111 protein-coding genes (2 of these 111 cut by a window edge) are annotated in these 111,619 nt (G+C 67.5%); 69 read left to right on the top strand and 42 right to left on the bottom strand.

The features are described 5' to 3' along the window. The 3 genes in view from Q0632_RS01745 to Q0632_RS01735 are tightly spaced (at most 20 nt apart) and all read left to right on the top strand, a layout consistent with a single transcriptional unit that may run on beyond the window. Nucleotides 1-190, top strand: the 3' end of a protein-coding gene (locus tag Q0632_RS01745; protein ID WP_298923701.1) for a uroporphyrinogen-III synthase. The gene continues 596 nt to the left of window position 1, outside the view; the window shows 190 of its 786 coding nt (coding positions 597-786); its start codon lies off the left edge, out of view; it ends in the stop codon at nt 188-190. Beyond that, nucleotides 187-1,263: a uroporphyrinogen-III C-methyltransferase gene (locus Q0632_RS01740; protein WP_298923699.1), complete on the top strand. Its 1,077-nt coding sequence runs from the start codon at nt 187-189 to the stop codon at nt 1,261-1,263. The genes Q0632_RS01745 and Q0632_RS01740 overlap by 4 nt, the downstream gene beginning before the upstream one ends. A gap of 20 nt (nt 1,264-1,283) precedes the next feature. Beyond that, a complete protein-coding gene (locus Q0632_RS01735; protein ID WP_298923697.1) occupies nt 1,284-2,537 on the top strand; it encodes a heme biosynthesis HemY N-terminal domain-containing protein in 1,254 nt (417 codons plus the stop codon). Between the two features lie 95 nt (nt 2,538-2,632). On the opposite strand, the gene Q0632_RS01730 is transcribed toward Q0632_RS01735, so the two are convergent. After that, nucleotides 2,633-5,782 (bottom strand): Rne/Rng family ribonuclease, encoded by a 3,150-nt coding sequence (locus tag Q0632_RS01730; protein ID WP_298923695.1) that lies wholly within the window; start codon nt 5,780-5,782, stop codon nt 2,633-2,635. Between the two features lie 596 nt (nt 5,783-6,378). Between Q0632_RS01730 and Q0632_RS01725 the strand changes: the two genes are divergently transcribed. Genes Q0632_RS01725 through Q0632_RS01710 form a run of 4 tightly spaced genes read left to right on the top strand, consistent with a single transcriptional unit; the run spans nt 6,379 to nt 9,391 of the window. After that, the gene (locus Q0632_RS01725; protein ID WP_298923693.1) at nt 6,379-7,353 is read left to right on the top strand and encodes an RluA family pseudouridine synthase; all 975 of its coding nucleotides are present in this window, start codon (nt 6,379-6,381) and stop codon (nt 7,351-7,353) included. Beyond that, nucleotides 7,328-7,993 (top strand): HAD family hydrolase, encoded by a 666-nt coding sequence (locus tag Q0632_RS01720; RefSeq protein WP_298923691.1) that lies wholly within the window; start codon nt 7,328-7,330, stop codon nt 7,991-7,993. The genes Q0632_RS01725 and Q0632_RS01720 overlap by 26 nt, the downstream gene beginning before the upstream one ends. Before the next feature lie 4 nt (nt 7,994-7,997). Then, complete coding sequence (locus tag Q0632_RS01715; RefSeq protein WP_298923689.1) at nt 7,998-8,363, top strand: Rieske 2Fe-2S domain-containing protein; 366 nt, start codon at nt 7,998-8,000, stop codon at nt 8,361-8,363. A gap of 2 nt (nt 8,364-8,365) precedes the next feature. Further along, nucleotides 8,366-9,391 carry a S49 family peptidase gene (locus Q0632_RS01710; protein WP_298923687.1) on the top strand — a complete coding sequence of 342 codons (1,026 nt, stop codon included), beginning with the start codon at nt 8,366-8,368 and terminating at the stop codon, nt 9,389-9,391. 4 nt (nt 9,392-9,395) lie between these two features. On the opposite strand, the gene Q0632_RS01705 is transcribed toward Q0632_RS01710, so the two are convergent. Both Q0632_RS01705 and Q0632_RS01700 read right to left on the bottom strand, forming a co-directional pair. Further along, entirely contained in the window at nt 9,396-10,157 is a 762-nt protein-coding gene (locus Q0632_RS01705; RefSeq protein WP_298923685.1) for an SAM-dependent methyltransferase, read from the bottom strand. Then, on the bottom strand, nt 10,157-10,774 hold the full coding sequence (locus Q0632_RS01700) for a Maf family nucleotide pyrophosphatase (protein WP_298923683.1): 618 nt from the start codon (nt 10,772-10,774) through the stop codon (nt 10,157-10,159). The genes Q0632_RS01705 and Q0632_RS01700 overlap by 1 nt, the downstream gene beginning before the upstream one ends. A gap of 25 nt (nt 10,775-10,799) precedes the next feature. On the opposite strand from Q0632_RS01700, the gene Q0632_RS01695 reads away from it, so the two are divergent. From Q0632_RS01695 to Q0632_RS01635, 13 genes are all read left to right on the top strand, one after another. Further along, a complete protein-coding gene (locus tag Q0632_RS01695; RefSeq protein ID WP_298923681.1) occupies nt 10,800-11,345 on the top strand; it encodes a DUF177 domain-containing protein in 546 nt (181 codons plus the stop codon). 134 nt (nt 11,346-11,479) lie between these two features. Next, nucleotides 11,480-11,662, top strand: coding sequence for a 50S ribosomal protein L32 (gene rpmF, locus Q0632_RS01690; protein WP_168110083.1), 183 nt, complete (start codon nt 11,480-11,482; stop codon nt 11,660-11,662). Nucleotides 11,663-11,759: 97 nt separating this feature from the next. Then, on the top strand, nt 11,760-12,806 hold the full coding sequence (plsX, locus tag Q0632_RS01685; RefSeq protein WP_298923891.1) for a phosphate acyltransferase PlsX: 1,047 nt from the start codon (nt 11,760-11,762) through the stop codon (nt 12,804-12,806). Between the two features lie 7 nt (nt 12,807-12,813). Next, nucleotides 12,814-13,791 (top strand): beta-ketoacyl-ACP synthase III, encoded by a 978-nt coding sequence (locus tag Q0632_RS01680; protein ID WP_298923673.1) that lies wholly within the window; start codon nt 12,814-12,816, stop codon nt 13,789-13,791. A 51-nt stretch (nt 13,792-13,842) separates the two neighbouring features. Next, complete coding sequence (gene fabD, locus Q0632_RS01675) at nt 13,843-14,793, top strand: ACP S-malonyltransferase (RefSeq protein ID WP_298923671.1); 951 nt, start codon at nt 13,843-13,845, stop codon at nt 14,791-14,793. Next, complete coding sequence (gene fabG / locus Q0632_RS01670; RefSeq protein WP_298923669.1) at nt 14,790-15,539, top strand: 3-oxoacyl-ACP reductase FabG; 750 nt, start codon at nt 14,790-14,792, stop codon at nt 15,537-15,539. Before fabD ends, fabG begins: the two co-directional genes overlap by 4 nt. Before the next feature lie 102 nt (nt 15,540-15,641). After that, nucleotides 15,642-15,881 (top strand): acyl carrier protein, encoded by a 240-nt coding sequence (gene acpP / locus Q0632_RS01665; RefSeq protein ID WP_048441207.1) that lies wholly within the window; start codon nt 15,642-15,644, stop codon nt 15,879-15,881. A 6-nt stretch (nt 15,882-15,887) separates the two neighbouring features. Continuing rightward, nucleotides 15,888-17,132: a beta-ketoacyl-ACP synthase II gene (fabF, locus tag Q0632_RS01660; protein ID WP_298923663.1), complete on the top strand. Its 1,245-nt coding sequence runs from the start codon at nt 15,888-15,890 to the stop codon at nt 17,130-17,132. Between the two features lie 42 nt (nt 17,133-17,174). Next, complete coding sequence (locus Q0632_RS01655; protein ID WP_298923661.1) at nt 17,175-17,642, top strand: hypothetical protein; 468 nt, start codon at nt 17,175-17,177, stop codon at nt 17,640-17,642. Further along, nucleotides 17,639-18,274, top strand: a complete 636-nt coding sequence (gene rpoE, locus Q0632_RS01650; RefSeq protein ID WP_298923659.1) for an RNA polymerase sigma factor RpoE — start codon at nt 17,639-17,641, stop codon at nt 18,272-18,274. The genes Q0632_RS01655 and rpoE overlap by 4 nt, the downstream gene beginning before the upstream one ends. A 30-nt stretch (nt 18,275-18,304) precedes the next feature. Next, nucleotides 18,305-18,880, top strand: coding sequence for a sigma-E factor negative regulatory protein (locus Q0632_RS01645; protein WP_298923657.1), 576 nt, complete (start codon nt 18,305-18,307; stop codon nt 18,878-18,880). An 86-nt stretch (nt 18,881-18,966) separates the two neighbouring features. Next, nucleotides 18,967-19,926: a MucB/RseB C-terminal domain-containing protein gene (locus Q0632_RS01640; RefSeq protein ID WP_298923889.1), complete on the top strand. Its 960-nt coding sequence runs from the start codon at nt 18,967-18,969 to the stop codon at nt 19,924-19,926. 99 nt (nt 19,927-20,025) lie between these two features. Then, entirely contained in the window at nt 20,026-21,513 is a 1,488-nt protein-coding gene (locus tag Q0632_RS01635; RefSeq protein ID WP_298923656.1) for a DegQ family serine endoprotease, read from the top strand. A 54-nt stretch (nt 21,514-21,567) separates the two neighbouring features. Here the strand turns inward: Q0632_RS01635 and Q0632_RS01630 are convergent, their stop codons facing one another. Beyond that, nucleotides 21,568-21,960, bottom strand: a complete 393-nt coding sequence (locus Q0632_RS01630; protein ID WP_298923654.1) for a hypothetical protein — start codon at nt 21,958-21,960, stop codon at nt 21,568-21,570. A gap of 35 nt (nt 21,961-21,995) precedes the next feature. Here Q0632_RS01630 and lepA point away from each other — a divergent pair, with 35 nt between their 5' ends. From lepA to nagZ, 9 genes are read left to right on the top strand one after another with little or no spacing between them, the layout of a single operon-like run. Continuing rightward, nucleotides 21,996-23,807: a translation elongation factor 4 gene (gene lepA, locus Q0632_RS01625; protein WP_298923652.1), complete on the top strand. Its 1,812-nt coding sequence runs from the start codon at nt 21,996-21,998 to the stop codon at nt 23,805-23,807. Continuing rightward, entirely contained in the window at nt 23,807-24,778 is a 972-nt protein-coding gene (lepB, locus tag Q0632_RS01620) for a signal peptidase I (RefSeq protein ID WP_298923887.1), read from the top strand. Before lepA ends, lepB begins: the two co-directional genes overlap by 1 nt. A 30-nt stretch (nt 24,779-24,808) precedes the next feature. Further along, entirely contained in the window at nt 24,809-25,162 is a 354-nt protein-coding gene (locus Q0632_RS01615; protein ID WP_298923650.1) for a DUF4845 domain-containing protein, read from the top strand. Between the two features lie 10 nt (nt 25,163-25,172). Next, nucleotides 25,173-25,868: a ribonuclease III gene (gene rnc / locus Q0632_RS01610; protein ID WP_298923648.1), complete on the top strand. Its 696-nt coding sequence runs from the start codon at nt 25,173-25,175 to the stop codon at nt 25,866-25,868. Next, complete coding sequence (gene era, locus Q0632_RS01605) at nt 25,865-26,836, top strand: GTPase Era (RefSeq protein ID WP_298923646.1); 972 nt, start codon at nt 25,865-25,867, stop codon at nt 26,834-26,836. Before rnc ends, era begins: the two co-directional genes overlap by 4 nt. 16 nt (nt 26,837-26,852) lie before the next feature. Continuing rightward, nucleotides 26,853-27,605 (top strand): DNA repair protein RecO, encoded by a 753-nt coding sequence (gene recO, locus Q0632_RS01600; protein WP_298923644.1) that lies wholly within the window; start codon nt 26,853-26,855, stop codon nt 27,603-27,605. Continuing rightward, the gene (locus tag Q0632_RS01595; protein WP_298923642.1) at nt 27,602-28,360 is read left to right on the top strand and encodes a pyridoxine 5'-phosphate synthase; all 759 of its coding nucleotides are present in this window, start codon (nt 27,602-27,604) and stop codon (nt 28,358-28,360) included. Before recO ends, Q0632_RS01595 begins: the two co-directional genes overlap by 4 nt. A 10-nt stretch (nt 28,361-28,370) precedes the next feature. Continuing rightward, a complete protein-coding gene (gene acpS / locus Q0632_RS01590; RefSeq protein ID WP_298923639.1) occupies nt 28,371-28,772 on the top strand; it encodes a holo-ACP synthase in 402 nt (133 codons plus the stop codon). Further along, the gene (nagZ, locus tag Q0632_RS01585) at nt 28,769-29,827 is read left to right on the top strand and encodes a beta-N-acetylhexosaminidase (RefSeq protein WP_298923636.1); all 1,059 of its coding nucleotides are present in this window, start codon (nt 28,769-28,771) and stop codon (nt 29,825-29,827) included. The genes acpS and nagZ overlap by 4 nt, the downstream gene beginning before the upstream one ends. Before the next feature lie 89 nt (nt 29,828-29,916). On the opposite strand, the gene Q0632_RS01580 is transcribed toward nagZ, so the two are convergent. From Q0632_RS01580 to lysS, 3 genes are read right to left on the bottom strand one after another with little or no spacing between them, the layout of a single operon-like run. Next, nucleotides 29,917-30,420: a YgjP-like metallopeptidase domain-containing protein gene (locus Q0632_RS01580; RefSeq protein WP_298923634.1), complete on the bottom strand. Its 504-nt coding sequence runs from the start codon at nt 30,418-30,420 to the stop codon at nt 29,917-29,919. Continuing rightward, on the bottom strand, nt 30,417-31,670 hold the full coding sequence (locus tag Q0632_RS01575) for an Hsp70 family protein (protein ID WP_298923632.1): 1,254 nt from the start codon (nt 31,668-31,670) through the stop codon (nt 30,417-30,419). The genes Q0632_RS01580 and Q0632_RS01575 overlap by 4 nt, the downstream gene beginning before the upstream one ends. Nucleotides 31,671-31,678: 8 nt before the next feature. Then, nucleotides 31,679-33,217: a lysine--tRNA ligase gene (gene lysS, locus Q0632_RS01570; RefSeq protein ID WP_298923630.1), complete on the bottom strand. Its 1,539-nt coding sequence runs from the start codon at nt 33,215-33,217 to the stop codon at nt 31,679-31,681. Between the two features lie 77 nt (nt 33,218-33,294). Here lysS and Q0632_RS01565 point away from each other — a divergent pair, with 77 nt between their 5' ends. The 19 genes from Q0632_RS01565 (at nt 33,295) to Q0632_RS01475 (ending at nt 52,856) form a co-directional block, all read left to right on the top strand. Continuing rightward, complete coding sequence (locus Q0632_RS01565) at nt 33,295-34,761, top strand: lipid II flippase MurJ (RefSeq protein ID WP_298923627.1); 1,467 nt, start codon at nt 33,295-33,297, stop codon at nt 34,759-34,761. Between the two features lie 11 nt (nt 34,762-34,772). After that, nucleotides 34,773-35,579, top strand: a complete 807-nt coding sequence (locus tag Q0632_RS01560) for an aldolase/citrate lyase family protein (RefSeq protein ID WP_298923624.1) — start codon at nt 34,773-34,775, stop codon at nt 35,577-35,579. After that, nucleotides 35,576-36,130 (top strand): sugar transferase, encoded by a 555-nt coding sequence (locus Q0632_RS01555; RefSeq protein ID WP_298923622.1) that lies wholly within the window; start codon nt 35,576-35,578, stop codon nt 36,128-36,130. The genes Q0632_RS01560 and Q0632_RS01555 overlap by 4 nt, the downstream gene beginning before the upstream one ends. A 79-nt stretch (nt 36,131-36,209) precedes the next feature. Continuing rightward, nucleotides 36,210-38,003 carry an asparagine synthase (glutamine-hydrolyzing) gene (asnB, locus tag Q0632_RS01550; protein ID WP_298923620.1) on the top strand — a complete coding sequence of 598 codons (1,794 nt, stop codon included), beginning with the start codon at nt 36,210-36,212 and terminating at the stop codon, nt 38,001-38,003. Next, nucleotides 37,990-39,222, top strand: a complete 1,233-nt coding sequence (locus Q0632_RS01545; protein ID WP_298923618.1) for a UDP-glycosyltransferase — start codon at nt 37,990-37,992, stop codon at nt 39,220-39,222. The genes asnB and Q0632_RS01545 overlap by 14 nt, the downstream gene beginning before the upstream one ends. 8 nt (nt 39,223-39,230) lie before the next feature. Then, nucleotides 39,231-39,959 carry an acylneuraminate cytidylyltransferase family protein gene (locus Q0632_RS01540; protein ID WP_298923616.1) on the top strand — a complete coding sequence of 243 codons (729 nt, stop codon included), beginning with the start codon at nt 39,231-39,233 and terminating at the stop codon, nt 39,957-39,959. Beyond that, nucleotides 39,956-40,699, top strand: coding sequence for a HisA/HisF-related TIM barrel protein (gene hisF / locus Q0632_RS01535; protein ID WP_298923612.1), 744 nt, complete (start codon nt 39,956-39,958; stop codon nt 40,697-40,699). The genes Q0632_RS01540 and hisF overlap by 4 nt, the downstream gene beginning before the upstream one ends. Then, entirely contained in the window at nt 40,696-41,304 is a 609-nt protein-coding gene (hisH, locus tag Q0632_RS01530; RefSeq protein WP_298923610.1) for an imidazole glycerol phosphate synthase subunit HisH, read from the top strand. The genes hisF and hisH overlap by 4 nt, the downstream gene beginning before the upstream one ends. Further along, the gene (locus Q0632_RS01525) at nt 41,305-42,519 is read left to right on the top strand and encodes an N-acetyl sugar amidotransferase (protein ID WP_298923608.1); all 1,215 of its coding nucleotides are present in this window, start codon (nt 41,305-41,307) and stop codon (nt 42,517-42,519) included. Further along, nucleotides 42,516-43,535, top strand: a complete 1,020-nt coding sequence (locus Q0632_RS01520) for an N-acetylneuraminate synthase family protein (RefSeq protein WP_298923606.1) — start codon at nt 42,516-42,518, stop codon at nt 43,533-43,535. Before Q0632_RS01525 ends, Q0632_RS01520 begins: the two co-directional genes overlap by 4 nt. Next, the gene (neuC, locus tag Q0632_RS01515; protein WP_298923603.1) at nt 43,532-44,737 is read left to right on the top strand and encodes a UDP-N-acetylglucosamine 2-epimerase; all 1,206 of its coding nucleotides are present in this window, start codon (nt 43,532-43,534) and stop codon (nt 44,735-44,737) included. The genes Q0632_RS01520 and neuC overlap by 4 nt, the downstream gene beginning before the upstream one ends. Further along, nucleotides 44,731-45,744, top strand: a complete 1,014-nt coding sequence (locus tag Q0632_RS01510) for a ketoacyl-ACP synthase III (RefSeq protein WP_298923601.1) — start codon at nt 44,731-44,733, stop codon at nt 45,742-45,744. The genes neuC and Q0632_RS01510 overlap by 7 nt, the downstream gene beginning before the upstream one ends. A gap of 21 nt (nt 45,745-45,765) precedes the next feature. Then, nucleotides 45,766-45,987, top strand: coding sequence for an acyl carrier protein (locus Q0632_RS01505; RefSeq protein WP_298923598.1), 222 nt, complete (start codon nt 45,766-45,768; stop codon nt 45,985-45,987). A 45-nt stretch (nt 45,988-46,032) separates the two neighbouring features. Next, the gene (locus tag Q0632_RS01500) at nt 46,033-47,094 is read left to right on the top strand and encodes a ketoacyl-ACP synthase III (RefSeq protein WP_298923596.1); all 1,062 of its coding nucleotides are present in this window, start codon (nt 46,033-46,035) and stop codon (nt 47,092-47,094) included. Further along, nucleotides 47,091-47,870 (top strand): SDR family NAD(P)-dependent oxidoreductase, encoded by a 780-nt coding sequence (locus Q0632_RS01495; RefSeq protein WP_298923594.1) that lies wholly within the window; start codon nt 47,091-47,093, stop codon nt 47,868-47,870. Before Q0632_RS01500 ends, Q0632_RS01495 begins: the two co-directional genes overlap by 4 nt. A 20-nt stretch (nt 47,871-47,890) precedes the next feature. Beyond that, the gene (locus Q0632_RS01490) at nt 47,891-48,514 is read left to right on the top strand and encodes a NeuD/PglB/VioB family sugar acetyltransferase (RefSeq protein ID WP_298923592.1); all 624 of its coding nucleotides are present in this window, start codon (nt 47,891-47,893) and stop codon (nt 48,512-48,514) included. Nucleotides 48,515-48,519: 5 nt separating this feature from the next. Beyond that, nucleotides 48,520-49,575: an aromatic ring-hydroxylating dioxygenase subunit alpha gene (locus tag Q0632_RS01485; protein WP_298923588.1), complete on the top strand. Its 1,056-nt coding sequence runs from the start codon at nt 48,520-48,522 to the stop codon at nt 49,573-49,575. Then, a complete protein-coding gene (locus Q0632_RS01480) occupies nt 49,568-51,067 on the top strand; it encodes an aminotransferase class I/II-fold pyridoxal phosphate-dependent enzyme (protein WP_298923586.1) in 1,500 nt (499 codons plus the stop codon). The genes Q0632_RS01485 and Q0632_RS01480 overlap by 8 nt, the downstream gene beginning before the upstream one ends. Before the next feature lie 28 nt (nt 51,068-51,095). Further along, nucleotides 51,096-52,856, top strand: a complete 1,761-nt coding sequence (locus tag Q0632_RS01475) for a nucleoside-diphosphate sugar epimerase/dehydratase (protein WP_298923584.1) — start codon at nt 51,096-51,098, stop codon at nt 52,854-52,856. A gap of 12 nt (nt 52,857-52,868) precedes the next feature. Here Q0632_RS01475 and Q0632_RS01470 read toward each other — a convergent pair whose 3' ends face one another. Then, on the bottom strand, nt 52,869-53,501 hold the full coding sequence (locus tag Q0632_RS01470; RefSeq protein ID WP_298923582.1) for an LON peptidase substrate-binding domain-containing protein: 633 nt from the start codon (nt 53,499-53,501) through the stop codon (nt 52,869-52,871). Between the two features lie 54 nt (nt 53,502-53,555). On the opposite strand from Q0632_RS01470, the gene Q0632_RS01465 reads away from it, so the two are divergent. Further along, nucleotides 53,556-54,104 carry a YggT family protein gene (locus tag Q0632_RS01465; protein WP_298923580.1) on the top strand — a complete coding sequence of 183 codons (549 nt, stop codon included), beginning with the start codon at nt 53,556-53,558 and terminating at the stop codon, nt 54,102-54,104. A gap of 90 nt (nt 54,105-54,194) precedes the next feature. Here the strand turns inward: Q0632_RS01465 and accD are convergent, their stop codons facing one another. The 19 genes from accD to Q0632_RS01370 all read right to left on the bottom strand — a co-directional run bounded on the left by accD (nt 54,195) and on the right by Q0632_RS01370 (nt 73,260). After that, on the bottom strand, nt 54,195-55,067 hold the full coding sequence (accD, locus tag Q0632_RS01460; protein ID WP_298923578.1) for an acetyl-CoA carboxylase, carboxyltransferase subunit beta: 873 nt from the start codon (nt 55,065-55,067) through the stop codon (nt 54,195-54,197). A 29-nt stretch (nt 55,068-55,096) separates the two neighbouring features. Then, nucleotides 55,097-55,906: a tryptophan synthase subunit alpha gene (gene trpA / locus Q0632_RS01455; protein WP_298923576.1), complete on the bottom strand. Its 810-nt coding sequence runs from the start codon at nt 55,904-55,906 to the stop codon at nt 55,097-55,099. Next, a complete protein-coding gene (trpB, locus tag Q0632_RS01450) occupies nt 55,903-57,150 on the bottom strand; it encodes a tryptophan synthase subunit beta (protein ID WP_298923574.1) in 1,248 nt (415 codons plus the stop codon). Before trpB ends, trpA begins: the two co-directional genes overlap by 4 nt. Continuing rightward, complete coding sequence (locus Q0632_RS01445; RefSeq protein WP_298923885.1) at nt 57,128-57,829, bottom strand: phosphoribosylanthranilate isomerase; 702 nt, start codon at nt 57,827-57,829, stop codon at nt 57,128-57,130. The genes trpB and Q0632_RS01445 overlap by 23 nt, the downstream gene beginning before the upstream one ends. A gap of 8 nt (nt 57,830-57,837) precedes the next feature. Further along, nucleotides 57,838-58,620, bottom strand: a complete 783-nt coding sequence (truA, locus tag Q0632_RS01440) for a tRNA pseudouridine(38-40) synthase TruA (protein ID WP_298923572.1) — start codon at nt 58,618-58,620, stop codon at nt 57,838-57,840. 22 nt (nt 58,621-58,642) lie between these two features. Next, nucleotides 58,643-61,333 carry a FimV/HubP family polar landmark protein gene (locus tag Q0632_RS01435; protein ID WP_298923571.1) on the bottom strand — a complete coding sequence of 897 codons (2,691 nt, stop codon included), beginning with the start codon at nt 61,331-61,333 and terminating at the stop codon, nt 58,643-58,645. A 241-nt stretch (nt 61,334-61,574) separates the two neighbouring features. Then, nucleotides 61,575-62,723, bottom strand: coding sequence for an aspartate-semialdehyde dehydrogenase (gene asd, locus Q0632_RS01430; protein WP_298923570.1), 1,149 nt, complete (start codon nt 62,721-62,723; stop codon nt 61,575-61,577). 74 nt (nt 62,724-62,797) lie between these two features. Then, a complete protein-coding gene (gene leuB / locus Q0632_RS01425; RefSeq protein WP_298923569.1) occupies nt 62,798-63,886 on the bottom strand; it encodes a 3-isopropylmalate dehydrogenase in 1,089 nt (362 codons plus the stop codon). Nucleotides 63,887-63,959: 73 nt separating this feature from the next. After that, nucleotides 63,960-64,610 carry a 3-isopropylmalate dehydratase small subunit gene (leuD, locus tag Q0632_RS01420; RefSeq protein WP_298923568.1) on the bottom strand — a complete coding sequence of 217 codons (651 nt, stop codon included), beginning with the start codon at nt 64,608-64,610 and terminating at the stop codon, nt 63,960-63,962. Continuing rightward, nucleotides 64,611-64,742: an entericidin A/B family lipoprotein gene (locus tag Q0632_RS01415; RefSeq protein WP_298923567.1), complete on the bottom strand. Its 132-nt coding sequence runs from the start codon at nt 64,740-64,742 to the stop codon at nt 64,611-64,613. Nucleotides 64,743-64,756: 14 nt separating this feature from the next. Then, entirely contained in the window at nt 64,757-66,178 is a 1,422-nt protein-coding gene (gene leuC, locus Q0632_RS01410; protein ID WP_298923566.1) for a 3-isopropylmalate dehydratase large subunit, read from the bottom strand. Nucleotides 66,179-66,207: 29 nt separating this feature from the next. Next, nucleotides 66,208-67,227 carry a LysR substrate-binding domain-containing protein gene (locus Q0632_RS01405; protein ID WP_298923565.1) on the bottom strand — a complete coding sequence of 340 codons (1,020 nt, stop codon included), beginning with the start codon at nt 67,225-67,227 and terminating at the stop codon, nt 66,208-66,210. 151 nt (nt 67,228-67,378) lie between these two features. Beyond that, nucleotides 67,379-68,689 carry a citrate synthase gene (gltA, locus tag Q0632_RS01400; protein ID WP_298923564.1) on the bottom strand — a complete coding sequence of 437 codons (1,311 nt, stop codon included), beginning with the start codon at nt 68,687-68,689 and terminating at the stop codon, nt 67,379-67,381. Next, entirely contained in the window at nt 68,686-68,994 is a 309-nt protein-coding gene (locus Q0632_RS01395) for a succinate dehydrogenase assembly factor 2 (protein ID WP_298923563.1), read from the bottom strand. The genes gltA and Q0632_RS01395 overlap by 4 nt, the downstream gene beginning before the upstream one ends. A gap of 8 nt (nt 68,995-69,002) precedes the next feature. Further along, nucleotides 69,003-69,707: a succinate dehydrogenase iron-sulfur subunit gene (locus tag Q0632_RS01390; RefSeq protein ID WP_298923562.1), complete on the bottom strand. Its 705-nt coding sequence runs from the start codon at nt 69,705-69,707 to the stop codon at nt 69,003-69,005. 28 nt (nt 69,708-69,735) lie between these two features. Then, nucleotides 69,736-71,556, bottom strand: a complete 1,821-nt coding sequence (sdhA, locus tag Q0632_RS01385; protein WP_298923561.1) for a succinate dehydrogenase flavoprotein subunit — start codon at nt 71,554-71,556, stop codon at nt 69,736-69,738. A gap of 2 nt (nt 71,557-71,558) precedes the next feature. Next, nucleotides 71,559-71,924: a succinate dehydrogenase, hydrophobic membrane anchor protein gene (sdhD, locus tag Q0632_RS01380; RefSeq protein ID WP_298923560.1), complete on the bottom strand. Its 366-nt coding sequence runs from the start codon at nt 71,922-71,924 to the stop codon at nt 71,559-71,561. 9 nt (nt 71,925-71,933) lie between these two features. Further along, a complete protein-coding gene (gene sdhC / locus Q0632_RS01375) occupies nt 71,934-72,368 on the bottom strand; it encodes a succinate dehydrogenase, cytochrome b556 subunit (protein ID WP_298923559.1) in 435 nt (144 codons plus the stop codon). Between the two features lie 109 nt (nt 72,369-72,477). Further along, a complete protein-coding gene (locus tag Q0632_RS01370; protein WP_298923558.1) occupies nt 72,478-73,260 on the bottom strand; it encodes a GntR family transcriptional regulator in 783 nt (260 codons plus the stop codon). Nucleotides 73,261-73,415: 155 nt separating this feature from the next. Here Q0632_RS01370 and Q0632_RS01365 point away from each other — a divergent pair, with 155 nt between their 5' ends. From Q0632_RS01365 to Q0632_RS01350, 4 genes are read left to right on the top strand one after another with little or no spacing between them, the layout of a single operon-like run. Continuing rightward, entirely contained in the window at nt 73,416-74,402 is a 987-nt protein-coding gene (locus Q0632_RS01365) for a malate dehydrogenase (protein WP_298923556.1), read from the top strand. A 10-nt stretch (nt 74,403-74,412) separates the two neighbouring features. Then, a complete protein-coding gene (locus tag Q0632_RS01360) occupies nt 74,413-75,426 on the top strand; it encodes an aldolase/citrate lyase family protein (RefSeq protein WP_298923554.1) in 1,014 nt (337 codons plus the stop codon). After that, nucleotides 75,423-76,004: a hypothetical protein gene (locus tag Q0632_RS01355; protein ID WP_298923552.1), complete on the top strand. Its 582-nt coding sequence runs from the start codon at nt 75,423-75,425 to the stop codon at nt 76,002-76,004. The genes Q0632_RS01360 and Q0632_RS01355 overlap by 4 nt, the downstream gene beginning before the upstream one ends. 51 nt (nt 76,005-76,055) lie before the next feature. Further along, complete coding sequence (locus Q0632_RS01350; RefSeq protein ID WP_298923551.1) at nt 76,056-78,641, top strand: bifunctional aconitate hydratase 2/2-methylisocitrate dehydratase; 2,586 nt, start codon at nt 76,056-76,058, stop codon at nt 78,639-78,641. A gap of 45 nt (nt 78,642-78,686) precedes the next feature. Here the strand turns inward: Q0632_RS01350 and Q0632_RS01345 are convergent, their stop codons facing one another. Beyond that, on the bottom strand, nt 78,687-79,187 hold the full coding sequence (locus Q0632_RS01345) for a pyridoxamine 5'-phosphate oxidase family protein (protein ID WP_298923549.1): 501 nt from the start codon (nt 79,185-79,187) through the stop codon (nt 78,687-78,689). A gap of 231 nt (nt 79,188-79,418) precedes the next feature. On the opposite strand from Q0632_RS01345, the gene sbmA reads away from it, so the two are divergent. Next, nucleotides 79,419-80,426 carry a peptide antibiotic transporter SbmA gene (gene sbmA / locus Q0632_RS01340; RefSeq protein ID WP_298923547.1) on the top strand — a complete coding sequence of 336 codons (1,008 nt, stop codon included), beginning with the start codon at nt 79,419-79,421 and terminating at the stop codon, nt 80,424-80,426. Here sbmA and Q0632_RS01335 read toward each other — a convergent pair whose 3' ends face one another. Then, on the bottom strand, nt 80,427-81,251 hold the full coding sequence (locus Q0632_RS01335) for a helix-turn-helix transcriptional regulator (RefSeq protein WP_298923545.1): 825 nt from the start codon (nt 81,249-81,251) through the stop codon (nt 80,427-80,429). Between the two features lie 111 nt (nt 81,252-81,362). On the opposite strand from Q0632_RS01335, the gene Q0632_RS01330 reads away from it, so the two are divergent. From Q0632_RS01330 to Q0632_RS01320, 3 genes are all read left to right on the top strand, one after another. Next, complete coding sequence (locus Q0632_RS01330; RefSeq protein WP_298923543.1) at nt 81,363-81,767, top strand: hypothetical protein; 405 nt, start codon at nt 81,363-81,365, stop codon at nt 81,765-81,767. A gap of 71 nt (nt 81,768-81,838) precedes the next feature. Then, complete coding sequence (gene serC / locus Q0632_RS01325; RefSeq protein ID WP_298923541.1) at nt 81,839-82,921, top strand: 3-phosphoserine/phosphohydroxythreonine transaminase; 1,083 nt, start codon at nt 81,839-81,841, stop codon at nt 82,919-82,921. Then, the gene (locus Q0632_RS01320; protein ID WP_298923539.1) at nt 82,914-84,113 is read left to right on the top strand and encodes a phosphoglycerate dehydrogenase; all 1,200 of its coding nucleotides are present in this window, start codon (nt 82,914-82,916) and stop codon (nt 84,111-84,113) included. Before serC ends, Q0632_RS01320 begins: the two co-directional genes overlap by 8 nt. Before the next feature lie 3 nt (nt 84,114-84,116). Here the strand turns inward: Q0632_RS01320 and Q0632_RS01315 are convergent, their stop codons facing one another. Continuing rightward, nucleotides 84,117-85,250: a sensor histidine kinase gene (locus Q0632_RS01315; protein WP_298923537.1), complete on the bottom strand. Its 1,134-nt coding sequence runs from the start codon at nt 85,248-85,250 to the stop codon at nt 84,117-84,119. A gap of 65 nt (nt 85,251-85,315) precedes the next feature. On the opposite strand from Q0632_RS01315, the gene Q0632_RS01310 reads away from it, so the two are divergent. Together Q0632_RS01310 and Q0632_RS01305 are read left to right on the top strand one after the other, a co-directional pair. Further along, nucleotides 85,316-88,252 carry an aconitate hydratase gene (locus Q0632_RS01310; protein ID WP_298923535.1) on the top strand — a complete coding sequence of 979 codons (2,937 nt, stop codon included), beginning with the start codon at nt 85,316-85,318 and terminating at the stop codon, nt 88,250-88,252. Then, nucleotides 88,249-89,424: an FAD-dependent monooxygenase gene (locus tag Q0632_RS01305; protein WP_298923533.1), complete on the top strand. Its 1,176-nt coding sequence runs from the start codon at nt 88,249-88,251 to the stop codon at nt 89,422-89,424. Before Q0632_RS01310 ends, Q0632_RS01305 begins: the two co-directional genes overlap by 4 nt. 108 nt (nt 89,425-89,532) lie before the next feature. Here Q0632_RS01305 and Q0632_RS01300 read toward each other — a convergent pair whose 3' ends face one another. Together Q0632_RS01300 and Q0632_RS01295 are read right to left on the bottom strand one after the other, a co-directional pair. Further along, nucleotides 89,533-89,796 carry a hypothetical protein gene (locus Q0632_RS01300; protein WP_298923531.1) on the bottom strand — a complete coding sequence of 88 codons (264 nt, stop codon included), beginning with the start codon at nt 89,794-89,796 and terminating at the stop codon, nt 89,533-89,535. After that, the gene (locus Q0632_RS01295; RefSeq protein WP_298923529.1) at nt 89,796-90,764 is read right to left on the bottom strand and encodes a glycerophosphodiester phosphodiesterase; all 969 of its coding nucleotides are present in this window, start codon (nt 90,762-90,764) and stop codon (nt 89,796-89,798) included. The genes Q0632_RS01300 and Q0632_RS01295 overlap by 1 nt, the downstream gene beginning before the upstream one ends. Nucleotides 90,765-90,816: 52 nt before the next feature. Between Q0632_RS01295 and Q0632_RS01290 the strand changes: the two genes are divergently transcribed. After that, nucleotides 90,817-91,164 (top strand): DOPA 4,5-dioxygenase family protein, encoded by a 348-nt coding sequence (locus tag Q0632_RS01290; RefSeq protein WP_298923527.1) that lies wholly within the window; start codon nt 90,817-90,819, stop codon nt 91,162-91,164. Here Q0632_RS01290 and Q0632_RS01285 read toward each other — a convergent pair. The 8 genes from Q0632_RS01285 to Q0632_RS01250 all read right to left on the bottom strand — a co-directional run bounded on the left by Q0632_RS01285 (nt 91,161) and on the right by Q0632_RS01250 (nt 98,142). Then, a complete protein-coding gene (locus Q0632_RS01285) occupies nt 91,161-91,898 on the bottom strand; it encodes an amino acid ABC transporter ATP-binding protein (RefSeq protein ID WP_298923525.1) in 738 nt (245 codons plus the stop codon). The genes Q0632_RS01290 and Q0632_RS01285 overlap by 4 nt on opposite strands. 72 nt (nt 91,899-91,970) lie before the next feature. Further along, complete coding sequence (locus Q0632_RS01280; protein ID WP_298923522.1) at nt 91,971-92,612, bottom strand: amino acid ABC transporter permease; 642 nt, start codon at nt 92,610-92,612, stop codon at nt 91,971-91,973. A gap of 3 nt (nt 92,613-92,615) precedes the next feature. Further along, entirely contained in the window at nt 92,616-93,278 is a 663-nt protein-coding gene (locus tag Q0632_RS01275; protein ID WP_298923520.1) for an amino acid ABC transporter permease, read from the bottom strand. A gap of 79 nt (nt 93,279-93,357) precedes the next feature. Then, nucleotides 93,358-94,152, bottom strand: coding sequence for a transporter substrate-binding domain-containing protein (locus Q0632_RS01270; RefSeq protein WP_298923518.1), 795 nt, complete (start codon nt 94,150-94,152; stop codon nt 93,358-93,360). Continuing rightward, complete coding sequence (locus tag Q0632_RS01265) at nt 94,149-94,907, bottom strand: GntR family transcriptional regulator (protein WP_298923516.1); 759 nt, start codon at nt 94,905-94,907, stop codon at nt 94,149-94,151. Before Q0632_RS01265 ends, Q0632_RS01270 begins: the two co-directional genes overlap by 4 nt. Nucleotides 94,908-95,009: 102 nt before the next feature. Next, nucleotides 95,010-95,759 (bottom strand): fumarylacetoacetate hydrolase family protein, encoded by a 750-nt coding sequence (locus Q0632_RS01260; protein ID WP_298923514.1) that lies wholly within the window; start codon nt 95,757-95,759, stop codon nt 95,010-95,012. Continuing rightward, the gene (locus Q0632_RS01255; protein ID WP_298923512.1) at nt 95,756-97,174 is read right to left on the bottom strand and encodes an amidase; all 1,419 of its coding nucleotides are present in this window, start codon (nt 97,172-97,174) and stop codon (nt 95,756-95,758) included. Before Q0632_RS01255 ends, Q0632_RS01260 begins: the two co-directional genes overlap by 4 nt. 5 nt (nt 97,175-97,179) lie before the next feature. Next, complete coding sequence (locus Q0632_RS01250; protein ID WP_298923510.1) at nt 97,180-98,142, bottom strand: tripartite tricarboxylate transporter substrate binding protein; 963 nt, start codon at nt 98,140-98,142, stop codon at nt 97,180-97,182. A gap of 130 nt (nt 98,143-98,272) precedes the next feature. On the opposite strand from Q0632_RS01250, the gene Q0632_RS01245 reads away from it, so the two are divergent. The 7 genes from Q0632_RS01245 to Q0632_RS01215 all read left to right on the top strand — a co-directional run bounded on the left by Q0632_RS01245 (nt 98,273) and on the right by Q0632_RS01215 (nt 107,708). Then, a complete protein-coding gene (locus tag Q0632_RS01245) occupies nt 98,273-99,967 on the top strand; it encodes a long-chain fatty acid--CoA ligase (protein WP_298923508.1) in 1,695 nt (564 codons plus the stop codon). A gap of 42 nt (nt 99,968-100,009) precedes the next feature. After that, complete coding sequence (locus Q0632_RS01240; protein WP_298923506.1) at nt 100,010-101,179, top strand: acyltransferase; 1,170 nt, start codon at nt 100,010-100,012, stop codon at nt 101,177-101,179. 149 nt (nt 101,180-101,328) lie between these two features. Next, nucleotides 101,329-102,333 carry a catalase gene (locus Q0632_RS01235; protein ID WP_298923504.1) on the top strand — a complete coding sequence of 335 codons (1,005 nt, stop codon included), beginning with the start codon at nt 101,329-101,331 and terminating at the stop codon, nt 102,331-102,333. A 109-nt stretch (nt 102,334-102,442) separates the two neighbouring features. Continuing rightward, nucleotides 102,443-103,963: an ATPase domain-containing protein gene (locus Q0632_RS01230; protein ID WP_298923502.1), complete on the top strand. Its 1,521-nt coding sequence runs from the start codon at nt 102,443-102,445 to the stop codon at nt 103,961-103,963. 1 nt (nt 103,964) lies between these two features. Next, on the top strand, nt 103,965-105,674 hold the full coding sequence (locus Q0632_RS01225; RefSeq protein WP_298923500.1) for a response regulator: 1,710 nt from the start codon (nt 103,965-103,967) through the stop codon (nt 105,672-105,674). A gap of 64 nt (nt 105,675-105,738) precedes the next feature. Next, a complete protein-coding gene (locus tag Q0632_RS01220; RefSeq protein ID WP_298923498.1) occupies nt 105,739-106,851 on the top strand; it encodes a mandelate racemase/muconate lactonizing enzyme family protein in 1,113 nt (370 codons plus the stop codon). Between the two features lie 2 nt (nt 106,852-106,853). After that, complete coding sequence (locus Q0632_RS01215) at nt 106,854-107,708, top strand: ion transporter (protein ID WP_298923497.1); 855 nt, start codon at nt 106,854-106,856, stop codon at nt 107,706-107,708. Here the strand turns inward: Q0632_RS01215 and Q0632_RS01210 are convergent. Together Q0632_RS01210 and Q0632_RS01205 are read right to left on the bottom strand one after the other, a co-directional pair. Then, nucleotides 107,705-108,094 carry a DUF488 domain-containing protein gene (locus tag Q0632_RS01210; protein WP_298923495.1) on the bottom strand — a complete coding sequence of 130 codons (390 nt, stop codon included), beginning with the start codon at nt 108,092-108,094 and terminating at the stop codon, nt 107,705-107,707. The genes Q0632_RS01215 and Q0632_RS01210 overlap by 4 nt on opposite strands. Then, complete coding sequence (locus Q0632_RS01205; protein WP_298923493.1) at nt 108,091-109,428, bottom strand: NAD(P)/FAD-dependent oxidoreductase; 1,338 nt, start codon at nt 109,426-109,428, stop codon at nt 108,091-108,093. The genes Q0632_RS01210 and Q0632_RS01205 overlap by 4 nt, the downstream gene beginning before the upstream one ends. Before the next feature lie 314 nt (nt 109,429-109,742). Between Q0632_RS01205 and Q0632_RS01200 the strand changes: the two genes are divergently transcribed. Continuing rightward, nucleotides 109,743-110,762: a methionine synthase gene (locus Q0632_RS01200; protein ID WP_298923490.1), complete on the top strand. Its 1,020-nt coding sequence runs from the start codon at nt 109,743-109,745 to the stop codon at nt 110,760-110,762. Continuing rightward, on the top strand, nt 110,762-111,619 hold the 5' portion of the coding sequence (locus tag Q0632_RS01195) for a serine hydrolase (RefSeq protein WP_298923488.1). 294 nt of this gene lie beyond the right edge of the window; only the first 858 of its 1,152 coding nucleotides appear in the window; the start codon lies at nt 110,762-110,764; its stop codon lies beyond the right edge, outside the window. The genes Q0632_RS01200 and Q0632_RS01195 overlap by 1 nt, the downstream gene beginning before the upstream one ends.

Below are 111,619 nucleotides of genomic sequence, written 5' to 3'. Positions count from 1 at the left end.
GCTGTTCAGCAGCTCGGAGGCATTGGCCCACCTGGAGCGTGCACTGCCCGGGCAGGACTGGTCGCGTGCGCGTGCCCTGGTCACGCATCCGCGCATCGCCCAGGCCGCACGCAGTGCCGGTTTCGGTGTTGTTTGCGAGTCACGTCCCGCCGTGGACGCTGTGGCGGCGGCCCTAGAATCGATTGAATGACTGCGACTGCCGAGCCCGCCAGCGATCCCGTGCCGCCCGCGCCTGCGGCAGCGCTGGACATCGTGGCCGCGCCCGCCGCGCCGTTGCCGCACGGGCCGCGCCCAGTGTCGCGCCTGGCGCTGTCCGCCGCCCTGGTGCTGGCGGTGCTGGCGCTGGCCGCCAGCGTGCTGCTCTGGCAAAAGCTCTCCACCATCCAGGAACAGCTGGCGCGCCAGAGCGCTGACTCCGGCGCCAATGCCATTGAGGCCCGCGCGCTGGCCAAGCAGGCGCAGGAGCTGGCGCGCGAAACCGCCGCCCGCCAGGCCGTCATCGAGAGCCGCGTGACCGAGGTCGCCCTGCAGCGCAGCCAGATCGAGGAGCTGATGCAGAGCCTGTCGCGCTCGCGCGATGAGAACCTGGTGGTCGACATCGAGTCCGCAGTGCGGCTGGCGCAGCAGCAGGCCCAGCTGACCCTGAGCGTCGAGCCCATGCTGGCGGCCTTGCGCACAGCCGACCAGCGGCTGGCACGCGCCGCCCAGCCGCGGCTGGCGCGGGTGCGCGCGGCCATCGCGCGCGACATCGAGAGGGTCAAGGCCGCCAGCATCGCCGACGTGCCCGGCCTGCTGCTCAAGCTCGACGAGCTGGTCCGCCAGGTCGATGACCTGCCGGTGGCCAATGCCGTGGCATCCAGCGCTGCGGGCATGCGCCGCGATGCTGCGCCGGTGCCGGACCAATGGTGGCAGCGCGCCCTGGGCGTGCTGCGCGAGGAAGCCCGCAGCCTGGTGCGGGTCAGCCGCATCGACCAGCCCGAGGCCGTGCTGCTGGCGCCCGAGCAGGCCTTCTTCCTGCGCGAGAACCTCAAGCTCAAGCTGCTCAATGCCAGGCTGGGCCTGCTGGCGCGCCAGACCGCCTCGGCCCGCGCCGATGTGGCCGGCGCTGCGGCCGCGCTCAACCGCTATTTCGATCCGGCCTCGCGCAAGACCCAGGCCGCTGCAACACTGCTGCAGCAGTTGCAGGCCCAGCTGCGTTCGGTGGAACTGCCGCCGATCGACGAAACCCTGGCGGTGCTGGCGACAGCGGCCGCCGGCCGGTGATGCGGAGCTGAGGCAGGACCATGCGCGCAGCCCTCTGGCTCCTGGCCCTGTTCGGTGTGGCGGTGGCGATCGCCCTGTTCGCCGGCAACAACCAGGGCACAGTCACGCTGTTCTGGCCGCCTTACCGGGTCGACCTCTCGCTCAACCTGGTGCTGCTGCTGCTATTCGCGGCCTTTGTGTTCCTGCATGCCGCGCTGGGCGCGCTGGCGGCGCTGTTCGACCTGCCGCGCCAGGCGCTGCGCTGGCGCTCGCAGCAGAAGGAGCGCGCCATGCACGCCTTCCTGCTCGAATCGATCGCGCACATGCTGGCCGGCCGCTTCATCCGCGCGCGCAAGGCGGCCGAGGGCGCGCTGGCCCAGGAGAAATCGCTGGCCGCCGGCGCCGAGCCCCTGGCCGCCGCCGGCCGGGTGCGCACCCTGGCCCACCTGCTGGTGGCCGAGAGCGCTCAGGCCTTGCAGGACAAGCCGGCGCGGGACGAACACCTGCAGCTGGCGCTGCAGCAGGCTGCCGAGCGCGATGCCCAGGAGATGCAGGAAGGCGCCCTGATGCGCGCGGCGCGCTGGTCACTGGACGACCACGAGCCGCATGCCGCCATGGCCTGGCTCAAGGACCTGCCGCAGGGCGCAGCGCGGCGCACCCTGGCCCTGCGCATGAAACTCAAGGCGGCGCGGCTGGCCCGCCACACAGGCGAGGCGCTGGAGACGGCGCGCCTGCTGGCCAAGCACCGGGCGTTCTCGCCGGGCGCCGCGCAGAGCATCGTGCGCGGCCTGGCGGTCGACCTGCTCAATGGCGCCCATGATGAAGCCCAGCTGCGGCGCGCCTGGGCTTCGCTGGAGCCGGCCGAGCGCCTGATGCCCGAGCTGGCCATCCATGCTGCGCAACGGCTGGTGACGCTGGGCGGCGACGCCCAGACCGGGCGCGACTGGTTGCTACCGGTGTGGGAGCAGCAGGCCGGCCTGGGCGATGGCCTCAAGGTGCGGCTGGTGCAGGCGCTCGAGGGCGGGCTCGATTCCATCGATGCCGCCTGGCTGGCGCGTCTGGAGGCGGCAGCCCGCGCCAATCCGCGCGACGCCAGCTTGCAATACCTGGCGGGCATGGCCTGCATGAAGCGCCAGCTCTGGGGCAAGGCCCAGCAGCTGCTGACCCAGGCCGCGATGGCGCTGCAGGACGCGAAGCTGTACCGCAATGCCTGGCGCGCGCTGGCCACGCTAGCCGATGCGCGCGGCGATGCCGTCATGGCCGCCCAGGCCTGGAAGCGCGCGGCCGGCGACTGAGGCCTGAACAGGCCCTCAAGGGGCGGCACAAAAGAAAAGGCCCGGTGCATCGCTGCAACCGGGCCTTTTGCGTCAGGCGCCAGCGGCGCCTGCGATCAGGACTTGGGGTTTTCGAACGGCAACTGCATGTTGCCCAGATCGCGCTTGGTCTCGACCAGCACCAGCGGTGCCTGCTCGATCACCACCGCGGGCGGACGCTCGCGCGGCACATGGACCGGCTTGACCTCGGCCGCGATGGCTGCCTGCACGGCAGCGATCTTGGCGGTGTCCGAGTTCACCCATTGCAGGCCCGAGCCACCAGCCACCTGGTTGAGCTGCTCGACCGGCAGGTCGAAGGCGCCAACCTTGGGCAGACCGCTCTTGGCAACAGGAGCCGGGGCAGCGACGGGTGCAGGTGCAGGTGCGGGTGCGGGTGCGGCCACGGGTGCAGATGCGCGCACCGGCTCTGCAGCCACGGTGGGCGCTTGCGCGGCTGCTGCAGCGTCTTCCGCCACGAAGCCGGTGGCGTAGCGCGGACGGCGCACCTCGTCGCCCTCCAGCGCAGGGCCCTGGTCGGCGGCGGGTGCTTCAGCCTGGGTGCCGTCTTCGCGTGCCGGGCGCTCGCCGCGCTCGCGGCGGTCACGGCCGTAGCGGTCGCGCGAGCGGCGCTCGCGGCGTTCGCCTTCCTGGCCTTCCGGCGCGTCGCCGCGGTTGTCCTGCTGGCCGTCCTGGTGGGTGTGTGACTCCAGCACAGCATTGGCGGCGGGCGCCTGCTGGCTGCCGTTGTCGGTCACCGCGCCGACCGAACCGGCGGCGCCGGCCAGGGCAGCGGCTTCCACCGTGCCACCACCGGCAGACGCTTCACGCGGGCCGCGGTCATTGCGGCGCTCGCCGCGTTCGCGCCGGCCTTCGCCGCGCTCACCACGCTCGCCGCGTTCGCCACGCGAGGGACGCTCGTTGCGCACTTCGGTGCCAGCCTCGTTGCCGGCAGGCACGCCGGTTGCAGCGCCGTCCAGGGCCGGACGGGCGTCGCCATCGCGGCGTTCGCCGCGCGGGCCACGGCCTTCGCCGCGGCCTTCGCGCGGCTCACGAGGTTCACGGCCTTCACGCGGCTCGCGGCTCTCGCGGGGTTCACGGCCCTCACGGGCTTCACGCGGCTCACGGTTCTCACGTGGTTCGTTGCGTTCACCGCGGCGTTGTTCTCCATCGCGGGCGCGGCCTTCGGTGTTGCGCGGCTGGCCTTCGGCGCCCTCGGCGCGTGCCGGCTGGCCCTCGCGGGTGTCACGGCGCGGCTCGCCGTCACGGCCACCGCGGCGTCCGCCGCGCTCATTGCGGCCTTCGCCACGACCTTCACCGCGGCCTTCGCCACGACCTTCACCGCGGCCTTCGCCACGGCGGCCATCACGGCGCTCGCCGTCGCGGCCGCCACGGCCTTCGCGGCGTTCTTCGCGCTTGGGCTCAGCTGCTGCGGGCGTGGCAGGCTTGGCGGCGGCCGGTGCCGGGGCAATGCCCAGCAGGTTTTTGACCCAGCCAAAGAAGCCGGCCTCGGCCGGTGCTGCTGCGGCGGGCGCGGGTGCGCGGGCTGCGGGTTGCGGCGTACGGGCAGCGGCCGGTTGAACGGCGGCTTTGACCGGCTCCGGCTTGGGCACGGCGATGGGCGCTGGCGCGTCGGGCAGCACGCCCTTGATCACCGGCTCCTGCTTGTTCTGACGCTCCTGCGAGCGGCGCGTCACCGTGGTCGGGTCCTCGACCTCCTCGGCCATCGCGTAGCTGGCCTGCAGGTTGTCCAGGCGCGGGTCGTCGTGCTTGAGGCGCTCGAGCTTGTAGTGCGGGGTTTCCAGCGACTTGTTGGGCACCATGATCACGCCGATGCGCTGCTTGAGCTCGATCTTGGCGATCTCGGCGCGCTTTTCGTTGAGCAGGAAGGACGCGACTTCCACCGGCACTTGCACGTGCACGGCGGCCGTGCCGTCCTTCATCGACTCTTCCTGGATGATGCGCAGGATCTGCAGGGCAGAGCTCTCGGTGTCACGGATGTGGCCGTGGCCGCCGCAGCGCGGGCAGGGGATGGAAGCGCCTTCGCTCAGCGCGGGGCGCAGGCGCTGGCGGCTCATCTCCATCAGGCCGAACTTGCTGATGGTGCCGAACTGCACGCGTGCACGGTCTTGCCGCAGCGCATCGCGCAGGCGGCTTTCCACCTCGCGGCGGTTCTTCGACTCTTCCATGTCGATGAAGTCGATGACGATCAGGCCGCCCAGGTCGCGCAAGCGCATCTGGCGGGCCACTTCGTCGGCGGCTTCCAGGTTGGTGCGGGTGGCGGTTTCCTCGATGTCGCCGCCCTTGATGGCGCGGGCCGAGTTGACGTCGATGGAGACCAGCGCTTCGGTGTGGTCGATGACGATGACGCCGCCCGAGGGCAGCTTGACTTCACGGGCATAGGCCGACTCGATCTGGTGCTCGATCTGGAAGCGCGAGAACAGGGCGGCGTCGTCGCGGTAGCGCTTGACGCGTGCCGCGTGCTCGGGCATCACGTGGGCCATGAACTGCTGGGCCTGGTCGTAGATGTCGTCGGTGTCGATCAGGATGTCGCCGATGTCGTGATTGAAGTAATCACGGATGGCGCGGATGACCAGCGACGACTCCTGGTAGATCAGGAAGGCGCCCTTGCCGCCCGTGGAAGCGCCGTCGATGGCGCCCCACAGCTTGAGCAGGTAGTTCAGGTCCCATTGCAGTTCGGGCGCGCTGCGGCCGATGCCGGCGGTGCGCGCGATGATGGACATGCCGTTGGGGTATTCCAACTGGTCCATGTTCTCCTTGAGCTCGGCCCGGTCGTCGCCCTCGATGCGCCGGCTGACGCCGCCGCCGCGCGGGTTGTTGGGCATCAGCACGACGTAGCGGCCGGCCAGCGAGATGAAGGTGGTCAGGGCCGCGCCCTTGTTGCCGCGCTCTTCCTTCTCGACCTGGACCAGCAGTTCCTGGCCTTCCTTGATCGCCTCGTTGATGCGTGCCTGGCTGGGCGAGACGCCCTGCTGGAAATACTGCTTGGAGATTTCCTTGAACGGCAGGAAGCCGTGGCGGTCTTCGCCGTAGTCGACGAAGCAGGCTTCGAGCGAGGGCTCGACCCGCGTCACCACGGCCTTGTAGATGTTGCCCTTGCGCTGTTCGCGCCCTTCGATCTCGATTTCGTAGTCGAGGAGTTTTTGTCCATCGACGATGGCCAGCCGGCGTTCTTCCGCCTGCGTGGCATTGATCAGCATCCGCTTCATTGCGTCACCTTTTCTCAGTCTCTCGCGAAGTCAAAATGACTTCAACAGACCCTTTAGGGGTCAACGATGCCTGGCAGACGCTTCGAAACGGATGGAATTGCCGTGACCGTACGCGAGCGGAGTCTTTAACTCGGCTTGCGGGGCGGGGGCGCGTGGATGGGGGCGAGCCGGAGGCGGCACAGGGGGGCTACAAAATTCGTAGCAGGCTGTGCGCACAGGATGCGGGTTGCGGGCGTTTCCATGCCTTCGGCGGGGGCTGTGAGCCACCGCCAGCAGGCCAGGATGATTGCCATCAACACAGAAGTTCTCGCTTTGATCCGCCCGCAGCTTGATCGAAGCTGGCGGGCTGGTATTCCGTATCAGTGTTTCAAAGTGTCGGCATCTCCGGCATTTGGCCCGGCCACCGCAAGCATCTGGCTTGCGGTCTGCTGGGGAAAACGACGTCGGCATCGACCTTCCAGCGTGTCCGGTGGAGGTGCGTGGACTAAACTCCAGGCAAATCAACCACTTACGGCGTTACGCTAGTGAAACACATTATAGGGGGCAGCAAGCCCCCTGGAAAGGCCGTCACAAAAACGGCTGCAGTTTCCACCCAGATGGCGGCGCCCGCAGTCCTGGCGGTGCCGCAGGCCAGCAGCGTCACCGTGGACGAGGACGGCGCAGGCCAGCGGCTGGACAACTTCCTGCTGCGCCAGCTCAAGGGCGTGCCCAAGACCCATGTCTACCGCATCATCCGCAGCGGCGAGGTGCGGGTGAACAAGGGCAGGGCCGGTGCCGATACCCGGGTCGAGGCCGGCGATGTGGTGCGGCTGCCGCCGGTGCGCACCTCGCAGAAAGCGGCCGACAAGCTGGAGCGGCCGGCGCCGCCGCGCGAATTCCCGGTGCTGCTGGAGGACGAGCATGTGCTGGCCATCGACAAGCCGGCCGGCGTGGCCGTGCACGGCGGCAGCGGCGTGAGCTTTGGCGTGATCGAGCAGCTGCGCCAGGCGCGTCCGGCGGCGCGCTTCCTGGAACTGGTGCACCGGCTGGACCGCGAAACCTCGGGCATCCTGCTGCTGGCCAAGAAGCGCTCGGCGCTGACCGGGCTGCAGGACCAGTTCCGCGAGCGCGAGACCGGCAAGACCTACCTGGCCCTGGTCACGGGCGCCTGGCCGGCCAACAAGAAGGTGATCGATACGCCGCTGCACAAGTACCTGCAGGCCGACGGCGAGCGCCGCGTCAAGGTGGTGGCCAAGGACGACCCCGATGGCATGCGCGCCATCACCCTGGTGAAGGTGGCCCAAAAGCTCGAGGGCTTCAGCCTGCTGGAAGTGACCATCAAGACCGGCCGTACCCACCAGATTCGCGTCCACCTGGCGTCCCAGGGCCACCCGATCGCCGGCGACGACAAGTACGGCGATTTCGAGCACAACAAGGCGCTGCAAAAGCGAGGCCTCAAGCGCATGTTCCTGCATGCTTGGCGGTTACAGTTCAACCACCCGGCCACGGCCGAACGCATCGAATTGCAGGCTGAGCTGCCTGCCGAACTGAAGTCCTTCGTTGACCATGTCCCAGCGCCTGCGCCAGTTTGACCTCATTGCCTTCGACTGGGACGGCACCCTGTTCGATTCCACCCAGATCATCGTGCGCTGCATCCAGCGGGCGGTGGTCGACGTGGGCGGCACCATGCCGACCGACCAGGCCGCCGCCTACGTGATCGGCATGGGCCTGACGCAGGCCCTGGCCCATGCCGCGCCGGATGTGCCGGCGGACAAGTACCCGCAGCTGGGTGCGCGCTATCGCCAGCACTACATGGCGCACCAGAACGACATGAGTTTCTTCGCCGGCGTGATGGCGCTGCTGCAGCAGCTGCGCGAGCGCGGCCACCTGCTGGCTGTGGCGACGGGCAAGTCGCGACGCGGCCTGGACGAGGTGCTGCGCACGCCCGAGCTGTACGGGGTTTTCGACGGCTCGCGCACCGCCGACGAGACGGCAGGCAAGCCCGATCCGCTGATGCTGCGCGAACTGATGGCCGAGTTCGGCACGGAGCCGGCGCGCACCCTGATGATTGGCGACACCACCCACGACCTGCTGATGGCGCGCAATGCCGGCTGCCCCAGCGTGGGCGTGAGCTATGGCGCCCACGACGCTTCGACCTTCGACGCCCTGGCGCCGCTGCACGTGGCCCATTCGGTCGCCGACCTGCAGCAATGGCTGCTGGCCAACGCCTGATGTGATGGAGCAGGCCGTCGCGCTGTGCAATAGCGCCGACCTGGTGGAGGGCGGTGAGGCCGTGCCCTTCGATGTGGTGGCCGGCGGCCAGACTTGCCGCGCGTTTGCGGTGCGCTTCGAAGGCCGAGTGCATGCTTACCTGAACCGCTGCGCCCATGTGGCCATGGAAATGGACTACCAGCCCAACCGCTTTTTCGACGACAGCGGCCGCTGGCTGCTGTGCGCCACCCACGGCGCGGCCTACCGCCCCGACACCGGTGAGTGTGCCGGCGGGCCTTGCCGCGGCGGCCTGCTCAAGATCAACCTCACCGAGCATGATGGTGTCGTGCACTGGCATACTGCCCACAACCTCCATCCCCTGGCATTCTGACCATGAACGAATCCCTGCCGCCCGGCCCTTCTGACGAAGGAAATCCGGCTGTAGCCCCCGCCGAATCTTCGCGATCTGCTATCAAAAATGAAGCTGGAAAGCCCGGCTGGGAGCACTCCACGATGGAGCGGCTGTTGTTTGCCACGCTGGCTGAGCAGCGCAGCGCGCGGCGCTGGCGCACTTTCGTGCGGCTGGCCTGGCTGGTGTTCCTGGTCGTGCTGTTGTGGATGGCGATAGGCCGGGGCGGCCCGAGCAGCGCCGACAAGTCGCTGCCGCACACGGCCGTGATCGAGATCAAGGGCGAGATCGCCGAGGGCTCGGACGCCAGCGCCGAGTTCGTGGTGGCCGCCATGCGCGCCGCCTTCGAGGACACCGGGGCCCAGGCCCTGGTGCTGCTGATTAACTCGCCGGGCGGCAGCCCGGTGCAGGCCGGCATCATCAACGACGAGATCAAGCGCCTGAAGGCCAAGTACAAGAAGCCGGTCTACGCGGTGGTGGAAGAGTCCTGCGCCTCGGCGGCCTACTACATCGCGGCGGCAGCCGACAAGATCTTCGTCGACAAGGCCAGCATCGTCGGCAGCATCGGCGTGCTGATGGACGGCTTTGGCTTCGTCGGCATCATGGAGAAGCTGGGCGTGGAGCGTCGCCTGATGACGGCCGGCGAGAACAAGGGCTTCCTCGACCCCTTCAGCCCGCAGACCGACAAGCAGCGCGCCCATGCGCAGCAGATGCTGGACCTGGTCCACAAGCAGTTCATCGACACCGTCAAGGCCGGCCGCGGCAAGCGGCTGAAAGAAACCCCCGAGCTGTTCAGCGGCCTGTTCTGGACCGGCCAGCAGGCGGTGGAGATGGGCCTGGCCGACCAGCTGGGCAACCTGGACTTCGTCGCGCGTGAAGTGGTCAAGGCCGAGGACCTGGTCGACTACACCCGGCGCGACAACGTGGCCGAGCGCCTGGTCAAGAAGTTCGGCGCGGCGATGGGCGAGGGCGCCATGCGCGCGCTCAAGACCGCACCGGCGCTGCGCTGAGCGCCTAGCGTCCCAGCAAAAACACAGCCGGCGTATCGCCGTCCAGCGGTGCCGGTTTTTGCTTCCAGCCCTTGACCGTGTCGCTGCGCACCAGGGCGCGCGGCAGGGTCAGGCCGCTGGCCACGGCCAGCCGCGTGTTGGGCTGCAGCGTCTGCACCAGCGCCGTCCACAGCGCCAGGTTGCGGTAGGGCGTCTCGATGAACAACTGGGTCTGGCCGCTCTTCAAGGCCAGGGATTCGAGCTCGCGGATGCGCTTGGCGCGCTCGACGGCGTCCTGCGGCAGGTAGCCCACGAAGGCGAAACTCTGACCGTTCAGGCCGCTGGCGGCCAGGGCCAGCAGCAAGGACACCGGGCCCACCAACGGCTGCACCTGCAGGCCCATGTCGTGGGCGGCGCGCACCACCGAGGCGCCGGGGTCGGCGATGGCCGGCATGCCGGCCTCGCTGACCAGGCCGATGTCGTGGCCTTGCAGGGCCGGCGCCAGCAGGGGCCTGGCGTCGTAAGCCACTGCGTGGTCACCCTTTTTGTGGACCTCGCGCGGCAGTTCGGTGATCACCTGCTCCTGCACGGGTTTGACCAGGGGGTGGATCTCGTGCACCCGCTTGAGGTAGGCGCGGGTGGACTTGGCGTTCTCGCAGATCCAGTGGTCCAGGCCGGCGGCGGCGGCCAGCGTGGCGTCGGGCAGGGCGTCCGACAGCGGCGCCTGCACATCGCAGCCGAAGTCCAGCGGCGCCGGCACCAGCAGCAGCTTGCCCAGGCTGGCCATCAGATCACCCTCAGGCCGGCGGCGCGCAACATCCGGCAGGTGCGGATCAGGGGCAGGCCCACCAGGGCCGTGGGGTCGTCGCTGGCGATGGACTCCAGCAGGGCGATGCCCAGGCCCTCGCTCTTGGCGCTGCCGGCGCAGTCATAGGGCTGCTCGGCCTGCAGATAGGCCTCGATCTCGGCGTCGGACAGGTCGCGGAATTGCACGCGCACGGGCGCCAGATCAAGCTGCTCGAAGCCGCTTTCCACACAGACCACGGCCAGAGCGGTCTGGAACACCACCGTCTGGCCGCGCATGCGCCGCAGCTGCGCGGTCGCGTTGGCGTGGTTGCCGGGCTTGCCCAGGCTTTCACCCGCCAGGTCGGCCACCTGGTCCGAGCCGATCACCACCGCCTGGGGAAAGCGCCGCGCCACCGCGCGCGCCTTTTCCAGCGCCAGCCGCCGCGCCAGCACCGCTGGCGCTTCACCGGCTTGCGGGGTTTCATCGACCTCGGGCGCTGCCACCTCGAAGGGCAGGCCCAGTCGGGTCAGCAATTCGCGCCGGTAGCGCGAGGTGGAGCCCAGCACGAGCAGGCGGTTGGGGGAGGGAGGGGCAGCGGTGGCAGGGGTCTCGGGCATGGGGCGATTCTCTTACACTGGCTGCATGAACAAAGAGTTCGCCGCACGCCGGCTCGATATCAAAAGCTTTGCCGAAGAGGGCGCGCAACTGGCCGGTCGGGACACGCTCGACCAATACCCCCGCTTGCTGGCCGAAACCCAGGGCCGTGGCGCCGGCCTGCCCCTGGCGTGGGCGGCCCAGGGCGAGTTGCGCAATGCAGAGCATGTGAATCCTCAGGTCTGGCTGCATCTGCAGGCCGATGCCACGCTGCCACTGGTCTGCCAGCGCTGCCTGGGGCCGGTGGATGTGGCTGTGACGGTCGACCGGTCATTCCGCTTCGTGGCCGACGAGGAGACCGCGGCGGCCCAGGACGACGAGGCCGAGGAAGACCTGCTGGCCCTGTCGGCCAGCTTCGACCTGGCCGAACTGGTCGAGGACGAATTGCTGATGGAGATGCCGGTGGTCCCGCGCCATGAGGCCTGTCCGGAGCCGGTCAAGCTGACCGTGGCCGACAAGGACTTTGAGGCCGCTGCAGGGGCGCGCGACAACCCCTTCGCCCAGCTGGAAAAGCTCAAAACTGGTAAATCTTAGGAAAATCAACAGCTTGGGCTATAATTGCGGGCTTCGCGCTGAACGGCCGTCCGGCTTCCCGTGCGTTCCCGCCAACCCAATCGATTAACCCGCCCAGCGCCCATGGCGCCGGGCCCAAAGTCCAGGAGCCCATCATGGCCGTCCAGCAGAACAAAAAGTCCCCGTCCAAGCGCGGCATGCACCGCTCGCACAACGCCCTCGTGGTGCCGGGCATCGCCGTGGAACCGACCACCGGCGAAACCCACCTGCGCCACCACATCAGCCCGACCGGCTTCTACCGTGGCCGCAAGGTGCTCAAGACCAAGAACGAAGCCTGATTGCGCTTCGTAGCCTCCAAGGCCCGGTGCCGCGCTTTGCGCAGCACGGGCCTTTTGTTTGGGTTCGGCCGCCCCGTCTCGCTCTACATTTGAGTCCATGACCACACTGGCTGTCGATTGCATGGGGGGCGACCACGGTCCCCGCGTCACCCTCGCTGCCTGCCGGCAATTCCTCGACCACCATCCTGATGCCCGCCTGCTGCTGGTGGGCGCCCCGGCCAGCCTGCAGGCCTTCAGTCACCCGCGCGCGCGTATCGTCGCGGCCAGCGAAGTGGTGGCCATGGACGATAGCGTCGAAGTGGCGCTGCGCAAGAAGAGGGATTCTTCGATGCGCGTGGCCATCCAGCAGGTCAAGGACGGCCAGGCCCAGGCGGCAGTGTCCGCCGGCAACACCGGCGCCCTGATGGCGCTGGCGCGTTACCTTCTCAAGACTCTGGACGGCATCGACCGCCCCGCCATCGCCTCGCCCCTGCCCAATGCCAAGGGCGGCTCCACCACGGTGCTGGACCTGGGCGCCAATGTCGACTGCACCGAACACCACCTGCTGCAGTTCGCCGTCATGGGCTCGGCCCTGGTGTCGGCTCTGAAGAATGAAGACCAGCCCTCGGTCGGCCTGCTCAACATCGGTGAAGAAGTCATCAAGGGCAACGATGTCATCAAAAAAGCAGGTGAATTGCTGCGATCTGCAGCCAATTCCGGAGATTTGAATTTTTACGGAAATGTCGAAGGCAACGACATTTTCAAGGGGACGACCGACATCGTGGTCTGTGACGGTTTCGTCGGCAATGTCGCCTTGAAGACCAGCGAAGGCCTGGCCAGCATGATTGGCGGCTTTCTCCGCGAGGAATTTTCCCGCAACCCATTGACAAAAATTGCAGGCATCTTTGCTTTACCTGTCTTAACTGCGTTTAAAAGTCGCGTCGACTACCGCCGTTACAACGGTGCGGCCCTGCTGGGGCTGCGCGGGCTGGTGTTCAAGAGCCATGGCTCGGCCGACGAGTTCGCTTTCGAGCAGGCCCTGGGCCGGGCGTATGATGCGGCCCGAAATCAATTGCTGGACCGGGTCCAGGCGCGCATAGCCCATGCCCGGCCCCTGCTGGTGCGGGAAGCCGAGGCAGCGCCCCTCGAGGCCGACGCAACCTGAAACCTCTATGAGACGCTATTCCCGCATCACCGGCACTGGCAGCTACCTGCCGCCGCGCCGGCTGACCAACGCCGACTTGGCGGCAGAACTGGCCGCCAAGGGTGTCGAGACCTCCGACGAATGGATCGTCGAGCGCACCGGCATCCGGGCCCGCCATTTCGCTGCACCGGATGTCACCACCAGTGACCTGGGCGCGCAGGCTGCGCGCCAGGCCCTGGAAGCTGCCAGCATCCCGGCCAGCGACATCGACCTGATCATCGTGGCGACCTCGACGCCGGACATGGTGTTCCCCTCAGCCGCCTGCATCTTGCAGAACAAGCTGGGCATCGGTGGCTGCGCGGCTTTCGATGTGCAGGCCGTCTGCAGCGGCTTCGTCTATGCGCTGACGGTGGCCGATTCCATGATCCAGACCGGGGCTGCCAACAAGGCGCTGGTCATTGGCGCGGAAGTGTTCTCGCGCATCCTGGATTTCAGCGACCGCACGACCTGCGTGCTGTTCGGCGACGGCGCCGGCGCCGTGGTGCTGGAAGCATCGGACACCCCGGGCATCCTGGCGAGCGACCTGCATGCCGACGGCAAGCACGTGGGCATCCTGTGCGTTCCGGGCACGGTGTCGGGCGGACAGGTGCTGGGCGATCCCGTCCTCAAGATGGACGGCCAGGCCGTCTTCAAGCTCGCCGTCGGCGTGCTCGAGGACGCGGCGCGCGCCACGCTGGCCAAGGCCGGCAAGACCGAAGCCGACATCGACTGGCTGATCCCCCACCAGGCCAACATCCGCATCATGCAGAGCACGGCCAAGAAGCTGAAGCTGCCGATGGACAAGGTGGTGGTGACGGTGGACCAGCATGGCAACACCTCGGCGGCATCGATCCCGCTGGCGCTCGATGCCTGGGTGCGCAACGGCAAGATCAAGAAGGGCGACACGCTCATGCTCGAGGGCGTGGGCGGTGGCTTCACCTGGGGCGCGGTGCTGCTGGACTTCTAGTCCCGCCAGCCACCGGCTTCGCACTTTCACAATCCATTGAGGCAAACGCGCATGAAACCCTTTGCTTTCGTGTTTCCGGGCCAGGGCTCGCAGTCGGTTGGCATGCTCGACGCCTGGGGCGAGCACCCGGCCGTGGCCCAGACCCTGCGGGAAGCTTCCGATGCCCTGGACCAGGATCTGGCCCTGTTGATCAAGGAGGGCCCCAAGGAATCGCTGGCCCTGACCACCAACACCCAGCCCGTGATGCTGGTGGCGGCGATCGCCGCTTACCGCGCCTGGCTGGCCGAAGGTGGCGCTGCGCCGGCCGCGGTGGCGGGCCACTCGCTGGGCGAGTACTCCGCATTGGTGGCCTCGGGCGTGCTGACGCTGGCCCAGGCCGTGCCGCTGGTGCGATTCCGTGCCCAGGCCATGCAGGACGCGGTGCCGGTGGGTACCGGCGCCATGGCGGCGGTGCTGGGGATGGATGCGCACAAAGTCATCGAGGGCTGCGCCGAAGCGGCCCGCTCTTTCGGCGCCAATACCGCCGAGGTCGTCGAGGCAGTGAACTTCAACGATCCGGCCCAGACCGTGATCGCCGGCAGCAAGGCTGCGGTGGACAAGGCCTGCGAGGTGCTCAAGGCCAACGGCGCCAAACGTGCGCTGCTGCTGCCGGTGTCCGCACCCTTTCATTCCAGCCTGATGAAGCCCGCGGCCGAAAAGCTCAAGGACAAGCTGGCGCAGACCGCTTTCGCGGCGCCGCAGATCCCGCTCATCAACAACATCGAGGTCCAGGTCGAGACCGACCCGGACCGCATCCGCGCGGCCCTGTACGCGCAGGCTTTCGGGCCGGTGCGCTGGGTCGCGTGCGTGCAGGCCATCAAGGCGCGCGGCCTGACCACCATCGTCGAGTGCGGCCCCGGCAAGGTGCTGGCCGGCCTGGTCAAGCGCATTGACGCCGACCTCACGGGCATGGCGCTGTACGACCCCGCCACGCTGGCCGAAGCGAAGGGAGCATTGGCATGAGCGAGACCAAATTCGAAGGCCAGGTCGCCCTGGTCACGGGCGCATCGCGCGGCATCGGTGCGGCCATCGCCCTGGAACTGGCGCAGCGCGGCCTGCAGGTGATCGGCACGGCCACCACCAACGAGGGCGCCCAGAAGATCAGCGCCGCACTGGCGGCTCACGCCGGCTGCAAGGGCGCCAGGCTGGACGTCAATGACGTCGCCGCCGCCGAGGCCCTGATCGACAGCATCGTCAAGGAGCGCGGTGGCCTGCAGGTGCTGGTCAACAACGCCGGCATCACGCGCGACATGCTGGCCATGCGGCTGAAGGACGAGGACTGGGATGCGGTGCTGGACACCAACCTCAAGGCCGTCTTCCGGATGAGCCGTGCGGTCATGCGGACCATGATGAAGCAGCGCTACGGCCGCATCATCAGCATCACTTCGGTGGTGGGCGCTTCGGGCAACGCCGGCCAGGCCAACTACGCGGCCGCCAAGGCGGGCGTGGCGGGCATGACACGCGCATTGGCGCGCGAATTGGGAAGCCGCGGTATCACGGTCAATTGCGTGGCGCCCGGCTTCATCGAGACCGACATGACGTCGGGCCTGCCCGAAGAGCAGCAAAAGGCGCTGCTGGGCCAGATTCCGCTGGGCCATCTGGGCAAACCCGGCGATATTGCGCATGCTGTGGCATTCCTTGCCTCGCCCCAGGCCGGCTATGTGACGGGACAAGAGCTCCACGTCAATGGCGGCATGTACATGGCATAGCAGTCACTCACAACCGGTTTATCCGTCCGGCGGCGATCACGGGGGAAAAGCACCCCGTGGCAGCTAAAATCACGGATTCATTCACAACCCTTTGAGGGAACCATGAGCGATATCGAAGCACGTGTCAAAAAAATCATCGCCGAGCAACTCGGCGTGGAAGAGTCCCAGGTCACCAGCGAAAAGGCCTTCGTGGCAGATCTGGGTGCCGATTCGCTCGACACGGTGGAACTGGTGATGGCGCTGGAAGACGAATTCGGCATCGAGATTCCGGATGAGGACGCCGAGAAGATCACCACGGTGCAGAACGCCATCGATTACGCCAACACCCACCAGAAGGCCTGATCCGGAATGAGCCGTCGCCGTGTCGTCGTGACCGGCCTGGGCTGCGTCAGCCCCGTGGGCAACACGGTGGAGCAATCCTGGGCCAATCTGCTTGCCGGCAATTCCGGCATTGACCTCATCACCCACTTCGATGCAGGCAACTTCGCCTGCAAGTTCGCGGGCGAGGCCAAGGGCTTCAACATCGGAGACTACATCCCCGAGAAGGACGCCCGGCACATGGACAGGTTCATCCACCTGGGCCTGGCTGCGGCCTGCCAGGCGGTGGCCGACAGCGGCTTGCCCACCAATGAGGCGCTGGACGGGGAACTGGCCACGCGCATCGGCGTGAACATCGGCGCCGGCATCGGCGGCCTGCCGATGATCGAGCAGACCCATGCCGAATTGACCAACCGCGGGCCGCGCCGCATCTCGCCGTTTTTTGTGCCGGCCTCGATCATCAACATGATCTCCGGCCACGTGTCGATCAAGTACGGATTCAAGGGCCCGAACATCGCCGTGGTAACGGCCTGCACCACAGGCCTGCACGCCATTGGCCTGTCGGCCCGCCTGATCGAGTGCGGCGACGCCGATGTGATGGTCGCCGGTGGCGCTGAAGCCGCCATCTCACCCCTGGGCATTGGTGGGTTCGCGTCGTCGAGGGCACTGTCCACCCGCAACGACGATCCCAAGACGGCTTCGCGCCCCTGGGACAAGGACCGCGACGGCTTCGTGCTGGGCGAGGGCGGCGGTGTGCTGGTGCTGGAAGAGTACGAGCATGCCAAGGCGCGCGGCGCCAGGATCTATGCCGAGGTTGCCGGATTCGGCATGAGCGCCGACGCGTACCACATGACCGCACCCGATGTGGATGGCCCGCGCCGCTCCATGGTGGGCGCGCTGCGCAATGCCGGCGTCAATGCCGACGAGGTGCAGTACCTCAATGCCCACGGTACCTCCACGCCGCTGGGTGACCTGAACGAAACCAACGCCATCAAGGCCGCTTTCGGCGATGCCGCGAAGAGTCTGGTTGTCAATTCGACCAAGTCCATGACCGGCCACCTGCTGGGCGGCGCCGGCGGCATCGAATCGGTTTTCACCGTGCTGGCGATCCACCAGCAAAAGAGCCCGCCGACCATCAACATCTTCAACCAGGACCCGGAGTGCGACCTGGACTACTGCGCCAACACGGCGCGGGACATGAAGATTGACGTGGCCGTGAAGAACAACTTCGGGTTCGGCGGCACGAACGGGACACTCGTTTTTAAACGTCTTTAAAAACGTGGGCCCTGTTCTTCAAGCGCGCCTGACCTGTTCTCCATGCACAACGCCCCATCGGTGACTTACCCGGTGGGGCGTTCGTCTTTGCCGGGTGTCCTTCTGGCGGTGCTGTGGCTGCTTGGCGCGGCCGCGGCGGCCGCCTGGGCCTGGCAGACCGCCCCTTCGGCCGGGGCGCAACTGCTGGTGGCCGCCGTGCTGGCCCTGGCCGGCGCCTGCGCTCTGCGCATGTGGCGACGCCTGCCCGAAGGCGAACTGGCTTGGGACGGCCGGGGCTGGTTCTGGCCAGCTCTGGCGGCCGAGGCCGGCGTGCTGGCGGTCAGCCTGGACCTGCAGCGGGCCCTGCTGCTGCGCTGGCAGGGCCGCGGCGAGGGCAGGGGCGCGGCCCAGTGGCTCTGGCTCGATCGCGCGGCCTGCCCTGAACGCTGGGGCGACCTGCGCCGTGCGGTATATTCGCGCGCCACACCCGACGCGCTGGCCGGGGCCCGGCCGCCGGCAGCGAAACCATGACCTTGATCCCGCCCGTTGCCGCCCCCAGTCCCGCCGACACCGACCAGATGCTGGTGGAGCGCACGGTAGCCGGCGACTCCCGAGCCTACGACCTTCTGGTGCTGAAGTACCAGCGTCGCATCCAGCGGCTGATCGGGCGGATGGTGCGCGACGTCGACCTGGTCGAGGACATCGCGCAGGAGACCTTCATCCGTGCCTACCGTGCGCTGGCCCAGTTCCGGGGAGAGGCCCAGTTCTACACCTGGCTCTACCGGATCGCGGTCAACACCGCCAAGAAGACCCTGGGCGACCTCAAGCGCAATCCTCTGGTGTCGGAAAACTCCTTTCGCGGCGGTGATGAAGACGATGAAACTTCCGCCGTCGAGAATGAACTAACCACCGCCGAAACCCCCGAAACAGTGCTCGCCGCCAAGGAAATCGCCGCTGCGGTTAACTCGGCCATGGAGGCCCTGCCCGAGGAGTTACGCCAGGCAGTGACCCTGCGCGAGATCGAGGGCCTGAGCTACGAAGAGATCTCGGAAGTGATGAATTGCCCGATCGGCACCGTGCGGTCCCGGATCTTCCGGGCGCGCGAGGCGATCTCGGCCAAGGTCAAGCCCCTGCTGGAAAACCAGTCGGGCAAGCGCTGGTGAACGGCAATGCGGCAAGTTGATGGGACGAAGATGATGACTACGCAGGAAACAATTTCGGCGCTCGCCGATGGCCAGTTGCAGGGCGAGGAATTCGCGCGCTGCGTGCAGCTCGTCGCCCACGATCCGTCCGCCCGGGACACCTGGCAGGCCTACCACCTGATCGGCGATGTGCTGCGTTCGAGCGAGCTTGCGGCCGGCCCGGTGGACACCGCTTTTCTCGCGAAGCTGCAGCTGCGGCTGGCCCAGGAGCCCTCTTTTGCTATTAATTCGATAGCTTCTGAGGTCCAATCCACGGTGGCTCATGGCCAATCAGGTGCTGCAAAGCCGGCAGTCAACGATGCCAGCTTCCGCTGGAAGATGGTGGCCGGTGTGGCCTCCATGGCGGCGGTTGCGGCGATCGGCTGGACCGTGCTGGCAAGCCAGTCCGGCAAGCCCGAGCAGGCCCAACTGGCGGCCGCGCCGGCGCCGGTTGGCAGCGGCGTCATGATCCGCGATGCCCGCCTGGACGAATTGATGGCAGCCCACCGCCAGTTCGGCGGGGCCTCGGCCCTGCAGGCGCCCGCAGGCTTCCTGCGCAATGCCACGTTTGAAGGGCCGGCGCGTTGAGCAGCCACAGCCTGATCCGCACTGCCGCCTGGCATCCGCGCCTCCTGGGCCTGCGCGCTCTGGTGGCATTGGGCGCGCTGGCGGCCATCGGCCTGGCCCATGGCCAGAGCGCGGTTCCGGCCGTTGCCGCCAAGCCGGCCGAGCGCAACGTGTCCGAATGGCTGATGCGCATGCACGAAGCATCGCGCCAGCGCAGCTACATCGGAACCTTTGTGGTCTCGTCCAACGCCGGCGCCATGTCCAGCGCCAAGATCTGGCACGCCTGCGATGGGGAGCAGCAGATCGAGCGCGTGGAAATCCTCACCGGCGTGCCGCGCTCCACTTTCCGGCGCAACGACGAGGTCGTCACCTTTCTGCCCGAGGCGCGGGTGGTGCGCACCGAAAAGCGCGATTCCCTGGGCATGTTCCCGGAACTGCTCAAGTCCAACGAAACCGCCCTGGCGGAGTTCTATGGCGCCCGCCGCATCGGCCAGGACCGGGTGGCTGGCTTTGACGCCGACGTGGTGCAACTGGCGCCACGGGACAACCTGCGCTTTGGCTACCGCATCTGGAGCGAGAAGAAGTCCGGCCTGGTGGTCAAGCTGCAGACCCTGGACACCGACGGCACGGTGCTCGAGCAGGCGGCTTTTTCCGAGCTGCAGCTGGATGCGCCCGTGCGCATGGACAAGCTGGCCCAGATGATGGCCGCGCCCGAGGGCTGGCGCGTCGAGAAGTCGGAGGCCGCCCGCACCAGCGCCGCCGCCGAAGGCTGGACGCTCAAGGTGGCCGTGGCTGGTTTCAAGCCCATGAGTTGCTACAAGCGCCCGGCCGGTTCTGCCTCGGCGCCCGAAGGCACCATGCAATGGATCTTCTCCGACGGCCTGGCATCCGTCTCGCTCTTCGTCGAGCCCTACGAGCGCCAGCGCCATTCGCAGGAAGGTCTGTTCTCGGTCGGTGCCACGCAGACCCTGACCCGGCGCATTCAGGACTGGTGGCTCACGGCCGTGGGCGAGGTGCCGGCACAGACTCTGCGGGCCTTTGCGCAAAGCCTTGAGCGGCGCAAGTAAGCCCCCAATTGCGCAGGGCCGCTTTGCAAGACGTTTGCAAGGCGCTGGTGAACCAATCCGGATTGCCCGATTCCCATCAAGACATCTTTAGAGGTCCACATGCTCCAGATCGATTGGAAAAAAATGCGTTCATACGCGCTGGTGGGCGCGCTGGCCGCCGCCGGGACCATGGCTCTGGTTGCCGTCCAGCCGGTGGTGGCCCAGTCGGCGCCGCAGCCGCGCTCCCTGCCTGATTTCACCGATCTGGTCGAACAGGTCGGGCCCGCGGTGGTCAATATCCGCACGCTGGAAAAGCGCGCCGCCCCCGGCAGCGCCGCGCCCGGTGCCATGGACGAGGAAATGCAGGAGTTCTTCCGCCGCTTTTTCGGCCAGCCCATGCCCAACGCGCCGCGCCAGGGGCCGCGCCCGAACCGTCCGCAGGACGAGGAGGCACAGCCGCGCGGGGTCGGTTCCGGCTTCATCCTGAGTTCGGACGGTTTCGTCATGACCAATGCCCATGTGGTGGACGGCGCCGAAGAGGTGCTGGTCACCCTGCCGGACAAGCGCGAGTTCAAGGCCCGCATCGTCGGCACGCCCGACAAGCGCACCGACGTGGCCGTGGTCAAGATCGAAGCCACCGGCCTGCCGGCGGTCAAGATCGGCGACGTCAACCGCCTCAAGGTCGGCGAATGGGTGATGGCGATCGGTTCGCCCTTCGGCCTGGAAAACACAGTCACCGCAGGCATCGTCAGCGCCAAGCAGCGCGACACGGGCGACTACCTGCCCTTCATCCAGACCGACGTGGCGATCAACCCCGGCAATTCTGGCGGCCCCCTGATCAACATGCGCGGCGAGGTGGTGGGCATCAACAGCCAGATCTATTCGCGCTCGGGCGGCTTCATGGGCATCTCCTTCGCCATTCCCATCGACGAGGCCATCCGCGTGGCCGAACAGCTGCGCTCGCCCACCGGCCGGGTCTCGCGCGGGCGCATCGGCGTGCAGATCGACCAGGTGACCAAGGATGTCGCCGAGTCCATCGGCCTGGGCAAGCCGCAGGGTGCCCTGGTGCGCAGCGTCGAAAGCGGCTCGCCGGCCGACAAGGCGGGCGTGGAGGCGGGCGACATCATCACCAAGTTCGACGGCAAGGCCATCGAGAAGGCCACCGACTTGCCGCGCCTGGTGGGCAATACCAAGCCGGGCACCAAGTCGACCCTGACCGTCTTCCGGCGCGGCGGCTCCAAGGACCTGGGTGTGCAGATCGCCGAGATCGAGCCGGAAAAGGTCGCCACCAAGGCTCCAGCCAAGGACGACAAGCCCAAGGGTTCTCCGGCGGCGCAGTCGATCGGCCTGGTGGTCAGCGACCTGCCCGAGGCGCAGAAGAAGGAGCTCAAGCTCAAGGGCGGCGTCAAGGTCGAGTCGGTGGCCGAAGCGGCCGCCCGTGCAGGCATCCGCGAGGGCGACATCATCGTGGCCATCGGCAACACCGAAGTCGGCAGCCTGCGCGAATTCGACGCTGTGGTGGCCAAGGTGGACAAGACCAAGCCTGTCCCGGTTCTGCTGCGCCGCGGTGAGCTTGCCACTTACTTGTTGATTCGCCCTCTGCGCTGAATCTGCAACCCCGGCCTGCAAAGCCCCAGCCCGAAGTCGGGTTTGGGGCTTTTTTCAAAATATTTTTTGATGGCCAGAGATCAAAAAGAAAGTTTGCGCACGCTTACTTAATCGCCGGGCTAATGACGTTTTTCGATAGAATCCGTCCTGCGCATTGGCAATTAGACGCATAACAAAAACGCTGCCGACCACGATGCGAGAAGATTCCGGGTGTTGCACAGCCGATCCACAGATCGCCCACATGTTGTCCCAGTACTTGCCCACCAATTTTGTTGATAAGCTGTGTATAAAATTCCTGTTGCTGGCCTGCAACGACCCTGTTTTGGCGTCCCCACGTCTGTACTGCCCGGGCTTTTTGCCTACAATGAAGTTCCAACTATCGCAGTTGCCATAGATTGTTGGTTCAGGGCGCGTCACCACTCGACGCGCCCTTTTTTCTTTCCCCACGCCGTTTGAATTCAATCACTTAAGCGTTCCCGTTGATGAATCACATCAGAAACTTTTCGATCATTGCGCACATCGACCACGGCAAATCGACGTTGGCAGATCGTCTGATTCAGCGTTGCGGAGGACTGTCCGATCGTGAGATGCAGGAGCAGGTGCTCGATTCCATGGATCTTGAAAAAGAGCGTGGGATAACCATCAAGGCGCAGACCGCTTCTCTCAAATACAAGGCGCGAAATGGCGAGGTCTACAACCTCAATCTGATCGACACGCCAGGCCATGTGGACTTCTCCTACGAGGTCTCGCGTTCGCTGTCGGCATGCGAGGGCGCGCTGCTGGTGGTCGATGCCAGCCAGGGCGTGGAAGCGCAGACGGTGGCCAACTGCTACACCGCGTTGGACCTGGGAGTCGAAGTGGTTCCGGTCCTCAACAAGATGGACCTGCCGCAGGCCGATCCCGACAACGCCAAGGCGGAGATCGAGGACGTGATCGGCATCGACGCGACGGATGCGATTCCCTGCTCGGCCAAAACCGGCATGGGCATCGACGACATCCTGGAAGCCGTGGTGGCGCGCATTCCCGCGCCCAAGGGCAACCCGGACGGCCCGCTGCGCGCCATGATCGTGGACAGCTGGTTCGACACTTACGTCGGCGTCGTCATGCTGGTGCGGGTGGTCGACGGCCGCCTGGCCAAGGGCGAGCGCATCAAGCTGATGGCCAGCGGCGCCACCTACAACGCCGACAACCTGGGTGTTTTCACGCCCGGCAACGAGCCGCGGCAGTCACTGGAAGCCGGCGAGGTGGGTTACATCATCGCCGGCATCAAGGAGCTGCAGGCTGCCAAGGTCGGCGACACCGTCACCCTGATCAAGGCCGGCACCGGCGGCGCGGCCGCCACGGCGACCGAGGCGCTGCCCGGTTTCAAGGAAATCCAGCCCCAGGTCTTTGCCGGCCTGTATCCCACCGAAGCCAACCAGTACGACTCGCTGCGCGACGCGCTGGAAAAGCTCAAGCTCAACGACGCTTCGCTGCATTACGAGCCCGAGGTCAGCCAGGCGCTGGGCTTCGGTTTCCGCTGCGGCTTCCTGGGCCTGCTGCACATGGAAATCGTGCAGGAGCGTCTGGAGCGCGAATTCGACCAGGACCTGATCACCACCGCACCCAGCGTGGTCTACCAGGTGGTCAAGGGCGACGGCGAGGTGATGATGGTCGAGAACCCGTCCAAGATTCCCGACCAGGGCCGGATGGAGGAGATCCGCGAGCCCATCGTGACGGTGCATCTCTATATGCCGCAGGAGTACGTCGGGCCGGTGATGACCCTGGCCAACCTCAAGCGCGGCGTGCAGATGAACATGGCCTACCACGGCAAGCAGGTCATGCTGACCTACGAAATGCCGCTGGGCGAGATCGTCCTGGACTTTTTCGACAAGCTCAAATCCGTCAGCCGCGGTTACGCCTCGATGGACTACGAGTTCAAGGAATACCGGGCCTCCGACGTCGTCAAGGTCGACATCCTGCTCAATGGCGAGAAGGTCGACGCGCTGTCCATCATCGTGCACCGCAGCCAGGCGCCTTATCGCGGCCGGGCGGTGGTGGCCAAGATGCGCGAGATCATCAGCCGCCAGATGTTCGACGTGGCGATCCAGGCGGCCATCGGCGCCAACATCATCGCTCGCGAGACCGTCAAGGCGTTGCGCAAGAACGTGCTGGCAAAATGCTACGGCGGCGACATCAGCCGCAAGCGCAAGCTCCTTGAAAAGCAGAAAGCAGGCAAGAAAAGAATGAAGCAGATCGGCTCGGTCGAAGTCCCTCAAGAAGCCTTCCTGGCCATCCTGCAGGTGGAAGAATGATGCAGGCACTCACGGCCGTGGTGCTCGCGGCCTTCGCTGGCTACGCCGGCGCCTGGTACGTCGGTCTGGTGGAGGGCAACTTCGCGCTGCTGCTGTTCCTGGCCACCGTGGTCACTGGCCTGTACTGGCTGGCCGAGCGCCTGTACTTCCTGCCCCAGCGGCGCCGTGCGGCGGCGCAGCTGGAGGCGCAGGCGGTGACGCGCCGCGCCGACCTGGCCGCCCGCGGCATCACGCAGGTGGACGGCGATGTGGCCCAGGGGCGCCAGCGTCTGTTGATGCAGCCCTGGTGGCTGGACTGGACGGCCGGCCTGTTCCCGGTGATCCTGGCCGTTTTCGTGCTGCGTTCCTTCCTGTTCGAACCCTTCAAGATCCCGTCCGGATCGATGATCCCCACCCTGATGGTGGGCGACCTGATCCTGGTCAACAAGTTCACCTACGGCCTGCGGCTGCCGGTCATCCACACCAGGTTGACCGAGGGCACGCCGCCCCAGCGGGGCGATGTCATGGTCTTTCGCTACCCGCCCCAGCCCAGTCTGGACTACATCAAGCGGGTCGTCGGCGTGCCCGGCGACGAGGTCGCCTACCTGAACAAGAAGCTCACCATCAACGGCAAGCCGGTCAGCAAGCAGGCCGTGCCCGACTTCTTCGACGGCGATGCAATGCGCTACTTCAAGCAGTTCAGCGAGCAGGTCGGGGACCGGCAGCACCAGTTGCTCAACGACGACGCACGGCGCGGCGGCTTCGACGAACGGGAGATTGCGGACTTTCCTTTCAAGCAGAATTGCCGCTACAGTGTCGAGGGCGTGGTCTGCAAGGTACCGCAAGGTCACTATTTCATGATGGGTGACAACCGGGACAACTCGCTCGATTCACGCTACTGGGGCTTCGTGCCCGATCGCAACATCGTGGGCAAGGCATTCTTTGTCTGGATGAATTTCAGCGATCTCAAGCGGATCGGTTCTTTCGAATGACGGTTTTCTCTTCGTTGCGAGGGTGGGCAGATGGGACATAAATTCAAATCGGGTCAGAGGGGCGTTTCCTTTTTCACGCTGGTCTTCCTGATCGCCGTGCTGGTCGGTCTGGGTGCGCTTGCCGCCCAGGCTGTACCGACGGCAATCGAATACCAGGCGATCCTCAAGGCCGTCGAAAAGTCCAAGGCGGGGGGCTCGATCCCCGAAGTCAAGACCATTTTCGACAAGGCGGCGCAGATCGACGACATCAAGTCGATCACCGCCAAGGACCTGGAAGTCACGAAAGCCGGCGACAAGTGGCTCGTGAAGTTCGCCTACAACAAGGAAATCCACATGTTCGGGCCTGCCTACCTGCTGCTCAAGTACGCTGGGCAGTCGAAATAGCATCCCTCGCGTGAATGGTTTCCCTCCGGCCCACTCAGCCCTGCAGGATCGCCTGCAGTACCAGTTCGCGCAGCCGCAGCTGCTGGCGCGGGCGCTGACGCACCGCAGTTTCTCCGCCGACCACAACGAGCGCCTGGAATTCCTGGGTGATTCTGTCCTGAACCTGGCGGTCGCGGCCCTGCTGTACGACAGGCTCAAGGCCCTGCCCGAGGGCGACCTCTCGCGCGTGCGCGCCAATCTCGTCAAGCAGGACACCCTGCACCAGCTCGCGGCCGGTCTGGGCCTGTCCGACGTGCTGCGCCTGGGCGAGGGCGAGGCGCGCTCGGGTGGCAGCAAGCGGCCTTCCATCCTGGCCGACGCGCTGGAGGCCGTGATCGGCGCCGTGCACCTGGACGCGGGCTATGGCGCGGCCGAAGCGCTGGTGCATCGGCTGTTCAAGGACGTGGAAATCAATCCGCAGATGAAGGCCGTCGCCCGTGACCCCAAGACCGAGTTGCAGGAGTGGTTGCAGGGGCGCAAGATGAAGCTGCCGGTCTACCATGTGGTGGGCACGCTGGGCGCGGCGCACAAACAGACTTTTGACGTGGAATGCGAAATCCCCGAGCTCGGCGCTTCCGAGCGCGGTATCGGCGCATCACGCCGGGCCGGCGAGCAGGCCGCGGCAGCGGCCATGCTGCTGGCACTCAAGGCCAAGGGACACTCATGAATGCTATAGAAAATGAAGCGGCTAGCCCAGAAAACACGGGGGCTGGAGCGGCAATTGCTTCCGAAAATGGGAGCGGGCAGCGCTGCGGCCTGATCGCCATCGTCGGCAAGCCCAACGTCGGCAAATCGACCCTTCTCAACGCCCTGGTCGGCCAGAAGATCAGCATCACCTCGCGCAAGGCGCAGACCACGCGGCACCGCATCACTGGCATCCGCACCGTTGGCGCCGCGCAGTTCGTCTTCGTCGACACGCCGGGTTTCCAGACCCGCCATGCCAAAGCCTTGAACAAGTCCCTGAACAAGACGGTTCTGGGCGCGGTTGGCGACGTCGACCTGGTGCTGTTCGTGGTCGAGGCCGGCAAGTTCACCCCGGACGATGCCAAGGTGTTGACTCTGCTCAAGCCCGGCATCCCGGTGCTGCTGGTGGCCAACAAGCTCGACGAGGTGCACCGTCGCGGCGACATCGCGCCCTGGCTGCAGGAGATGCAGCAGCGCCACGCCTTCACCGAGTTCGTCCCCATGTCGGCCAAGAACGCCAAGGACGCGGAACGCCTGTTCGGCATCTGCGAGAAATACCTGCCCGAGCAGGCCTGGTGGTACGCCGAAGACGAACTGACCGACCGCAGCGAGAAATTCCTGGCCGGCGAGACGGTGCGCGAGAAGCTGTTTCGCTTCACCGGCGATGAGCTGCCCTATACCTCCACCGTGGTGGTCGAGAAGTTCGAGGAAGAGCCCAGCCCCAAGCACGGCCGCATGGTGCGCATCGCCGCCACCATCGTGGTCGAGCGCGACGGTCACAAGGCCATGGTGATCGGCGACAAGGGCGAGAAGCTCAAGCGCATTGGCACCGAGGCGCGCCAGGAGCTGGAAAAGCTGATGGACGCCAAGGTCTTCCTCGAGATCTGGGTCAAGGTGCGCAGCGGCTGGGCCGACGACGAGGCCCGGGTCAAGAGCTTCGGCTACGAGTAGCCAGGGCGACCTGAGCGTGGCGACGCAGCGCATTTCCGACGAACCGGCTTTCGTCCTGCACCGCTACGACTGGAGCGAGTCCAGCCTGATCCTGGAGGTGTTCACCCGCCACCACGGTCGCATCGCCCTGGTGGCCAAGGGCGCCAAGAAGCCCAGTTCCAACTTCCGGCCGGTGCTGTTGCCCCTGCAGCCCTTGCGCCTGGGTTTCGGCGGCGATGCCGAGATCCGCACGCTCAAGGGGGCGGAATGGGCCGGCGGTCAGGTCATGCCCACCGGCGACGCGCTGCTCGCGGGCTACTACCTCAACGAGCTGGTGATGCGCCTGCTGGCGCGCGACGACCCCCATCCCCGCCTGTTCGACGCCTATGCCAGCGCCGTGCAGGTGCTGGCCTCGGAGCATGGTGAGGCGCTGCAGCCGGCCTTGCGCGCCTTCGAATTGCTGCTGCTGCGCGAGATCGGCCTGCTGCCGGCGCTGGACATGCAGACGCCCACCCTGCGCCTGATGGAGCCGCAGGCCCGCTACAGCCTGGTGCCCGAAGGAGGCCTGGTGGCGGCGCGCCAGGGCGACGGCCGCGCCAGCCTCAGCGGCGAACAGTGGCTGGCGCTGCAGGGCGCGCTGGACGATGGCGCATCCTTCACCGCCACGCTGCGCCAGGCGGCGCAAACCCTGTCCGAACTCAAGCCGCTGCTGCGCACCCTGCTGCACTACCATTGCGGGGTCTCGACGCTGCGCACCCGCCAGCTGATGATGGATCTGCAGTCCCTATGACCACCTCCCCAGCCCACACCGCATTGTCCGTCAACCTCAACAAGGTGGCCCTGGTGCGCAACACCCGGCACCTGGGCATCCCCAGCGTGGTTCGGGCGGCCACGCTGTGCCTGGACGCCGGCGCCCAGGGCATCACGGTGCATCCGCGGCCCGATGGCCGCCACATCCGTGCCGACGACATTCCGCTGCTGCACAAGTTGGTGGCCGGGCGGCCGGAGGTGGAATTCAACATCGAGGGCAATCCCTTTCACAACCTGATGGACTTCGTGCGCGAGTTCCGCCCGCACCAGTGCACCTTTGTGCCCGACAGCGAAGGCCAGTTCACCAGTGACCACGGCTGGGACTTCCCGGCCGACAGCCAGCGCCTGCTGCCCCTGATCGCGCAGGCCAGGGCGCTGGGCGTGCGGGTCAGCCTGTTCATGGACCCGCAGCCAGCCATGATGGCCGCCGTCAAGGCCGCCGGCGCCGACCGGGTCGAGCTCTACACCGAGAGCTACGCCAGTGCCTGGGGCACGGCCGGCAAGCCGGATGCGCTGCAGCGCTTCGCCGTGGCGGCGCAGGCGGCGCTCGATGCCGGCCTGGGCGTCAATGCCGGCCACGACCTGAGCCGCGAGAACCTGGCTGACTTCCTGCGTGCCGTGCCCGGCGTGCAGGAGGTGTCGATCGGCCATGCCCTGATCTCTGACGCGCTCGAGCTGGGTTACGAGGCCACCGTCAAGGCCTACCTGGCCCAGATCCACTCCGCTTTCGCCTGAAGGGCAGCGGATGATCTACGGCGTGGGCACCGACATCTGCGACGTGCGGCGCATCCAGGCGTCGCTGCGGCGCCACGGCGAGCGCTTCGCCCGCAAGATTCTCAGCGACGCCGAGCTGGCGACCTGGAAGGCGCGCAGCGCCCGCTGGCCCGAGCGCGGCACCCGTTACCTGGCGACCCGCTTTTCCGCCAAGGAGGCCTTCAGCAAGGCGGTGGGGCTGGGCATGCGCATGCCCATGACCTGGCGGCTGTGCGAGATCGGCAAGCTGCCCAGCGGCCAGCCGGTCATCGTGCTGCATGGCGGCCTGAAGGAATGGTTCCAGGCCCAGGGCCTGTCGGCCCATGTCAGTGTCACCGATGAAACCGACTACGCGGCGAGCTTCGTCGTGGTGGAAAAGAAAGACTTGCAATGAGCATGCATGCTCCCGTCATCCTCGACATCGCCGGCACGACGCTCAGCGCCGCCGACCGACGCCGCCTCAAGCACCCGCTGACCGGCGGCCTGATCCTGTTCGGCCGCAACTGGCAGGACCGGGCCCAGCTCACGGCCTTGTGCGCCGAGATCGCCGCGCTGCGCGACGACCTGCTGGTCTGCGTGGACCATGAGGGCGGCCGCGTGCAGCGCTTTCGTAGCGACGGCTTCACCCATCTTCCGCCCATGCGCGCCCTGGGCGAGCTGTGGATGCGCGACGCGTTGAAGGCGACCAACGCCGCGACCGCCTGCGGCTATGTGCTGGCTTCCGAGTTGCGCGCCTGTGGCGTCGATTTCAGTTTCACCCCAGTCTTGGATCTCGATTGGGGTGGCAGCGGGGTGATCGGCGACCGTGCCTTCCACAGCGACGCGCGGGTCACCGCCATGCTGGCCAAGAGCCTGATGCACGGCCTGCTGCAGGCCGGTATGGCCAACTGCGGCAAGCATTTCCCCGGCCACGGCTTCGTCAAGGCCGATTCGCACACCGACATCCCGGTGGACCGGCGCAGCCTCAAGGCCATCCTGGCCGACGATGCCGCGCCGTATGACTGGCTGAGCGCCACGCTCAGCAGCGTGATGCCGGCCCATGTCATTTATCCCAAGGTGGACAGCCGTCCGGCGGGTTTCTCCAGCCGCTGGCTCAATGACATCCTGCGCCGGCAGCTGGGTTTCGGCGGCGCGGTCTTCAGCGACGATCTGAGCATGGCCGGCGCCCGCCTGATCGACGGCCGCGAGATCAGCTACACCGAGGCCGCGATGACGGCACTGAGCGCAGGCTGCGACCTGGTGCTGCTGTGCAACCAGTCGCTGGGTCAGGGCGCTGCGGTCGACGAATTGCTGGACGGCCTGACCGAGGCCCAGCTCAAGGGCCACTGGCAGGCCAGCGACGCCAGCGAACAGCGTCGGCGCGAACTGCTGCCGCGCACGCCTGGCACGGCCTGGGATGAGCTCATGACCCAGCCGGCCTACATGCACGCGCTGGACCTGCTTCCTTAAGCGGACCTGAGCGCCGCTGGGCCGCCCCAAGGCGCGAACGCCCCCTCGGGGGCAGCGAGCCACACGCAGTGGGCGAGCGTGGGGGCCAATTACCCTGGCCAGGCCAGCTTGCCGTGCAGGTCGGCATGGGCCAGGTACAGGCGCAGGTCGAATTCGTACTGGTGGTAGTGCGGCTCCATGCGGCAGCACAGCTGGTAGAAGGCCTTGTCGTGCTCCTTCTGCTTCATGTGGGCCAGCTCATGGACGCTGATCATGCGCAGGAACTCCAGCGGCAGCTCACGGAACATCGCCGCCACGCGGATTTCGCGCTTGGCCTTGAGCCGGCTGCCCTGCACCCTTGAGACCGTGGTGTGGGTGCCCAGCGCCTGGTGGATGATGTGCAGCTTGTTGTCGTAGGCCACCTTGGACAAGGGCTCCGAGCTGCGCAGGAACTCCTGCTTCAACTCCATCACATAGCCGTACAGCGCGTTGTCGGTGCGCAGCTGGTGGGCCTGCGGATACTTGCGCAGCAGCATCTCGCCCGCGCGGTTGCGTTGCAGCAGGTCCTGCGCCTGGGCCTGCAGCTCCTGCGGATAGGCACCCAGGTAGTTCATGCCCGTCGGGCAGCGTAGGCCAGGCCCGAGGCGACGCCGCCGAACAGGTCACCCTCGAGCACCTCGGTCTGCGCAAAGCTGGCACGCAGCGCGTGCTGGAAAGGCCGCAGTGCCGAGGAGCCGCCGGTCAGGTAGACGGCGTCCAGGTCGCTTGCCTGCAGGCCGGCGAGCTTCACGCAGTCATGGGCGCAAGCCACCACCTTGGACAGCAGCTCGCCCAGGCTGGCTTCCATGTCCTGCGTGCCGAGTTCCGCGTGCAGGGCGGGCTCGATGCAGGACAGGTCGATGGTGGCACCAGCCCCAGCCAGCGATGCGCGGATCTTGGCCTGCTCCACCTCGCTGACCAGCCGGTGGCCCAGGCGCTCGGTCAGCACCGTCATCAGGCGGTCGTGCAGGCGCAGCTGCGCGTAGCTGGTGCGCAGGTCCTGCGCCTGGCGCAGGATGCGCGGCGTGTACATCCAGTTGATCAGGTGCCAGGTCGACAGGTCGAAAAACACCGGGTTGGGCACTTCGCGTCCCTGCGGGCCCTGGTGGCGAAAGCCCAGCAAGGGCATGACGCAGTCCAGCTCCAGGCGGCGGTCGTAGTCGGTGCCGCCTATGTGCACACCGCTGGTGGCCAGGATGTCGCTGGCGCGGTCGGCCCGCGCCATGCGCTGCGGACCCAGCCGCACGACGGTGAAGTCGGAGGTGCCGCCGCCGATGTCCACGATCAGGGTCAGGGTCTCGCGCTGCACGCGCTGCTCGAAGTCGAAGGCAGCCGCGATCGGCTCCAGCTCGAAGCCCACCTCCTGGAAGCCCGCCGCCTGCGCGGCCTGCAGCAGCGAGGCCTGGGCCTGGCGGTCGCGGCCATCTTCATCGTCGACGAAATGCACAGGCCGGCCAATGATGGCGCGCCGCAGTGGCTGGCCCAGATGGCGCTGCGCCCGCGCGCCCAGCTCGCCCAGGAAGCGCGAGATCACCTCCTGGAAGCTGACCATGCCGCCGGGCACGGCGGTCTTTTCCTGCAGCAGGCTGCTGCCCAACAGGCTCTTGAGCGAGCGCATCAGGCGGCCGTCCACGCCCGCCAGGTACAGGCCTATGGCTTCGCGGCCGAAATGAATGCTGCGTTCCTCTGCGTTGAAAAACACCGCGGTGGGAATGGGGCCGGCTTCGCCCTCCAGCGGCACCAGGCGTGCCAAGCCATCGGCACCTACAGCGGCGATGGCCGAATTGGAGGTGCCGAAATCGATGCCGAGCGCGCCGCCGGGCATGGCGCCGGTCAGCCTTCCCGCCGCAGGGCGGGAAAGAGGATGACGTCGCGGATGCTGGGGCTGTCGGTCAGCAGCATCATCAGCCGGTCGATGCCCACGCCGCAGCCGCCGGTGGGCGGCATGCCGTACTCCAGCGCGCGCACGAAGTCGTGGTCGAAGAACATGGCCTCGTCGTCGCCGGCGTCCTTGGCATCGACCTGGGCATTGAAACGCGCAGCCTGGTCCTCGGCGTCGTTGAGCTCGGAGAAACCATTGCCGAATTCGCGGCCGGTGATGTACAGCTCGAAGCGCTCGGTCACCTCGGGCCGCTCGTCGTTGGCGCGTGCCAGCGGCGAGATCTCGGTCGGGTGTTCCATGATGAAGGTGGGCTGCCAGAGCTTGTCTTCCACCGTCTCTTCGAAGTACATGACCTGCAGGCTGGCCAGCGAGCGCGCCGACAGCTTGTTCTTGTCTTCCGACAGGCCCAGCTTGCGCAAGGCATTGACCAGCCATTCGCGGTCGTCGACCTGGTCACCCGCTACGGTGTGCTTGAGGATGGCTTCGCGGATGGTCAGGCGCTCGAAGGGCTGGGCCAGGTCGACCGGCTTGCCGGCGTAGGTCAGCTGGAGCGTGCCGCAGGCCTTCTGGGCCGCGTCGCGGATCAGCGACTCGGTGAAGTCCATCAGGTCGCGGTAGTTCCAGTAGGCCGCGTAGAACTCCATCATGGTGAACTCGGGGTTGTGGCGCACCGAGATGCCTTCGTTGCGGTAGCTGCGGTTGATCTCGAAGACCCGCTCGAAGCCGCCGACGATCAGGCGCTTGAGGTACAGCTCCGGCGCGATGCGCAGGTACATCTGCTGGTCCAGCGCGTTGTGGTGCGTCACGAAGGGCTTGGCATTGGCGCCGCCTGGGATGGGGTGGAGCATGGGCGTCTCCACCTCGAGGAACTGGTGCGCCACCATGAACTCGCGGATGCCCGAGACTGCCTTGCTGCGGGCGATGAAGCGCTTGCGCGCGCTTTCGTCGGTCATCAGGTCGACGTAGCGCTGGCGGTACTTGACCTCCTGGTCGGCCACGCCGTGGAACTTGTCGGGCATGGGCCGCAGGCTCTTGGTCAGCAGGCGCACGCTGCTGGCGTGGATGGACAACTCGCCGGTGCGGGTCTTGAAAACCTTGCCCTCGGCCGCAACGATGTCGCCCAGGTCCCAGTGCTTGAAGGCAGCATAGAGCTCCTCGCCGATGTCGTCGCGCGTGACGTAGATCTGGATGCGGCCGCTCTGGTCCTGCAAGGTGGCGAAGCTGGCCTTGCCCATGACCCGCTTGAGCATCATGCGGCCGGCGATCTTCGCCGTCGTGCCTTCGGCTGCCAGCGGCTCGGCCTCCTTGGCGCCGTGCGCGTCCAGCAGGGCCTGGGCATGGTCGGCCGGTTTGAAGTCGTTGGGGAAGGCCACGCCCTTGCCCTGTTTCTGGGCCTCGCGCAGGGCCTTGAGCTTCTCGCGGCGCTCGGCGATCAGCTGGTTGTCGTCGGCGGCGGGCGCGGCGGGGGCGGAGGTCTTGGGATCGGACATGGGGGAAGGGTTCAGGCGAAACCGTCGATTTTAGTTTTTTGCGGGGCGCTTTCGCAGCGGCCTCGATAATCCCGGCCATGTTTCTCAAAGCGGGTGCCGTTTCCCTGGCGTTGCTGCTGGCCAGCCGGCTGTTGGGGCTGGTGCGCGAATCGGCCCAGGCCGCGGCCTTCGGCGCCTCCGGCCTGGCCGACGTGGCGGTGCTGATGCTGACCCTGCCGGACTGGCTGGCAGGCGTTCTGGCCAGCGGCGCCCTGGCCTATGTGCTGCTGCCGGCCTGGGCCGGGCAGGGCGCCGCCCAGGTGCGTGCCAGCCAGCGCAGGGTGACGGTCTGGCTATTGGCCGGCAGCCTGCTGCTGGCGCTGGCCTTGCTGCTGCTGCGCGCACCGGCGGTGGACTGGCTGGCCGGGGGCCTGCCCGCGCTCTTGCGGCCGCAGGCCAGCCAGGGCCTGGCCTGGAGCGCCCTGGCCTTGCCGGCGGCCATGTTGGCGGCCCTGTGGGCCACCCGGCTGCAGCACCAGCGTGACTTCACCGGCCTGTACGGCGCCAACCTGGTGGTCAACACCGTCCTGATCACGGCCATCGCGGGCGTGGGCTGGGCCAGCGGGGAGCAGGCGATCACCTGGCTGGGCCTGGGCTTGCTGGCTGCCATGGGCCTGCGGCTGGCCTGGCTGTGGCGCCGCCAGGCCGGGGCCGCCGCCGCCCCGTCCGCTGCCAGCCACCAGCCCCTGGCCTTGCCGGCGCCGCCGGTCTGGCTGTGGGCGGCGCTCAGTGCAGGCCTGCCCCTGGCCCTGCCGTTTGCCGCCCGCTCGATCGCCTCGCAGGCCGGCGAGGGCGCGCTGGCGACCTTCAACTACGCCTGGAAGCTGGTGGAGCTGCCCCTGCTGCTGGCCATCCAGCTGGTCGCCACCCTGGCCTTTCCAGCCGTCGCCGCGGCATTTTCGGGCGGCGTGGCGCCGCGCGATGGCGGGCGCACTGTGCGGCTGGCCCTGGCCCTGGCCTGGACCCTGGCCTGCGCCGCCGCTGCCGCCTTGCTGCTGGGCGCGCCGGCCCTGGGCCAGCTGCTGTTTGGCTGGGGCCGGTTGGACGCAGTGGCGCTGGAGCGCATAGCCCAGTGGGGCGCCATTGCTGCCTGGGGCCTGCTGCCGCAGGCGCTGATCGCCGTGGCCCTGACCGTGCTGGCCGCCCAGGCACGCATGCGCATGGCCGTGGCGGCCTATGGCCTGGGCTTGCTGACCCTGCTGCTGGCCGCCTCCTGGGGCGTGCGCGACGGCGCCGGCCTGATGCGCCTGCTCAATGCGGTGTTTGCCGGCGTCGCTGTGGTCGTGGTGCTTGCCATGGGCCGCGACGCGCTGCGCTGGATGCCCTGGCGCGCGATGGTGATCGGATTTGCCGGCTTGTTGCTGGTCGCCGGCGCCAGCGCCTGGCTGGGCGCCGCGGCGCTGGGGCTGGCCGGCGGCCTGGCTGCCGCAGTGTTGGCGGCGGCGCTGGTGCTGGCCGCCAGCTGGCTGGGCAGCAGCGAATTGCGCCAAGCCCTGCAGCGATAATTTCGGCATCCATGCTCGAACTGATCCAGATCACGAACGACCCCGCGTTCGCCCGCCGCTGCGACGTCCTGGACGGGATGCGGCTATGGGTCGATCTCGAGCGCCTGGGCAAGGCCGAACGCCAGGCCGGGCGCAACACCTTCATCAGCACCCACGGCATCGAGGATGTGGCCCGCATCAAGCGCGAACTGCGCCGGGCCCAGCTGATGGTGCGCATCAACCCGCTGAACCCGCAGACGCCGGCCGAGGTCGATGCCGTGCTGGCCGGCGGCGCCGACCTGCTGATGTTGCCCATGTTCGGCAGCGCCGACGAGGTGCGCGACTTCGCTGCCCTGGTGGCCGGCCGCGTGCCCATCGTGCTGCTGCTGGAGACCGGCGCCGCGCTCGATTCCCTTGATGACTGGATCGCCACGCCGGGGCTGCACGAAGTGTTCGTCGGCCTGAACGACCTGCACCTGTCGCTGGGCCAGCGCTTCATGTTCGAGCCGCTGGCCCTGGGCCTGGTCGATCGGATCGCTGCGGCCGCCAGACGCCAGGGCCTGCGCTTTGGCTTCGGTGGCATCGCCCGGCTCGACGAGGGCCTGCTGCCTGGCCGCGACGTGCTGGCCGAGCATCTGCGCCTGGGTTCCGACGCGGTCATCCTGTCGCGCACCTTCCACCGCAGCAGCGAGCCCGTTCCCTTCGAGGACGAGGTCGCCGCCCTGCGCCGCGCGCAGGCCGAACTGGCTGGGCGCGAGCCGGCCCAGGTGCAAGCCGATTCGCGGCGCATCGCCGCCACCATCGAGGCCATCGCCGCCCAGCTGGCCCAGGCCGCATGAAGCGGCTGCTGGACATGCTGGTCGCGGCGCTGGCCCTGGTTCTGCTCTCGCCCTTGATGCTGGGGGCGGCGCTGGCAATCGCCGCCGAGAGTGGCTTGCCGGTGCTGTTTCGCCAGCAGCGGGTCGGCCGCGGCGGCCAGCTGTTTGGCATGTACAAGTTCCGCAGCATGGTCAAGGACGCGGCGGCCATCGGGCCGTATTCCACCAGCGCCAACGACCCGCGCATCACAAGGGTCGGTCGTTTCGTGCGCCGCACCAGCATCGACGAACTGCCCCAGCTGCTGAACGTGCTGCGTGGCGACATGAGCCTGGTGGGGCCGCGGCCCGACGTGCAGGCCCAGCGTTCGCTCTACAGCGATGCCGACTGGGCCCAGCGCTGCAGCGTGCGCCCCGGCATCACCGGCCTGGCCCAGGCCTTGCTGCGCTCCGAAGCCACACCGCAACAGCGGCTGGACCTGGACCTGCAATACACCCGCGAAGTCAGCGTGTGGCTGGACCTGAAGATCATCTGGTGGACGCTGGCGCGCATTTCTGGAAACGGGAGCAATTGATGAGCCCCCACGGTCACTTCGTTCCCTGCCCCCCGAGGGGGCCGTCAATGCCCTACGGGCGGCCGGGCGGGCATTGAGCATGTGCGGCATCTTCGGCTACTGGGACCGCGGCCGGCGCGCGCTGCCGGCGGACCGCCTGGCCGCGATGGCCCGGACACTGGTGCACCGCGGCCCCGACGACGAGGGCGTGCACCACCAGCCGGCGCGCGGCGTGGCCGTGGGCAACCGGCGCCTGTCCATCATCGACATCGGCGGTGGTCACCAGCCTTTCGTGTCGGACGACGGCAGCATCGCAATCGTGCAGAACGGCGAGATATTCAACTATGTGGAGCTGGCGCAGGAACTGCGCAGCCAGGGCGTGCGGCTGGACACCGCCTCCGACACCGAGGTGCTGCTGCGGCTGTACGAGCGCGAGGGCATCGCCTTCCTCTCCAAGCTCAATGGCATGTTTGCCATTGCCATCGACGACGCGCGCGAGGACGCTCTGTACCTGGTGCGCGACCGCATCGGCGTCAAGCCGCTGTATGTGGCCGACGACGGCCAGCGCCTGCTGTTCGGCTCGGAAATCAAGGCAATTACGGCTGCAGCCCCCGAATTGTCTGCTTCAGATGCCATCGATATCGAAGCAATCCATCACTACCTGAGCTTCAATTACATTCCCGTGCCCTGGACCATCTGGCGCGGCATCCGCCACGTCATGCCCGGAACGTGGATGAAGTTCGGCCGCTCCGGCGTGCAGACCCAGCGCTGGTGGAGCCTGGCGGACCAGCGCGAGTGCGACCATGACTACGGCGACTGGGCCGCCGAATTCATGGCCATCCTGGACGACGCCACCCGCATCCGCTTGCGCGCCGATGTGCCCTGGGGCGCCTTCCTGTCGGGCGGCGTCGATTCCAGCACCATCGTCGGCCTGATGGCCCGTCACGTGGACCGGCCGGTCAAGACCTTCTGCATCGGCTTTGCCGACCCGCGCTACAACGAGTCGGCCTTTGCCGCCGAGGCCGCGCGCCGCTTCGGCTGCGACCACAGCAGCGAGATCGCCGAACTCAACATGCTGGACCGCTGGCCCCAGGTGCTGTGGCACCTGGACCAGCCGCACGGCGACGCCTCCTTCATGCCGACGCTGCGTGTGAGCGAGCTGGCGGCCAAGCACGTCAAGGTCGTGCTCACCGGCGACGGCGGCGACGAATTGTTTGCCGGCTACGACAAGTACGCCGCCTTCTTCGCCCGGCCCGATGCACAGACACTGGACGCGCCGGCCTTCCAGCGCGCCTACTTCGACTCGATCTCGCTGTTCTCGCCCGCGGCCAAGCAGGCGCTGTACCGGCCTGAAGTGGCGGCCAGTCTGGCCGGCATTGACAGCTTCGGCGTGGCGGCCCGGCCCTGGTTCGACGAGGCCCAGCACTTGGACCGCGTCAACCAGGCCCTATACCTGGACATGCAGCTGCTTTTGTCCGGCAACAACCTGGTCAAGCCCGACCGCATGGGCATGGCGGTGTCGATCGAGGCCCGCACCCCCTTCCTGGACTGGCGGATGATGGAGTTCGCCTTCCGTTCGCGCGGCGCCACCAAGCTGTCGGCCGCCGGCGACAAGAAGCACTGGTACAAGAAGGCGGCGGCGCCGCTGATCGGTGCTGACCTGGCCTACCGCAAGAAGCAGATGTTCACCGTGCCGGTGGGCGAGTGGTTCCGCGGCGAGAGCCATGCCTGGCTGGCTGCGCTGCTGCGGGACAGCGCGCTGCTGGGCCGGCTGTTCCAGCGCAGCGAGATCGACGCCATGCTGTCGCGCCACCGCGACGGCAGCGCCAACTTCACGCGCGAGTTGCGCGCGCTGGCGGCGCTGGCGCTGTGGGCGAACCATGGTCAGCATTGAGAAGGACAGCGGCGGCTTGCCGACCTGGTTGTTTGTGGCCTACGGCGGCGGGCATATCGCCATGCTGCTGCCCGTTGCCCAGCGGGTGCGCGAACTGGGCCTGGCACGCCCCCTGATGCTCGCGCTGACGACGGCCGAAGCGGTCAGCCGCCAGGCCGGCCTGGAGACCGTGGGCTTCGCCGACTTCGCCGGGCCGGACGATGGCGAGGCTTTGCAGCACGGGGCGCTGCTGGCGGCGCAGCTGCCGACCTCGCCCGTCCATGCGGCGCAGAGCACGGCCTACCTGGGTTTGAGCTACGCCGACCTGCAAGCGAGCCTGGGCAAGGAAGGCGCAGCCCAGGCCTACGCGCAGTACGGCCGCCAGTGCTTCCATCCCTTGCCGACGATGCGCCGCATCCTTCGCACGCTGGCGCCGTCGCTGCTGGTGACCACCAATTCGCCACGCGCGGAGCGTGCGGCCGTAGAGGCGGCACGCGAACTGGGGATTCCCGCCGCCTGCCTGGTCGACCTGTTCGCGGTCGACGAGAAGGTCTGGATCGGCCGGCCAGGCTATGCCGACCGGGTCTGCGTTCTCAATGAACAGGTGCGCCAGATGTTCATCGACGAAGGGCGCGCGCCGGCCGACATCGTCGTGACCGGCAATCCGGGCTTCGACCGGTTGCAGGATCCGCAGGTGCGCCAGGCGGCTGCCGGCGTCAGGCAGGCGCTGGCCCCGGGCGGTGAAAAGCTTGTGCTGTATGCGCCCAGTCCTGAGCCCCTGCACCATCCGGTCCGCCAGCAGGCGGGCAACGAGCAGCTGCCGCATGAGGTCTTGGCAGCCTTGCTGGCCTGGGCGCAGCAGCGGCCGTCTGTGCGCGTCGCCGTGCGTCCCCATCCCAGCCAGCGCGAGGAATTCGCCCTCGGTTCCAGCCAGGCGGTGCTGGCCGGTCAGGACATGGCGCTGGAGCCCTTGCTCCATGCCAGCGACGCCGTCTGTATCACGGTATCGACCGTTGGTCTGCAGGCTCACCTGGCCGGCAAGCCGGTCGTTCAGGTCGGCGGGTCCATGTTCGACGACGGCGCGCCGTTCTCCGCCATGGGCATTGCGACGGCCGCGACGCTGGCGACACTGGGTCCGGCGATGGACCGCGCGCTGGCCACGGCGGCTGTTTCACAGCAAGCCGTGGAGCCCTCAACACCGCGTGTGATCCAGGTGTTGCGAGAGCTCGCCAACCTATAATTGGCCCCATGGAATCACCCCGCGGCATCACCATCGCGACGGTTTGCGCAAGGGGCGGAAGCAAGGGACTGCCGGGCAAGAACATCCGGCCTTTTCCCGGTGCGGACGGGGCTCCCCTCATCGCCCACACCATCGGCCATGCCCTGGCCAGCACGCGCATCGACCAGGTGTACGTGTCAACCGATGACGATGCCATCGCGCAAGCCGCCCGTAACGCGGGCGCGACCGTCCCCTATCTGCGTCCGGCTGAACTGGCGACAGACAGCGTCGGCAAGCTGCCGGCCGTGGAGCACCTGGTGGCCCACCTGGAAGCCCAGGGCCTGCGGATCGCCACCGTCGTCGACCTCCAGCCCACCTCGCCGCTGCGCAACCGCGGCGACATCGAACGCTGCCTGGATGCGATGGATGGCGTGGATCTGGCAGTGTCGGTCTACGACAGCGGCTTTCACCCGGCCTTCAACCTCGTTGAACTGGCGCCCGACGGCCTGGCGCGGCTGTACGCGCAAGCCGGCGGTGTGAGCCGCCAGGCTTTGCCGCCGGTTTACGCCATGAACGGCAGCATCTACTGCTGGCGCCGGGCCGCGCTGGCCCGCGCCGCCGTTCACGGGCTGTGGAGCGTGCCGGTGCGGGGCGTGACCATGCCGCGCGAGCGCTCGGCCGACATCGACGACCTGCTGGATTTCGAATGGGCTGCATGGCTGTACCGGCGCCAGGCCGCGCAGGAGGCCCTGGCATGAAAAGAATCTGCGCCCGCATCGACGTCAAGGGCGACAACTGCGTCAAGGGCAAGAACTACGAGGGCCTGCGCAAGATCGGCCCCGCCGGCGCTGTCGGCCACCGGGCTTTCGGTGCCGCGTTCGACGAGGTCTTCTACATCGACCTGGTGGCGTCGCTGTACCGCCGCCGCTTCGATGCCGGCGTGGTCCAGCAGGTTGCCAGCTCGCTGTTCATTCCCTTTTCCGTGACCGGCGGTGTCTCGGGCATCGACGACGTGCAGACTCTGGTGCTGTCGGGCGTGGAGAAGGTCGGCATCAACACGCAGGCGCACCACAAGCCCGAACTGCTGGGCGAAATGGCGCGCCTGTTCGGCCGGCAGTTCTGCGTGCTGTCGATCGACGCCAAGAAGATTGGTGCGGGCCGCTACGAATGCCAGATCCTGGGCGGCCGCGAGGCCACCCACACCCTGGTCAGCGACTTCGTCCCGCGCATGGCGCCGCAAGCCGGCGAAATCCTGGTCACCAGCATCGACCGCGACGGCTGCCTGAGCGGCCCGGACCTGGAGCTGATCGAGCAGGTGGCCGGCTCCTGCGACGTGCCGGTGGTCTATTCCGGCGGCATCCGCAACGCCGACGACGTGCGCCAGGCCTTTCGCGCCGGCGCTTCGGCGGTGGCGATAGGGTGCGCCTTCCACGACGCCGATTTTTCCGCGCTCAAGGTCAAGACCGAACTGCAAGACGAGTTCGAGGTGAACCTGTGAGGGTCAGCGTCGTCAACCTGGGCGTCAACAACATCAAATCTGTGATGGGCGCGCTCGAGCACATCGGCCAGGCCGCCCATGTGGCGGCCGAGCCGCGCGAGCTCGAGGCGATCTGCCTGATCCCCGGCATCGGCAATTTCGGTTTTGTCAGCGAGGTGATGCGCAAGTCCGGCTGGATGGACGCGATCCGCTCCCATGCGCAGCGGGGCCGGCCGGTGATCGGCATCTGCCTGGGCATGCAGCTGCTGTGCCGCTCGTCGGCCGAAGCACCGGACTCGGCGGGCCTGGACCTGCTGCCCGACGCCGTGCTCGACCTGCGCAGCCTGCCGGTGGGGGGCGAGCGGTTGCCGGTCACCGGTTGGCGCAAGCTGGAGAGCGAAGTGCCGGCCTGGAACGGCCTGAACATGTATTTCAACCACTCTTACGGCATCGCGGCCGACCATCCGCATTGCCTTGCGTCGTACCGGTATGGGGCGGCCCGCATCGCCGCCGTGGTGGGGCGCGACAACATCCTGGGCTTGCAGTTTCACCCCGAGAAATCCGGCCTGCAGGGATTGAAGCTGCTCGAAAATTGCATCGACCATGTGTCGGGAGAAGGTGTCTGAATGAGTTATATGGGCAAGCAGCTGGTGAAGTTCTGCACGCATTGCGTTCAATCGAACCAGCGGGTCTCCCCTTCGATGGTGACCGCCGATTCGCGCGACAACGTGCGGCATACGCTGGAAATCGACGATGGCGTGTGCGACGCCTGCCAGGTCGTCGCCAAGAAGGACAGCATCGACTGGGCCGCGCGCGAGCAGGACCTGCTCAAGCTTCTGGACCGGTACAGGGATCCGACCAAGCCTTATGACGTGCTGATCCCGGGCTCCGGCGGCAAGGACTCGGTGTTCCAGGCCCATGTGCTCAAGACCAAGTACGGCATGCGTCCCCTGACCATCACCTGGGCTCCGCACATGTACACGGACGTGGGCTGGGTCAATTTCCAGGCATGGATCAACAAGGGCGGCTTCGACAACCTGCTGGTCACGCCCGATGGCGCGGTGCACCGCAAGCTGACCCGGCTGGCCTACGAAAACCTGCTCCATCCCTTTCAGCCCTTCGTCTTCGGGCAGCGCCACCAGGCCTCCAAGCTGGCCAAGCGCTTCGGCATCGACCTGATCTTTTTCGGCGAACACCACGCGGAATACGGCGCCCCCAAGGGAGAAGACGCGTTCTCCCTGATCCCGCCCAAGTACTACACCGGCGAAGTGACGCCGCAGTCGCGCATCTCCGGCCTGACGCTGCCGGAGCTGGAGAAGGAAGGCATCGGCATGCGCGACCTGGACATCTACCTGCCGATGTCCGAGAAGGACTACCTGGCCAGCGGCATCGAAACCCATTTCCTCGGCCATTTCCTGCGCTGGGATCCGCAGGAGGTCTTCTACTACGCCCAGAAGGCCACCGGCTTCACACCCAATGACCGCCGCACCGAGGGGACCTATTCCAAATACAACTCCATCGACGACAAGATCGACGGCTTCCACTACTGGTGCGCGTTCATCAAATTCGGTGTCGGCCGCTGCACCCACGAGGCATCGCAGGAAGTGCGGCACCGCCACATCACGCGTGACGAGGCGCTCAACCTGGTCGACCTCTACGACGGCGAATTGCCCGAGCGTTACCTGCCCGACGTGCTGGAGTACATGGGCTTGACGCGCGAGCGCTTCCTGGCGATTGCCGACTCGTTCCGCCCAGAACACCTGTGGGACAAGCGCAGTGACGGCTGGTGGCTGACGCAGCGCGCGGCCGGCGTGCCCAAGAACTTCGGGTTCCTGGCATGAGCGCGCCGCGGCCCTACGTCATCGCCGAGGCCGGCGTCAACCACAACGGCCGGATCGCGCTGGCGCGCGAGCTGGTGCATGCGGCCAAGGCCGCTGGCGCCGACGCCGTCAAATTCCAGACCTTCATTCCCGAGATCGGCGTCCTGGCCGACACGCCCCTGGCCGAGTACCAGAAGAAGGCGATGAAGACCGAGGCCAGCACCATGCTGGAGATGGTGCGGACCCTGGCCCTGAGCTTCGACGAGTTCCGCGAACTGCAGATCCTGTGCAACGAGGTGGGCATTGATTTCATGTCCACGCCGTTCGACCGTCCCAGCGCCCAGCTGATGGTGGCCCTGAACCCGCGCTACATCAAGATCTCCTCGGGCGACCTGGACAACTTCCTGCTGCTGGAGGAGGTGGCGAAAAGCCGCTCCCAGATCATCATCTCGACCGGCATGGGGACCTTGGCGGAAATCCGCGCGGCCGTCGACTTCACCCTGTCGGCCGGGGCTGCGGGGGTCTGCCTGCTGCACTGCGTTTCCAGCTACCCGGCGCCGATCGAGGTTGCCAATGTCCGCGCCGTGCGCACCTTGCGCGAGCAGTTCGGCCTGGTCACCGGTTACTCCGACCACACCACAGGCTTCGCCGCGGGCTGCGCCGCCGTGGCCCTGGGCGCGCAGATCGTCGAGAAGCATTTCACGCTGGACAAGGCCATGCTCGGCCCGGACCACGCGTTCTCCCTGAACCCGGCGGAGATGGCACAGTTCGTCACCCTGCTGCGCGAATCGGCGCTGTCGCTGGGCGACGGGCAGAAGATCTGCGGGCCGGAAGAGCAGGAACTGCGCACGCTGGCGCGCCGCTCCATCCACATGGTGCGCCCCATGCAGGCCGGAAGCAGGCTGACCATGCAGGACATGTGCGCCATCCGTCCCGCCGGCGGCCTGTCGCCTGACCTGGCGCCGCAGCTGGTGGGCCGGACCCTGCAACGCGATCTCGGCGAGCTCGAGCGCCTTTCGCTGCAGGACCTGGCATGAGCGGCCTGCGCGTGGCCGTGATCACCGGCAGCCGCGCCGAATACGGCCTGCTGTACTGGGTCATCCGCGCGCTGTCTGCCGATCCGCATTTCGATGTGCGGGTGATCGCGACCGGGTCGCACCTGGCGCCTGAGTTCGGCATGACCGTGCACGACATCGAGCGCGATGGCGTTCGTGTGGACGAGCGCGTGGAGATGCTGGTGGCCTCCGATACGCCCGGCGGCGTCGCGCGGTCGATGGCGCTGGGCCTGATCGGCCTGTCCGACGCCCTGGCGCGCCAGGCGCCCGACCTGGTGCTGCTGCTGGGTGACCGCTTCGAAACGCTGGCGGCGGCGCAGGCCTGCCTGCTGGCGCGCATCCCGGTGGCCCACCTCGCCGGTGGCGATGTCACGGAGGGCGCGCTCGATGACGCCATGCGCCATGCCATCACCAAGCTGTCGCACCTGCACCTGGTCAGCAACGAGGAGTCGGCGCGGCGCGTGGTCCAGATGGGTGAGCTGCCGCAACGCGTGCACGTTGTCGGCAATCCCGGCCTGGACGCCTTCCGCGAACAGCCATTGATGGCAAGGCCTGCGGTGCAGGAGGCACTGGGCCGGCCGTTGGCCGAGCGCAATGTGCTGGTGGTCTTCCATCCCGAGACGCTGCCTGCCGGGTCCGACACAAGGCCGCTGGCCGACAGCGCAGCGGCGGCTACCGGGGCACTGATCGGCGCTCTGGAGGGCCTGTCCCAGGGCGCGGCATTCTGGGTGGTCATGCCCAATGCCGACGAGGGCGGGCGCGCCATCAAGGACAGATGGCGGCAATGGGCGGCGGGCAGGACCGATGTCTGTCTGATCGAGTCGGTTCCCCGCGCGGTTTTTCTCGGCCTCATGGCGCAATGCGAGCTGATGGTGGGCAACTCCTCCAGCGCCCTGGGCGAGGCGCCCTCGCTGAAAGTGCCGGCGGTGGACATCGGGCGCCGCCAGGCCAGCCGCCTCGCCGCGGCCAATGTCATCCGCTGCGAAGCCACATGCGCCGCCATTGCCGCGGCCATGGCCCAGGCGCTTGCGCTCGATTGCTCGGGCGTCGTCAATCCCTACGGCGATGGCATGACCGGCCCCCGGGTGGCCGCCCTGCTCAAGGCCGTGGAGCGGCCGCGCGAACTGCTGGCCAAGCCCTTTCATTGGGTGGCTGGGCCGCCGCCGCAGGAGGCTTCATGCTGAACAGCCGGATCGGCGCCATCGCCAGCCACCTGCCGGACCAGTTGCTGGACAACGAGGAACTGGCCCTGCTGTTCCCCGACTGGCCGGCGCAGAAAATCCTGGACAAGACCGGTGTCGCCAGCCGGCACATCGCCGCCGACGGCGAGACCGCGGCCGACCTGGCTTTCCACGCGGCCCGCAAGCTGTTTGACTCGGGTGCGGTCCAGCCGACCGACATCGATTTCATCCTGCTGTGCACTCAGGCGCCGGACCATGTGCTGCCGACCACAGCCTGCATGTTGCAGCACCGCCTGGGGCTGCGCACCGATATTGGAGCGCTGGACTTCAACCTGGGATGCTCGGGCTTCGTCTATGGCCTGTCGCTGGCCCGCGGCCTGATCGGCACGGGTGCAGCCCGGCGCGTGCTGCTGCTGACGGCGGACACCTATTCCAAATACATCCACCCCAAAGACAAGAGCGTGCGCACCATCTTTGGCGATGCAGCCGCCGCAACCCTGGTGGAGGCCAGCGACGGCGCGGCTGCCATCGGCCCCTTCGTGTTTGGTACGGATGGTTCGGGCGCCGGCAACCTGATCGTTCCGGCCGGCGGCTTTCGCCGGCCGCTGGACGCCAGCGCGATGCAGGAGACGGCCGACGGCTCGGGCAATGTGCGCAGGGCCGCAGATCTGTACATGAACGGCCCGGAGGTCATGAGCTTCAGCCTGCAACGGGTGCCCAGGGCGGTGGACGAACTGCTGGAGCGCTCCGGCTGGCAGCGCGACGAAGTCGACCATTTCGTCTTCCACCAGGCCAACCGCTTCATGCTGGAGACGCTCCGGAAAAAAATGAAGATCGACGCCGGCCGCATGCCGGTATTCATGGAAAATTGCGGCAACACGGTGTCTTCCACCATCCCCCTGGTCCTGGAGCACCTGCGCAACACCGGCAGCATTCACACTGGGCAGAAGCTCGTTCTGATGGGTTTCGGTGTCGGGTATTCTTGGGCCGGTGCGGCCATGGTGGCCTGAAGGCCGCCCCAGAAGGAATTTATGAGCGATTTTTACGATGGCGTGGCCGACATTTTTGAGGTCGACGTGGCGCAGGTCGGCCCTGACTTCGACCTGGTGGCCGCCGGTTGGGATTCGCTGGCCATTGTTTCCATCATCGCGCTGGTGGACGACTGCTTCAACATCACCCTTGACGGGCAGGCGCTTGGCGCGTGCGGCACGCTGGCCGACGTGGAAGCGCTGATTGCCTCGCGCAAGGGCTGAAGGCCGCGCCATGGCAGGTCCCGCCAGCCATCCGGAGCGCCGGCCATGACCCCGGCCGGCCAGCGAGCGGTGTTGGCTGGCGCGCGCATCGCGGGTGTGGCGGCATGTGTGCCGGCACAGGTGATCGACAACACCGGTTTTGTGAAGAAGTTCGGCCAGAAGGCCGTCGACGACGTCACCAAGATGATTGGCGTCAACGCGCGGCGCTGGGCCGGCCCGGGGGTCACCACATCGGACCTGTGCCAGCAGGCCGGGGCACAACTGCTGCAGCGCCTGGAGTGGCAGGCCGGCTCGGTCGATGCCCTGATCTTCGTCTCACAGACACCCGATTACCGCTTGCCGGCCACCGCGTCGGCATTGGGCACACGGCTGGGCCTGCGCAGCGGCATCATCGCTCTGGACATCAACCTGGGCTGTTCCGCCTATCCCTATGCGCTGTGGCTGGGCATGACCATGGTGCAAAGCGGCGCTGCCCGCCGGGTGCTGCTGGCGGTCGGTGACACGGTCTCCAGGATCGTCGACCCCGCCGACCGCGCCACGGCGATGCTGTTCGGCGATGCCGGCACCATGACGGCGATCGAAGCGCAGGCCGAAGGCGCCGGCAACAAGTCCTTCTTCGTGCTGGGCAGCGATGGCGCCGGCGAGCGCCATCTCATCGTCCCGCAGGGCGGTTTCCGCCAGACCCAGGTGCAGGCCGATCCCCGGCTGGCCGACCGTGATCCAGCCTGCCTGTTCATGGATGGCGCCGAGATCTTCAACTTCACGCTGCGCACCGTGCCGGCCCTGGTGGTCGCCCTGGAAGAAGCCAGCGGCGAGGCGCGCACCGGCTGGGACCTTGTGGCCCTGCACCAGGCCAATTCCTTCATGCTCAAGCACCTGGCCAAAAAATGCGGCCTGGCCCCCCAGCAGGCACCTTCGAACATCGACAGTTTCGGCAACACCAGTTGCGCTTCGATTCCGCTGCTGCTTTGCACCAGCCAGCCGGCCGGGCGCGCGCAGACCTTGCGGCTGGCCGCCCTGGGCTTTGGCGTGGGCTTCTCCTGGGGCGGCGCCCTGGTCGACCTGGCGCCGGATGTGCCTCTGGCGTTCGTGGAGTACACCCCGTGAGTGACACAGTCAGCTTGTTCCGTGCGGATGCCTTCGCCGGCCAGATTTTCCTGGTCACCGGGGCTTCATCGGGCATCGGCAGGGCCACCGCAGCGGCGCTGGCCGGCCATGGCGCCCGTGTGGTCGTTTCGGGACGCAACGAAGAGCGCTTGCAGCAGACGCTGGCGTCGCTCGCGGGCGATGGCCACCAGGCCATCGTGGCCGAGTTGAAGGACGCCGACAGCGTGGCCGACTGGATCAAGAAACTGGTGCAGGCGCAAGGCGCGCCCCTTGCCGGCGTCTTCCACGCCGCCGGCCAGGAAGCGATCAGGCCGATCGCGATGACCAAGGACCAGCACATCGACGCGCTGCTGGGGCCGTCGCTCAAGGCCGCGTTCGGCATTGCCCGCGCGGCGGCGTCGCGTTCGGTGCTGGTCGACGGCGGCTCGCTGGTCATGATGTCCTCGGTCGCGGCCTTGCGCGGGCAGGTGGGCATGAGCGCCTACTGCGCGAGCAAGGCGGCGCTGGACGGCCTGGTGCGCTCGCTGGCCTGCGAACTCGCGCCGCGCAAGGTGCGCGTGAATTCAGTGGCGGCGGCAGCCGTGAAGACGGCCATGCATGAACGCCTGGCCGGCGGCATGCCCGGCGACGCGATGGCGGCGTACGAGCGGCGCCATCCCCTGGGCTTCGGCGAAGTGGAAGACATCGCCGCCGCTGTCCTGTTCCTGCTGTCACCCCAGGCGCGCTGGATCACCGGAACCGCCATGGTGGTCGACGGCGGCTATTGCGCGCAATAGAAAGAACCGAAAGGCAGACCATGACAAGCTGGGTACTGGTTGGTGGCGGGGCTTTCGCCCGCGAAGTGATCGGCTGGATCCGCAGCGATGCGCAGGGCGGTGCTTCGACCGTGCGCGGCTATGTGGCCCAGGAGGCTGATGCCGGCATGGATGCCTACGGTGTGGCCTGGCTGGGCAAACCCTCGGCATTCCAGCCGGTGGCGGATGACCAGCTGCTGCTGGTGATCGGAGACCCGGCAGCCAAGCGGAAGGTGGTCGGTGAGCTCGCCGCCCACCACGACCTGTTCGCTTCCTTTGTGCACAGCAGCGCCCTGGTGCATTTCACCGCCAAGCTGGGCGTGGGGGTCGTTGTCTGCCCGCGCTCGGTGGTCTCGGCCGATGCCAGGATCGGTGACTTCGTCACCATCAACCTGATGTGCAGCATCGGCCATGACGTGGTGCTGGGAGACTATTCGAATCTCAGCGCCCATGTGGACCTGACCGGTTATGTACAGGTGGGCGAGGATGCGTTTTTTGGTTCCGGTGCGCGCGTGTTGCCGCGGGTCAAAATCGGCGAACGTGCCCGAGTTGGCGCGGGTGCGACCGTGGTGCGCAGCCTGGCGCCAGACACCAGCGTCTACACCACGCCGGCCAAGCGCATCTGAGCCCCATGCAAACCTTCGACGCCACACGGCATCTTCGCGACCGTTTCTGGCATCCGGTGTGCCATCGCAGCGAACTGCCGGCCGAGGGCGACTATCTGCGATTTGAATGGCTTGGCGAGGACCTGGTGGTGCACCACGACGGCGGCCGCATCCTGGCCTTCGACAACCTGTGCCGCCACCGCGGTGCGCGCATCTTTGGCGGCGATGTCGGCAATGCCGTGGCCACCTGCCCGTACCACGGCTGGACCTACCGGGCGGGCCGCCTTGCCGGCGGCGCCCCTGAACCGGCGCTGGCCTGCGGCGTGCAACTGCGCGAGTTGCCCACAGCCTGGTGCGCGGATTTCCTGTTCGTGGCGATCGACCCCGCGGCTTCGCTGCAAGCGCAGCTCGGGGGCGTGGCGCCCATGCTCGAAGATATTTCATTCCAGCTGGCAGGGCGGCATGACTTCAACCGCGCGCACTACGAGTGCGACTGGCAGGTGGCGGTGGAAAACGCGCTGGAACCGGACCACATCGGCTTCGTCCATCCGCAGTCGCTGGGCAAGCTGGACCTGCAGGACGGCGACAACGCTTTCCATGGCATCAATTCCGTGTGGTCCGCACCCCTGGGGTCGCGTTCCACCGCGCGCCGGCTGGCCAGCATCAGCCGTTTTTTCGGCGCGCAGGGCGCTTACCAGGGCTATCTGAGCATCTACCTTTTTCCCTTCAGCATGCTGTCGTCCACCTTTGGCCTGTCGTATTCGATGCAGAACTTCTTTCCCGCGGCGGCGCCGGGTAGCACGCACTTCACCAGCCGCCTGTACCAGACCGCGGTGCAGCCTGGCGCGCCCGACGGCGTGGCCTCCACCATGTTCAATGCCAGTGCGGCCATGAACCGCCAGGTGTTTGCCGAGGATGCGGCGGTCTGCCGCCTGGTTCCTGCCGGCACCTGGACCAGCGAGGCGCTGCCCTGGCCGACTGCCGCGGAAGCCAAGGTCGAGCACTTCCGCGCCAGCTACCGCGCCCAGACCGCAGCCCAGTCAGTTGCCCAGTCAGTTGCCCAGTCAGTTGCCCATGCGTGACCTTGACCAACTGCAGCTGACGCCCCAGGCCACCCTGTCGCAGGCACTGGAACGCCTGGACCAGACCGGCCGTGGTGTGCTGCTGGTCGTCGATGCGGCGCAGCGCCTGCTGCGGACCCTGACCGATGGCGACCTGCGCCGTGGCATCCTGGCCGGCTTGCCGCTGGACGCGCAGATTTCCGGGCTCAGCGGCAGGCCGCCGCTGTCGGTCGGCCAGGCCGCCAGCCTGCAGGACGTGCAAAAGCTGATGGAGCAGCACCAGATCGACGATGTGCCGGTGCTCGACGGCGCCGGCAAGGTGGCTGACCTGATTTCGCGGCGCGACCTGGGCAGCCGCATCTATCTATCGTCTCCGCACCTGGGTGTGGAGGAACTGGGCTTTGTCGAAGACGCCTTCAGGACCAACTGGATTGCGCCGCTGGGCCCGCACGTCGACGGCTTCGAGCGCGAGCTGGCGGCCCACGTGGGCATGGGGCACGGCGCCGCGGTGAGTTCCGGAACCGCCGCCATCCACCTGGCCCTGCTGCTGCTGGGCGTGCAGCCGGGCGACACGGTGTTCTGTTCCTCACTGACCTTCGTCGGCAGTTGCAACCCCATCCTGTACTGCGGCGCGCAGCCTGTGTTCATCGATTCGGAACCGCAGACCTGGAACATGTCGCCGGCGGCGCTGGAACGCGCCCTGGCCTGGGCCCAGAAGGAGAACCGCCTGCCGCGTTGCGTGCTCATCGTCAACCTCTACGGCCAGAGCGCGGACATGGACGCGCTGCTGCCGGTGTGCGAGCGCTACGGCGTGCCGGTGCTGGAAGACGCGGCCGAGTCGCTGGGCGCGCTCTACAAGGGACGGCCCAGCGGCAGCTTCGGCGCCATCGGCATCTATTCCTTCAACGGCAACAAGATCATCACCACCTCCGGCGGCGGCATGCTGGTGGCACAGGACCAGGCCCTGATGGACCGGGCCCGCAAGCTGGCCACGCAGGCGCGCGAGCCGGCGCCCCATTACGAGCATGTCGAAGTCGGCTTCAACTACCGCATGAGCAACGTGCTGGCAGGCATAGGCCGCGGCCAGTTGCGGGTGCTGGACGACCGGGTGGCGCAGCGCCGCCGCGTCTTTGCCACCTACACGCGGGAACTGGCCGACCTCGCGCAGCTGCAATGGATGCCTGAGCCTGAGGGCTACCGCTCCACCCGTTGGCTGACCTGTTTCACCCTGGCGGGCAGCAACGCCGGTGCGCGGCGCGACCGGCTTCTCAGGTCGCTGGAGCGCCATTCAATCGAGGCCAGGCCGGTCTGGAAGCCCATGCACCTGCAGCCGCTGTTCCAGGACGCGCCGTACTTTCCACATGCGCCGCACCAGGATGTGTCGGCCGGACTGTTCGAAGCGGGCATCTGCCTGCCATCGGGCTCGAACCTGACCGACAGCCAGCTCGATCGGGTCAGCCAGGAATTGCGGCGCGCGCTGGCGCAGATTGAGAATGCCAGTGCGCCTGCCTAGGAACATATGGATCCTGTTCGGGATCGACATGGCACTGGTGGCGCTGGCCTGGGCTGCGGCGTTCTGGCTGCGCTTCAACCTGGATGTCCCGGACGAGTTCGAGGCACTGGCCTTGTCGGCCAGCCCGGTGTTCCTTCTGGCTTATGGTCTGGCCCTGATGGTCTGTCGTGTCTACCGGCAGGTCTGGAGCTACATCGGCCTGCCCGAGCTGCGCCAGCTGGCGACCGGCATCATGCTGGGGGGCGTGTTGACGGCTGCCGCCGTGCTCATGCTGCGCCTGCCGGCCTTCCCACGTTCGGTGCTGCTGCTGCAGCCGCTGATTGCGCTGGTGTTGCTGGCTGCCGCCCGGGCTGCCTGGCGCACCCTGGCCGAGCGCAGGCTGCTGCCCCTGGCCGGCCGGCGCCTGCTGATCGTTGGCTCATTGCAGGACGCGGCCGATGCACTGCGCGCCCTCAAAGGCTCGCAGCAATGGCAGCCGGTGGGCATCGTCTCGCCGATTGCCGCCGAGACCGGCCGTTCGATCCAGAACGTGCGCGTGCTGGGCACGATTGCTGCGCTGGCCGAAGTCTGCGCCGACGTCGATGCGCGCACCGCCCTGGTCGCCAGCCCGCCCGGCTCGTCGGAGCGGCGCGAGGCCCTGCTCAATGCCACTGGCGCTGGCGTCACCTTGCTGACCATGCCGCGGCCCGACGAATGGCTCAAGACCGATAGCGTCGGCCCGCGCAAGATCGAGCTGGAAGACCTGCTGGGCCGCACGCCGGTGCAGCTGGACGTGGCCGGTCTGGCCGAGCTGTTCTCCGGCCAGACCGTGCTGGTCACCGGCGCGGGCGGCTCGATCGGCTCGGAGCTGTGCCGCCAGATCGCGCGCCTGGGGGTGATGCGCCTGGTCTGCGTCGACATGTCCGAGTTCGGCATCTACCAGCTCGAGCAGGAACTGCGCGAGGCCCATCCGCAGATGCAGGGCGTCTACTACACGGCCAATGTGCGCGAGCCGGAACGCTTGCGGGCCATTTTCCGCAAGCACCGCCCATCGGTCGTGCTCCACGCCGCGGCCTACAAGCATGTGCCGCTGATGGAGACCTTGAACGAGGTCGAGGCGCTGCGCACCAACGTGGTCGGCACGCTCAATGCGGCACGCGTGGCCGGTGAATGCGGCGTGCGCCGCTTCGTCATGATCTCCACCGACAAGGCGGTCAACCCGACCAACGTGATGGGCGCCAGCAAGCGCCTGGCCGAACTGGTGGTGCAGGGCGTGGCCGCGCTGTTCGACAAGACCCAGTACGTGTCGGTGCGCTTTGGCAACGTGCTGGGTTCCAGCGGTTCGGTCGTGCCGCTGTTCACTGCGCAGATCGCGCGGGGCGGGCCGGTGACGGTGACGCACCCGGACATCGTGCGCTACTTCATGACCATTCCCGAGGCCGCGCAACTGGTGCTGCAGGCCGGCCTGATGGGCCGCTCGGGCCAGATCTTCGTGCTGGACATGGGCGAGCCGGTGAAGATCGTCGAACTGGCGCGCATGCTGATCCGCCTGTCGGGCAAGACCGAGCAGGAAGTGCCCATCAGCTACAGCGGCCTGCGCCCGGGCGAGAAGTTGTACGAGGAGTTGCTGGCCGACGACGAGACCAGCGTGGCCACGCCACACCCCAAGCTGCGCGTTGCCAAGACCGCGGCGCAGCAGCCCGATGTCGATGCCGTGCTGCGCTGGGTGGAGGAGGCGGGCCCGGCGCCGGCTGGTACGGCGTTGCGCGATTGGCTGCGCAGCCAGGTGCCCGAGTACACGCCGCGCTGAGCCGCAGCCGGCTCAGGTCGCGATGCCGGTTCGGGCCAGAACGTCGCTGACCAGCTCCAGCCGCACCAGCGGGTTGTCCAGTTCCATCAGGCGCTGCTTGAGCGCCACTGGCAGCGGCAGCAGCTCGCACCAGCGGTTGGCCACCCAGCCGCAGTCATCGAGCTGGAAAGGCTCGCGCAACGGCACTTGCTCGGGCGCGCCGGCCTTTTGCTGCAGCGACAGGATCAGCCGGCCCAGCGCCTGCGCCGTGCCCTGCAGGTCCTCGGGGATGGAGACGGCCATGTCGGCATCGAGCCGCTCGACGTCGGCCACCCACAGGCCGTGTTTGAGCTGGTCGCTGGCGGTGATGCGAAAGCGCTGGGCGCCGCTGGCGCGGATCATCATCAGGCCGGGACGCGGCATCTCGAAGCTGTCGATGGTGGCCAGGGTGCCGACGCCGGCAAAGGCTTCGCTGCCGCCAGGCGTGCGCACCTCGCTGCCGTGGGTGAGGGACACCACGCCGAAGGGCGCGCCGGCCTTGTGGCAACGGCCGATCATGTCCAGGTAGCGCACCTCGAACACGCGCAGCGGCAGCAGGCCGCCGGGGAAAAGCACCGTTCCCAGGGGAAACAGCGGAAGAGACTGCAGGGTCAGGGCGGACGGCACGGTTTTTTTCCGTTTCTGGCCGCTATCATCCCACGACCCTATTGCCCCCTGCCCATGGTCTACCAAATTGCTTCCTTCCTGCTCGATGTGGCCGCCGGCCTGCTCGGCGGCGCCTGCCTGCTGCGCCTGTACATGCAGTACCAGCGGATCGGCTTCGGCAACCCGATCGGCCGCTTTGTCTTCGCGCTGACCGACTGGCTGGTGCTGCCACTGCGTCGCGTGCTGCCGGCGATGGGGCGGGTCGACACGGCCAGCCTGGTGGGCGCGTATCTGCTGCAACTGGCGCAGTACGGCCTGCTGTACCTGCTGATGGGACGCGGCGCCGGCGCCGAGCTGCTGCCCCTGCTGGCGCTGTTCGGCCTGGTGCGGCTGGTCCTGTCCTCGCTGACGGGCCTGCTGATCGTCTACGCCATCCTGTCCTGGGTGCGCTCGGATTCGCCCATCAGCGACGTGATCGACCGCCTGTGCGCGCCGCTGCTGCGGCCGCTGCGCCGCGTCATTCCGCTGGTGGGCGGCGTCGATCTGTCGCCGCTGGTCCTGCTGCTGCTGCTGCAGGTCGGGGCCATCGTGCTGGCCTCGCTGCAAAAGGCAGTAGTCGGATAGAAGCGGTCAGTCGCCGCTGGGCCACCCCAAGGCGACTGGGCCCCCTCGGGGGGCAGGGCGCTACACGCAGTGAGCGTCCGTGGGGGCCAATCAGTCCACCGCGTCGGCCGGCTGGCGCTGCAGCATGGCCAGGGTGTTGGCCACGGTCTTGCGCAGCTCGCGGCGGTCGCAGATGAAGTCCACCGCGCCCTTGGTTTGCAGGAACTCGGCGCGCTGGAAGCCTTCTGGCAAGGTCACGCGCACGGTCGACTCGATCACGCGCGGGCCGGCAAAGCCGATCAGGGCCTTGGGCTCGGCGATCACCACGTCGCCGACGAAGGCGAAACCGGCACTGACGCCGCCCATGGTGGGGTCTGTCAGCACGCTGATGTAGGGCAGGCCCTTCTTGGCCAGCCGGGTCAGGGAGGCATTGGTCTTGGCCATCTGCATCAGCGACAGCAGGCCTTCCTGCATGCGCGCGCCACCGGTGGCGGTGAAGCACAGGAAGGGCACTTTCTGCTCGATCGCAGCCTCGACGCCGCGCACGAAGCGCTCGCCGACCACGCTGCCCATGCTTCCGCCCATGAAATCGAACTCGAAGGCCGCCGCCACCAGGTTGATGCTGTGCACGGAGCCACCCATCACGACCAGGGCGTCGGTCTCGCCGGTGTTCTCCAGGGCCTCTTTCAGCCGCTCGGGGTAGCGGCGGCTGTCCTTGAACTTCAGCGGATCGACCGGTAGCACTTCCTGGCCCAGCTCGTAACGGCCTTCGGGATCGAGGAAGGCGTTCAGGCGCGCCCGCGCGCCCATGCGGTGGTGGTGACTGCAGGTCGGGCAGACGTTCTGGTTCTGCTCCAGGTCGGTCTTGTACAGCACCGTTTCGCAGCTGGGGCACTTGACCCACAGGCCTTCGGGCACCTGGCGGCGGTCGGCCGGGTCGGTCGGCTGGATCTTCGGGGGCAGCAGTTTTTCAAGCCAGCTCATGGGGTATCTCTCCTTGGCGGTCCACCATTTTATGCGTCCAGCGCGGCACGGATGCCGCGCAGGAACTCGGCTGCCGCAGTGGCCACCCGCCCGCGCGGCTGGGCCTCGATCAGCTGGATGATCCTGGTGCCGATCACCACGGCATCGGCCACCTTGCCCACGGCCTGGGCCGTGGCTGCGTCGCGGATGCCAAAACCCACGCCTACCGGGACGCGCACGTGGGCGCGGATCCGCGGCAGCATTTGCTCCACGGCGTCGGTGTCCAGGTGGCCGGCCCCGGTCACGCCCTTGAGCGAGACGTAGTAGACATAGCCGCTGGCCACGCGGGCGACCTGCTGCATGCGCTCATCGGTGCTGGTGGGCGCCAGCAGGAAGATCAGGTCCAGGCCGGCGGCCTTGAGCTTGGCGGCGAAGTCCTCGCATTCCTCGGGCGGGTAGTCGACCACCAGGATGCCGTCCACGCCCGCGGCTGCGGCGTCGCGGATGAACGCGTCGGCGCCGTGCTTCTGGTCGTAGCGTTCGACCGGGTTGGCGTAGCCCATGAGGACCACCGGCGTCTTGCCGTCGGTCTCGCGAAAGCTGCGCACCATGGCCAGAACCTGGGTCGTGCCGATGCCCAGGGCCAGGGCTTTTTCGCCGGCCTTCTGGATCACCGGGCCATCGGCCATGGGGTCGGAAAAGGGCACGCCCAGCTCGATGACATCGGCGCCGGCTTGCACCATGGCGTGCATGAGGTCGGGCGTGACGTCGGCGTAGGGGAAGCCGGCGGTCACATAGGGGATGAGAGCCTTGCGCTTGTTTGCCTTGAGCGCAGCGAAGGTGGCGGCGATGCGGCTCATTGCTTGCCTCCCTTCACGTTCAGCCCGCGCATTGACGGCCGGTCGTAAAAATCCACGCCGGCCAGGTCGGCCACGGTGCCGATGTCCTTGTCGCCGCGGCCCGAGAGGTTGACCAGGATGGTCTGCTCGGGCTTCATGGTCTTGGCCAGTTTCATGGCATAGGCCACGGCATGGCTGGATTCCAGCGCCGGGATGATGCCTTCGGTGCGGCACAGGTAGTGGAAGGCCTCGAGCGCCTCCTTGTCGGTGATGCCCACATATTCGGCGCGGCCGATGTCCTTGAGCCAGGCGTGTTCGGGGCCGACGCCGGGATAGTCCAGGCCGGCGCTGACGCTGTGTGTTTCCGTGATCTGGCCGTTCTCGTCCTGCAGGATGTAGGTGCGGTTGCCGTGCAGCACGCCAGATGACCCGCGCTGCAGCGAGGCCGAGTGCTTGCCGCTGTCCAGGCCCTCACCGGCTGCTTCCACGCCGATCAGGCGCGTCTGGTCGTACGGGATGTAGGGATGGAAGATGCCCATGGCGTTGCTGCCGCCGCCCACGCAGGCGACCACGGCGTCGGGCTGGCCACCGCTCATCTGCGGCATCTGCTGCAGGCACTCTTTGCCGATCACGCTCTGGAAGTCGCGCACCATCATCGGGTAGGGGTGCGGGCCGGCCACGGTGCCGATGATGTAGAAGGTGTTCTCGACGTTGGTGACCCAGTCGCGCATGGCCTCGTTGAGCGCGTCCTTGAGCGTCTTGCTGCCCGACTCCACCGGCACCACGGTCGCGCCCAGCAGGTTCATGCGGTAGACGTTGGGGCTCTGGCGCTTGACGTCCTCGCTGCCCATGTAGACCACGCATTCCAGGCCGTAGCGCGCGCAGATGGTGGCCGTGGCCACGCCGTGCTGGCCGGCGCCGGTTTCGGCGATGACGCGCGGCTTGCCCATGCGCCGCGCCAGCATGGCCTGGCCGATCACGTTGTTGATCTTGTGGGCGCCGGTGTGATTGAGGTCCTCGCGCTTGAGGTAAATCTGCGCGCCACCCATCTCGCGGCTGGTGCGCGCGGCATGGTAGATGGGCGAGGGCCGGCCGACGAAGTGCGCCAGCTCGTAGTGGAATTCGGCCAGGAATTCGGGGTCGTTCTGGTACTTCGCGTAGGCCGCGCGCAGTTCGTTGATCGCGTGGGTCAGCGTCTCGCTGACGAAGCTGCCGCCATAGGCGCCGAAATGGCCCGTGGCATCAGGTTGCTGGTAAGGGGACATGGTTGGTTTCCGCAAGTTGCCTGTCGGCCGCGCGCACGGCGGCGACAAACAGATTGATCTTGCCGGCGTCCTTGATTCCCTTGGAGGACTCGACGCCGGAGCTCACATCAACGGCCAGCGATTTGCAGCGCGGCCGCACTTGCAAGATGCCATCGGTCACGTTTGCAGGCGTGAGTCCACCAGACAAAACGAGGTGAGAGCTGACGCTTGGAGGAAGACGTGACCAATTGAATGCTTTCCCGCCGCCGCCATAGCCGTCGACGTGGGCGTCGAGCAGGATGGCCTGGGCTGCAGAGTAGTCGGAAGCGAATTTTAGCAAGTCGAAGGGAGTGGCCTCGTCCAGCGGGATGCGCGCCGCGCGCAGGAATGGACGCGCGCCGCCTGCCGTGGCCGCCAGGCACTGCGCAGGCGTCTCATCGCCATGAAATTGCACTGTAGCCCCCGCCAATTGGTCGCATGCCGCTACGATTTCAGTAGCATCGGCATTGACGAAGAGCAGCACCGGCGTGACGAAAGCGGGCAGCCGCCGCGCCAGCTGGGCAGCGCGCTGCAGGCTGACGAAGCGCGGGCTGGCGCCGTACATGACGAAGCCGACCGCGTCGGCACCGGCCTCTACGGCGGCGTCCACGTCCTGCTCGCGGGTCAGGCCGCAGATCTTGATGCGGGTTCGTTGGTGCATGCTGGCCTTCAGGGCAGCCAATCATACGCAGGGCTGCGCTCGGGCAGGCCCCAGCGGGCGTCATAGACCGGCCCCAGGAAGTACAGCCCATCGGGCGAGAAGGTCGGCGCGGCGGCGTCGCGGTCGCGCGCCAGCAGCACCTGCGCCATCCATTGCGGCGGCTGCTGACCCTGGCCGACCACCAGCAGGCAGCCCATGACGTTGCGGATCATGTGGTGCAGGAAGGCGTTGGCCTCGAACTCGAAGCGCCAGTAGGGACCGCGCCGCGTGATGGCGATGCTGTTGATGGTCTTGACCGGCGTGTGGGACTGGCAGCTGGAGGCGCGAAACGAGGTGAAGTCGTGCTCGCCCAGCAAGGCCTGGGCGCTGGCGCGCATCGCGTCGCCGTCCAGTGGGCGGAAGACCCAGCCGACCCGGCCGGCCTCGACCGCAGGCCGCACCGGTGACTCCAGCAGCACGTAGGCATAGCGGCGCGCCACGGCACTGCCGCGCGCATGGAAGCTGTCGGGCACAGGCCGTGCCCATTGCACCGCGATGTCGGGCGGCAGGAAGCGGTTGGTGCCGCGGATCCAGGAGAACTCCTCGCGCTCCAGCGGCGTGTCGAAATGAACGACCTGCATCAGGCCATGCACGCCGGCGTCGGTGCGGCCGGCGCAAACGGTGGAGACGGCCTGGGTGGTGAACTGGCCAAGGGCCAATTCCAGCTTGTCCTGCACGGTGTTGCCTGCAAGCTGGCTTTGCCAGCCTGCATAGGCCTGTCCGTTGTAGCTGATGCCGAGCGCCAGCCTCATCGGCGGCCCAGGAGGCGGGAGATCAGCCGATCTCCGCCAGGAAGCGCTGGGCGCGGCTCTTGAGCTCGCCCGAGGCCTCGGCCAACACCTCTTCGGCCAGGCTGCGCGCCCCGTCGGGGTCGCCGATGGCGTTGAATTCCTCAGCCAGGGCCAGCTTGGTGGCCAGCGGGTCACCGCTGGTGTCGTCGGCGCCAGCCGGTTCCAGCGCGGCGCCTGCCGTGGTCAGCTGCGAGCCTTCGGTGTCGCCGCCCAGCGCAGCGGCCGGTGCCGGTGCGGGTGCATCCAGGTCCAGCGACAGGGCGCCCATGTCGAACTCGATCATGCCGCTGTCGGCTGCCGCTGCCGGCGCGGCCGTGGGGGCCGGCGTGGACACCGCTGCGCCGATGTTCGGCAGCGAGGGTGTGTGCAGGGTGTCGAAGTTCAGGCTGTCTTCCGACAGGGTCAGGCCGGGTGCATCCAGGTTGACGGTGGCGCTGTCAAAGTCCATGTCCATGGACGGCGCCTGCGGAGCTGGCGATGCGTTGAACGACACGGTGGGCTCGGGCAGCGGCGCGGGCGCGCTGCTGAAGCCGGCCGGCATGGTCGGCGGCTGCACGGGTTCGTCGTCGCCCAGCGAGAAATCCAGGTCCAGGTCCAGGTCTGCGGCGCTCGGCGCAGGCGCCACCACCTCGATCCGCTGGGTGGCCATGGAGGCTGCTGCGACTGCCGCTGCAGCTTCCGCAGCGGTAGGGCCGCCTTCGGAAGGCTGGCCGCCGGGGCGGTACAGGGGATTGGTCGAATCGAGTTCCTGGCCCATCTCGCAGATGTGCTCCCACTCGGGGCCTTCACCGCGGGTCAGGCTGTAGGCCTCGGTCGCCACCTGCTCGAAGGCCTTGGCATCGCGCCGCTTGGAATAGATCTCCAGCAGCTTGCCATGGATGGCGACACGCTGCGGGCTGGTGCGCAGGGCTTCCTTGAGGATTTCCTCGGCCTGCAGGTCGCGGCCATAGGCCAGGTAGACGTCGGCTTCGGCCACCGGGTCCACATCGCCGGCCGCGTCCAGCTGGCTGGGCGAATAGACCATGGACGAGCCGGTGACGCTGGCGCCCTCGGCGGTGTCGATGCGCTGGCCGCCGCTGGCGCCGAAGAAGGAGTCGGGCTGCAGGCGGCTTTCCAGGAAGGAACTGTCGACCTGGTTGGATTTCTTGCGTTGGCGCGCGCGGTAGAAACCAAAGCCCAGCAGCAGGGCCAGCAAGCCACCGGCTGCGGCCGGAACGATGGGATTTTCCAGCAGGTCATCGACCAGGCTGGGTTCCGCCACCGGGGCGGGCGGCGGCAGCTTGCGTGCTGCGCTGGCCGCTGCGGCAGGCGCGGGCGCGCTGGCTGTGACGGCGGCGGCAACAGGCGCGGAAGCAGGCTCCGCTGTGGCGGAGGCGGGAGCAAGCGCAGCAGGGGCCGATGCGGCGACAACCGCAGCCGGCGCAACAGGCACGGCGGCCGCAGGGGCAGAGGCTGGCGCCGCAACCACGGGCGCAGCAGGGGCCGCGCTGGCGGGCGCGGCTGCCACCGGCACAGCCAGAGCCGGCTTGGCTGCGCTGGCCGCCGGCAGGGCCGAGGTGGTGCTGGTGGCAGTGCCGAGCTTGTTGAGGTCGGCGATGTTCTTGTTCAGTTCGGCAACGCGGGCCGCGGATTCCTGTGCGGCGCGGTCCTGCGCGATCTTGTCGGTGGCCTGGGCCTGGGTGGCGCCCTTGGACAAGGTCAGCTTGTCCGGCGTTGCGGCGGCGCTCTTGCGGTCTTCGACCTGGGTCTGGACCTTGCCCGAAGCCTGGCGGCTGGAGCTGTCGACCTTGGCAGTGGGCAGGCCCTCGGCCAGGCGGCGGCGGAATTCATTGAAGTCGCGGCTTTGCGCGACGATGGTCTGGCTGGCTTCGTTGGCGCCGGTGGCGCCCGCTTGGTCCGCCGTGGGCAGGTCCAGCACGGCGCCGGCCTTCAGGCGATTGACATTGCCGCCGATGAAAGCGTCGGGATTGCTGCGCAGCAGGGCCAGCAGCATCTGGTCGAGCGACACCGTGGCGGGCTTGTGGGTGGCGGCGATCTTGCCGGCGGTGTCGCCGGCTTGCACGGTCACGCGCTGGCCATCGCCGGCGGCGGCTGTTGCCGGCGCGGCACGGGGTGCTGGGGTGGCGGGGGCCGGGCGAGGCGCTGCGGGCGCGCGAGCGACAGGTGCTGCTGCGGCAGCTGCGGCGGAAGGTCGGGCGGCTGCGCCTGGCACCGGCAAGGGGGACACCTGGGCGGCGACGGGCGGCTGTGCCGGTTGGCGCAGATTGGGCGGGTCGAACAGCAGGGTGTAGTCGCGGACGATGCGGCCGGACGACCAACTGGTCTCCAGGATCAGGTCGACAAAGGGGTCATTGACGGGCCGGTCGCTGGTCAGACGCAGGAAGTAGCGGCCATCGGTGCGGCGCTGCAGCGTGACCTGGAGATTGGCAATGGTCGGGCTGAACTCCAGCCCGGCGGCACGGAATGCCTCGGGCGTGGCCGGCGCGACCCGCAGGCTGGCGGCTTCTTCGGCGTTGATTTCGGGGATGTCGATGTCCGCACGCAGGGGCTCTCCCAACGCGGACTGGACGGTCAGGCGACCCAGGGCGAGGGCGTGCGCATCCGACGTGGCAACTCCCAGGACGACAGCGGCCGCTACGGCCAGCGCGGTCATCCCCAACTGCGGTTTTTTCATTGGTTTTGGAGTCCCCACTGCTCGGTCTGCAGGCAGTTTTTTTCTCATCATGCGAATCGGCGCCTCGAGACTGAATTGGCTAAAAGGACAATAGCATCAATGTTTTAGGCTGACAAGCTGAGACAGCTTTTAACTTCTGAGGGGCGTCGAAGGCAGGTTTTTACATCTGCGGCGCGTTGTCGCATGACAACTACCTGTAACTTGAAGCTACAGGCAGTTTCGAAGTGCAGCCGGATGTCGTTCAGGCGTCGAGCAGGATGCGAAGCATGCGGCGCAGCGGCTCGGCCGCGCCCCACAGCAGCTGGTCGCCAATCGTGAAGGCGCCCAGATACTCCGGACCCATGGCCAGCTTGCGCACCCGGCCCACCGGAATGCCCAGCGTGCCGGTGACGGCCACCGGGGTCAGGTCGCGCAGCGTGGCTTCCTTGGTGTTGGGCACGAACTTGACCCAGGCGTTGTCGTTGGCGATGAGCTGCTCGATGTCGGCCAAGGGCACGTTCTTCTTGAGCTTGAAGGTCAGGGCCTGGCTGTGGCAACGCATGGCGCCGATGCGCACGCAAAAACCGTCGACCGGAATCGCCGGCACGTCAAAGCCCGGGCCCTGGCCCAGGATCTTGTTGGTCTCGGCCCCGGCCTTCCACTCTTCCTTGCTCATGCCGTCGCCCAGGTCCTTGTCGATCCAGGGAATCAGCGAGCCGCCCAGCGGCACGCCGAAGTTGGCGATCTCGTCGCCGGCCAGCGACTGCTGGCGGGCCAGCACCTTGCGGTCGATCTCCAGGATGGCCGACTTGGGGTCGTCCAGCAGGGCGCGCACTTCGCCGTTGAGCGTGCCGAACTGGGTCAGCAGTTCGCGCATGTGCTGGGCGCCGCCGCCCGAGGCCGCCTGGTAGGTCATGCTGGACATCCACTCGACCAGGCCGGCCTTGTAGAGAGCGCCCACGCCCATCAACATGCAGCTGACGGTGCAGTTGCCGCCGACCCAGTTCTTGCCGCCCTTGACCAGGGCGTTCTTGATGACCGGCATGTTGACCGGATCCAGGATGATGACGGCGTCATCCTGCATGCGCAGGGTGGACGCGGCGTCGATCCAGTGGCCGTTCCAGCCGGCGGCGCGCAGCTTGGGAAAGATCTCGCTCGTGTAGTCGCCGCCCTGGGCGGTGATGACGATGTCGCACTTCTTCAGGGCATCGATGTCGAAAGCGTCCTTGAGGGCGGTTTCGTTCTTGGCCATGGCCGGGGCCTTGCCGCCGGCGTTGGAAGTGGAGAAGAAGACCGGCTCGATCAGGCCGAAGTCGCCTTCGGCCTGCATGCGGTCCATCAGGACCGAGCCGACCATGCCGCGCCAGCCGACCAGGCCGACCAGCGGTTGTTGTCCGTTCGAGAGTGTCATGTCAGCGCCTTTCAGAATGTTGATCTGGTGTCCCCGGCTCGTCTGGCCGGGGAGGGCGCGACGAACCGGAGCTGTTAGCTCTTGGTGGTCTTCTTGGTAATCGCGGCCACGACGGCGTCGCCCATCTCGCGTGTGCCGACCTTCTGCGTGCCTTCCGACCAGATGTCCGGCGTACGCAAACCCGAAGCCAGCACGGACTTGACGGCCGACTCGATCCGGTCGGCGGCCTGGGGCTGGTTGAGTGAGAAGCGGAGCATCATGGCGGCAGACAATATTGTAGCCAAAGGATTGGCCACGCCCTTGCCGGCGATGTCCGGCGCGCTGCCGTGGCTGGGCTCGTACAGGCCCTGGTTGCCGGCGTTCAGGCTGGCCGAGGGCAGCATGCCGATCGAACCGGTCAGCATGGCGGCGGCGTCCGACAGGATGTCGCCGAACATGTTGCCGGTCACCACCACGTCGAACTTCTTGGGCGCCTTCACCAGCTGCATGGCGGCGTTGTCCACATACATGTGGTCAAGGGCGACGTCCGGGTACTCCTTGCCGACCTCGGTCATCACGTCTTTCCACAGCTGGAAGGTTTCCAGCACATTGGCCTTGTCGACGCTGGTCACGCGCTTGCTGCGCTTGCGTGCGGCCTGGAAGGCGACATGGCCGATGCGCTCGATCTCCGGCCGGGTGTAGCGCATGGTGTCGAAGGCTTCTTCGGCGCCGGGGAAATGGCCGTCCGGCGAGACGCGGCGGCCGCGCGGCTGGCCGAAGTAGATGTCGCCGGTCAGCTCGCGGATGATCAGGATGTCCAGGCCGGAGACCAGCTCGGGCTTGAGGCTGGAAGCGTTGACCAGCTCCTCGTAGCAGATGGCCGGGCGGAAATTGGCGAACAGGCCCAGCGCCTTGCGCAGGCCCAGGATGGCCTGCTCGGGGCGCAGGGGCCGGTCCAGCTTGTCGTACTTCCAGTCGCCGACGGCGCCGAACAGGATGGCGTCGGCTTCCTTGGCCAGCTTGAGCGTGCCCTCGGGCAGGGGGTGGCCGTGGGCCTCGTAGGCGGCGCCGCCGACCAGGGCGGTCTCGGTTTCGAATTGCAGGTCCAGCACATTCAGGACCTTGACCGCTTCGGCCACGATCTCGGTGCCGATGCCGTCGCCGGGAAGGATTGCGATTTTCATGTTGCTCTTGTTTTGATAGCGGGCCGAGTCCATTTCACGGGGGCTCGGGCCTGGTTGAATGCTTAAAGGCGGGTCAGCGCACCAGGCTGTGGGCGAGCCAGGGCTTTTGCGCCAGGCGCTGGGCCTCGAAGGCCTGGATCTTGTCCTTCTGGCGCAGCGTCAGGCCGATGTCGTCGAAGCCGTTGAGCAGGCAGTACTTGCGAAAGGGCTGGACGTCGAAGGCCAGTTCGGCGCCGTCGGGCTTGACGATGACCTGGCGCTCCAGGTCGACGGTCAGCTGGTAGCCAGGGAAGGCCAGGGCCTCGTCGAACAGCTGTCCGACCTGCAGCTCGGACAGCGCGATGGGCAGCAGGCCGTTCTTGAAGCAGTTGTTGAAGAAGATGTCGGCGTAGCTGGGCGCGATGATGGCCCGGAAGCCGTACTGGTCCAGCGCCCAGGGAGCGTGCTCGCGCGACGAGCCGCAGCCGAAATTCTTGCGCGCCAGCAGGACTGAGGCGCCCTGGTAGCGCGGCTGGTTCAGCACGAAGTCCGGGTTGGGCTTGCGGCTGGCCGGGTCCTGGCCGGGCTCGCCGTGGTCCAGGTAGCGCCATTCGTCGAACAGGTTCTGGCCGAAGCCGGTCTTGCGGATCGACTTGAGGAACTGCTTGGGAATGATGGCATCCGTGTCCACGTTCTCGCGGTCCATCGGGGCCACCAGGCCTTTGTGTACGGTGAACTGCTGCATTTACTTCTTCGTGGAGTTTTCGATGGCGTTGCCGGCCTTCTGGATGTCCTTGCCTGCGCCGGCAATCGTGTTGCAGCCGGCCAGGGCGGCGACGAAGGACAGGGCGAGCAGGGTGGCGAGGGTCTTGTTCATGGGCTTTGGCTCCTTCAGGCGAATTGGCGGACGTCGACGAAATGGCCATGGACGGCCGCTGCGGCGGCCATGGCGGGGCTCACCAGATGGGTGCGGCCGCCGGCACCCTGGCGGCCCTCGAAATTGCGGTTGCTGGTGGAGGCGCAGCGCTCGCCCGGCTCCAGCCGGTCGGCGTTCATGGCCAGGCACATGGAGCAGCCAGGTTCGCGCCACTCGAAGCCGGCGGCCTTGAAGATCTCGTGCAGGCCTTCGCGCTCGGCCTGGTCCTTGACCAGGCCGGAGCCGGGCACCACCATGGCCAGCTTGACGTTGCTAGCGACCTTGCGGCCCAGGCGCTTGACCATGGCGGCGGCCTCGCGCATGTCCTCGATGCGGCTGTTGGTGCACGAGCCGATGAAGACCTTGTCGACATGGATGTCGTCGATCTTCTTGCCCGGCTGCAGGCCCATGTAGGTCAGGGCGCGCTCGATGGCGCCGCGCTTGCTGGCGTCCTTCTCCTTGTCGGGGTCGGGCACACGGGCGTCCACGCCCAGCACCATCTCGGGCGAGGTGCCCCAGGTGACCTGCGGGATGATCTGGATCGCGTCGAGCTCGACCACGGCGTCGAACTTCGCATCGGCATCGGACTGCAGGGTCTTCCAGTAGGCCACGGCCAGGTCCCACTCCAGGCCCGTGGGCGCCAGCGGCCGGCCCTTGACGTAGGCGATGGTCTTGTCGTCCACCGCCACCAGGCCGGCACGCGCGCCGGCCTCGATGGCCATGTTGCAGACGGTCATGCGGCCTTCCATGGACAGCGAGCGGATGGCCGAGCCGGCGAACTCGATGGTGTAGCCGGTGCCGCCGGCCGTGCCGATGCGGCCGATGATGGCCAGCACGATGTCCTTGGCGGTGACGCCGGGCGCCACCTTGCCCTCGACCAAGACCCGCAGGTTCTTCGCCTTCTTGGCCAGCAGGGTCTGGGTCGCCATCACGTGCTCGACCTCGCTGGTGCCGATGCCGTGGGCCAGCGCGCCGAAGGCGCCGTGGGTGGAGGTGTGCGAATCGCCGCAGACCACGGTCATGCCCGGCAAGGTTGCGCCCTGTTCCGGCCCCATGACGTGGACGATGCCCTGGCGCTTGCTCAGGAAGGGGAAGTAGGCCGCCGCGCCGAACTCGGCGATGTTGCTGTCCAGCGTGGTGATCTGTTCCTTGCTGATCGGATCGCTGATGCCGTCGTAGCCCTGCTCCCAGTGGGTGGTGGGCGTGTTGTGGTCGGCGGTGGCGACGATGGAGCTGACGCGCCAGACCTTGCGGCCGGCCTGGCGCAGGCCTTCGAAGGCCTGCGGGCTGGTCACTTCATGGACCAGGTGGCGGTCGATGTAGAGGATGGCCGTGCCGTCCTCCTCGGTGTGGACGACATGCTCGTCCCAGATCTTGTCGTAAAGGGTGCGTCCCATGGCTTGACTTCCGTTGGCTGAAGGTGATTTTAGGTGGATGTGGCGGCGGCCTGGGGCGTGCGCGCGCTGGCGCGCAGGTGCTCGACCAGCAGGCGGGCCGTCACCGGCAGGGTGGAAAAGTCGCGCGCGACCAGCTCGATGCGGCGCTGCGCCCAGGCATCGGTCAAGGCCACGCAGTCGAGGGCGCCGACGCCGTGCATGAGGTTGAAGGCCCGGCGCGGCATCACGCCCACGCCCAGACCGTTGTGGATCATCCGGCACATGGCGTCCAGGCCGGTGACGTGGATGCGCAGGCGGATGGTGCGGCCGGTGGCCGCGGCCGCGCCCTGCATGGCCAGGTAGATCGAACTGTTGGCGTGCAGGCCCACGTGGTCGAAGTCCAGGCTGTCCTCGAAGGCGATGGCCTCGCGCTGCGCCAGCGCATGGCCGCGCGGCACGATCAGCACCAGTTCGTCCTCGCGGTAGGGCAGGGTCTGCAGCTCGTCGCTGCGGGTCACCGACGGGCCGCCCCTAGGTGACCCAGCCCCCTCGGGGGGCAGGGCGAAGCCCGTGGGGGCTCTACTTTTCACGCCGGTGTTGCAGATGCCCAGGTCGGCCGCGCCTTCCTGCACCGCCCGCAGCACCTCGGTGGACAGGTGTTCTTCCAGGTCGATCTTGATCTCGCCGTGCTCCTGGGCGAAGCGGCCCAGGTCCTCGGGCAGGAACTGCACGATGGCCGAGATGCTGGCGTGGATGCGCACGTGGCCGCGCACGCCGTCGGCGTATTCCGAGAGTTCGCCCTGCATCTTGTCCAGGCTGAACAGCACCGAGCGCGCGTGGTGCAGCAGGCTCTCGCCGGCCGGCGTCAGGTCGACGCCGCGGGTGTGGCGGTACAGCAGTGGCGTGCCCAGTGTGGCTTCCAGGTCCGACAGGCGCTTGCTCACCGCCGAGGCGGCGATGAACTCGCGCTCGGCCGCCTTGCCGATGGAGCCCAGCTCGCAAACGGCGACGAACAGCTGAAGCGAGGTCAGGTCGATGCGGCGGGCAAAGTTGCGTTCGGAGGGCTTCATGGTGTCTGGCCATCGCCAACAGCGATGGATTTTCTATTCTCCCTTCTAAAGGGCCGGCTTGTCATCGCAAACCGCGATGACCACCTTGCCGATCGGGCCGGCCAACGGGAAAAGCCCGCCGAAGCGGGCTTTTTCAGGCCGGGGCAGCGGATCAGCGTTGGCCGATGGGCTGCACGTCGCGGCGCGCCGAGCCGTCGAACAGCTGGCGCGGGCGGCCGATCTTGTACTCCGGGTCGCCGATCATTTCGTTGAGCTGGGCGATCCAGCCAACGGTGCGGGCCAGGGCGAAGACGGCGGTGAACAGCGGCACCGGAATGCCGATGGCGCGCTGCACGATGCCCGAGTAGAAGTCCACGTTCGGGTAGAGCTTACGCGAGACGAAGTATTCATCTTCCAGGGCGATCTTTTCCAGGGCCATGGCCAGCTTGAACAGCGGGTCGTTTTCCAGGCCCAGCTCGCCCAGCACTTCCTTGCAGGTTTCCTGCATCAGCTTGGCGCGCGGGTCGTAGTTCTTGTAGACGCGGTGGCCGAAACCCATCAGCTTGACGCCGGAGTTCTTGTCCTTGACCTGCTTGATGAAGTCGCCGATCTTCTCGATGCCGCCGTTCTTCTGGATGTCGCCCAGCATGTTGAGCGCCGCCTCGTTGGCGCCGCCGTGGGCCGGGCCCCACAGGCAGGCCACGCCGGCCGCGATGGCGGCAAAGGGGTTGGTGCCCGAGGAGCCGCACAGGCGCACGGTGGAGGTCGAGGCGTTCTGCTCGTGGTCGGCGTGCAGGATGAAGATGCGGTCCAGCGCGCGTTCGAGCACCGGGTTGACCTTGTATTCCTCGCAGGGCGTGGCGAACATCATGTGCAGGAAGTTGCCGGCGTAGCTCAGCTCGTTCTTGGGGTACATGTAGGGCTGGCCGACGGTGTACTTGTAGGCCATGGCCACCAGCGTGGGCAACTTGGCGATCAGGCGGATGGCCGAGATATCGCGATGCTCAGGATTCGTGATGTCGGTGCTGTCATGGTAGAAGGCCGACAGGGCGCCGACCAGGCCGGTCATGATGGCCATCGGATGCGCGTCGCGGCGGAAACCGCGCAGGAAGAACTGCATCTGCTCGTTGACCATGGTGTGGTTGGTCACGCGGGCGGTGAAGTCTTTTTTCTTGGTGTCATCGGGCAGTTCGCCGTACAGCAGCAGGTGGCAGGTTTCCATGAAGTCGCACTGCGTGGCCAACTGCTCGATCGGGTAGCCGCGGTACAGCAGCTCGCCCTTGTCGCCGTCGATGTAGGTGATGGCGGACTGGCAGGAAGCCGTGGACAGGAAGCCCGGGTCGTAGGTGAACATGCCGGTCTGCGCATACAGCTTGCGGATGTCGATGACGTCCGGGCCGATCGTGCCCTTGTAGACGGGCAATTCGACATTGGGGCTGCCGTTGCTGAACGACAGGGTGGCTTTGTTGTCGGCGAGTTTCATTTCGGTTTTCCTACGGTTTCTTGGCCCACTGCCGGCGCTGCCCTGGTGCGCAGCATCTCCAGCACTTGTCTTGCTTCACTCGTGTGGCTGCCATCGGCCGGCTCCGTGCGCCGCAGCAGCAGGTCCAGCAGGTCATTGTCAGCCAGGTCCATCAATTCGTTCAGGCCGTCGGCCTGGCGGACCGTCAGGCCCGCCTCGTGGGTGGCGAAGAAGCGCTCGATGAACAGGTCGTTCTCCAGCAGCCCGCGGCGGCAGCGCCACTTGAGCTTGGAAAGGGCCCGTTCGCCCAGCAGTTCGTCGGCCATTGTCGGTCTCAGACGGTGCGGCGCACCATCAGTTCCTTGATCTTGCCAATCGCCATCGTCGGGTTCAAGCCCTTGGGGCAGACGTCGACGCAATTCATGATGGTGTGGCAGCGGAACAGGCGGTACGGGTCTTCCAGGTTGTCCAGGCGCTCGGCCGTGGCCTCGTCGCGGCTGTCGGCCAGGAAGCGGTAGGCCTGCAGCAGACCGGCCGGGCCGACGAACTTGTCGGGGTTCCACCAGAAGCTGGGGCAGCTGGTCGAGCAGCTGGCGCACAGGATGCACTCGTACAGCCCGTCGAGCTCCTCGCGCTCCTCGGGCGATTGCAAGCGCTCCTTGTCCGGCGGGATGTTGTCGTTGACCAGATAAGGCTTGATCGAGTGGTACTGCTTGAAGAAGTCGGTCATGTCCACGATCAGGTCGCGGATCACCGGCAGGCCGGGCAGAGGCTTGAGGACGATCGTGCCCTTGAGCGTGAGCATGTTGGTCAGGCAGGCCAGGCCATTCTTGCCGTTGATGTTCATCGCGTCCGAGCCGCACACGCCTTCGCGGCAGGAGCGGCGGAACGACAGGGTCGGGTCCTGCGCCTTGAGCTTGCCCAGGGCGTCCAGCAGCATGCGCTCATGGCCGTCGAGTTCGATCTCGATGGTCTGCATGTAGGGCTTGGCGTCCTTGTCCGGGTCGTAGCGGTAGATCTGGAAGGTGCGTTTGGTCATGTGGGGCTTTCCGGATTTTCTTGGAGGCTCAGAACGTGCGGACCTTGGGCGGCACCGATTCCACCGTCAGCGGCTTGAGCTGCACCGGCTTGTAGGTCAGGCTGTTGCTCTTGCTGTGCCACAGCGTGTGCTTCATCCATTCAGCGTCGTTGCGGCCCAGCGGGGTGACCGGGTCGTCGGCCGGGCGCTCGTAGTCGTTGACCGTGTGGGCGCCGCGGCATTCCTTGCGGGCGGCGGCCGAGACGATGGTGGCCTGGGCGCACTCGATCAGGTTCTCGACTTCCAGCGCCTCGATGCGGGCGGTGTTGAAGATGCGCGACTTGTCCTTCAGGGCCAGGTCGGCCACGCGCGAGCGCAGGGCGGCGATCTGGGTCACGCCCTGGTCCAGCATGGCCTGGGTGCGGAACACGCCGGCGTGCTTTTGCATGGAGGCGCGGATGTCGTTGGCCACGTCCTGGGCGTACTCGCCTCCCGTGGCGGTTTCCAGGCGGTTCAGGCGCTCCAGGGTCTGCTCGGCGGCGTTGGCCGGCAGCGGCTTGTGGTTCTTGTTCTTGTCGTTGAATTCGACGATGTGGTTGCCGGCGGCGCGGCCGAACACCAGCAGGTCCAGCAGCGAGTTGGTGCCCAGGCGGTTGGCGCCGTGCACGCTGACGCAGGAGCACTCGCCCACAGCGTACAGGCCGTTGACAACCTGGTTGTGGACCACATTGCCGTTCACGTTTTCCTGGGTCACAACCTGGCCGTTGATGTTGGTCGGGATGCCGCCCATCTGGTAGTGGATGGTGGGCACGACCGGAATCGGTTCGCGCGTGATGTCGACGTTGGCGAAGTTCACGCCGATCTCGTAGACCGAGGGCAGGCGCTTGTGGATGGTTTCGGCACCCAGGTGGTCCAACTTGAGCAGGATGTAGTCCTTGTTGGGACCGCAGCCGCGGCCTTCCTTGATTTCCTGGTCCATGCAGCGCGAGACGAAGTCGCGCGGCGCCAGATCCTTCAAGGTCGGGGCATAGCGCTCCATGAAGCGCTCGCCGTTGCTGTTCAACAAGATTGCGCCTTCGCCGCGACAGCCTTCGGTCAGCAGCACGCCGGCGCCGGCCACGCCGGTGGGGTGGAACTGCCAGAACTCCATGTCTTCCAGCGGGATGCCGGCACGCGCCGCCATGCCCAGGCCGTCGCCGGTGTTGATGAAGGCATTGGTCGATGCCGCGAAGATGCGGCCGGCGCCGCCGGTGGCCAGCAGCACGGTCTTGGCTTCCAGGATGTGCAGGTCGCCGGTCTCCATTTCCAGAGCCGTGACGCCGACCACGTCTCCTTCGGCGTCGCGCACCAGGTCCAGTGCCATCCACTCGACGAAGAAGCTGGTCTTGGCCTTGACGTTCTGCTGGTACAGGGTGTGCAGCATGGCGTGGCCGGTGCGGTCGGCCGCGGCGCAGGCGCGCTGCACGGGCTTTTCGCCGTAGTTGGCCGTGTGGCCGCCGAAGGGCCGCTGGTAAATGGTGCCGTCCGGGTTGCGGTCGAAGGGCATGCCCATGTGCTCCAGGTCGTAGACGACCTTGGGCGCTTCACGGCACATGAACTCGATGGCGTCCTGGTCGCCCAGCCAGTCCGAGCCCTTGATGGTGTCGTAGAAGTGGTAGTGCCAGTTGTCCTCGGACATGTTGCCCAGCGAGGCGCCGATGCCGCCCTGGGCGGCGACGGTGTGCGAGCGGGTCGGGAAGACCTTGCTGAGCACCGCCACGTTCAGGCCGGCGCGGGCCAGCTGCAGTGAGGCGCGCATGCCGGAGCCGCCGGCGCCGACGATGACGACGTCGAACTTGCGCTTGGTAATGTTGGCGTTGGTATAGGACATGCTCACAGTCTCCAGAGAACTTGAATGGCCCAGCCGGCACAGCCGGTCAGCCAAGCGATGGTGAAGACCTGAAGCAAGAGGCGCATCCACACGGGTTTGACGTAATCCATCCAGACATCGCGCATGCCGACCCAGACGTGATAGAGCAGGCTGGCGATGACGATGAAGGTCAGGATCTTCATCCACTGGGCGGCGAAGATGCCGGCCCACTTGTCGTAGCCGATCGGGCCGCTGCTGAAGATGACCTGGGCCAGCACGATCAGGGCGAACAGGGCCATCAGGCCGGCGGTGACGCGCTGGCTGAGCCAGTCGCGCAAGCCGTAGTGGGCGCCGGTGACGATGCGCTTGGAGCCGTAATTGACAGACATGGCAGCTCCTTAGTAAAGGCCGAACAGTTTTGCGCCCAGCACCAGCGTCAGCAGCACGCTGGCAACCAGGGTGAAGGTGGCCGACTTGGCGCCGAAGGACTTGGTCACTGCGGCATGGCTCACGTCCATCAGGAGGTGGCGCAGGCCGGCGATGAAATGGTGCAGGAAGGCCCAGATCAGGGCCAGCGCCACCAGCTTGAGGCACCAGCCCGGGACGAACCACAGGCCGACGTTGAAGGCGGCGCGGAACTTCGCGAACGAGATCTCGGAGGACACCGAGGTGTCGAACATCCAGATGATGAAGGGCATCAGCAGGAACATCAGCACGCCGCTGATGCGGTGCAGGATGGAGACGTAGGCGGCTGCCGTCATGCGGTAGCCGGGCAGGTCGGTCAGCGCGTTGATATTGCGGAATTCAGGCCGTTTCCTGGCGAGCTCGGTCATGTGAGGCTTTCGGCGGTTTGGTAACCGCTTGGTAATTTTGTCAAAAGTGACCAACCCAAAATTCTATTGCAACGCACCAAGCTGACGCCGGGGTTTCAGCTTTGTCCGACTAACTCAGTGCGTTCCTGTAGTGATGGGTGTCCGTGCGGTACAGGCCGCGGCGTAGTTCCATGGGGACGTCGTTGTACGTGTAGGCCACGCGTTCCACACTGAGCAGGGGTGTGCCCTGCGCCACCTGCAGCAGGGTGGCCTGGGCTGCATCGGCGGCGACGGCGCGGATCTTTTCCTCGGCGCGCACCATGCGCACGCCGAACTCCACTTCGAACATCGCGTAGGTGGGGCCGTGGTAACCGGCCATCTGCTCGCTCGTCAGGCCCTTGAAAGCATTGCCGGGAAGCCAGAGGTCTTCCAGGATGGTGGGCATGCCGCCGAAAGCCAGGGTGCGGCGCACCTGGACCACGGCGTCGCCGCTGCGCAGGGCCAGGGCCCGCGCCACATCGGCGCTGGCGCGCAGGCGCTTGCATTCGAGCACGCTGCGCTCGGCCGGCCCTTCGCTGCCCTGGTCGCCGATGTCGGGCACCAGCTTGAGGAAGCGGTACTGCACATGCTGCTCGGAGTGGGTGGCCACGAAGGTGCCCTTGCCCTGGCGCCGCACCAGCAGGTTCTCGGCGGCCAGTTCGTCGATCGCCTTGCGCACCGTGCCCTGGCTGACGCGAAAGCGCGCTGCCAGGTCCATCTCGCTGGGGATGGATTCGCCGGGCTTCCATTCGCCGCCCTGCAGGCTTTGCAGGATCAGCCCCTTGATCTGCTGGTACAGCGGGCTGAAGGCCGGCGTGGCGGCGTCCATGGCGGCGCTGCCGTTGTCGGTCTGGAAGGCGGGGGAGGAGGCCATAAAACTGTGTCAATCATATCTTATATAAGACATAAGACAAATTGACGCTGGCGGCGCTTCGAGGGTAAACTCTAGGGCTTTCCAGCAGGGCTGAAGCAGCCGCCGACAGGGCCGCCGCGCAACCCCTTCGCCAACCTTCTTTCGGAGATTTTCCCATGAGCAAAAAGCCCGTTCGCGTTGCCGTCACCGGTGCCGCTGGCCAAATCGGTTACGCCCTGCTGTTTCGCATCGCTTCCGGTGAAATGCTGGGCAAGGACCAGCCCGTCATCCTGCAACTGCTGGAAATCCCCGACGAGAAAGCCCAGAAGGCTCTCAAGGGCGTGATCATGGAGCTGGACGACTGCGCCTTCCCGCTGCTGGCCGGCGTGATCCCCACCGGCGACCCGCTGGTGGCCTTCAAGGACGCGGACTACGCCCTGCTGGTGGGCTCGCGTCCGCGCGGCCCCGGCATGGAGCGCGCCGAGCTGCTGGCCGTCAACGGCGCCATCTTCACCGCCCAGGGCAAGGCCCTGGACCAGGTGGCCAGTCGCGACGTCAAGGTGCTGGTGGTGGGCAACCCGGCCAACACCAATGCCTACATCGCCATGAAGAGCGCGCCCAGCCTGCCGCGCGAGAACTTCACCGCCATGCTGCGCCTGGACCACAACCGCGCCCTGTCGCAGGTCGCGGCCAAGACCGGCACGGCCGTCGGCGACATCGAGAAGCTCACCGTCTGGGGCAACCACTCGCCCACCATGTACGCTGACTACCGCTTCGCCACTGTTGGCGGCAAGGCCGTCAAGGACCTGATCAACGACCAGGTCTGGAACGCCGACACCTTCCTGCCCACCGTGGGCAAGCGCGGCGCCGCCATCATCGAGGCGCGTGGCCTGTCCTCGGCTGCTTCGGCCGCCAACGCCGCCATCGACCACATGCGCGACTGGGCCCTGGGCACCAACGGCAAGTGGGTCACCATGGGCATCCCGTCCAACGGCGACTACGGCATCCCCAAGGACGTGATGTTCGGCTTTCCCGTCACCACCAAGGACGGCAAATACGAAGTGGTCAAGGGCCTGGACATCGACGCCTTCAGCCAGGAACGCATTGACAAGACGCTCAAGGAACTGACCGACGAGCAAGCCGGCGTCGCCCACCTGCTGTAAACCACGCAGCATGCATCCGCGCGACGTCCTCCTCGGCGCCCAGGCGCGCTCCGGCATGCTGCCGGTCTGCGACCATTACAGCGGTGTCGAGGCCAGGATGCGCAAGAGCCTGCAGCTGCAGGCCGAGATGACCGAGGAGTTCGGCGCCTGCGTGTTCGACGTGACGCTCGACTGCGAGGACGGCGCCCCCGTGGGCGGCGAGGCTGACCATGCGGCCCTGGTCGTGGCGCTGGCCCTGCTGGCCGGCGACAAGGCCCGCGTCGCGGTGCGCGTGCACCCGGTCGACCATCCGGCCTTCGAGCAGGACATCGCCACCATCGCCGGCAAGGCGGGCCGCAAGCTGTGCCACGTGATGCTGCCCAAGGTGGAGTCGCCGCAGGACATCGAGCGCGCCTGCGCGGCGCTGGACGCCGCCGGCGCTTCGCAACTGCCGGTGCACGCCTTGATCGAGTCACCCGCTGCCGTGCACCGGGCCTTCGAGATCGCCGCCCACCCGAGGCTGCAGTCGCTCAGTTTTGGCCTGATGGATTTCGTCTCGACCCACGGCGGCGCGATCCCGGCCCATGGCATGGGCGTGCAGGGCCAGTTCACACACCCGCTGGTGGTGCGCGCCAAGCTGGAGATCGCCTCGGCCTGCCATGCCCACGGCAAGGTGCCGGCGCACTGTGTCGTCACCGAATTCAAGGACACGACGGCCTTTCGCGCAGCGGCCCGCAAGGCCGCAGGCGAAATGGGCTTCACCCGGATGTGGAGCATCCATCCCGACCAGATCCGGCCCATCCTGGAGGCGTTTGCGCCCGGGGCGCAGGAGATCGACAGCGCGGCACAAATCCTTGCAGCTGCGATGCAGGCGCAATGGGCGCCCATCAGTTTCGACGGTAAGCTGCAAGACAGGGCGAGCTACCGCTACTACTGGCAATTGCTGGAGCGGGCGCACCGCACCGGCCGGGCCCTGCCCGGCGAGGCCCTGGCCTGGTTCCAGGACGCCACTTTTCCCCATTCCACGGAGACATCTGCTGTATGAAATCCCTGATCGCCACCCTGCTGATCGCCGCAACCCCGGTCCTGGTCCTGGCCCAGGCCGCCGCACCGGCCAAGCCGGAAGCCAAGCCTGCTGCCAAGCCCGTTCCCAGGAAGAGCGAGAAGCTCGCGCCCGCAGCCCAGAAGGCAGTGGAAGAAGTGACGCCCATCGATGACGATCCGACCATCCAGCTCAGTGAAGGCGACTTGGCCGTCGCCAAGCGGATTTATGTCGGCACCATCCCCTGCGAGCTCGGCGCCTCCGTGACCATCACCCCGGGCCGCCGCGACGGCATGTTCCGCGTGCAGCACGGCCGCAGCCGCTTCCTGATGCACCCGGTGGAAAGCCGCACCGGTGCCTTCCGCCTGGAAGACCCGCGGCAGGGCGCCATGTGGCTGCAGCTGGGCAACAAGTCCATGCTCATGAGCCAGAAGCTGGGCCAGCGCCTGGCCGACGACTGCATGAACCCGGCCCAGCACGCAGTGAACGAAGCCCTGAAGAAGAACCCCATCAACATCCTGGAACCCCAGGCCAGCGGCCCCAAGGCCACGCCCACCGGCGCCGCGGCCGGGCCCAATTGATGCTTGGCGCCAGGAGCGCCTGATTTTTGCGATCTAGTACCGGAGAACCTCATGTTGCAAGCCTATGTTGACCACGTTGCCGAGCGCGCCGCCCTTGGCATTCCTCCCCTGCCGCTGTCTGCCAAGCAGACTGGCGAGCTGATCGAGCTGCTCAAGAACGTCTCGAGCGGCGAGGCCGAGCTGCTGGTCAACCTGATCACCCACCGCGTGCCGGCCGGCGTGGACGACGCCGCCAAGGTCAAGGCCAGCTACCTGGCCGCTGTGGCCCATGGCACGGAGAAGTGCCTGGCCATCAGCCGCGCCAAGGCCACCGAGCTGCTGGGCACCATGCTGGGCGGCTACAACATCAGCCCGCTGATCGACCTGCTCGACGATGCCGAGGTCGGCCAGGTCGCGGCCGATGGCCTGAAAAAGACGCTGCTGATGTTCGACCAATTCCATGACGTCAAGGAAAAGGCCGACAAGGGCAATGCCCACGCCAAGGCCGTGCTGCAAAGCTGGGCCGACGCCGAGTGGTTCACCAGCCGCCCCGAAGTGCCGCAAAGCATCAAGGTCAGCATCTTCAAGGTGGCCGGCGAGATCAACACCGACGACCTGTCGCCTGCGCCCGACGCCTGGAGCCGCCCCGACATCCCGCTGCACGCCCTGGCCATGCACAAGAACCCGCGTCCCGGCATCACGCCCGAGGAAGAGGGCAAGCGCGGTCCGGTCAAGTTCATCGAGGACCTGCGCGCCAAGGGCAACACCGTGGCCTACGCGGGCGACGTGGTGGGCACCGGCTCCTCGCGCAAGTCGGCCACCAACTCCGTTCTGTGGTTCACCGGCCAGGACATTCCCTTCGTGCCGAACAAGCGTTTCGGCGGCGTCTGCCTGGGCTCCAAGATCGCCCCGATCTTCTACAACACCATGGAAGATGCCGGCGCCCTGCCGATCGAGCTGGACGTCAGCAAGATGGACATGGGCGACGAGGTCGAGCTGCGTCCCTATGAGGGCAAGGCGCTCAAGAACGGCGAAGTGATCGCCGAGTTCAAGGTCAAGAGCGACGTGCTGTTCGACGAAGTGCGAGCCGGCGGCCGCATCCCGCTGATCGTCGGCCGCGGCCTGACGGCCAAGGCGCGTGAGGCCCTGGGCCTGCCGCCCTCGACCCTGTTCCGTCTGCCGGTCGCTCCGGTCGACACCAAGAAGGGCTTCAGCCTGGCGCAAAAGATGGTCGGACGCGCCTGCGGCCTGCCTGAAGGCGAGGGTGTGCGCCCCGGGACGTACTGCGAACCGAAGATGACCTCGGTGGGTTCGCAGGACACGACCGGCCCGATGACGCGCGACGAGCTCAAGGACCTGGCCTGCCTGGGTTTCAGCGCCGACCTGGTGATGCAGTCCTTCTGCCACACGGCCGCCTACCCCAAGCCGGTGGACGTGAAGATGCACCACGAGCTGCCCGACTTCATCAGCACCCGCGGTGGCGTCTCGCTGCGCCCGGGCGACGGCGTGATCCACAGCTGGCTCAACCGCCTGCTGCTGCCCGACACCGTGGGCACGGGCGGCGACAGCCACACCCGTTTCCCCATCGGCATTTCCTTCCCGGCCGGCTCCGGCCTGGTGGCCTTTGCGGCCGCCACCGGCGTCATGCCGCTGGACATGCCCGAGTCGGTGCTGGTGCGCTTCAAGGGCAAGATGCAACCCGGCGTCACCCTGCGTGACCTGGTCAACGCCATCCCGCTGTACGCCATCAAGGCCGGCCTGCTGACGGTGGAAAAGAAGGGCAAGAAGAACATCTTCTCCGGCCGCATCCTCGAGATCGAGGGCCTGCCGGACCTGAAGGTGGAACAGGCCTTCGAGCTGTCCGATGCCTCGGCCGAGCGCTCGGCCGCCGGTTGCACGGTGCACCTGAACAAGGAGCCCATCATCGAGTACGTCAACAGCAACATCACGCTGATGCGCTGGATGATCGCCAACGGCTACGCCGACGGCCGCACCCTGGCGCGCCGCATCGCCGCCCAGGAAGCCTGGCTCAAGGACCCGCAGCTGCTCAAGGGTGATGACGACGCCGACTACGCCGCCGTCATCGAGATCGACCTGGCCGACGTGCACGAGCCCATCGTGGCCTGCCCGAACGACCCGGACGACGTCAAGACCCTGGCCGAGGTGGCTGGCGCCAAGATCGACGAAGTCTTCATCGGCTCGTGCATGACCAACATCGGCCACTTCCGCGCGGCCTCCAAGCTGCTCGAAGGCAAGCGCGACATCCCGGTCAAGCTCTGGGTCGCGCCGCCGACCAAGATGGACGCCGCCCAGCTGACCGAGGAAGGCCACTACGGCGTGCTGGGCACGGCCGGTGCCCGCATGGAAATGCCGGGCTGCTCGCTGTGCATGGGCAACCAGGCCCAGGTCAAGGAGGGCGCCACCGTGTTCTCCACCTCGACCCGCAACTTCCCCAACCGCCTGGGCAAGAACAGCAATGTCTACCTGGGCAGCGCGGAACTCGCATCCATCTGCTCCAAGCTGGGCCGCATCCCCACCAAGGAGGAGTACATGGCCGACATGGGCGTGCTCACGGCCGCCAGCGACACGGTCTACCAGTACCTGAACTTCGACAAGATCGCCGAGTACCAGAAGGCTGCCGACAGCGTCGCCGCCTGAGCGTGCCTGCGCCATGAAAAAGCGGCCCCCGGGCCGCTTTTTCTTTTACAGCTGCAGTTCCTTGTGGTCGGCTTCCAGCTGGGGCGGCGTGCCAGTGACAGCGGCCCTGGCCATCTTGAACAGCTGCAGCATCTGGCTGTCCTTGGCGTCCCAGTACTCGGCGTGGCCGATGTGCACCTCCAGCAGGCCCAGATCGGGGTCGGTGGCGCCGCCGGGGAACCAGGCCTTCACAAAGGTGTTGAACAGTTCGTCCTTCTTGGCCTGGTCTTCGACGATGCCGGCCTGGCCGGAGAGGGAGACGTAGCTGTCGGTCTTGGGCTCGGCATACGAAACGTTGACCGAGCCGTCGGCGAGCAGGGCGCGGGCCAACTCGCTTTTCTTCGAGATGAAGAAGTACAAGGTGTTGCCATCGTCCAGCGCCTTGTTCTGCGTGGTCAGAGGATGGGCGTGCAGCATGCCGTTGGCGTGGCGGTGGGTGAGCATGCCGAATTTGATGTCTTTGATCAGGTTCCACAGGGTGGCGTGGGGTGAGTTGTTCTTGCTCATGCTTGTGCTCCGTTGGTGACTGCAACAGCCATGGTGGCCCGGGCCATGCTGCGCGGGCGTCGGCCCACCCCCTCAGCGCTTGTGGGCCGTCTCCCACAGCTGATTTTCCGAGGAATCGGCCTGTAGCCCCCGGGAATCGGACCGCATCAGCTATCAAAACAGGAGCAAACAGAATCTGGGCGCTGCTTTGCCGCTACCATGGCGACAACCCCGTTTCCAAGGATTCGCTCCATGTTCCGTGCTTTTTTCCTGTCCCGCCGCTGGCTGCCCTGGTCGGTGCTGGGCACCCTCGTGATCCTGGTGGGCACCTGGTTCAGGGTGCAGCTGGACGTCAAGATCAACGAATGGTTCGGCAGCTTCTACGACCTGCTGCAGCAGGCGCTGGCCAAACCCAACAGCATCACGCCGGCGCAGTTCTGGGACCAGGTCATGACCTTCACCAGCATCGCCATGATTTCCATCATCACCATCGTGCTGCTGGACTTCCTGATCAAGCACTATGTGTTCCGCTGGCGCCAGGCCATGAACGACTACTACATGGCCCACTGGCCCAAGCTGCGCACCATCGAAGGCGCGGCCCAGCGGGTGCAGGAGGACACCATGCGTTTCGCCCGCATCGTCGAGAGCCTGGGCGTGGAATTGCTGCGCAGCCTGATGATCCTGGCCGCTTTCCTGCCCATCCTGTGGGGGCTGTCGGACAAGATCACCGAACTGCCCATCATCGGCGCCATCCCGCATTCCCTGGTCTGGGTCTCGATCCTGTGGGCGCTGTTCGGCACCCTGCTGCTCGCTGGCGTCGGGGTCAAGCTGCCGGGGCTGGAGTTCCAGAACCAGCGCGTCGAGGCGGCCTACCGCAAGGAGCTGGTCTACGGCGAGGACGACCCGGCCCGAGCGCCGCCGCCCCTGGTGCGAGACCTGTTCAGCCACGTGCGCCGCAACTACTTCCGCCTGTTCTTCCACTACCTGTACTTCGACGTGGTCAAGTGGTCCTACCTGCAGCTGAGCGTGCTGGTGCCCCTGGTTGCGCTTGGCCCGACAGTGATCGCCGGCGCCGTCACGCTGGGCATGTTCCAGCAGATCACGCGTTCCTTCGACAAGGTGACGGATTCCTTCCAGTTCCTGGTGGTCAGCTGGGGCACCGTCGTCGAGCTGATCTCGATCTACAAGCGCCTGCGCGCCTTCGAGGCGCAGATCGACGCCGATCCGGCACCGGTCCTGCCGCTGCCTGAAGTCTCCTGATCAGGTCGCCGCGGCCAGCTGGCGCAAGGCCTCGCCGGTGAAGGCGTCGGCCGGGAAGAAAGTTTCCAGCGCCAGCTCCTGCAGGGTCACGTCCACCGGCGTGCCGAACACGGTGGTGGTGCTGATGAAGTTCAGCACACCCTGGGCCGTGCGGAACTGGAAGGGCATGGCCACGCCCAGGTGCTCGCCATCGAGCCGCGCGGCGTCCGCGCCCTCGGGCACGGGGTAGGCGCGCAACTCCTCCAGCAGCGTGGCCAGGCCAGCGTCGCCGGTGGCCTGGATCTGCTGGCGCAGGCGCTCGAACAGGTGCTCGCGCCACTGCACCAGGTTGACGATCTTCGCGGCCAGCCCCAGCGGGTGCAGGCTGATGCGCAGCACGTTGGGCTGGCCCTGCAGCAGCGAGGCATCCACCCCCGCCAGCAGGTGCGGCAGCATCCTGTTGGCCGCGAGCAGGTTCCAGTGCCGGTCCACTGCCAGGGCAGGGTAGGGCTCGTGGCTTTTCAGGATCAGGTCCACGGCCTGGCGCGCCGCTGCCAGCGCCGGGTCGTCCAGCGGCCGCTCGCGGTACATGGGCGCGAAGCCGGCGGCCACCAGCAGTGCGTTGCGTTCGCGCAGCGGCACGTCCAGGCGCTCGGCCAGGCGCAGCACCATCTCGCGGCTGGGCATGGAGCGGCCGGTTTCCACGAAGCTCAGATGCCGGGTGGAAATCTCGGCCTCCTGCGCCAGGTCCAGCTGAGACAGGCGGCGGTGCTGGCGCCAGTGCCTCAGGTGGTCGCCAAAGGGGGGCGGAGCGGAGCGGCGGGCGGGGGCGGTTGTGGTGCTCATGCCGCATCCTAAAACCTGTGGCGCGCGCCATCCATGACCTCCCAGGTCATGGACGCTGCGCAGCGCCGGCGCAAACATGGCCTCACCTTTTCAACCCCCAAGGAGCTTGCCATGTCCGTCTTTGCCTCTCCCCGCTTCCTACGCAACGTGCTGCTGGCCGACGCCGCCTCCTGCCTGGGCAGCGGGGCCCTGCAACTGCTGTTCACCGCGCAGATGGCCGAGCTGCTGCGCCTGCCCGCCGCCCTTCTGCTGGGCACGGGTGTCTTCCTGCTGGCCTACGCTGCCGCCGTCGCCATCGTCGCCACCTGCAACCCCATCCCGCGCCCCCTGGTCTGGCTGTTTGCCATCGGCAACGCCGGCTGGGCTCTGGCTTGCGTGGCCCTGCTGGCCAGCGGCTGGCTCAGCCCCAGCAGCCTGGGCGTGGCCTGGGTGCTGGCCCAGGCGGCCTGCGTGGCGGTGCTGGCCGAACTGCAGTGGACCGGCCTGCGCCGCTCGCCCGTGGTTGGCTGGGCCTGAAGGGCGGGATCGGGTCTTTCCTTGTATGCTGTCCGTCCCCTCCCTCCGCAGCCAAGAAAGCCCCGTTCCCCATGACCCGCGTCTTCAACTTCAGCCCCGGTCCCGCCACCTTGCCCGAAGCCGTTCTGCGGCGGGCTGCCGACGAGATGCTGGACTGGAACGGCAGCGGCATGTCGGTCATGGAGATGAGCCACCGCGGCAAGGAGTTCATGGGCATCTTCGCCCAGACCGAAAGCCTGCTGCGCGAGCTGATGGCCATTCCGGCCAACTACAAGGTGCTGTTCATGCAGGGCGGCGCGATCGGCGAGAACGCCATCGTGCCCATGAACCTGATCGGCCGCACCGGCAGCGCCGACTACATCAACACCGGCGACTGGTCCACGCGCTCGCTGACCGAAGCGGCGCGCTACGGCAAGGTCAATGTCGCGGCCTCGGGCGCGGCCAGCAAGTTCACCGCCATCCCGCCGCAAAGCGAGTGGAAGCTGGACCCCAACGCCTCTTACGTGCACATCTGCTCGAACGAGACCATCGGCGGCGTGGAATACCACTGGACGCCCGACACCGGCGCCGTGCCCCTGGTGGCCGACATGTCGTCCAACATCCTGGCGCGCCCCATCGACGTCAGCAAATACGGCCTGATCTACGCCGGCGCGCAAAAGAACATGGGGCCCTCGGGTGTCACCGTGGTCATCGTGCGCGACGACCTGTTGGACCAGGCCCTGCCCATCACGCCCTCGGCCTTCCACTACCAGTTGCAGGCCAAGAACGACTCCATGTACAACACGCCACCGACCTATGCGATCTACATCGCCGGCCTGGTGCTGCAGCACGTCAAGGCGCTGGGCGGCCTGGGCGCCATGGAGGCGCACAACCGCGCCAAGGCCGCCGTGCTCTACGACTTTCTCGACCAGAGCGGTTTCTACCGCAACCCGGTGGCGCGCGCCGACCGGTCGCTGATGAACGTGCCCTTCTTCCTCAAGGATGCGGCGCTGGACGAGGCCTTCCTCAAGGGCGCGCAGGTGGCCGGTCTGGTGCAGCTCAAGGGCCACCGCATCGTCGGCGGCATGCGCGCCTCGATCTACAACGCCATGCCGCTGGAAGGCGTGCAGGCCCTGGTGGCCTACATGGCGGACTTCGAGAGGCAGCATGGCTGAAGCTGCCGGCCCGCCGCTGCGCATCCTGGTGCTCAACCAGATCGCGGCCAAGGGCTTGCAGCGCCTGCCCGCAGGCAGCTATGTGACAGGCAAGGACGTCGCCGAGCCCGACGCCGTCCTGGTGCGCTCGGCCGACATGCACGGCATGGACATCCCCGCCAGCGTGCGCGCGATTGCCCGTGCCGGCGCCGGCACCAACAACATCCCGGTGCAGGCCATGAGCGCGCGCGGCGTGCCTGTCTTCACCGCCCCTGGCGCCAACGCCAACGCCGTCAAGGAGATGGTGCTGGCCGGCATGCTGATGGCGGCGCGCCAATTGGCGCCGGCCCAGCGCTTTGTCGCCCAGCTGGACCCGGCCGCGCCCGACCTGGAGCAGCAGATCGAAGCCGGCAAAAAGGATTTCGCCGGTGTCGAACTGGCCGGCCAGACCCTGGGGGTGATCGGCCTGGGCCGGGTCGGTTGCCTGGTGGCCGACGCCGCCATCAAGCTGGGCATGGAGGTGCTGGGCTACGACCCGGAGATCACGGTGGACGCCGCCTGGAGCCTGCCGTCCCAGGTGCGGCGCGCCGCCAGCGTGGAGCAGGTGCTCAAGGGCGCGGACTTCGTCAGCCTGCACGTGCCCCTGGTCGATGCGACGCGCGGCCTGGTGGGCGCGGCCAATGTGGGTGCGATGCGGCCCGGCGCGGTGCTGCTGAACTTCTCGCGCCAGGGCGTGGCCGATGACGCCGCCGTGCTGGCCGCGCTCGATGCCCGCCAGCTGGCCTGGTACGTCTGCGACTTCCCCAACGCCGCGATCTTGCGCCATCCGCGCGTGATCGCGTTGCCGCACCTGGGCGCCTCGACCCGCGAGGCCGAGGAGAACTGCGCCGTGATGGTGGCCGAGCAACTGCGCGACTACCTGGAACACGGCAACATCGCCAATGCGGTGAACTTCCCTGGCATGGCCATGGCGCGCGAGTCGCACTGGCGGGTGGCCATTGCCAATGCCAATGTGCCCAACATGCTGGGTCAGATCTCCACCACCATGGCCCATGCCGGCCTGAACATCCACAACATGGCCAACAAGTCGCGCGGCGACATGGCCTACACCCTGGTGGACGTGGACAGCCCGGTGGGCACAGGCGTGCTGGATGCGCTGGCCGCCATCGAGGGCGTGCTGGCGGTGCGCTACCTGCCGCACCGCGGTAGCTGAAACTCAGGCTGTGCCGCCCGCCGGGAGCCGGATGGTGAAGACCGTCCGGCCTTGCGCCGATTCCACGTCGATGCTGCCGCCATGGCCCAGGGCCACTTCGCGCGCGATGAACAGCCCCAGGCCGAGATTGGTGGCAGGCGCGCGAGAAGGCGTGGCCGAGCTCGCCGACAGCTGGACCAGGGGATCGAAGATCACCTGGCGCGATCCGACGGGGATTTCAGGTCCGAGGTTCTCCACTTGCAGCGTGAGCTGCCCGGCCTCGCCGGCAGCGCTCAAGGTGATGGGAGAGCCCGCCTCGCCATGCTGCACCGCGTTGTTGAGCAGGTTGGACAGCGCCTGCCGCAGCCGGTCGGCATCCACGCAGCCCACCAGGTCATGCGGGGCCTGCAGGACGAACTCGGTCTGCGGATGGCCGGAGCGCACTTCCTCCAGGGCCGCACCGCAGACCCTGGAGATGTTGCAGGGCGCGGGTTTGACAGGAATGCCCTTGCCCAGGTTGGTGCGCGTGTACTCCAGCAGGTCGCGGATCATTGCCGCCATCTCGCGCGTGCTGCGGTAGATTTGCGCCGCCTGCTGCCGCCCAACTTCCGTGGCCCCGGAGTGCTCCAGCAGCTTGCTGAGCATGGAGATCGCGCTCAAGGGGCTGCGCAGGTCGTGCGCCAGGATGGCCATGAAGGTGTCTCGCGACAGGGCCAGCTCCGCCGCGTAGCGGGCGGTGGATTCGGCAACGGCCTGGTCGACCGCCTCGTTGAAGCGGATCATGTCCTCGATCACCGACGGGTCGGCCGCCACGAACTGCTGCGTCCACAGGCGGATCACACTGGCGCGCAGGGCGCGGTACTCGGCCCCAAGCTGGTTCAGGTCGAAGCCGCTGACGTGGCGCAGCGCCCCATGCGTGGCCGCGGCGGTTTCGCGTGTGGACAAAGCCGGGCCCAGGCCCTTGGACTTGATTTTCTGGGCCGCTGGTGTCTGTTCGCTCGCCAGGTCCTTGGCGATCGCCAGCAGGATAGGCTTGGCGTGGTCACGCAGCGCTGGCATGCTCATGGTCGAGGCCGCCGGCTCCATCGTCATGGCGAACGTGAGCCATTCAGCCACGATGGCGTCCATGTTGTCGATGATGAACTGTGAGAGGGTCATGGTGGCTCCGATCGTTTGTACCACAGTGCCCCCCGTCGCCCCGTGGCCGCGCCGATGGCGGCACAATGGCAAGCAGCCCGATCCCACAACAAAAGGAAGGCCAGATGCCCCACGCTTTCGCCGCCACCCTCAAAACCTTCAAGACCGCCTCGGGTAAGAGTGGAAAGTTCTACTCGCTGCCGGCCCTGGCCAGGGACTTCCCCAAGATCGGACGCCTGCCGGTGTCCATGCGCATCGTGCTGGAGTCGGTGCTGCGCAACTGCGACGGCAAGAAGGTCAGTGCCGAAGCCGTGGGCCAGGTCGCCAACTGGTTCCCCAACGCCGACCGCACCGAGGAGATCCCTTTCGTGGTCGCCCGTGTCGTGCTGCAGGACTTCACCGGCGTGCCCCTGCTGGCCGACCTGGCCGCCATGCGCAGCGTGGCTGCCCGCCTGGGCAAGAAGCCCAGTGCGATCGAGCCCCTGGTGCCGGTGGACCTGGTGGTCGACCACTCCATCATGGTCGACCACTATGGCAGCAAGAACGCGCTGGACCTGAACATGAAACTGGAGTTCCAGCGCAACAACGAGCGCTACCAGTTCATGAAGTGGGGCATGCAGGCCTTCCAGACCTTCGGCGTCGTGCCGCCGGGATTTGGCATCGTCCACCAGGTCAACCTGGAGTACCTGGCGCGCGGCGTCCACAAGGGCGGCGACGGCGTGTACTACCCCGACACCCTGGTGGGCACGGACAGCCACACGACCATGATCAACGGCATCGGCGTGGTCGGCTGGGGCGTGGGCGGCATCGAGGCGGAAGCGGCGATGCTGGGCCAGCCGGTCTACATGCTCACGCCCGATGTCGTCGGCCTGGAGCTGACCGGACGCCTGCGCGAGGGCTGCACCGCCACCGACCTGGTGCTCACCGTCACCGAGCTGCTGCGCCAGCACAAGGTGGTGGGCAAGTTCGTCGAGTTTTTCGGCGAGGGCACGCGCACCCTGGCCCTGCCGGACCGGGCCACCATCGGCAACATGGCGCCCGAGTACGGCGCCACCATGGGCTTTTTCCCGGTGGACGAAAAGACCATCGATTACTTCAAGGGCACGGGCCGCACCAAGGATGAGATCGAGGCCTTCGAGGCCTACTTCCGCGCCCAGGGCCTGTTTGGCGTGCCCGGCGCCGGCGAGATCGACTACTCGCAGGTCGTGCGCCTGGACCTGGGCTCGGTCACGCCCAGCCTGGCCGGCCCCAAGCGGCCGCAGGACCGCATCGAGCTGGGCAAGGTCAGCAAGCAGTTCGCCTCCCTGTTCAGCAAGCCGCCCACCGAGAACGGCTTCAACCAGCCGGCGCAGCTGCTGCTCACGCGCCACCTGCTGCATGCCGGCGGCGAGGAGCCCGATCCCAAGGTGCCGGCCAGCCCGCCGACCGCGCCGGCGGCGCCGCGCTTCGAGTACGAGATGGAGGCCAACAAGCCGACCCTGGCCTCGGCGCATGGCGACGCGCCCGTGGCTGTGCCGGCCAAGGCCAGGAACCTGACCATCGGCAACGGCGACGTGCTGATCGCCGCCATCACCAGTTGCACCAACACCTCCAACCCCAGCGTGCTGCTGGCCGCCGGCCTGCTGGCCAAGAAGGCGGTGGAGGCCGGGCTCAAGGTGCAGCCGCACATCAAGACCTCGCTGGCGCCGGGCTCGCGCATCGTCACCGAGTACCTCACCGCCACCGGCTTGCTGCCCTACCTGGAGAAGCTGGGCTTCTCGCTGGCCGGCTACGGCTGCACCACCTGCATCGGCAACGCCGGCGACCTGGCGCCCGAGATCAACGAGGCCATCACCAAGAGCGATCTGGTGTGCGCGGCCGTGCTCTCGGGCAACCGCAACTTCGAGGCGCGCATCCATCCCAACCTCAAGGCCAACTTCCTGGCCAGCCCGCCCCTGGTCGTGGCCTATGCCATCGCCGGCACGGTGCTCAAGGACCTGATGACCGAGCCGGTGGGCAAGGGCACGGGCGGCAAGGATGTGTACCTGGGCGACATCTGGCCGTCCAGCGAGGAGATCCACAAGCTGCTGAAGTTCGCGATGAACGGCAAGGCCTTCCGCGCGAACTACGCCAAGGTCAAGACCGAGCCGGGCGCGCTGTGGGAAAAGATCAAGGGCGTGACCGGCGAGACCTATGTCTGGCCCAAGAGCACCTACATCGCCGAGCCGCCGTTTTTCAAGGACTTCACGCTGGCGCCGCTGGCCGCGCAGGAGCAGGGTGTGGGCGGCCCCGGCAAGAAGGAGGCGGTGACGGTGCGCAACGCGCGCGTCATGGCGCTGTTTGGCGACTCCATCACCACCGACCACATCTCGCCGGCCGGCTCCATCAAGGAGAGCTCACCGGCCGGCCAGTGGCTGCTGGCCAACGGCGTGCTCAAGCCCGACTTCAACAGCTACGGCTCGCGCCGCGGCAACCACGACGTGATGATGCGCGGCACCTTTGCCAACGTGCGCATCAAGAACCTGATGATCCCGGCCCAGGCCGACGGCTCGCGCGAGGAGGGCGGCGTCACGCTGTTTCGCGGCGCCAAGGGCGGGCCGCAGAAGATGGCCATCTACGACGCGGCCATGAAGTACATCGATGAAGGCCGGGCCACCGTGGTCTTCGCCGGCGAGGAGTACGGCACGGGCTCGTCGCGCGACTGGGCCGCCAAGGGCACGCAGCTGCTGGGCATCAAGGCCGTGGTGGCCAAGAGCTTCGAGCGCATCCACCGCTCCAACCTGGTGGGCATGGGCGTGCTGCCGCTGCAGTTCAAGGGCAGCGACACCTGGCAGTCGCTGCGCCTGGACGGCTCGGAGCTGATCGATGTCATCCCCGATCCCTCGCTCAAGCCGCAAAGCGATGCCGTCATCGCCATCACGCGCGCCGACGGCAGCCGCCAGGAGGTTGTGGTGACGCTGCGCATCGACACGCCCATCGAGGTCGACTACTACCGGCACGGCGGCATTCTTCCCTTTGTTCTCAGGCAGCTGTTGGCAGAGTGACGCAGCAGCTGCTCATCGCCGGTGGCGGCATGGGCGGGCTGGCCGCCGCCATCGCCGCCCAGCGCGCCGGCTGGCAGGCCCGCCTGTTGGAACAGGCGCCGGCGTTTTCCGAAGTGGGGGCGGGCCTGCAGCTGGGGCCGAACGCGACGCGCATCCTGCGTGAGTGGCAGTTGCTGGCGCCGCTGGCCGCGCACGCGGCCTTTCCGCAACGCTTGCTGGCCCGCGACGCCGTGGACGGCGGCGTGCTGGCCCAGCTGCCCCTGGGCGTGGACTTCGAGCGGCGCTACGGCGCGCCCTACGCCACGGCGCACCGCGCCGACCTGCATGCGGTGCTGCTGCAAGGCGCGCAGGACGCCGGAGCGCTGCTGCGGCTGGATGCCCGCATCACCAGCGCGAGCGACGAGGCCCAGGCGGTCTGTGCCGCCACCAGCTGTGGGCATGAGATCGAGGCCGACGCGCTGCTGGGCGCCGACGGCCTGTGGAGCGCGGTGCGCGCCCAATTGCTGCATGACGGCCCGCCGCAGCCCACCGGCCACCTGGCGTACCGCGCCTTGCTGCGCCAGGCCGAGCTGCCGGCCGCATTGCGCAGCAGCGACGTGACGGCCTGGCTGGGCCCGCGCATGCACCTGGTGAGCTATCCGGTGCGCGGCGGCGAGTGGCTGAACATCGCGGCCTTTGCCGAGGGACGCCATGGTGGCGACCCGCAGGACTGGGACCACGCGGCGGCCGCGGCCGACATCCACGCCGTGATGGAGGGTGCCTGCAGCGCGCTGCGTGACCTGGTGCACGCGGTGCCGGCCTGGCGCCTGTGGCTGCTGCACGACCGGGCGCCGCTGCAGGGCGCGCAGCAGATGGCGCGTGGCCGCATCGCGCTGCTGGGCGACGCTGCGCATCCCATGCTGCCCTACCTGGCGCAGGGCGCGGGCATGGCGATCGAGGATGCCCGGGAACTGGGGCGCAGCCTGGCCAGCGCCAGGGATAGGGTGATCGACGTGGAGACGGCGCTGCAGCGCTATGCCCTGGGCCGCTGGCAGCGCTGCGCCCGCGTGCAGCAGCGCTCGCAGCGCAACGGCCGCATCTTCCATCTGGACGGAGCGCTGCGCCGGGGCCGTGATCTGTCGCTGCGCCTGCTGGGCGCGCGCCTGCTGGACCTGCCCTGGTTGTACGGCTGAAAGCCGTTTTGAGAGGGAAATCTGCCTGTAGCCCTTGGAACATGGACCTGGGGTGCTATCGAATCAGGAGCATCCGGCGGCTGGCACGCCGCGCCATGCCCTGCAGATTCAACGCAGGCGTTCTTGCGCCTTGGCTATCCACAGCTGCAGGTTGTCCAGCAGGCCGCTCTGGCTGAAGGAGCAGCTCTCTTCGCTGAACAGGGCCGAGGATTCCAGCCGGTCCAGCAGGTCGTTCAACACTTCGGTGAAGCGCGGTGGCAACTGCGCCAGCAATTGCGTCTCGGCGCGCGTGCTGGCGCTGAAGGCGTGGACGGCCAGCGTGCCGGCGCGCACTTGGTCCAGCGCGGCCTGGATGTTGTCCAGCGTTGCCATCAGGGCCTGGCCACCGGTGCCGGCAGCGCCATGCCGCGCGCCTGCATCACGCTGCGCAGGCGGTCGGGGTAGTCGGTGATGATGCCGTCCACGCCCCAGCCAATCAGCTTGTCCATCTCGGGCGGGTTGTTGATGGTCCAGGGCAGCACCTTCAGGCCCATGGCCTGGGCCTGCTTGACCAGCTCCTGCGTCACCGCGCCGCCATTGGGCGACCAGATGGCGCCGCCGGCGGCCTTGACCATGGCCGGCAGGCTGGCGTGTTCGGCGATCTTGAAGCCTGCCGTCCACTGGCCGCTGCCAATGGTGTCGTTGTTGGCGTTCTGAAAGCTCAGGTAGGCGGTGGGGACGGCCGGTGCCAGCTTCTGTGCGATCTGCAGGCTGCGCCAGTCGAAGCTCTGGATGGTCACGCGGCTGTCCATGCCGGCATCGCGCACGACTTTCAGAAGGGCCTGGACCATGGCCTCTGGGCTGACCGTGTCGTCCGGGCGGGTGGGGTCGATCTTGGTCTCGATGTTGAAGCGCAGCTTGTCGGCGCCCAGGGCCTTGACCCGGGCGAACAGCGCCGCCAGCGTGGGCATGCGCGTGCCGTCGCGCGGCTGCTGGGTGGCGAAGGTGGTGGCGTAGGGCGTGCCGGGCTTGATGCGGCCCAGCTCATAAGCCTGCAGCTGGGTATAGGTCAGTGCCTTGAGCAGCGGGCCGCGCGTGCCCTCCAGCCACTGGCCGGCGGCGTCGCGCACGATCAGCGGGTTCAGATAGGGGTCGTGCGAGATGACCACCACGCCGTCGGCCGTCAGGCCTACGTCCAGCTCCAGGGTGTCGACGCCGACTTCCAGCGCGCGTTCGAAGGCCGGCAGCGTGTTCTCCGGCGCCAGGCCGCGGGCGCCGCGATGGGCTTGCAGGTCGAAGGCCAGGCAGGTGGTGGCGGCCAGCAGGCCCAGGGCGGCGCAGGACAATCGCAGGATGTTCATGGCCGGCATTGTGCCCGCACAATTTGACAGTTTCTGCCCGCACAATCCGACCATGCCGCGCCACCCCGTCAACCTGCACCGTGCCTGGCACGCCCACATCTATTTCGACGCCGCCAGCGTGGAGCAGGCGCGCGCCCTGGCCACCCAGGCCGGCGAGCTGTTCAAGGCGCAGGTTGGCCGTGTCCATGAAAAAGAGGTGGGCCCGCACCCGCGCTGGAGCGTGCAGCTGGCCTTCAGCGGCCAGACCTTCGACGCCCTCATCCCCTGGCTGGATGCGCACCGCGACGGGCTCGACATCCTGGTCCACGGCCTCTCCGGCGACGATCTGGCCGATCACACAGACCACGCCTACTGGCTGGGCCGCGACTGGCCGCTCAAGCTGGAGATGTTCGGCGGCTAGTCGTGCAGTGAGGACAGGAACTGCTTGAGTTCCGGTGTCTGCGGGTTGCCGAAGACCTCGGCGGGCGGGCCCATCTCGTGCACACGGCCCTGGTGCATGAAGATCACGCGGTCGCTGACCTTGCGGGCAAAGCTCATTTCGTGCGTGACCATCAGCAGGGTCATGCCTTCCTCGGCGAGGCGCTCCACCACGCGCAGCACCTCGCCCACCAGCTCGGGGTCGAGCGCGCTGGTGATCTCGTCGCACAGCAGCACGGCCGGCTCCATCGCCAAGGCGCGGGCGATGGCCACGCGCTGTTGCTGGCCGCCCGAGAGCTGGTCGGGCATGGCGTCGAACTTTTCCGCCAGGCCTACCCGCAGCAGCAGCTTGCGCGCCTGCTCGCCGGCGTCGACCGGGTCCTTTTTCTTGACCAGGGTCGGGGCCAGCATCACGTTACGGCCCACCGACAGGTGAGGGAACAGGTTGAAGCCCTGGAAGATCATGCCCACGCGCTGGCGCAGCTCGCGCATGGCCATGGCGCTTTCGTGGATCAGCGGCTTGCCGTCCACCGTGAGCGCGCCTTCCTGGAACTGCTCCAGACCGTTGATGCAGCGCAGCAGGGTGCTCTTGCCCGAACCGCTCTTGCCGATGATGGCGATGACCTCGCCGGGCGCCACCTTCAGGTCGATGCCCTTGAGCACCTCGTTCGTGCCGAAGGACTTGCGCAGGGCGGTGATCTCAACGATGGGACGCATCATGCCTCCGACGAGCCGCCTCTAGGAGGCATGCGCCCCCTCGGGGGGCCGCGAACGTAGTGAGCTTGGGGGTCAAAGGCTTTTCCTTTCGAGGACCTTGGCGTACAGGCTGATGGGGTAGCACAGCGCGAAGTACAGCAAGGCCACACAGCTATAGACCACGAAGGGTTTGAAGGTGGCGTTGGTGATCATGGTGCCGGCCTTGGTCAGCTCGATGAAGCCGATCACCGAGGCCAGGGCCGTGCCCTTGATGACCTGCACCAGAAAGCCCACGGTGGGCGGGATGGCGATCTTGAGCGCCTGCGGCAGCACCACATGGCGCAGTTGCTCGGGAAAGCTCAGGGCCAGGCTGCGCGCCGCCTCCCACTGGCCGCGCGGGATGGAGGCCACGCAGCCGCGCCAGATCTCGGCCAGGAAGGCGCTGGTGTAGAAGGTCAGCGCCACGGCCGCGGCGACCCAGGGCGAGGTGTTGATGCCGAACAGGGCGATGCCGAAATAGGCCAGGAACAGCTGCATCAGCAACGGTGTGCCCTGGAACAGCGCCACGTAGCCGGCGACGAAGCGCCCGGCCCAGCGCGAGGGGGTCAGGCGCGCGACCAGCAGCGCCAGTCCCACCAGGCCGCCGCCGATGAAGGCGATCAGCGACAGGGCCACCGTCCAGCGCGCGGCCAGCAGCAGGTTGCGGAAGATGTCCCAGACGGAAAATTCAACCATAGCCTAGCGCCCGAACAGGAATTTCGGGCCCAGCCAGTTGAGCAGGCGCCGCACGGCGATCGACAGCGCCAGGTAGATGGCGGTGGCGATCAGGAAGGCCTCGAAGGCGCGGAAGTTGCGGCTCTGGATCAGGTTGGCGGCGTAGCTCAGCTCCGGCGTGGAGATCTGGCCGCACACGGCCGAGCCCAGCATGACGATGATGATCTGGCTGACCAGGGCCGGCCAGACCTTGCCCAGGGCGGGCGGCAGCACCACGCGCAGGAAGATCTGAACTCGGTTGAGCGCCAGGCTCTGTGCCGCCTCGATCTGACCGCGTGGCGTGGCCTCGATGCCGGCGCGGATGATCTCGGCCGCATAGGCGCTCAGGTTGATCACCATGGCGATCACCGAGGCCGCTTCCGGCGACAGCTTCACGCCGGCGGCCGGCAGGCCGAAGAAGACGAAGAACAGCTGCACGATGAAGGGCGTGTTGCGGATCAGTTCCACATAGACGCCCACCAGCAGCTTGAGCCAGGCCTGCCCATGGGCGCGGGCCCAGGCGCAGGCCACGCCCACCACCACGCCGACCAGCGCCGACACCGCCGTCAGGCCCAGCGTCCAGGCCACGCCCGTGAGCAGCATGGGCCAGTCGGCCAGGACGGCGAGAAAGTCGAAAGCGACGCGCACTATTTGGAACCCTTCCCCTTGACGGGGAAGGGCAGGGTTGGGGTGGATCGTGAAACGGCCCTTGGGCGAATTGCCGCTGTTACAGCGGCAATTCGCCCGCAGGGCGACCGAGCCACTTGTTCGCCATCTTGTCGATGTCGCCGTTCTTCTTGGCCTCGGCAATGATGTCGTTGACCTTCAGGCGCAGCTTGTCCTCGCCCTTGCCCACGCCGATGAAGTTGGGCGAGTCCTTGAGCACGAACTTGTACTCCGTGCCCAGCTGCGGGTTCTTGGCCATCAGGTTGCCGGCGACCTGGGCGCTGGTGGCGACCAGCTGGGTCTGGCCGGCGACGAAGGCCGAGACGGTGGAGTTGTTGTCCTCGAAGCGGCGCAGCTCGGTGCTGGGCGGCGCCACCTTGGTCAGCTCGGCATCGTCGACCGAGCCGCGCGTCACCGAGATCGACTTGCCGGCCATGTCGGCAGGCGTCTTGACAGCCAGGGTCTTGGGGCCGAACACGGCGATGAAGAAGGGCGAGTAGGCGGCGGTGAAGTCGATCACCTTCTCGCGCTCCGGGTTCTTGCCCAGGGTGGAGATGACCAGGTCGGCCTTCTTGGTCTGCAGGTAGGCGATGCGGTTGGCCGTGGTCACCGGCAGCAGTTCCACCTTGACGCCCAGCTTGCCGGCAATGTAGTTGGCCATCTCGATGTCCAGGCCTTGCGGCTTCAGATCGGTTCCGACAAAGCCGTAGGGCGGGAAGTCGGTGGGGATGGCGATCTTGATTTCCTTGGCCTTGAGGATGTCGTCCAGCGCGGTCTGCGCCTGGGCGGCGGCGGCTGCGCCGAACAGGGCCAGGGCGGCCAGGCTGAGGGACAAATGGCGTTTGCTCGGGCTCATAGAACTTCTCCTAGATAGGTCGAACGGGACGGCCGCGGTTTGCGGGCCGGGGTGGATGGATCGCTTGTATGCAACTCTTGTGCCTTGCCGTGCATGGGCGCCAGCGCATCGCGCAACTGGGCCAGCGGGTCGGCGTCGGCCGGCAGGTGCAGCTTGGCCTGCCAGGTGCTCAGGTGCGCAGCCATCAACTCCTCGGCGCGCGCCAGGTCGCCCGCTTCCAGGGCCTGCACGATCTGCACGTGCTCGGCGCAGGACTGGGCGGCGTCGTCGGGCGTCTGGTAGCGCATGGCGATCAGGGTGGTGCGCGCGGTGAAGTCGCGCAGGGTCTCGGCCAGCAGGCTGTTGCCCAGGCACTCGGCCAGGCAGACATGGAAGTCGCCCAGCAGGAAGCTGCGCATGCCCACATCGCTGCCCTTGACCGCCGCCTGCTCGCGCGCCAGGTGGCTGCGCAGGCGCTTGAGGGCGGGCTTCTCGATGCCCTTCATGCTGCGGATCAGGCCGGTCTCGATCACCCGGCGCGCCTCGAAGGCCTCGCGCGCCTCTTCCTGCGAGGGCTCGACCACATACCAGCCGCGGCGTGCGCTGACCGTGACGATGCCGCGGGCGGCCAGCCGCGTGAGGGCTTCGCGCACGATGGTGCGGCTGCAGTCGAACAGCATCGCCAGCTGCTGCTCGCCCAGGCGCGAGCCGGGCGCGAGCTTCTTGGCCATCACGGCTTCGACGATGCGGTCGCTGATTTCAGAAGAGGTTGCCATGTCCTCTTGCACAGCAGATTGCGTGCCCGAGGTATACAAGCCTGATGCACTAAAGCGGGGCCGGGGCGGTCCCGCACCGGCGCGCGGCGCACCAATTGCGGGTCAGAAGTGCAGTTCGACCCGGCCTATGCCTTCCAGCTGGCCCTGCACCTGCGCGAGCGCCGGCGCGAACAGCATGCCGGTGCACGAGCCCGTTGTGAGCACCTGGCCGGCGCGCAGCGGCTGGCCGCGCAGGGCGCAGTGGCGGGCCAGCCAGGCCAGCATGCGCCAGACGTCGGCCGCCGGGTTGCCGCCGTGCGTGTTGGCCACCTCCTGGCCATTGAATCTCAGGCGGGCCTGCACCGTGCGCAGGTCCACTGTATCGGGGCGCAGCGTCGAGGGCGTGCCCAGCACCAGGGCGCCATGGCTTTGCAGGTCGGCCAGCTGGGCCAGCGGATCTGCGCCGCGCCAGTCGGCCAGCCGGGTCTCGACCACCTCGATGGCTGGCAGCACGCTGTCGATGGCGGCGATGAGGTCGGCCGGCGCCAGCAGGGCGTCGCCGGGGTCGAGGTCGCGCCCGAGCCGGAAGGCGACCTCGAGCTCGATGCCGCGCAGCTGCCATGGCGGGCCCGCCAGGACCGCCGGGCCGGCCAGCAGGCCGGCGGCGGGCAGGGGCGCAAAGGTCGGCTCGGCCTGCGGCCCCTTGGCGCCCACCTTCCAGCCGGCGATGGGACCGAGCTGGGCCAGGGTGGCGTCCTGGATGGCGTAGGCGCCGGCACGGTCGGCCGGCAGCACCAGCTGCGAGGCCACGGCGCTGCCGCTGCGCGCTTGCAGGAGATGGCGGGCGGCTTGCTGGGCGTTGATCGCGGTCATGGCGCGGGAGGGGCGGTGGGAAGCTGCGGCCAGGTGCCGGCCCAGGGGTGGGCCTGTTCGTACTGCGCCGCCAGGGCCAGCACGGCGGCGTCGGCCGCCGGCGGACCCACCAGCTGAAAGCCGGTCGGCAGGCCTTGCACGAAGCCGCTGGGCAGGGCGATGGCGGGCAGGCCGGCGGCATTGGCAAAGGCGGTGAAGACGGCATGGCCGCGCGGGCCCACGCTCTGGCCGTCGATGCTGGGCGGGTGGCCTTGTTCCACCGGCCAGGGCAGGGCGGCGGTGGCCGGCGTGAGGATGAAGTCGTGCCGTCCGAACAGGACGGCCAGCGCCAGCTTCAAGGTGTGCACCGCCTGCAGCAGCTCGAACAGCCGGCTGGCCGGGGCGGCAGCGCCGTCGCGCAGATTGGCCTGCGCGGCTTCTGTGCATTGGCTGGTGTCGATGGCGCCACCCGGCGGCAGGCCGAACTCCGGGTGCGCATCGGCGCGCTCGAGCAGCCAGGCCAGGCCTGTGTTGGACAGGGTGGGCCAGAGCGCATTGACTGCGTCGGCCAGGTCGAACGATGCGGCCTCTTCGACCTGGTGGCCCAGCGCTTCGAAGCGGCCGGCGGCCGCGCGCACCTGCGCGGCGATGGCGGCGTCGACAGGCTGGCCGCCAAAGCGCGGCACGAACAGGATGCGCGAGGGGCGCACTGTGGCCTGCGGCAGGCCATGCGGTGACGCCAGCACCATGGCCATGGCTTGCACGTCGCGCACCGTGCGGCCGATGGCGCCGGCCACTTCATGGTCCAGGAAGATCTCGGGCAGGCCGTCGCCGCGCGGCACCAGGCCGGCCGAGGGCTTGAAGCCCACCAGGCCGGTGTGCGACGCCGGCCGGCGGGTCGAGCCGCCGCCGTCGGTGCCCAGGGCCAGCGGGCCGCAGCCGGCGGCCACGGCGGCCACCGCGCCGCCGGACGAGCCCCCGGGCGTCAGCGCCGTGTTCCAGGGATTGCGGGTGGTGCCGAACACGCGGTTGGCCGTGCTGCCCTGCATCGCGAATTCGGGCAGGTTGGTCTTGCCGAACAACACGGCGCCGCCGGCACGCAGCCTGGCCACCGGCAGTTCATCGCGCTGCGCGATGAAGCCTTGCAGCAGGCGGCTGCCCCAGCTGGTGGGCCAGCCCTGGGCATGCAGGTTGTCCTTCAGGCTCACCGGCACGCCGTCCAGCGGGCCCAGCGGCGTGCCCGCCGCCCAGCGCGCGCCGCTGGCACCGGCGGCCGCGCGCGCACTGTCCGCATCGACCAGCACCATGGCATTGAGGTGGGGCTGCCAGGCGGCGCTGCGCGCCAGGCAAGCGTCCAGGGCCTGCAGCGGCGTGAAGGCGCCGCTGCGGTAGCCCTGGACCAGTTGGGCGGCGTCGAGGCGCCAGAGAGTGTCCATTGCGGTCAATCGAGTTTGGCGCCCGACTGCTTGACCGCCTCGGCCCAGCGCGGCATTTCGGCGGCCAGGAACTTGCCGAAGTCCTCGCTGCCCAGGAAGGCCGGGTCGGCGCCCTGCGAGACCATGCGGTTGCGCACCTCGGGGGTGGCCAGCACCTGCTTGAATGCGTCGCTCAGTTTCGCGGTGACGTCCTTGGGCAGATTGGCTGGCGCCAGGAAGCCGTAGAAGCCCACCACCTCGAAGCCCTTGAGGCCCGACTCGATGGCGGTGGGCGTGTCGGGCAGGGCGGGGTTGCGCTCCTTGCTGGTCACGGCCAGGGCCTTGACCTTGCCCTGCTTGTGGTAGTTGGCCGCCTGCGGGATGGATTCGGCCATGAACTGCACCTGGCCGCCCATCAGGTCGGTGAAGGCCGGCGCGCTGCCGCGGTAGGGGATGTGGACCATGAACAGGCCGGTGGCGGTCTTGAACATCTCGGGCACCAGGTGGCTGATGCCGCCATTGCCGGCCGAGCCGTAGTTGACCTGGCCTGGCCGGGCGCGCGCGTAGTCCGTGAACTCCTTGAGCGAATTGACCGGCAGCTTGGGATTGACCAGCAAGGCCAGCGGCTGCATGGCGGTGCGGGCGATGGGCGTGAAGTCGCGCAGGGTGTTGTAGGGCAGCTTGCCGTACAGGCCGGGGTTGATGACCATCACGCCGGTGTTGGCCAGCATCAGGGTGTAGCCGTCGGCCGGCGCCTTCATCACGTCCTGCGCGCCCACGGTGCCGCCGGCGCCGGACTTGTAGTCGATCACGATGGGCTGGCCCAGCACGGCCTGCAGCCGCTCGGACAGCAGGCGGGCGTGCTGGTCCAGCGGGCCACCGGCCGGGAAACCGATCACCAGGCGGATGGGCTTGTCGGGATAGGCGGCGCTGGCGGCAGTGCTGGCGGCAATGAGCAGGGCGGCAAGGGCGCGGCGGCTGAACTTCATGGGTTTGACTCCTCAGGATTTGCCCATTATCCGGGGGCGCCGGTCGCCAACGTGACGCCGGCCTGGGGGCATCCCCGATGCGCGATGGCGGCCGCACCGCTAGGCTGCCCGCACATTCCGGAGACATCTCTTGCCGCGTCCGCACCACAAGTTCTGGCCCAAGCGCCTGCCCCACTCCATCACGCCGCCGCAGACCTCGCTGTGGGACAACCTGGCCATCAACGCGCTGCGTTACCCGACCAAGCCGGCACTCGTGTTCTTCGGCCGCAGCTTCAGCTATCCCGAGCTGGTGCGCCAGGCCGAGCGCCTGGCGGCCCGCCTGCACGCCCTGGGCGTGCGCAAGGGTGACCGCGTCCTGCTGGACATGCAGAACTGCCCGCAGCTGCTGATCGCGCACTTCGCCATCCTGCGCGCCAACGCCGTGGTGGTGCCGGTCAACCCCATGAACCGGGCCGAGGAGATCAAGCACTACATCACCGACCCCGACGCCCGCGTCGCCATCACCACCGCCGACCTGGGAGCGGAGATCGCCAAGGCCAGCGACGCGTTGCCGGAGAAAGACCGCCTGCAGCACATGCTGGTCACCCAGTTCACCGACGCCTTCGACGCCGACGTGGCCGGCGACAACGCGCCGCCGCAGGCCTGGCGCGACTGGCTGCTCACGCGCCATCCACTGCCGCAACTGGCCGGCGGCACGGTGCACAGCTGGACCGACGCGCTGGACAACACGCTGCCCTTGCCGCCGCTGGAGGTGGGCCCGGCCGACCTGGCCATCCTGCCTTACACCAGCGGCACGACCGGCCTGCCCAAGGGCTGCATGCACACCCACGCCAGCATCATGCACAACGCGGTGGCCAGCAGCGCCTGGGGCAACGCGACGGCAGAAAACATCACTTTGCTGGTCGTGCCCATGTTCCATATCACCGGCATGGTCAGCCTGATGCACGCCAACATCTACACCGGCACCACGCTGGTGATGATGCCGCGCTGGGACCGCGACCTGGCCGGCCGTCTGATCTCGCGCTGGAAGGTCACCAGCTGGACCAACATTCCCACCATGGTGATCGACCTGCTGGGCAGCCCCGACTTCGACAAGTACGACCTGTCCAGCATGGTCTACATCGGCGGCGGCGGTGCCGCCATGCCGCAGGCCGTGGCCCAGCGGTTGTTCGAGCAGTTCGGCCTGCGCTACGCCGAGGGCTATGGCCTGACCGAGACGGCCGCGCCCTCGCACACCAATCCGCCCGATGCCACCAAGCAGCAGTGCCTGGGTGTGCCCTTCATCAGCTGCGACGCCCGTGTGGTCGACCCGGAGACGCTGCAGGAGCTGCCCGCCGGCGAGCAGGGTGAGATCGTCATCCACGGGCCCATGGTGTTCCAGGGCTATTGGAAAAACCCCGGCGCCACGGCCGCGGCCTTCTTCGAGCTCGAAGGCAAGCGCTTCTTCCGTTCGGGCGACCTGGGTCGCGTCGACGAGGACGGCTACTTCTTCCTGACCGACCGCCTCAAGCGGATGATCAACGCCTCGGGCTTCAAGGTCTGGCCGGCCGAGGTCGAGGCCCTGATGTTCCGCCACCCCGCCATCCAGGAAGCTTGCATCATCTCGGCCAGGGACAGCTACCGCGGCGAGACCGTCAAGGCGGTGGTGGTGCTGCGCGCCAGCCACAAGGGCCAGGTCAGCGAGCAGGACATCATCGGCTGGTGCCGCGAGAACATGGCGGTCTACAAGGTGCCGCGCATCGTGCAATTCGTCGACGCCCTGCCCAAGAGCGGCAGCGGCAAGGTCATGTGGCGCAGCTTGCAGGAGGACGAAGCCAGGACGTGAGACAGCAAGACGAATGTAAGCTTGAGACTACACTCTCAAGCTATGGCGGTTAACCCTCATCAGCAGCTCGCGGCCAGAGCCGCGCCTCCGACGCATCTGCCGTGGCTCGACGGATTGAGGGGGATCGCGGCGCTTTGGGTGTTGCTCCATCACACCTTCATCCTCGTCGGTGGACGGGGGATGCCCATCCTGTCATGGGGGAAGTTGGCGGTGGATTTGTTCATGATCCTTTCGGGATTTTTGATGGCGCACCACTACTTGCTGCGGCGTGTTTCGCGCCCCTGGGAGGATGCGGCAACATGGCGGGATTTCTGGGCGCGGCGCTGGTTTCGGATCTCGCCTCTGTACTTCGTGCTGCTGACTGCCGCGCTGCTGCTCGGGCCGTTCATCGGAACGCAGCGGGATCTGATTGCGCAAGTCTGGCCGGCAACTGCGACGGCAGCCGCGCGGTACAACGATTCGTCATGGACCAACGTGCTGATGCACGTTAGTTACTTGTTTGGCGCGTTTCCAAACTACGCATTCAGGACCGCACTGCCAGATTGGTCAATCGGTCTTGAAATGCAGTTCTACCTGGCCTTTCCCTTCCTGATGTTGGCCATGCATTGGTTCGGTGCATTGCGCGCTGGAGCGGTGTTGATCGCGGTCTGCCTGGGTCTGCGCTGGGCGTTCCCAGACTTTTTCCGCTCTTTTCCCATGCCTTCGTTTTTGCCCTTGAAACTCTACGTCTTCATCATCGGCATTTGGATGGCGCTGGCCCTGGCTGCGACATCGCCACGCAAGTACCTGCTTGCGTCGGTCTCAGTGAGTGTGCTGTACGTTGGCTTGGAGCGCTCGACGGAAGCTGTTGGCCGCGTGTTTGTTGTGCTGGCGCTGTTCTACATGGTGCTGCGGAGCGCCAGTGCCATCCGTAACCGGATCGCAGCAATGCTTTCCAGCCGACTCGCGCGGTTCATGGGCGACACCTCCTATGGCTTGTACCTTCTGCACCTGCTGATCGTCATTCCAGTAGCCGGGTGTCTGTCCACGGTTCCGCAATTTTTGGCTCTGCACCTTGCCGTGAGGCTGGTGCTGTGTGCTGTCATCGTCGCTGCACCGTCTTACCTTGGCGCCTGGGTGCTGTACAGGTTGGTCGAAACGCGGGGGATTGCCTGGGGCAAGAGGTTGCTTGCCAGTCCTCGAGTCACCGCTGCGGCGTCCATTTCTGGCTGAGTCCGCACAGGTCGTAACTCTGAGGCCGCGAGGCTTACCCGGTGTACCAAAGCGGGTAGGGTAGGCACGCGATGGCCGCGAAGCGCAGCTTGCAGGAGTCGCAGGCCGCGCCTTAGACTCGCCCACCCCCGCAAGGAGAACCGATGCCAATGCGCGCCCCAGCTCCGTCCAACGCGCCCAGCACCGGCTGGCGTGAGCAGATCGCCCCGAACGAACAGGCCCTCTACGCAGGCTATGCCGAGCAGTTCGCGCAGATCCAGAGCGCCAGGTCGCAGCGCTGGGGCCAGGGCCGCACCCTGCACCGCAAGCAGCTGGCCGCCGCCCACGGCAGCCTGGAGGTGCTCGACGGCCTGCCCGAATGGGCACGCCACGGCCTGTTCGCCAATACCGGCGACCACGAGGTCTGGGTGCGGCTGTCCAACGGCGGGCTGGACCGCGCCGCCGACCGCAAGCCCGATATCCGCGGCCTGGCCTTGCGGGTGTTCGGTGTGGACGGGCCGTCGGCGCTGGGCAACGGGCCGGCGCGCAGCCAGGACTTCACCCTGATCAACCAGGAGGCCTTTGCCTTCGACGGCAGCGCCGAGTTCGTCGCGTTCGTCGCCGCCGCGGCGCAGGGCAACGGCGCCCTGCTCAAGCACCTGGTGCGCCGTTATGGCCTGCTGGGCGCGCCGCGCCAGCTGGGCAAGATGCTGAAGGTGGCGGCCAAGACCTTCTCCGGCTTCGCCACCGAGCCGCTGTTCAGCGCCGTGCCCATGGCCAACGGGCCCTATGCGGCGCGGGTGCGCCTGCTGCCGTCCGCCTCCAATGGCCAGGCCGCGGCCGGCGCCAAGGCCGACTGGGCCGCCGACTTCGCCGGGCGCCTGCGCCGCCAGCCGCTGCACTGGGACCTGCAGCTGCAGTTCTTCGCCAGCGAACAGCGCACGCCGATCGAGAACGCCTCGGTCAACTGGGACACGCCTTATGTCACGGTGGCCCGGCTGATGCTGCCGCAGCAGGACACGGCCTCGGCCGAAGGCCAGGCGCTGGCGCAGCAGCTGGAGGCCGCGGCCATCGACCCCTGGCAGGCACTGGCGGCGCACCGGCCGCTGGGCGACGTGCAGCGCGCGCGCAAGGCCGTGTACTTCGCCAGCCAGCAGGGCCGCGGCGCCGCCTGAGCGTCGCGATCGCGTGGTCGCGCGGCCCGCCAGCCCATCTGTCGGTTGTCTCCTACAGGGGGCCTGTGGCTTTGCCACTAGCATCGGGACGCCTATAGCCCACCCAACGATGACCACCACGCCGACGCCCGTTCCCCTTGGTCCCGATCAGGAGCGCGCCTCCACCGGCATTGCCGGCCTGGACAACGTGCTCGGCGGCGGCCTGCCGGCCCGCCACCTCTATCTCATTGAAGGCACGCCCGGCGCCGGCAAGACCACGCTGGGCCTGCAGTTCCTGCGCCGCGGGGTGGAGCAGGGCGACAGGGGGCTGTACATCACTCTGTCGGAGACCGCCAGCGAGCTGCGCACCGTTGCCGCCTCGCACGGCTGGTCGCTCGAAGGCCTGGACGTGTTCGAACTGGTCACCGAGGAGGGCCTGAGCCCCGACGCCGAGCAGACCATCCTGCATCCTGCCGAGGTCGAACTGGGCGAGACCACGCGCGGCGTGATGGCCGCGGTGGAACGCCTCAATGCCACCCGCGTGGTCTTCGACAGCCTGTCGGAGATGCGTTTGCTGGCGCAAAACCCGCTGCGCTACCGGCGCCAGGTGCTGGCGCTGAAGAATTTCTTCGCCCAGCGCGGCTGCACCGTGCTGATGCTGGACGACCGCAGCGCGGAGCACGACGACCTGCAACTGCACAGCATTGCCCACGGCGTCATCAACCTGGACGCGCGAGTCGACCAGTACGGCCCGGAGCGACGCAGCCTGCGCGTGATCAAGATGCGTGGCATCCAGTTTCGCGGCGGCGAGCACGACTTCAACCTCGAAACCGGCGGCCTGGCCGTCTTCCCGCGGCTGGTGGCGGCCGAGCACCGCACCCATTTCGAGGCCACCCTGGTGTCCACCGGCAACCCGCAGCTGGACAAGCTGCTGGGAGGCGGCCTGGCGCGGGGCAGCAGCACCTTGCTCAGCGGCCCTTCCGGCGTGGGCAAGACCACCACCGCCGTGGCCTGCGTGCTGGCGGCGTTGCAGCGCGGAGAGAGAGTCGCCTATTACCTGTTCGATGAAGGCCTGGGCACGCTGCTGATCCGCTCCAGGACCTTGGGCATGGACATCAGCGGCTACCTGGAAACCGGCCAGCTGCGCATCCGCACGCTGGACCCGGCCGAGGTCTCGCCGGGCGAGTTCGCCAACATGGTGCGCCACGCGGTGGAAGAGGACGGCGCCGGCACCATCGTCATCGACAGCCTCAACGCCTACCTGCAGGCCATGCCGGGCGACAAGTACCTGCTGCTGCAGATGCACGAGCTGCTGACCTACCTGAACCAGCGCGGCATCATCACCATGCTGGTGCTGGCCCAGCACGGCGTGCTGGGCGACATGCGCAGCGATATCGACCTGAGTTACCTGAGCGACGCCATCTTGCTGTTCCGCTTCTTCGAAGCCCGCGGCAGCCTGCTCAAGGCGGTCTCGGTGGTCAAGAGCCGCATCAGCGCCCACGAGCTGACCATCCGCGAGTTCCGGCTCGGCGCCGGTGGCCTGGAAGTGGGCCTGGCGCTGTCCGACTTCGAGGGCGTGATGTCGGGCATCGCCTCTTACAGGGGGCGCTCGCCCCTGCTCAGCGACGGCGATGTCGTGACGGCGGGCTGAGATGGAGCAACGGGTTCTGATCCATGCGCCGCGCGGCCGCGATGCCGGCGTGGTGCAACAGGTGATCGAGGTCCGCCAGAGCGTGTGCATCTGCGAGAGCGCGGGCGACCTGCTGCAGGCGCTGGACGAGGGTGCGGCGGCGGCCATCCTGACCGAGGAGTCGCTGGCGAACGCCGCGCTGGCGCAGTCGCTGGCGGCCTGGCTCACTGCCCAGCCGGCCTGGTCGGACTTCCCCTTCATCGTGCTGGCGACCAAGCAGTCGGGGCGGCGACCGGCGCACGCGGTGTCCAACCTGCACAGCCTGGGCAACGTCATCCTGCTGGAGCGGCCGCTCAACGCCGAAACTTTGCTCAGCGCCGCCGATGCCGCGGTGCGGGCGCGCCGGCGCCAGTACGTCACGCGCCAATACCTTGAGCAGATCGGGCGCAGCCAGACCGAGGTGGGGCGCCTCAATAGCCAACTGGAAGAGCGCATCCTGGAGCGCACGCGCGAGCTGGCCAGCGCCAACGACCGCCTGATGAAGGAGATCGCCGAACGCGAACGGGCCCAGGCCGCGCTGACCCAGGTGCAAAAACTAGAGGCCATCGGCCGGCTGACCGGTGGCATCGCGCACGACTTCAACAACCTGCTGCACGTGGTCAACATGAACCTGGAGCTGGTGTCCATCTACGCCCAGGAAGAGAAGGTCAAGCCGGTGGTCGAGCGCGCCAAGAGCGCGGCCAAGCGCGGCGCCAAGCTGACCAACCAGCTGCTGTCCTTCGCCCGCAACCAGTCGCTGCTGCCGCGGGTGACCGACGTCAACCGGCTGCTGACCGGCATGAAGGACCTGCTGGAGATCTCCGCCGGCTCGGCCGTGGAGGTGGTGCTGGATCTGGCCGAGGTGGTGGCGCCGGTGGTGCTGGACCCCAGCCAGCTGGAGATGGCGGTGCTGAACCTGGCGGTGAATTCGCGCGACGCCATGCCCCAGGGCGGCACCCTGACCATCTCCACGGGCGAGCGCTACCTGGAGGAAGCCGAGGGCGAGCTCAAGGCCGGCGACTACGTCATCGTGCGGGCGACCGACACCGGCGACGGCATCGCGCCCGCGCTGCTGGCCAAGGTGTTCGATCCCTTCTTCACCACCAAGCCGCTGGGCAGCGGCACCGGCCTGGGCCTGAGCCAGGTCTACGGCTTTGCCCGCCAGTCCGGCGGCCTGGCCTTCATCCGCAGCGAGGTGGGCCTGGGCACGACGGTGGAGATGCACTTCCCGGTGGCGCCCGACGACGTGCCCGAGCAGCCCGAGCCGCCGGCTTCGGCAGCGCCGCTGCGGCCGGTGATCCCCTACCGCATCCTGGTGGTGGAGGACGATGCCGACGTGCGGCGCGTCATCGTCGAGTGCCTGGGGCTGATTGGCTACAGCGTGGAGGAGGCGGCCAACGGCGTGCAGGGCCTGGAGGCCATCCGCGCCGCCAAGCCCGACCTGCTGGTGGTGGACTACGCCATGCCCGACATCACCGGCGCCGAGGTGATCTCGCGGGCCCGCGAGATGGTGGGCGACCTGCCCGTCATCATGGCCACCGGCTATGCCGACATGGCGGCGGTGGAGAGGCTGGCCGGCAAGCCCACCATCCTGCGCAAGCCCTTCGACATCAACACGCTGGGCGAAGCCGTGGCCAAGGCGCTGGAGGCGGTCGAGCGCGAGCGCAAGACCCTGGTGCTGGACGGCGCCTGAGGCCCGGGCGGGTGGCCGCTGCCTGCACTACCATGCGCTCTGGCCCCAACCAGAGGAGACAAGCTTGAAGATCAAGAACGTGGAACCCTTCATCCTGCATGTGCCGGTGACGGGCTCGCAGATCGCCGACAGCACGCACACCATCAGCCACTGGGGCGTGGTCGGCGTGCGCATAGCCACCGAGGACGGGCTCTCGGGCTACGGCTTCACCGGCACCCATGCCCACCTGCCGGGCGATCGCCTCATCACCCAGTGCATCGCCACCTGCCACGCGCCCCTGCTCGTGGGCGAGGATGCCAACGACATCAACCGCCTGTGGCTCAAGCTGGCGCGCAACCCGGCGCTGCAGTGGATAGGCCGGGCCGGCATCACCACCTTGTCGCAGGCGGCCATCGACATCGCCCTGTGGGACCTCAAGGCCAAGGCCGCGGGCGTCCCTCTGTGGAAGCTGCTGGGCGGCCAGGTGCGCGACAAGGTCCGCGCCTACAACACCGACATCGGCTGGCTGAGCATCGACGACGACAAGCTGGTGCAAGGCGCCCTGAAGGCGGTGGAGCAGGGCTTCACCGGCATCAAGATCAAGGTGGGCTCCACGGTGGAGCGCGACCTGCGCCGCCTGGAGGCGGTGCGCCACGCCATCGGCCCGGACGTGACTCTGGCGGTCGACGGCAACGGCAAGTGGGACCTGGCGACCTGCCTGCGCTTTTGCCGCGGCGCCGAGCCCTTTGACCTGTACTGGTTTGAAGAGCCGCTGTGGTACGACGACGTCAAGGGTCACGCGCAGCTGGCGCGCGCCACGCGCGTGCCGGTGGCCCTGGGCGAGCAGCTGTACACGCAGGACGCCTTCGCCGAGTTCTTCCACCAGGGCGCCATCCACTGGGTGCAGCCCGACGTGACGCGGATGGCTGGCATCACCGAGGTATTGCGGGTCTGCGAGACGGCCAACTCCTACCGCCTGCCGGTGGCGCCGCATGCCGGCGACATGAGCCAGGTCCACGTGCACCTGAGCTACGCCCACCCGGCCTGCCAGGTGCTGGAGTACATCCCCTGGATCAAGGACTGCTTCACCGACCCGGCCGAAGTGGTGGACGGCCACTTCCGCCTGCCCAGCGAGCCCGGCGCTGGCACCACGCCCACGCCCCAGGCTTGGGAGCGCTTCCGCCAGGCGGCCGCCTGAGCATGGCGACGGCGGGCCAGGACGAACTGGGACGGCCCGCCGGCGGCTGGCGGCTTGCGCTGCACAAGGTCATTTACGAGAGCGAGACGCCGGCCGGCCGGGCCTTTGACAAGGCCATCGTCGTGGCCATCCTGGTGAGCGTGGCGGTGGTCATCGCCGACAGCGTGCAGGGCTGGCATGTGCGCTGGCGCACCGGCTTCATCACGGTTGAATGGCTGTTCACCCTGCTATTCAGCATCGAGTACGTCGCCCGCCTGGTCAGCGTGCAGCGGCCGCTGCGCTATGCCTTCAGTTTTTTCGGCATCGTCGACCTGCTGGCCGTGCTGCCGACCTACCTGGCCCTGGTTTTCCCCGAGCTGCACGCGTTGATCGACGTGCGCATCCTGCGGCTGCTGCGCATCTTCCGCATCTTCAAGCTCACCGCCTATGTGGTGGAGTACCAGGTGATGGGCGCGGCGCTGGCCGCCAGCCGGCGCAAGATCCTGGTCTTCCTGTCGGCGGTGCTGATGGCGGCCCTGGTGCTGGGCACCTTGCTGTACGTGGTGGAGGGGCCGCAGCATGGCTTTGCCGACATCCCCACCTCGGTCTACTGGGCCATCACCACCATCACCACCGTGGGCTTTGGCGACATCACGCCAAAAACCGAGGCTGGCCGCTTCATCGCCTCGGTGATGATGCTGCTGGGATGGGGCACGCTGGCCGTGCCCACAGGCATCGTGACGGCGGAGATGACGGCGCGCCGCCACATGCGGGACTCGTCAGCCGCGCGCAGCTGCACGGCCTGCGGCGCCAGTGGCTATGGCAGCGAGGCGAATTTCTGCCAGCAGTGCGGCATGGCCTTGCCGCCGCAAGCCTAGGGCGCGATGTCAGCGCCGCGTTCGGCCAGCAGCTCGCGCAGCAGCGAGCGGTGGCAGCGGCTCTCGTTCTCGCAGTAGCAACCCGCCGAGAAATTGGTCTGCTGCGACATCGCGGCCAGCAGGTCGAGCGTGCGGCTGGCGTCGGCCTGGGCCATCTCGGCCTGGTACTTGCGGCGGAACACCGCCCAGGCCTTGTCGTCCTCAGCGGCCTTGCCCTGGGCCATCAACTCCGCGCTGGGCGCCAGGTTGGGAAACCACAGGTCGTACCAGTTGCCGCTGGCGAATTCGGTCTTGGGCACGCCGCGTGGTGGCCGCCGCACCGTGCCCAGGCGCAGGCCTTCGCCCGCGCGGCGGGGCGTTCCGAGTTGAACGATGGAAACGCTCATGGTGCCTCCCTGCGTTGCGGCTCGATGTTGCTGATGACGCGGGCGTAGCGCTGCTTGCTCCAGTAGGCCGAGGCCCAGTCGATCAGAACCACCAGCCGGTTGCGAAAGCCGATCAGAAACCAGATGTGGGCGAACAGCCAGAACAGCCAGGCAAAGTAGCCGCTAAAGCGCAGCGGGCCCAGCGGCGAGGCCAGGTCGACCACGGCCGAATTGCGGCCGATGGTGGCCAGGTTGCCGTAGTCGGCGTAGCGGAAGGCCGCTGTGCTCTGGCCGGCGATGCGGCGCAGGATGTTGGCCGCCGCCTGCCGGCCCATCTGCTTGGCGCCGGGCGAGACGCCGGGCACGGGCTTGGGCTCTTGGCCCGGCACGTGGCTGTGCGCTGCGGCCAGGTCGCCGACCACGCTGATCTCGGGAAAGTTGGGCAAGCTCAGGTCGGGCCCGACGATGACGCGGCCGGCGCGATCGAGCTGCGCACCGGTGGCGCCGGCGAGCTGCCGGCCCAGCACTGAGGCCGCCACACCGGCCGCCCAAATCACGCATCTGCTATCCAATCGATAGCTGCTCAAGCCCTTCCCCAGCGCTTCAGAGGCCGATTCGATCTCCAATCCGGCATTGTCGATGGCCATCACGCGGGCGCCGGTGCGGACCTCGACGCCCAGCTTTTCCAGCTGCTCGCGGGCCCGCTGGCTGAGCGACTCGGGCATGGTCTGCAGCACGCGCGCACCGCCCTCGACCAGCAGGATGCGGGCCTGGGCCGGGTCGATGCGGCGGAACTCGCCGGGCAAGGTGTGGCGCGCGATCTCGGCCAGCGTGCCGGCCATCTCCACCCCGGTGGGGCCGCCGCCGATGACCACGAAGGTCAGGCAGGCGGCACGCAGCGCCGGGTCCTCCTCTTTCTCGGCGGCTTCGAAAGCCAGCAGGATGCGGCGGCGGATCTCGAACGCATCGTCCAGCGTCTTGAGGCCCGGCGCGAAGGCGGCCCAGTCGTCGTGACCGAAGTAGCTGTGGGTGGAGCCGGCGGCGACGATCAGGTGGTCATAAGGCAGCAGCGCGCCGTCCTTGAGCCGCACGCAGCGGCTGTCCGCCTCGATGGCCACGGCCTCGCCCAGCAAGGTGGTCAGGTTGGCCTGCGTGCGAAACAGGTGGCGCACCGGCGCCGCGATGGCCGGCGCCGACAGGCCGGCGGTGGCAACCTGGTAGAGCAGGGGCTGGAACAGGTGGTGGTTGGTCTTGTCCACCAGCGTGATCTCCACATCTGCCCGGGCCAGCGCCCTGGCCGCCTCCAGGCCACCGAAACCACAACCGATGATGACGACGCGCGGTGTTTGGGCCATGCTGGAATCATACGGGCCACTGTCGAAGCCCCTCTTGGCATGCACCTCGCCTGCGCCAGCCGGTGTCCGGACTGCGGCCAACGGTCAGCGTGCCGCCTGGTCGGCGGCATTCCCTGGCAGCCTGGAAGATGCGCCACGCACTTCGAATCAACCGGTGCCGGGCGCACGGCGATGCCCGAAGGCCGCAGCCCGGGCACCGGCTGCCGCGAGGCCAACATTCCGGCGCGCTACCGGTGGTTTGCCACCATGCCAACCATGCAGGCGCACCCTGCGTTGAGGTCCAACATAATCTCACTCCAACCAAGGAGATCCCCATGTTCGAAGCCGTGATCGCCGGCAGCCTGCCCAAGCCGGGCTGGCTGGCCGAAACGCAAAAGCTCTGGCCGCAATGGAAGGCGCAAGGCGATGAGTTGCGCCAGGCCAAGGCCGATGCCACGCTGCTGTGGATCAAGGCGCAGGAGGACGCGGGCCTGGACATCGTGGGCGACGGCGAGCAGTCGCGCCAGCATTTCGTTCACGGTTTCCTGGAGCAGGTCGAGGGCATCGACTTCGAGCACAAGGTCAAGATGGGCATCCGCGATAACCGGTACGACGCCATGGTGCCGCAGGTGGTCTCCGCCCTCAAGCTCAAGGGCCGGGTCCATGCTTTCGAGGCGCAGCTGGCGCGCGCCCACACGAAGAAGAAACTCAAGTTCACCCTGCCCGGGCCCATGACCATCGTCGACACCGTGGCCGACCGCTTCTACGGCGACAGGCAGAAGATGGCGATGGCCTTTGCCGAGCTGCTCAACCAGGAGGCCCTGGCCTTGCAGGCCGACGGCGTGGACATCATCCAGTTCGACGAGCCGGCCTTCAATGTCTACATGCAGGACGCCGCCGACTGGGGTGTGAAGGCGCTGGAGCGCTCTGCCCAGGGGCTGACCTGCACGACGGCGGTCCACATCTGCTATGGCTACGGCATCCAGGCCAACAACGACTGGAAAGAAAAGCTGGGCGACCAGTGGCGCCAGTACGAGCTGGTGTTTCCCGCGCTCGCCAAGAGCAGCATCAACCAGGTCAGCCTGGAGAGCTACCACTCGCATGTGCCGCCGGAGCTGATGCAGCTGCTGGAAGGCAAGGATGTGATGGTCGGCGTGATCGACGTCGCCAGCGACGTCATCGAGACGCCCGAACAGGTGGCGGACACCATCGGCAAGGCCTTGCAGTTCGTGCCCAAGAACCGGCTGTTCCCCTGCACCAACTGCGGCCTGGCCCCCATGAGCCGCGAGGTGGCCTTGAAGAAGCTGCAGGCCCTGGGCGCCGGCGCCGCCCTGGCGCGCGAGCGTTACCGCTGATGGCGCGCCTGAACCCACAGGCGCTGGGCCGGCTGCGTGACACGCTGGCCGAGCAGGTGGCGCGCGAGCGCATCCCGGGCGCCGTCATGGTCGTCGCGCAAGGCGGCGGCGAGCCCCAGCTGTTCGAGGCGATCGGCCGGCGCGATCCGGCGGCCGGCGACGCGATGGCGCGCGACGCCATCTTCCGCATCTACTCGATGACCAAGCCCATCGTCTCGCTGGCGGCGCTGATGCTGGCCGAGCAGGGCAAGCTGCAACTGACCGACCCCGTAGCGGCTTATCTGCCGGCATTCGCCCAGCAACAAGTGGCCCGCGAGCTCGATGGCCAGGTGCTGCTGGAGCCGGCGCGCCGGCAGGCCACAGTGCACGACCTGCTGCGCCACACGGCCGGCCTGAGCTACGAATTCCTGGGCAACAGCGCCGTGCAGCAGCGCTACACCGAGGTGGACATCGGCAAGCGCTCGCGCAGCAACCTGGAGGCCAGTGAGTTGCTGGCCGGCCTGCCGCTGGCGCACCAGCCGGGCAGCTGCTGGCACTACAGCCGCGCCACCGACGTGCTGGGCGCCGTGATCGAGGTGGCCTCGGGCCAGCCGCTGGGCGCCTTCCTGCAGCAGAGCATCCTCGGTCCGCTGGGCATGGTGGACACGGGCTTTGCCGTGCCGCCTTCCGCGTTCGGCCGCATCGCCGAGCCCTTCGCGCGCTGCCCGGACAGCGGCGCCGCCGTGCACATGATGGATGCGCGCGAAGTGCCGCGACTGGAGTCCGGCGGTGGTGGCCTGGTGTCCACCGCGGCCGACTACACGCGCTTTCTGCAACTGCTGCGCGGCATGGGCAGCTTCGAGGGCCAGCGCCTGGTC

Origin of the sequence: uncultured Ramlibacter sp. (assembly GCF_936925435.1) — a bacterium.
Lineage (GTDB): Bacteria > Pseudomonadota > Gammaproteobacteria > Burkholderiales > Burkholderiaceae_C > Ramlibacter.
Note: the sequence above shows the minus strand (reverse complement) of the source record. Positions and strands in the feature narration are given on the sequence as shown.

Coding starts and splice junctions, on each gene's coding strand:
- Q0632_RS01740 (WP_298923699.1), top strand. CDS start 187: ATGACTGCGACTGCCGAGCCCGCCAGCGATCCCGTGCCGCCCGCGCCT.
- Q0632_RS01735 (WP_298923697.1), top strand. CDS start 1,284: ATGCGCGCAGCCCTCTGGCTCCTGGCCCTGTTCGGTGTGGCGGTGGCG.
- Q0632_RS01730 (WP_298923695.1), bottom strand. CDS start 5,782: ATGAAGCGGATGCTGATCAATGCCACGCAGGCGGAAGAACGCCGGCTG.
- Q0632_RS01725 (WP_298923693.1), top strand. CDS start 6,379: ATGGCGGCGCCCGCAGTCCTGGCGGTGCCGCAGGCCAGCAGCGTCACC.
- Q0632_RS01720 (WP_298923691.1), top strand. CDS start 7,328: ATGTCCCAGCGCCTGCGCCAGTTTGACCTCATTGCCTTCGACTGGGAC.
- Q0632_RS01715 (WP_298923689.1), top strand. CDS start 7,998: ATGGAGCAGGCCGTCGCGCTGTGCAATAGCGCCGACCTGGTGGAGGGC.
- Q0632_RS01710 (WP_298923687.1), top strand. CDS start 8,366: ATGAACGAATCCCTGCCGCCCGGCCCTTCTGACGAAGGAAATCCGGCT.
- Q0632_RS01705 (WP_298923685.1), bottom strand. CDS start 10,157: ATGGCCAGCCTGGGCAAGCTGCTGCTGGTGCCGGCGCCGCTGGACTTC.
- Q0632_RS01700 (WP_298923683.1), bottom strand. CDS start 10,774: ATGCCCGAGACCCCTGCCACCGCTGCCCCTCCCTCCCCCAACCGCCTG.
- Q0632_RS01695 (WP_298923681.1), top strand. CDS start 10,800: ATGAACAAAGAGTTCGCCGCACGCCGGCTCGATATCAAAAGCTTTGCC.
- rpmF (WP_168110083.1), top strand. CDS start 11,480: ATGGCCGTCCAGCAGAACAAAAAGTCCCCGTCCAAGCGCGGCATGCAC.
- plsX (WP_298923891.1), top strand. CDS start 11,760: ATGACCACACTGGCTGTCGATTGCATGGGGGGCGACCACGGTCCCCGC.
- Q0632_RS01680 (WP_298923673.1), top strand. CDS start 12,814: ATGAGACGCTATTCCCGCATCACCGGCACTGGCAGCTACCTGCCGCCG.
- fabD (WP_298923671.1), top strand. CDS start 13,843: ATGAAACCCTTTGCTTTCGTGTTTCCGGGCCAGGGCTCGCAGTCGGTT.
- fabG (WP_298923669.1), top strand. CDS start 14,790: ATGAGCGAGACCAAATTCGAAGGCCAGGTCGCCCTGGTCACGGGCGCA.
- acpP (WP_048441207.1), top strand. CDS start 15,642: ATGAGCGATATCGAAGCACGTGTCAAAAAAATCATCGCCGAGCAACTC.
- fabF (WP_298923663.1), top strand. CDS start 15,888: ATGAGCCGTCGCCGTGTCGTCGTGACCGGCCTGGGCTGCGTCAGCCCC.
- Q0632_RS01655 (WP_298923661.1), top strand. CDS start 17,175: ATGCACAACGCCCCATCGGTGACTTACCCGGTGGGGCGTTCGTCTTTG.
- rpoE (WP_298923659.1), top strand. CDS start 17,639: ATGACCTTGATCCCGCCCGTTGCCGCCCCCAGTCCCGCCGACACCGAC.
- Q0632_RS01645 (WP_298923657.1), top strand. CDS start 18,305: ATGATGACTACGCAGGAAACAATTTCGGCGCTCGCCGATGGCCAGTTG.
- Q0632_RS01635 (WP_298923656.1), top strand. CDS start 20,026: ATGCTCCAGATCGATTGGAAAAAAATGCGTTCATACGCGCTGGTGGGC.
- lepA (WP_298923652.1), top strand. CDS start 21,996: ATGAATCACATCAGAAACTTTTCGATCATTGCGCACATCGACCACGGC.
- lepB (WP_298923887.1), top strand. CDS start 23,807: ATGCAGGCACTCACGGCCGTGGTGCTCGCGGCCTTCGCTGGCTACGCC.
- Q0632_RS01615 (WP_298923650.1), top strand. CDS start 24,809: ATGGGACATAAATTCAAATCGGGTCAGAGGGGCGTTTCCTTTTTCACG.
- era (WP_298923646.1), top strand. CDS start 25,865: ATGAATGCTATAGAAAATGAAGCGGCTAGCCCAGAAAACACGGGGGCT.
- Q0632_RS01595 (WP_298923642.1), top strand. CDS start 27,602: ATGACCACCTCCCCAGCCCACACCGCATTGTCCGTCAACCTCAACAAG.
- acpS (WP_298923639.1), top strand. CDS start 28,371: ATGATCTACGGCGTGGGCACCGACATCTGCGACGTGCGGCGCATCCAG.
- nagZ (WP_298923636.1), top strand. CDS start 28,769: ATGAGCATGCATGCTCCCGTCATCCTCGACATCGCCGGCACGACGCTC.
- Q0632_RS01580 (WP_298923634.1), bottom strand. CDS start 30,420: ATGAACTACCTGGGTGCCTATCCGCAGGAGCTGCAGGCCCAGGCGCAG.
- Q0632_RS01575 (WP_298923632.1), bottom strand. CDS start 31,670: ATGCCCGGCGGCGCGCTCGGCATCGATTTCGGCACCTCCAATTCGGCC.
- lysS (WP_298923630.1), bottom strand. CDS start 33,217: ATGTCCGATCCCAAGACCTCCGCCCCCGCCGCGCCCGCCGCCGACGAC.
- Q0632_RS01565 (WP_298923627.1), top strand. CDS start 33,295: ATGTTTCTCAAAGCGGGTGCCGTTTCCCTGGCGTTGCTGCTGGCCAGC.
- Q0632_RS01560 (WP_298923624.1), top strand. CDS start 34,773: ATGCTCGAACTGATCCAGATCACGAACGACCCCGCGTTCGCCCGCCGC.
- Q0632_RS01555 (WP_298923622.1), top strand. CDS start 35,576: ATGAAGCGGCTGCTGGACATGCTGGTCGCGGCGCTGGCCCTGGTTCTG.
- asnB (WP_298923620.1), top strand. CDS start 36,210: ATGTGCGGCATCTTCGGCTACTGGGACCGCGGCCGGCGCGCGCTGCCG.
- Q0632_RS01545 (WP_298923618.1), top strand. CDS start 37,990: ATGGTCAGCATTGAGAAGGACAGCGGCGGCTTGCCGACCTGGTTGTTT.
- Q0632_RS01540 (WP_298923616.1), top strand. CDS start 39,231: ATGGAATCACCCCGCGGCATCACCATCGCGACGGTTTGCGCAAGGGGC.
- hisF (WP_298923612.1), top strand. CDS start 39,956: ATGAAAAGAATCTGCGCCCGCATCGACGTCAAGGGCGACAACTGCGTC.
- Q0632_RS01525 (WP_298923608.1), top strand. CDS start 41,305: ATGAGTTATATGGGCAAGCAGCTGGTGAAGTTCTGCACGCATTGCGTT.
- Q0632_RS01520 (WP_298923606.1), top strand. CDS start 42,516: ATGAGCGCGCCGCGGCCCTACGTCATCGCCGAGGCCGGCGTCAACCAC.
- neuC (WP_298923603.1), top strand. CDS start 43,532: ATGAGCGGCCTGCGCGTGGCCGTGATCACCGGCAGCCGCGCCGAATAC.
- Q0632_RS01510 (WP_298923601.1), top strand. CDS start 44,731: ATGCTGAACAGCCGGATCGGCGCCATCGCCAGCCACCTGCCGGACCAG.
- Q0632_RS01505 (WP_298923598.1), top strand. CDS start 45,766: ATGAGCGATTTTTACGATGGCGTGGCCGACATTTTTGAGGTCGACGTG.
- Q0632_RS01500 (WP_298923596.1), top strand. CDS start 46,033: ATGACCCCGGCCGGCCAGCGAGCGGTGTTGGCTGGCGCGCGCATCGCG.
- Q0632_RS01490 (WP_298923592.1), top strand. CDS start 47,891: ATGACAAGCTGGGTACTGGTTGGTGGCGGGGCTTTCGCCCGCGAAGTG.
- Q0632_RS01485 (WP_298923588.1), top strand. CDS start 48,520: ATGCAAACCTTCGACGCCACACGGCATCTTCGCGACCGTTTCTGGCAT.
- Q0632_RS01480 (WP_298923586.1), top strand. CDS start 49,568: ATGCGTGACCTTGACCAACTGCAGCTGACGCCCCAGGCCACCCTGTCG.
- Q0632_RS01475 (WP_298923584.1), top strand. CDS start 51,096: ATGGCACTGGTGGCGCTGGCCTGGGCTGCGGCGTTCTGGCTGCGCTTC.
- Q0632_RS01465 (WP_298923580.1), top strand. CDS start 53,556: ATGGTCTACCAAATTGCTTCCTTCCTGCTCGATGTGGCCGCCGGCCTG.
- accD (WP_298923578.1), bottom strand. CDS start 55,067: ATGAGCTGGCTTGAAAAACTGCTGCCCCCGAAGATCCAGCCGACCGAC.
- trpA (WP_298923576.1), bottom strand. CDS start 55,906: ATGAGCCGCATCGCCGCCACCTTCGCTGCGCTCAAGGCAAACAAGCGC.
- trpB (WP_298923574.1), bottom strand. CDS start 57,150: ATGTCCCCTTACCAGCAACCTGATGCCACGGGCCATTTCGGCGCCTAT.
- Q0632_RS01445 (WP_298923885.1), bottom strand. CDS start 57,829: ATGCACCAACGAACCCGCATCAAGATCTGCGGCCTGACCCGCGAGCAG.
- truA (WP_298923572.1), bottom strand. CDS start 58,620: ATGAGGCTGGCGCTCGGCATCAGCTACAACGGACAGGCCTATGCAGGC.
- Q0632_RS01435 (WP_298923571.1), bottom strand. CDS start 61,333: ATGAAAAAACCGCAGTTGGGGATGACCGCGCTGGCCGTAGCGGCCGCT.
- asd (WP_298923570.1), bottom strand. CDS start 62,723: ATGACACTCTCGAACGGACAACAACCGCTGGTCGGCCTGGTCGGCTGG.
- leuB (WP_298923569.1), bottom strand. CDS start 63,886: ATGAAAATCGCAATCCTTCCCGGCGACGGCATCGGCACCGAGATCGTG.
- leuD (WP_298923568.1), bottom strand. CDS start 64,610: ATGCAGCAGTTCACCGTACACAAAGGCCTGGTGGCCCCGATGGACCGC.
- Q0632_RS01415 (WP_298923567.1), bottom strand. CDS start 64,742: ATGAACAAGACCCTCGCCACCCTGCTCGCCCTGTCCTTCGTCGCCGCC.
- leuC (WP_298923566.1), bottom strand. CDS start 66,178: ATGGGACGCACCCTTTACGACAAGATCTGGGACGAGCATGTCGTCCAC.
- Q0632_RS01405 (WP_298923565.1), bottom strand. CDS start 67,227: ATGAAGCCCTCCGAACGCAACTTTGCCCGCCGCATCGACCTGACCTCG.
- gltA (WP_298923564.1), bottom strand. CDS start 68,689: ATGAAACTCGCCGACAACAAAGCCACCCTGTCGTTCAGCAACGGCAGC.
- Q0632_RS01395 (WP_298923563.1), bottom strand. CDS start 68,994: ATGGCCGACGAACTGCTGGGCGAACGGGCCCTTTCCAAGCTCAAGTGG.
- Q0632_RS01390 (WP_298923562.1), bottom strand. CDS start 69,707: ATGACCAAACGCACCTTCCAGATCTACCGCTACGACCCGGACAAGGAC.
- sdhA (WP_298923561.1), bottom strand. CDS start 71,556: ATGTCCTATACCAACGCCAACATTACCAAGCGCAAGTTCGACGTCGTC.
- sdhD (WP_298923560.1), bottom strand. CDS start 71,924: ATGTCTGTCAATTACGGCTCCAAGCGCATCGTCACCGGCGCCCACTAC.
- sdhC (WP_298923559.1), bottom strand. CDS start 72,368: ATGACCGAGCTCGCCAGGAAACGGCCTGAATTCCGCAATATCAACGCG.
- Q0632_RS01370 (WP_298923558.1), bottom strand. CDS start 73,260: ATGGCCTCCTCCCCCGCCTTCCAGACCGACAACGGCAGCGCCGCCATG.
- Q0632_RS01365 (WP_298923556.1), top strand. CDS start 73,416: ATGAGCAAAAAGCCCGTTCGCGTTGCCGTCACCGGTGCCGCTGGCCAA.
- Q0632_RS01360 (WP_298923554.1), top strand. CDS start 74,413: ATGCATCCGCGCGACGTCCTCCTCGGCGCCCAGGCGCGCTCCGGCATG.
- Q0632_RS01355 (WP_298923552.1), top strand. CDS start 75,423: ATGAAATCCCTGATCGCCACCCTGCTGATCGCCGCAACCCCGGTCCTG.
- Q0632_RS01350 (WP_298923551.1), top strand. CDS start 76,056: ATGTTGCAAGCCTATGTTGACCACGTTGCCGAGCGCGCCGCCCTTGGC.
- Q0632_RS01345 (WP_298923549.1), bottom strand. CDS start 79,187: ATGAGCAAGAACAACTCACCCCACGCCACCCTGTGGAACCTGATCAAA.
- sbmA (WP_298923547.1), top strand. CDS start 79,419: ATGTTCCGTGCTTTTTTCCTGTCCCGCCGCTGGCTGCCCTGGTCGGTG.
- Q0632_RS01335 (WP_298923545.1), bottom strand. CDS start 81,251: ATGAGCACCACAACCGCCCCCGCCCGCCGCTCCGCTCCGCCCCCCTTT.
- Q0632_RS01330 (WP_298923543.1), top strand. CDS start 81,363: ATGTCCGTCTTTGCCTCTCCCCGCTTCCTACGCAACGTGCTGCTGGCC.
- serC (WP_298923541.1), top strand. CDS start 81,839: ATGACCCGCGTCTTCAACTTCAGCCCCGGTCCCGCCACCTTGCCCGAA.
- Q0632_RS01320 (WP_298923539.1), top strand. CDS start 82,914: ATGGCTGAAGCTGCCGGCCCGCCGCTGCGCATCCTGGTGCTCAACCAG.
- Q0632_RS01315 (WP_298923537.1), bottom strand. CDS start 85,250: ATGACCCTCTCACAGTTCATCATCGACAACATGGACGCCATCGTGGCT.
- Q0632_RS01310 (WP_298923535.1), top strand. CDS start 85,316: ATGGCAAGCAGCCCGATCCCACAACAAAAGGAAGGCCAGATGCCCCAC.
- Q0632_RS01300 (WP_298923531.1), bottom strand. CDS start 89,796: ATGGCAACGCTGGACAACATCCAGGCCGCGCTGGACCAAGTGCGCGCC.
- Q0632_RS01295 (WP_298923529.1), bottom strand. CDS start 90,764: ATGAACATCCTGCGATTGTCCTGCGCCGCCCTGGGCCTGCTGGCCGCC.
- Q0632_RS01290 (WP_298923527.1), top strand. CDS start 90,817: ATGCCGCGCCACCCCGTCAACCTGCACCGTGCCTGGCACGCCCACATC.
- Q0632_RS01285 (WP_298923525.1), bottom strand. CDS start 91,898: ATGCGTCCCATCGTTGAGATCACCGCCCTGCGCAAGTCCTTCGGCACG.
- Q0632_RS01280 (WP_298923522.1), bottom strand. CDS start 92,612: ATGGTTGAATTTTCCGTCTGGGACATCTTCCGCAACCTGCTGCTGGCC.
- Q0632_RS01270 (WP_298923518.1), bottom strand. CDS start 94,152: ATGAGCCCGAGCAAACGCCATTTGTCCCTCAGCCTGGCCGCCCTGGCC.
- Q0632_RS01265 (WP_298923516.1), bottom strand. CDS start 94,907: ATGGCAACCTCTTCTGAAATCAGCGACCGCATCGTCGAAGCCGTGATG.
- Q0632_RS01260 (WP_298923514.1), bottom strand. CDS start 95,759: ATGACCGCGATCAACGCCCAGCAAGCCGCCCGCCATCTCCTGCAAGCG.
- Q0632_RS01255 (WP_298923512.1), bottom strand. CDS start 97,174: ATGGACACTCTCTGGCGCCTCGACGCCGCCCAACTGGTCCAGGGCTAC.
- Q0632_RS01250 (WP_298923510.1), bottom strand. CDS start 98,142: ATGAAGTTCAGCCGCCGCGCCCTTGCCGCCCTGCTCATTGCCGCCAGC.
- Q0632_RS01240 (WP_298923506.1), top strand. CDS start 100,010: ATGGCGGTTAACCCTCATCAGCAGCTCGCGGCCAGAGCCGCGCCTCCG.
- Q0632_RS01235 (WP_298923504.1), top strand. CDS start 101,329: ATGCGCGCCCCAGCTCCGTCCAACGCGCCCAGCACCGGCTGGCGTGAG.
- Q0632_RS01230 (WP_298923502.1), top strand. CDS start 102,443: ATGACCACCACGCCGACGCCCGTTCCCCTTGGTCCCGATCAGGAGCGC.
- Q0632_RS01225 (WP_298923500.1), top strand. CDS start 103,965: ATGGAGCAACGGGTTCTGATCCATGCGCCGCGCGGCCGCGATGCCGGC.
- Q0632_RS01215 (WP_298923497.1), top strand. CDS start 106,854: ATGGCGACGGCGGGCCAGGACGAACTGGGACGGCCCGCCGGCGGCTGG.
- Q0632_RS01210 (WP_298923495.1), bottom strand. CDS start 108,094: ATGAGCGTTTCCATCGTTCAACTCGGAACGCCCCGCCGCGCGGGCGAA.
- Q0632_RS01205 (WP_298923493.1), bottom strand. CDS start 109,428: ATGGCCCAAACACCGCGCGTCGTCATCATCGGTTGTGGTTTCGGTGGC.
- Q0632_RS01200 (WP_298923490.1), top strand. CDS start 109,743: ATGTTCGAAGCCGTGATCGCCGGCAGCCTGCCCAAGCCGGGCTGGCTG.